The sequence below is a fragment of the Dechloromonas hortensis genome, assembly GCF_009469765.1.
GTDB classification, from domain to species: Bacteria; Pseudomonadota; Gammaproteobacteria; order Burkholderiales; family Rhodocyclaceae; genus Azonexus; species Azonexus hortensis.
The window spans coordinates 1-112569 of sequence record NZ_SSSQ01000005.1 but is presented as its reverse complement, the minus strand read 5'-3'; the positions used below and the strand labels follow the sequence as shown (position 1 = coordinate 112569).

The following is a 112569-nucleotide window of genomic DNA, read 5'->3' as shown; positions in this document are numbered from 1 at the left end:
CGTAGTTGCGCGCCACTTCGAACATGTCACGACTGTTGTCGAAAATGGTGAAGGCGCCGGCCGTCGGAATATCCTCGAAGCCGATGACACGGTCGAATTCGGCTGGCGCGACGCAGACGCCGGACGGGCCGCTGACCTGCACGGCCTGCGTATCCCTGGCGCCACAGTCTGCAAGCACCTGGCGGATGCTGACGCCGAACGGGTACTCGTAGATGCCGGGCCGCTCGCAATCGCCGGACACCGAAAGCAGCTTGGTGCCGGCGGAATGTTTGGTGCCGATGCTGGCGTACCACTCGCCGCCATTCAGCGCGACCAAGGCGGCGGCAGCGAAGGTCTCGACGTTGTTGACGATGGTCGGCTGGTCGAGATAGCCGTTGGTGACTGGGAACGGCGGCCGGTTGCGCGGCGTGCCGCGCTTGCCTTCGAGCGACTCGATCAGCGCCGACTCTTCACCACAGACGTAGGCGCCGGCGCCAAGGTGGATCTCGATGTCGAAATCGGCCCCGGGCAGGCCGAGAATGTCGTTGCCCAGCACTTTTTCCCGCCGCCGGCGTTCGAGCACCGCAGTGAGCGGCTCCAGCAGGTAACGGTATTCGCCGCGCAGGTAAAGGAAACCGCGGCGGGCGCCGATGGCGTAGGCCGCCGCGGTCATTCCCTCGAAAACCAGATCGGCATGCGAAGTCAGCAGTACGCGGTCCTTGAAGGTGCCCGGCTCGCCTTCATCGGCATTGCAAACGACGAAGCGCTCCTGTCCGGGCTTGAGCGGGGCGTTGCGACAGGCTTCCCACTTGATCCCGGTCATGAAGCCGGCGCCACCGCGGCCGCGCAGGTTGGCCCGCTTCATGTCGTCGAGCATGGCGATCGGCCCGCCCAGTCCGGACGGCAAACCTTCGCGCCAGGAGCGCATGTTGGAGGCCATCAGACCATCGCTCGGCGCCCGCGCCCGCGCCGCCCGCAAGGCATCGCCCGGGGCCATCTGGGCGGCGAGCAGCACGTCGGCACGCCGCACATTGTCATCCACCCGGAAGTAGTCGGCCGGCCACTCGGCCAGCGGCACCTTGTTGCGGATCAGTTCGGCGATTTCATCGACCAGTCCGGCGGTCAACCGCGGAATGGCGTAATTATTGACCAGCAGCCCCGGCCCCTGATCGCACATGCCGGTACAGGAAGTGATATCGACACTGAGCAGGCCGTCTTCCGAGACCTTGCCCGGTTCGACCCAGAGGCTGCTGCACAGGCGCTCCATCAGCGCGACGCTACCCTGCATGCGGTCGGTGACATTATCGGAAAACAGGATGCGGTACTTGCCGCGCGGCTGGGTGTAGAGGAAGGCGTAGAAGCCGGCGACACCTTCGATCTTGGTTCTCGGCACGCCGAGCACCACCTGCAGGCGATCGATGGCTTCAGGTGGCAACCAGTCGCAGGCCTCCTGGACTTCACGCAGTATCTGCAGCATGCAGGTCGGATCTCGCCGATGACGGGTAGCCACGCGATCAACAATCCCGGCTACCGCTTCGGCATGCATTTCGTTGAGTGCCACTTCAACCTCCCGAAAACTGCCCATGACGCAGCAAAGATTATCACTATTTATTGCAGGGTTATTGCGGCAGATCAAACAGCTCCCCAGCCGATACTGATAACGACACCAATGCCCCGCAAAGTGGCGCCGATACGCGCTGCGGCAAGAAAATCCACGCCATCGGAATGTCAACAAACCGCAACAGGAATGTGCAACAATAATGCTGCATCACAGCATGCATTAGTACCCGTTAATGCATGTTCATCAGCCATTAATGGTGCACCGCATCAGCTTCTGGCCCCCTTTACGGAAGGAAGAACAGCATGACCACAACAACCGAACAATCCCCCCTCGTGCAAACCAATCACGTCTTGCCGCTGGCTGGCAAGAAGGGCCTGATCACCGGTGTCGCGAATGACAAGTCGATCGCCTTCGCCGTCGCCAAGGCGATCCGCGAACTGGGCGGCGAAATCGCGCTGACCTACCAGAATGAAAAGACCGCCAAATACACGCAGCCGCTGGCCGAGGCACTGGGCGCCAAGCTCTTCCTGAAGCTCGACGTCACCGAAGAAGGCAGCTTGGAATCGGTCATCGAAAAGTGCGGCGCCGAGTTCGGCGAAATCGACTTCGCCATTCACTCGATGGCCTTCTGCAACGGCGACGACCTGCACGGCCGCGTCATCGACACCACCGAAGCCGGTTTCGACTCGGCCATGAACATCTCCTGCCACAGCTTCCTGCGCATGGCCAAGGCGCTTGAGCCGCTGATGGCCCACGGCGGCTCGCTGATCACCATGTCCTACCTCGGTGCCGAACGCGTCGTCCGCAACTATGGCGTGATGGGCATCATCAAGGCGGCGCTCGAATCTGCTGTCCGCTACATGGCCTACGACCTCGGCCCCAAGGGCATTCGCGTCTTCGCCGTGTCGCCCGGCCCGATCATGACCCGCGCCGCTTCCGGTATCGCCAACTTCAACACGCTGCTCGAATCAGATGCCGCCAAGGCACCGCTCGGCCGCACCGTGACCATCGACGAAGTCGGCGCCCTGACCGCCTTCCTGTGCACGGCCGGTTCGTCCGGCATGACCGGGCAGACGATCTACGTGGACGCCGGCGCCCACATCGTCGCCTAAGCAGTTAGCTCAAGCAGCCGCAAGGCGCAGTCCGACTGCGTCTTTGCGGTATGCTTTGGTTTCAGACGTTCCCGTATGGTGCAGCCAATGGAAGCCAATTGCGGCACGATCATCGCCGACCCGGTCCCGGATCACCCGCTGCTCAATGGCAGGCAAGAGATCGGCCGCGGCGAAAACACCATCGTCCTCGACGGCGATGTGGTTGATGGGCAGGAGAGAGTCTTCAAGGTGCTCTCTTCACCAACCGACTATGCCTACTACACGGCCCCCGACCGACCGACCGGCCATCACTTCCCGATCGTCTATGCCGACCACGGCACCGTCGGCCGTTCCAGCCGCGGCTTTCCTTTTCATATCGTCGAAGTCGAAAAACTCTACCCGCTACCCGGCGGCGGTGATGCTGCGGACGTCGCAACCAAGATTTCCACCTCCTACTTCGATGCCTGTCTGATGTGGCGCAACCTGGCCCAGGATATGGGACGCATCGCGCTGCATCACCTCGTCGTCACCCCGATGGGCTGGACCGACACAGTCCGGGACTCGCTGAAGGCGCTGGAAGAATTCTCCAGCGAATATGGCGCCCTGCCCGACCTGATCAAGGCCGATAACCTGATGATGCGCAAGGATGGGACCCTGGTCTTCTCCGACCCGGTTTTCATGGAATGAGCACTGTCCACCGCAGCCCTCGATTTTTCTTGCTACATAACGCAGCCTTCACCACTGGCCCTGTCGGATCATGACCATCAGCCAAATTCATTTCGCGTCGCGCGAACACGCCGAATCGCTCATCGGCAATCCCTTGATGGCGGTGATCTCGATCACCGACCCGGGCACCCCGGAAGCCAGGCTCGACCCGATGTTCAACCACGTGCTGCGCCTGGCTTTTTACGATGCCGTCCCGGCCGACGAATATTTGCCGGCCCCCATGCCCGGCCTGTTCAATCACCTGATGGCGCGCCAGATCAGCGATTTCGTCAAGGAATTGCAAGCGGCGCCCTTCCCGATGTCGGTCATGGTCCATTGCGAATATGGCGTCAGCCGTTCGGCCGCCGTCGCCCTCTTCGTCGAGGCTTACTCCGGCGCCCCGCTGCACGCCCGGGAATTTACCTTCGAGGCCAACCAGTGGGTCATCGACCGACTCTCGGCACTTCATCCCAAACTGCAGATCGACATCCCGCCTAAAACAGCGATACACGAACGTCGTGTTGCCCAGCGGGATTGATTTTCAGGGCCTTGAGCAGAGTTCCCCAAAGGCATCGTATGCTGCAAGTGCACACAAAATATCTCACCGAACGATGGCAACCACGCGCCTGAAAACGACATTAAAAGTCAAACAAGCAGTTGCCGAGCGCATTGTTTGCTGCGCCGCAGCACACTATACTGGGCATTAGTTATCGGACCTTCTGGTCCATGTCCTTATTGGGGAGCAAGACCATGCATGAGAGTAACGAACAACGTTTACTCGTCAACCGCACCTACGACGAAATCCGTATCGGCGACGCCTCGAACCTGACGCGCACCCTGATGCCGGAAGACGTCAAGCTGTTTGCGATCCTGACCGGCGACATCAACCCGGCCGTCGTTGACCCGCAATACGCCGAAAGCGGCATGTTCCGCGAAGTCATGGCGCACGGCATGTGGAGTGGCTCGCTGATTTCGACGGTACTGGGTACCCAGTTTCCCGGCCCCGGCACCATCCTGATCGACCAGACGCTGCATTTCGCCCGCCCGGTGACCATTGGCGACACCATCACCATCACGGTGACCGCCAAGCAGAAATTCGATCACAACAAGCACGTCATTTTTGATTGCGTGTGCGCCAACCAGGAAGGCTTGCAGGTCGTGCGCGGCACGGCTGAGGTCCTGGCACCGACCGAAAAGATCTCGCACATGCAGGCGGTGCACTTTCCAGCCATCCGCATCGACGACAAGCATGAGCGTTACAAACACCTGCTGTCGCGCGTCAAGGGTCTGGAACCGATCCCGACTGCCGTCGCCCACCCCTGCGACTGCGAATCCCTGCGCGGGCCGGTCATCGCCTTCCAGGAAGGCATCATTGAGCCGATCCTGGTCGGTCCAGAATCCAAGATCCGCTCGGTGGCCGAAGAGTTCGGCATCGACCTGCACGGCATCCGCATCGTCAACGCCGCGCACAGCCACGACTCGGCGGCGATCGCCGTTTCACTGGTGCGCACCGGCGATGCCGAAGCCTTGATGAAGGGCAGCCTGCATACCGACGAACTGATGGGCGAAGTCGTCTCGCGCGCCAACGGCCTGCGCACCTCGCGCCGGATCAGCCACGTCTTCCTGATGGATGTGCCGACCTATCATCGGCCGCTGCTGATCACCGATGCGGCGATCAATATCGCGCCCACCCTGGAAGAAAAGGTCGACATCATCCAGAACGCCATCGAACTGGCCCACATTATCGGCATCCCCGAACCCAAGGTTGCCATCCTGTCCGCCGTCGAGACGGTGAACCCGAAAATCCAGTCCACGCTGGACGCCGCCGCCCTGTGCAAGATGGCTGACCGTGGCCAGATTCGGGGCGGCATCCTCGATGGCCCGCTGGCCTTCGACAACGCCGTGTCCATCGTCGCCGCCAAAACCAAGGGCATCAAGTCGGCCGTCGCCGGCCACGCCGAAATTCTCGTCGTGCCCGACCTCGAATCCGGCAACATGGTGGCCAAGCAGCTTGAATACCTCGCCAACGCCCTGACTGCCGGCATCGTGCTCGGCACCCGGGTGCCCATCGTTCTGACCAGCCGTGCCGACTCGGCCGAAACGCGTACCGCCTCCTGCGTCATCGCCGCCCTGATCGCTCACGCCAATCGCAACAAAGGATCTGTCTGATATGAAACTCGGCATTCTGACCATCAACGCCGGCTCCTCGTCGATCAAGTTCGCACTCTTTCCGCTCGCCCACCCGATTTCGCCGGAGGCCGAAGTCTCCGGCCAGATCGACGGCATCGGCGCCGAATCGACCAAGCTCATCGCCAAGAACCGTGCTGGCGACCGCATCGCCGACCAGACCCTGAGCGGCGAACGGGTCACCCACGACCAGGCCTTCGACGCCCTGCTCAACTGGTTTACCGGCAGCCACAACGACTGGGAAATCGTCGCCGTCGGCCACCGTGTCGTGCATGGCGGCGACCACTACTCGGCGCCGATCGCCATCGACGCCCACGTGCTGGAGAAGCTGAGCAGCTACGTGCCGCTCGCCCCGCTGCACCAGCCGCACAACGTCGCCGGCATCCGCGCCCTGCAGGCCCTGCTCCCCCGCGTGCCGCAGATCGCCTGCTTCGACACGGCCTTCCACCGCAGCCAGCCGGATGTCGCCCAGATCTTCGGCCTGCCGCGCTCGATCACCGCCGAAGGCGTCAAGCGCTACGGCTTCCACGGCCTGTCCTACGAGTACATCGCCCGCGCCCTGCCGCAACACTCACGGCGTGCCGACGGCCGTGTCGTCGTCGCCCACCTCGGCAACGGCGCCAGCATGGCGGCCATGGTCAATCGCAAGTGCGTCGCCACGACACTCGGTTTCTCGACCATCGACGGCCTGGTCATGGGCACCCGTTGCGGCAATCTCGACCCCGGTGTCGTGCTGCACCTGATGGAGACCAAGAACCTCTCGGTCAAGGACATGACCAAGATGCTCTATAAGGAATCCGGCCTGCTCGGCGTCTCCGGCATCAGCCAGGACATGCGCACCCTGCTCTCCAGCGACAAGCCGGAAGCCCAGGAGGCGGTCAACCTGTTCTGCTACCGCATCGCCCGCGAACTGGGCTCGCTGGCCGCAGCGGCCGGCGGCCTCGATGCCCTGGTCTTTACCGGTGGCATCGGCGAGCATGCGGCGGAAGTGCGGCGCCGGGTCTGCCTGCTCTCCGACTGGCTCGGCATCCGCCTCAATCCGGAAGCGAATGCCCGCCATGACCTGCATATTGGCGCCGGCAACAGCAGCGTCGATGTGCTGGTCATTCCGACCAACGAGGAGTGGATGATGGCCCACCACGCCCAGACGCTACTCGCCCTCTAAGCAAAAATTTTTTGCCCGCAGGCCCCGGCCCCGAGAGGTGCCGGGGCCTTGTTTTTTCGGGGTTTTCAGCAGTATGACAAAACGCTTTGTCGATTGGCACACAACCCCGTATCTAGTCAACGGATTGAATTGACCTACTAGATATAGTAGATTCGCATCCATTCGAAAACTAACAAGCCCGATTAATCAAGCCATGCTGAGGAGCAAAAAGTGAGCCCAGTCGCCGAACAATTGTCCCTGACCGACATCCCCGCCCCGCCCGAATTCGCCCCGCTTCAGGAGCAGGAAATCTCCGGCGAAGTACTGATCGAAAAGTACGCCAAAGGCAAGGAAACCAACGTCCATGACGTGCGTCGCCGCGTCGCCTACGCACTAGCTCAGGTCGAGCAGGAAAAGGATCGTGCGCATTGGGAATCAAAGTTCCTGTGGGCTCAGGAAAACGGTTTCATTCCGGCCGGTCGCATCAATTCAGCTGCCGGTACCGACCTGCAAGCCACGCTGATCAACTGCTTCGTGCAACCGGTGGGTGACTCCATCGTCGAAACCACCGACGGCAAACCCGGCATCTACACTGCCCTGGCCCAGGCGGCTGAAACCATGCGTCGCGGCGGCGGGGTCGGCTACGACTTCTCCAGCATCCGGCCGCAAGGCGCCCACGTCAAGGGCACGCAATCGCGCGCCTCCGGCCCGGTATCCTACATGCGTGTCTTCGACCGCTCCTGCGAAACCGTCGAATCGGCCGGAGCCCGTCGCGGTGCGCAAATGGGTGTCCTGCGCTGCGATCATCCGGACATCGAGGAATTCATCCACGCCAAGGACCACGGCGACCTGACCAATTTCAACATTTCCATCGGGGTCACTGACACCTTCATGGAAGCGGTCGATGCCGATACCGATGTCGAACTGCTGCATCGGGCCGAACCGAATGCCGACATGCTGTCGGCCGGCGCCTATCAGCGCGAAGATGGCATGTGGGTCTACCGCAAGGTGCGCGCCCGCGAACTGTGGGACCAGGTGATGAAATCGACCTACGACCACGCCGAGCCGGGCATCCTGTTCCTCGATCGCATGAACAAGGACAACAACCTCAATTACTGCGAAGTGATCGAGGCGACCAACCCCTGCGCCGAACAGCCGCTGCCGCCGTATGGCTGCTGCTGCCTGGGTTCGATCAACCTGACGCTGTACGTCCACCACGCCTTCTCCGACAAGGCCGAGTTCGATTTCGCCGCCTTCGAGGAAGTCGTCCGCGTCTCGACCCGCATGCTCGACAACGTGCTCGACGCCACCCACTGGCCGCTCGAACGCCAGCAGCAGGAAGCCGCCAACAAGCGCCGCGTCGGCCTCGGCTTCACCGGCCTCGGCGATACGCTGGCCATGCTCCGCCTGCGTTACGACCGGGTCGAAGCCCGCGCCATGGCGACCCGCATTACCGAATGCATGCGTGATGCCGCCTATCTGTATTCGGTCGAACTGGCCAAGGAACGCGGCGCCTTCCCGCTGTTCAATGCCGAGCTCTACCTGTCCGGCGGCAACTTCGCTTCCCGTCTGCCGAACGAGGTCAAGGCCGAGATCCGCAAGCATGGCCTGCGCAACTCGCACCTGCTGTCGATCGCACCGACCGGCACCATCTCGCTGGCCTTCGCCGACAATGCCTCGAACGGCATCGAACCGCCGTTCTCCTGGACCTACAACCGCAAAAAGCGCATGCCGGATGGCACGCTGAAAGAATACGCGGTCGAGGACTACGCCTGGCGCCTCTACAAGCATCAAGGCGGCGATGTGAGCAAGCTGCCCGACTACTTCGTCACGGCGCTGGAAATCTCCGCCCAGGCGCATGCCGACATGGTCGCCGCCGTTGCGCCGCATATCGACACCTCGATCTCGAAGACGGTCAACGTGCCGGCCGACTATCCCTACGAAGACTTCCAGGATCTCTACATGAGCGCCTGGAAATCCGGTCTCAAGGGCCTCGCCACCTATCGCCCGAACAGCGTCCTCGGCTCCGTGCTTTCGGTCACCACCGAACCGGCCAAGACCGACTCCACGGCAGCCGATGCCAAGTCGCCGCAGGATTTCGTCTCCGACGCCAACCGTCGCCTGTCGATCAAGAACCTGCCGGCCCCGGTCCTCTCCAGCCTGCGCTGGCCGGGCCGTCCGAACCTGCCGGAAGGCAATCTGTGCTGGACCTACATGCTCGACTCGCCGATCGGCAAGTTCGCGCTGTTCGTCGGCCACGTCGAACCGGAAGGCCGGGCCTGGCCGTTTGAAGTCTGGGCCAATGGCCCGGCCGAACCGCGCGGTCTGGGCGCCGTCGCCAAGACCTTGTCGATGGACATGCGGGCCAACGACCATGGCTGGCTGGAAATGAAACTGGATGCGCTGGCCAAGACGCCGGGCGACTCCTTCGAAATGCCGATGCCGCCGCATGGCGAGCGCAAGCGCGTGCCCTCCGTGGTGTCCGCCATGGCCCAGGTCATCGCCTGGCGGTGCGAACAACTCGGCGCCTTCAAGCACGAAGGCCCGACGCCGGTGAAGGATGCCCTGTTCAGCGCCAAGGAGCCGAAGACCGGCACCGACGGCACGCTGTCCTGGACGGTCGACATCAACAACCCGTCGACCGGCGAAGACTTCGTCCTCGGCCTCAAGGAAATCACGCTGCCGGACGGCGTCACCCGCCCCTACTCGATGTGGCTCTCGGGCAACTACCCGCGTGCCCTCGACGGCCTCTCCAAGCTGCTTTCGCTGGACATGCGTGTTCTCGATCCGGCCTGGATCGGTATGAAGCTGCGCAAGCTGATCGATTACTCCGAGCCGCTCGGCGATTTCATGGCCTTCGTCCCGGGCTCCCGCAAGCAGCAGACCTATCCGTCGACGGTGGCCTACATCGCTCACCTGATCATTCACCGCTACTGCATGCTCGGCATCCTCGACGACAAGGGCTTCCCGCTGCAGCAGATGGGCATCCTTGAAGCGCCGGAAGATACCTCCAGCAACAAGGTGCTGCCGACCCAGGGCAAGCTCTGCCCGGAATGCGGCAACCACACGATGATCCGCAAGGACGGCTGCGACTTCTGCACCGCCTGCGGCGCGGTCGGAACCTGCGGCTGATCACGCCCGACGCGCCAACAAAAAGCCCCGGAGAAATTCTCCGGGGCTTTTTTTCGACTGCTGCGGTCGACGTCCAAAAACGGCAATATTTCAAACCAGGCCTACAAGCGATCCAGCCAGTAAAGCGCGGTAATCGTTTTTGCATCGGTGATGCCGCCGTCCAATACGGCAGCGCGAGCCGCTCCTGGCGACAACTCGATGACATCAAGAAACTCGTTGTGATCCAGCTGTCTCTCGCCGCTCAGATACAGACCACGCGCGACAAAAATCTCGATCCGTTCGTCGGAATAACCGATACACGGATGCATTACCCCCAGATGCTGCCACTCCCGGGCCACATAGCCAGTTTCTTCCAGTAATTCACGTTGCGCGGTCAGCAGAATCTCCTCACCGGCATCGATCTTGCCGGCAGGAAGCTCAAGAAAGACTCGTCGTAACGGATAGCGAAACTGCCTTTCGAATATCAGGTTGCCGTTATCGAGCAGCGCCAGCACAACGACCGCGCCCGGATGCAGAATGTACTCACGGATCGACTGCTTGCCGTTCGGCAAACGGACGACATCCTTCCGCACATGCAACAGGGCACCTTCGAAAACCGTCTCCGAACTGACTTCCAACTCGATCAAATGACTGTCATCAAGCATCTTCAACTCCAAAAAAAACGCCCCGTACGGGGCGTTTAATAAAACCGTCTTTGTTGTATCAGAGCGATCGCAACAGCGCGTAGGCACAGAGCGACATGATCACCTGCGGGAAGACCCCCAGCAGGCCAATCGCCAGGCCATTTGCAGAAAGCAGGATACGCATGTCCATACCGGCCTGAATCGGCGTCTCATCAAGCGGCGCATCGAAGTACATCAGCTTGACGACGCGCAGGTAATAGAAGGCACCGATCAATGAGAAAAGCACGGCGACGATGGCCAGCCACATATAGCCCGCCGCGACGACTGCCTGGAGCACGGAGAACTTGGCAAAAAAGCCGATAAAGAACGGAACGCCTGCCATCGAGAACATGATCATCAGCATGACCCCGGCAAACCACGGGCTACGCTTGTTCAGTCCCTTGAAGTCATCCAGATTGTCAGCCTCAAAACCGGCCCGCGACATCAGCAGAATCATGCCGAAGGAGGCGGTGGAGGTCAGCACATAGGCAATCACATAGAACATTGCCGAGCTGTATGCGTTCAGTGCGTAACGTGCGTCGCCGCTCACTACGCCGGTGGTGATCCCGAGCAGCATGAAACCCATGTGGGAAATTGCCGAGTAGGCCAGCATGCGCTTGAGGTTGGTCTGGGCAATTGCCGCTAGGTTACCGATCGCCATCGACAGAACGGCCAGGATAATCAACATCATCTGCCAGTCCTGAGCCATGGTAATCAGGCCATTCACCAGCAGACGCATGACGATCGCGAAAGCGGCCAGCTTCGGTGCCGAACCGATGAACAAGGTCACCGAAGTCGGCGCGCCGTGATAGACGTCGGGAATCCACATGTGGAAAGGGACAACACCAAGCTTGAAGGCGAGTCCGGAAACCAAGAACACAAGACCGAAGACCAGTACCGACTTGTTGACACCACCGCCGTAGAGGCGCTCGGCAACACCGGTAATCTCCAGGGTTCCGGTCGCACCGTAGATCATCGACATCCCGTAGAGCAGCAATCCGGAAGCCAAGGCACCGAGCACAAAGTATTTCATCGCAGCTTCGGTGGAGACGACCGATTCACGATTCATCGCGACCATTGCGTAAAGTGACAACGACAGCAATTCCAGACCCATATAGATAGTCAGGAAGTGGTTGGCCGAGATCATGACCATCATGCCCAGCGTTGCGAACAGGGCCAGGACGTAATACTCGCCCTTGTTCATGGCCTCCCGCTCAATGATGTAGCCACGGGAATAGAACAACACGATGAGCACAGTCATGTACAGGAAGAGCTTCAGCAAGTCTGACATCAGATCGTCGACAAACATGTTACTGAAGGTATAGGTGATTTCACCGGTACTGGTCGAGAACTGGATCAAGGCACAACCGATCAGCGTCAGCTGGGCCAGGACAAAGGTCACGGTGCGCCGGCTATCCTTGACCAGAAGATCAACCATCAGGATGACCAGAGCCATCGCTGCCAGGAATAGCTCCGGCGCTGCGGGCAGGAGGTCGGGAACAACGAAATTGTCGAACATGTCGGCTACCGTTTATTGAATCTTGCTGATGGCGACGTGACGCAGCAGGTCAGTGACCGACGCGTGCATGACTTCCGTGAAAGGCTGCGGGTAGAGCCCCATCCACAGGGTGGCGATGGCCAGCACGCCAAGAATGGCGAACTCGCGCTTGTTGATGTCGGACAACTCTTCAACGTGGTGATTGGCAACGTCGCCGAAGATCACCCGCTTGTACATCCACAGCGAATAGGCGGCGCCGATGATCATTGCGCTGGCGGCGGCAAAGGCGACCCAGAAGTTGAACTTGACGGCACCAAGGATGACCATGAATTCACCGACGAAGCCGGAAGTGGCCGGCAACCCGGCATTGGCCATGGTGAACAACATGAACAGAGCAGCGAACTTCGGCATCTTGTTGACCACACCGCCGTAATCGGCGATCTGGCGGCTATGCACGCGGTCGTACATGACACCGATACAGAAGAACATGGCACCGGAGACAAAACCGTGCGACACCATCTGGACCAGCGCACCTTCGACACCCATCGGGCTGAACATGAAGAAGCCGAGGGTGACGAAACCCATGTGGGCGATCGACGAGTAGGCCACCAGCTTCTTCATATCCTCCTGAACCAGGGCGACGAAACCGATATAAACGACGGCGATCAGCGACAGGGCGACGACCAAGCCGGACAACTCGTGCGAGGCGTCGGGCAGGATCGGCAGCGAGAATCGCAGGAAACCGTAGGCACCGAGCTTCAGGGCGATGGCGGCCAGCACGATGGAACCACCAGTCGGCGCCTCGACGTGTGCATCCGGCAACCAGGTATGCACCGGCCACATCGGCACCTTGACGGCGAAGGCGATCATGAATGCCAGGAACAACCAGATCTGGGCACCGAGCGCGATTGGCAGTTTGTGCCATTCAAGAATGGAGAAGCTGCCACCGGACTGGATGAACAGATACATCAGAGCCAGCAGGAAAAGCAGCGAACCGAACAGCGTGTAGAGGAAAAACTTGAAGGCAGCATAAACCCGGTTCGGGCCGCCCCAGACACCGATAATCAGGTACAGCGGAATCAGCGAGGCTTCGAAAAAGACATAGAACAGCACGCCGTCGAGCGAAGTAAAAATGCCGTTCATCAAGCCGGACATGATCAGGAAAGCAGCGTTGTACTGAGCAACCTTATTCTGGATCACTTCCCAGCCAGCCGCGACCACGATAATGGTGATAAAGGCGTTAAGCACGACAAAAAGCATCGAGATGCCATCAACACCGAGGTGGTAATTGATGTTGAAGCGGGGAATCCAGGTCTTCAGTTCCACGAACTGCATGCCACCGTTGGCGATATCAAAACCGGTCCACAGCGGGATCGTTACCAGGAAAGCGGCAATCGAGCCAAAGAGGGCAAGCATCCGGGCCAGCGGAGCATTCCGGTCCGAACCGGTGGCGAGCACCACCAGACCGGCGACGATCGGAATCCAGATGGCGAAAGATAGCAGCGGGTAAGTCGACATGTTATTCCTTGCTTTTCTGCGAACTATTCACGGCTAGGCGCGGTTGATCCACAGGGTCATCAGCACAAAGACGCCGATGATCATGGTGAAAGCGTAGTGATAGACGTAACCAGTCTGGAACAGACGGGTAATGGAAGAGATCCAGCCAACGACCTTGGCCGAGCCATTGACAATGATGCCGTCGATGATCGCCACGTCGCCGCCGCGCCAAAGAACCTTGCCCAGCATGCGGGCACCGCCGGCGAAGACAACTTCATTGAACTTGTCGAAGTAGTACTTGTTCTCGAACAGGGTATGGATGGCTGAGAAACGGCGCTGGATGGCTGCGGGAATATCCGGACGCTTCATATAGAAGAACCAGGAGAGCACTACACCGGACAGTGCCAAAATAAACGGCAACGTGGTCAGCGCGTGGATACCCATGGCAGCGGCACCATGGAAGTGTTCGGCCAGGTGTTCCATTGCCGGATGGGCATGGCTATCGACAAAAATCACGCCCTTGAAGTAATCGCCGAAAACCATCGGGCCAATCGCAATGAAACCGATGGCAACCGAGGGGATGGCCAGCAACACCAGTGGCAGCCAGACGACCCATGGGGTTTCGTGCGGCTTCTGCCCCGGGGCCAGACCATGATGATGGTCGTGCGAAGTTTCTTCGTCGTCGTGGTCGCCTTCGTGTTCATGATGATGGGCATCATCAGCCTTGCCGAAACGTTCTTCGCCGTGGAAGACGAGGAAGTACATACGGAAGGAGTAGAAGGCAGTGACAAACACACCGGCCATCACGGCGAAGTAGGCAAACCCCGACCCTGGGATATGGGAAAGCGCTACCGCCTCGATAATCGAGTCCTTCGAATAGAAACCGGACAGGAAAGGCGTACCGATCAGAGCGAGCGAACCAACCAATGACGTTATCCAGGTAATCGGCATGTACTTGCGCAGGCCGCCCATGTTGCGGATGTCCTGATCATGGTGCATACCAATGATGACGGAACCTGCGGCAAGGAATAGCAGCGCCTTGAAGAAGGCGTGCGTCATCAGGTGGAATATCGCAACGGAGTAGGCCGAAGCACCCAGCGCGACAGTCATGTAGCCGAGTTGCGACAATGTCGAATAGGCGACGACGCGCTTGATATCGTTCTGAATGATGCCGAGGAAACCCATGAACAGCGCAGTGATCGCACCGATGACCAACACGAAGGACAGCGCAGTGGTGGACAGTTCGAACAGCGGCGACATGCGCGACACCATGAAGATACCGGCAGTCACCATGGTCGCTGCGTGAATCAGTGCAGAAATCGGGGTCGGGCCTTCCATGGAATCGGGCAGCCAGACATGCAATGGAACTTGGGCCGATTTACCCATCGCACCGATGAACAGGCAAATACAGGTAACGGTCATCAGCGACCAGTCAGCCGCGCCCCAAATATTGATCGTGGTGGCGGCAAGTTCCGGCGCCTTCTCAAAGACAGTTTTGTAATCCAGCGAACCGAAGTGAGCCAGAACCAGACCGATACCAAGAATGAAGCCGAAGTCGCCCACGCGATTGACCAAGAAGGCCTTCATGTTGGCAAAGATGGCGGTCGGACGGGTGTACCAGAAACCGATCAGCAGGTAGGAGACCAGACCGACAGCTTCCCAGCCGAAGAATAGCTGCATGAAGTTATTGCTCATCACCAGCATCAGCATGGAGAAGGTGAACAACGAGATGTAGCTGAAGAAGCGGTTGTAGCCCGGGTCTTCCTGCATGTAGCCGATCGTGTAGATATGCACCATCAGCGACACGAAGGTGACAACCAGCATCATCGTCGTGGTGAGCGTGTCGATTAGGAAGCCGACTTCGAAGCGATAGTCACCGCTGGTCAGCCAAGTGTACACCGTACCGTTATAGACATGGCCAGCCTGCACATCCTTGAAGATGATAACGGAAGCAATGAAGGCGGTAGCAACACCGGCGATGGTCACGGTATGGGCGAGCCAGCGCGGAATGACCCGGCAGAACAGGCCGGCGACCATTGCCCCAAACAATGGAGCAAGGGGAACGAGAAGGTAAAGTTTCTGCATTTCCATGGTTAACCCTTCAGGCTGTCCAGGTCATCCACATGGATGCTCTTGAGATTGCGGAACAGCACGATCAGTATGGCAAGGCCAATAGCCGATTCGGCAGCGGCGACGGTCAGAATGAAAAAGACAAAGATCTGACCGGACAAGTCCTGCAAATAGTGCGAAAAAGCCACGAAGTTCATGTTGACCGCAAGCAGCATCAACTCGATGGCCATCAGCAGCACTAGCAAGTTCTTCCGATTCAGGAAGATGCCGACAATACTGATCGCAAACAGAATGGCGCCCAGAATCAGGAAATGCGAAAGTGACAGAGTTAGCATAGTCTTCCCGGGGTTCAGTCTTTTTCAACCGGCATCTGCAGAACGCGGACGCGATCCTTCGCCTTGACGAAGACCTGCTGATTCGGGTTGGTGTACTTGGTCTTCTTGGGACCACGGTAAGTAAGAACAATCGCTGCAATCATGCCAACCAGCAACACGATGGATGCGAGTTCAAACGGATAGACATATTCGCTGAACATCAGCGCACCAATACTCTTGGTATTGGAAATACCGGCTGGGACGATAGCATCGGCTGCCGGCACCTGGAAATACTTGCTACCGAGAACCAGGCCCATCTCCAGAACCATCAGCAGGCCAAGAATCGCCCCCAGTGGCAGGTAGTTCCAGAAACCCTGGCGAATGCGATCCATATTGATGTCGAGCATCATGACGACGAAAAGGAAGAGCACCATGACCGCGCCGACGTACACCAGGATGATGGCGATGGCCAGGAATTCGGCCTGCAGCAATGCCCAGATGCCGCCGCAGGTGAAGAAGGCGAGGATCAGGTGCAGCGCTGCATGAACCGGGTTGCGCGCGGTAATGACGCGCAGGCTGGCAACGATCAGAATCGCCGACAGGAAGAAAAAGACCAGTGTCTGAAAATCCATCACTTGTACCCGTTATCGGTAAGAGGCATCGAGTTCGCGGTCCTTGGCGATCTGCTCTTCGTAGCGGTCGCCGTTGGCCAGCAACATTTGCTTCGTGTAGTACAGATCACCACGCTTCTCGCCGTGGTATTCGAAAACGCGGGTTTCAACCACCGCATCGACCGGACAGGCCTCTTCGCAGAAACCACAGAAAATGCACTTGGTCAGATCGATGTCGTAGCGCGTCGTACGACGTGAACCGTCATCACGCGGTTCCGCTTCGATGGTGATTGCCATTGCTGGGCAGATGGCTTCGCACAGCTTGCAGGCGATGCAGCGCTCTTCCCCGTTTGGGTAGCGACGCAGTGCATGCAAACCACGAAACCGGAAGCTCTGCGGCGTCTTTTCTTCGGGATACTGGACGGTGATTTTGCGGGCAAAGAAATACTTGCCGGTCACCGCCATGCCTTTCAACAACTCCTTGAGGAGGAGGCTGTTGAAGATTTCCTTCATCGAACCCATTGGTCTCTCCTCAATTCCAGATATTCAGCGGGGACATCATCCAGACCCCGACGACGACAAGCCAGATCAAACAAACCGGTACAAACACCTTCCAACCAAGACGCATCAGCTGGTCATAGCGATAACGCGGGAAAGTGGCACGGAACCAGAGGAACAGGAAGAGGATGGCCGCAACCTTGGCGAACAGCCAGAGGATGCCGTCCGGCAGGAAGCCGACCGGGGACAACCAGCCACCGAGGAACATGATCGAGGTCAATGTCGAGACCAAAATCATATTGCCGTATTCGGCCAGGAAGAAAACCGCGAATGCCATACCGGAATATTCAACGTGGAAACCGGCAACGATTTCAGATTCGCCTTCGCAGACGTCAAAAGGCGCACGGTTGGTTTCCGCCACACCTGAGATCAGGTAGACCAGGAACATCGGCAGTAGCGGCAGCCAGTTCCACGACAGGAAGCTCACCCCCCAACTGGCGAAGCGACCTTGCTCCTGGGCATGGACGATATCGACCAGGTTGAGGCTGTTCGACACCATCAGCACGCAAATCAGCGCGAAGCCCATCGAGATTTCGTAAGACACCATCTGTGCAGCTGCCCGCATGGCACCGAGGAAGGCGTACTTGGAATTCGAGGCCCAACCAGACAGAATAATGCCGTAAACGCCCATCGAAGTGATGGCCATTATGTAGAGTAGGCTAGCGTCGATATTGGCCAAAACCAGCGTGTCGTTGAACGGCACCACCGCCCAGGCGGCCAGTGCCGGTGCGATGGCCAGCATCGGGGCGATGATGAAGATCGCCTTGTTGGCGCCGCTCGGCACAACAATTTCCTTCATCAGCAGCTTCAGGCCGTCGGCGATCGGCTGGATCAGGCCCCACGGGCCAACCCGGTTCGGACCGATCCGCACCTGCATATAACCGATCACCTTACGTTCGGCCCAAGTCAGATAGGCAATACTCAACATCAGCGGCGCGACGATGAGGACAATCTTGAGCAGCGTCCACACGGCCGGCCAGATACCGCCGAAAATTCCCTGACCGAAATTCATCAGTGCGTCCATTTATGCACGCTCCACAGAAATCTGACCGAACATGTCGCCCAGTGCGGCAGTGCTGACGTGTGCCGCGGCAACGCGAACACAACCAACCGGCACGTTATTGTCGGCCTGGGCAACCAAAACAGCTTCACCCTGCCCCTGTTTGACGCGAACCTGAGCACCGTCAGCCAGACCGAGTTGAGCCAGCGTCTGTTCGCTGATCCGTGCCATCGGTGCCTTGGCATCGACGGTCTGTTGCAGTGCCGGCGAACGACGAGCCATGGCATCGGCAAAGTTGATCGGCACATCGGCGATGCGCTGCAAGCCATCGACCGTACCCGGCAGAGCAATCGCCACACCGTTCAGACCGTTGTCCAGACTACCGACAAACTCAGCTCCCTTGCCCAGCACTTCATCGCGCACCGCTTCGCTGGATTCGTAGCCGAAACCGTCGAGGTTCAGCACATTGCCCAGCACACGCAGGATCTTCCAGGCCGGACGGGCTTCACCGCGCGCCTTGACGACCCCGTTGAAGCTCTGCACGCGACCTTCAGCATTGATGAAAGTACCGGCCGTTTCGGTAAAGGGAGCAATCGGCAACATCACGTCGGCGTATTCCAGCGCCGGCGAATGCTTGAAAGCCGACATATAGACCACGAGGCTTGCTTGCTTCAGTGCGCCAAGCACCAGTTGCGGATTGGCGCAGTCGAATTCGGGCTCAATCCCCATCAGGACATAAGCCTTACGGGGCTGTTCGAACATCTGGCGAGCATTGGCACCGGACGGCAGCGCCCAACCAGCGTGACCGCCGACGGTATTGGCACCTTCGCCGAGGAAACCGACAGAGGCATTGGTCAGTTTACCCAGTTCAAGAGCCAGCGCATGCAACTGAGTGGCAGCGGCCGACTGGGTCGCCACGTTGCCGAGGAAGATGGCCCGCTTGTCGCCATCGACCAGGCTTTGGGCAATCCTCTTGGCGGCATCGCAGACGACAACCTGTTCGAGGCCTACCGGGGCGGCAACGCCCTTGATTTCGGCAGCAGCCTTGACCACGGCTGCCAGCGTCTGGGCTAGCTGGGACGGGGCTACGGCGAGGTTGGCGTGCAGGTTGATCAGTTGATCATCGCCTGCGACAGAGAGGAGACTGACCTTGGTGTATTTCTTAGCGACTTGACGTAGACGCTGTGCGAGTAGCGGATGGTCCTTACGCAGGAACGAACCGACCACCAGTGCGGCGTCGAGATCCTTGATCTCTGCTAGCTTCAGACCCAGCCACGGTGTGCCGGTACGCTTGAAATCGGTGCCGAAATCGCTCTGCCGCGGACGGAAGTCGACATTACCGCTGCCCAGGCCCTTCATGACCTTGCCGAGCAGGAACAGTTCTTCCAGCGTCGAGGAAGGCGCAGCCAAGGCGGCCAGTGCGTCGCCGCCGTTGTCGCGGGCGACATCCTTCAGACCGTGGGCGACGTAGTCGAGTGCGACGTTCCAGTCGACTTCCTTCCACTCGCCGCCCTGCTTGACCATCGGCTTGGTCAGCCGTTGGTCGGAATTCAGAGCCTGATAGGAGAAGCGTTCCTTGTCGGAAATCCAGCACTCATTGACGTCTTCATTCTCGCGCGGTAGCACACGCATCACGTTGTCGTGCTTGACCTGGACAACCAGATTGGCACCGACCGAGTCGTGCGGGCTGACCGACTTGCGGCGCTGCAGCTCCCAGGAACGCGCGGTGTAGCGGAAGGGTTTGGACGTCAGTGCGCCGACCGGGCACAGGTCGATCATATTGCCCGACAATTCGGAGTCGACCGTACGACCAAGGAAGGTAGTGATCTCGGAATGCATGTTGCGGTTGGCCATGCCGAGTTCCATGATGCCGGCAATTTCCTGGCCGAAGCGCACGCAACGGGTACAGTGAATGCAGCGGCTCATCTCTTCCATCGAGATCAGCGGGCCGACGTTCTTGTGGAAGACGACGTGCTTTTCTTCGGTGTAGCGGCTCTTCATCGGGCCGTAACCGACTGACATGTCCTGCAACTGGCACTCGCCGCCCTGATCGCAGATCGGGCAATCGAGCGGGTGGTTGATCAGCAGGAATTCCATCACCCCCTTCTGTGCCTTGACGGCCAGTTCGGAGTGGGTGAATACCTTCATGCCGTTGGTCACCGGTGTTGCGCACGCTGGCAAAGGCTTTGGCGCCTTTTCCACCTGCACCAGACACATCCGGCAGTTGGCGGCGATCGAGAGTTTCTTGTGGTAGCAGAAATGCGGGATGTACACGCCAACCTGCTGCGCGGCATCCATCACCGTGCTGCCGTCGGGTACTTGCGCTTTCTTGCCGTCGATTTCGATTTCTAGCATGTCGCTACCTTGTAGCCAGTTCTTTCGTATCTATCGCTTGGAAGGTTTCGTTCAGGCCTGAACCCTGTGGAAACCACTACCCGCCCATTGCACATCCTTGGGAACGAGACAGGTCTTATGTTCGATGTGGTACTCGAATTCGCTGCCGAACTGCTTGAGAAAGCTTTGCACCGGGAACGCTGCGGCATCACCAAGCGCACAGATAGTGCGGCCGGCAATATTGCCCAGCACGCTGTTCAGCAGATCGATATCCTCTGGCTTGCCTTGGCCGTTTTCGATGCGATGTACCACCTTGTACATCCAGGCGGTTCCTTCGCGGCAGGGGGTACATTGACCGCAGGACTCTTCGTAATAGAAGAACGAAAGACGCTCCAGCGCCTTGACCATGCACACCGTCTCATCCATGACGATGACCGCGCCGGAACCGAGCATCGAGCCGCCTTTGCTGATCGAGTCGTAGTCCATGGTGCAATCCATGATTACTTCAGCCCGCATGACTGGAGCGGACGAGCCGCCGGGGATAACCGCCTTCAGCTTGCGACCGCCACGCATACCACCGCACATTTCGAGCAGCGTGGCAAACGGCGTACCGAGCGGAATTTCGTAGTTGCCAGGACGATTGACGTGGCCGGACACCGAGAACAGCTTGGTGCCGCCGTTGTTCGGCTTGCCCAGATTGAGAAACTCTTCGCCGCCCATCTTCAGGATGAAGGGGATGGACGCAAAAGTTTCGGTATTGTTGATCGTCGTCGGCTTGCCGTACAGGCCGAACGAGGCCGGGAACGGCGGCTTGAAGCGCGGCTGGCCTTTCTTGCCCTCGATCGATTCGAGCAGTGCGGTTTCTTCGCCACAGATGTAGGCGCCGTAACCGTGGTGGGCAAACAGTTCGAAATTGAAACCAGAGCCAAGAATATTCTGGCCGATAAAACCGGCGGCCCGGGCTTCGTCAAGCGCCTCTTCAAAACGCTTGTACTCCATCCAGACTTCGCCGTGCACGTAGTTGTAACCGCGAGTCGCCCCCATCGCGTAGGCGGCGATAGCCATCCCTTCTATGACTGCATGCGGGTTGTAGCGCATGATGTCGCGATCTTTAAAGGTCCCCGGCTCGCCTTCGTCGGTATTGCAAACAACGTACTTGTCGCCCGGGAAGGAGCGCGGCATGAAGGACCACTTCAAACCAGTCGGGAAGCCGGCGCCGCCACGACCGCGCAGCACGGACTTCTTTACTTCTCCGATGACTTCTTCTTGGGAAATATTGTTGTCCAGGATGCGCTTCAGTTGCTGATAACCGCCGCGGGCAACGTAATCCTTCAGATGCCAGGTGTTGTCACCATCGAGGCCTTCCATCAGGACGCCGTTGATCGAACCAAGCATGGCCATTATTTGCACTCCTCAAGCAGCTTGTCGATCTGTTCCGGATGCATGTGGCTGCACATTGAGCGGTTATTGACGATGAAGACCGGCGCATCGCCGCAAGCGCCCATACACTCACCTTCCTTCAGCGTGAACTTGCCGTCGGCCGTAGTTTCGCCGTAACCGATGCCCAGCTTTTTTTGCACGTATTCACCGGCGTGATAACCGCCGGACAGCGCGCACGGCAGATTGGTACAGATCGTAATCTTGTACTTACCGACCGGCTTCAGGTCATACATGTTGTAGAACGAGGCCACTTCGTAAGCCGCCATCGGCGGCATGGCGAGGTAGTTGGCAACTGCTTCGATTGCTTCCGGCGGCAGCCAGCCCTTTTCTTCCTGAGCGTGGGCGAGACAGGCCATCACAGCAGATTGCTTCTGCTCGACGGGATACTTGGCGACCTCACGGTCGAACTTCTCGAGGGTTTCAGCGGAAAACATCAGCGGTCGATCTCGCCAAAAACAATATCCTGGGAACCGATAATCGTAACGACGTCGGCAAGCATGTGGCCGCGGGACATTTCGTCCATACCGGCCAGGTGTACATAACCCGGTGCGCGAATCTTCATCCGGTAGGGCTTGTTGGCACCATCGGAAATAAAGTAAATACCGAATTCACCCTTCGGGTGTTCAACAGCCGCGTAAGCCTCACCAGCCGGGACATGAATACCTTCGGTAAAGAGCTTGAAATGATGAATTAGCTCTTCCATGTTGGTCTTCATGCCTTCGCGCGGAGGCGGTGCCACCTTGTGATTATCGGTAATAACCGGACCGGGGTTCTTTCGTAACCAGTCGATACACTGCTTGATGATCTTGTTCGACTGGAGCATTTCTTCCATGCGCACCAGATAACGATCATAGCTATCGCCATTGACACCGACCGGCACATCGAAGTCGACCTTGTCATAGGCTGCGTAAGGCTGCTTCTTGCGCAAGTCCCAAGCGATACCCGACCCCCGCAGCATGGCACCGGTAAAGCCCATCTGTTTTGCACGTTCCGGCGTCACCACACCGACATTGACCAGACGCTGTTTCCAGATTCGGTTATCAGTCAGCAGCGTGTGGTATTCACTGTGATAGGTCGGAAAACGGTTGGTGAAGTCCTCTAGGAAATCAAGCAACGAACCACTGCGATTCTCGTTAAGCTCACCCGCCTTCTTGGCACTAGTCCAGGTAGACGCCTCGTATTGCGGCATGCGATCCGGCAGGTCACGGTAAACACCACCCGGCCGGTAATAAGCAGCATGCAGACGGGCCCCTGAAACAGCCTCGTAGGCATCCATCAGGTCTTCACGCTCACGGAAGGTGTAAAGAGCCATGGTCATCGCACCAACGTCGAGTGCGTGACAGCCGATCCACAACAAATGATTGAGGATGCGGGTAATTTCGTCGAACATTGTACGGATGTACTTGCCACGCTCAGGCACTTCAATACCGAGCAATTTCTCGGTAGCCAAGCAATAAGCATGTTCATTACACATCATCGACACGTAGTCGAGACGATCCATATAGGGAACGGATTGCACCCAGGTACGGGTTTCAGCCAGCTTTTCGGTGGCACGATGCAACAAACCGATGTGCGGATCGGCGCGCTGAACAACCTCACCATCCAGCTCAAGCACTAGACGCAGCACACCGTGCGCAGCCGGATGCTGCGGACCGAAGTTCAGCGTGAAATTACGAATATCAGCCATGGGCAGCATCCCCAAAAGTATCTTCGCGCACGATGCGCGGGGTATTCTCGCGCGGCTCGATAGTTACCGGCTGGTAAATGACGCGGGCCTGATCCGGGTCATAGCGCATTTCAACGTGACCGGAAATCGGAAAGTCCTTGCGGAACGGATGGCCGATAAAGCCGTAGTCAGTCAGAATACGGCGCAGATCGTCATGACCGACGAAAGCGATACCGTACAGATCGAACGCCTCACGCTCGAACCAATTAACACTGGTCCAAATGCCTGTCAGCGAATCGACCGCCGGAAACTCATCATCCTCGGCAAAAACCCGAACCCGCAGACGCCAGTTGTTATTCAGTGATAGAAGATGGGTGACCGCCGCGAAACGCTTGCCTTGCCAAGCCCCGTCGCCGTAGGTGGAATAATCCACACCACAGAGATCAATCAGCTCGTCAAAGCCCAAATCGGCTTCGTCACGCAACATTTTCATCACAGCGAGATAATCAGCAGGAGCAACCTCAACGGTCACCTCGCCGAGAGCAATTTTCAGCGACTTAAGCTTGTCACCGAAGTGCTTCTGCAAATTCTGGCTAAGCGTTTCCAGCTTGGCGGACATAGTGAATCAGCCTTGGCAATTAACGAGCGATGGTATTGGTACGGCGAATCTTGTTCTGCAACTGAATGATGCCGTACAACAAGGCTTCAGCCGTCGGAGGACAACCCGGCACGTAGATATCAACCGGTACGATCCGGTCACAACCGCGAACTACGGAATAGGAATAGTGGTAATAACCACCACCATTGGCACAGGACCCCATGGAGATAACCCAGCGCGGCTCAGCCATCTGGTCATACACCTTGCGCAACGCGGGCGCCATCTTGTTGGTCAGCGTACCAGCAACAATCATCACATCCGACTGACGCGGACTTGGGCGGAACACAACACCAAACCGGTCAAGGTCATAGCGAGCGCAACCGGCGTGAATCATCTCCACCGCGCAACAAGCAAGACCGAAAGTCATCGGCCACATCGAGCCGGTGCGCATGTAATTAATCAGCTTGTCAGCCGTAGTGGTGACAAAACCCTCTTGGAGAACACCTTCAATAGCCATGCTTTATTCCCATTCCAGCGCACCCTTGGCCCAGGCGTAGACATAGCCGACAACCAGGATGGCGACGAAAACCAGCATTTCGATGAAACCGAACAACTTGATTGAATCGGTCGCGACGATATCCTTGAAAATCGTCGCCCACGGAAAGAGGAAGGCGATTTCCAGATCAAACAGAATAAAAAGGATGGCAATCAGGTAATAGCGCACATCGAATTTCATGCGCGCATCTTCAAACGCCTCAAAGCCGCACTCATAGGGAGAAAGCTTCTCTGGATCCGGCCTACTAGGAGCAAGCAGAAAACCCATCGCAACCGGCAATACGCCGACCGCAACACCCACCAGAACGAACATCAGGATTGGAAAGTAGTTTTCCATGACCCGCCGCCAATATTCAGTTTCTTGTAAGAAACAGCAAACCTTACGGTTACTGCCCCAATTATTGGTGCCGACGGCGAGACTCGAACTCGCACAGCTTGCGCCACTACCCCCTCAAGATAGCGTGTCTACCAATTTCACCACGTCGGCACTACGTTTTTTGCCCCATCCGGCGAGGACCATGCCGGACAACGCACCTTTCTTTACTTCGGAATATCTTTTGCCTTGGAACCCGCATCAACAGGAGCCACCGCCCCCTCAGAACCCGCCGGAACCGGCAACGAAACCGCCTGCGATTGTACCGTTTCTTGCATCACACTGCCAGACGTTTTTGGCTTGCTTGACGCTACGTAAGCCAAGGCAAGGCTGGTAACAAAAAATACCGCAGCCAGAACACCTGTAGTACGGCTCATAAAGTTCGCCGAACCGGAGGAACCAAACAAACTACCGGAAGCCCCGCTTCCAAACGCCGCCCCCATATCAGCCCCTTTGCCATGCTGCACAAGGACCAGACCAACAATAGCGAGCGCCACAAGAATATGGACCGTCAAAACCAGAGAGAAAAACCAGCTCATTTCACCACCTATGAATTTGCCGCGCGGCAAATCGCAAGAAAATCTTCAGCAACCAGCGCAGCCCCACCAATCAAACCACCATCAATATCGGCTTGCGCAAACAATTCGGCAGCACCCTGCGGCTTGACGCTACCACCGTACAAAATACGCAAATTCTCGGCAACAACAGGACTCAAAGCCGCAACCTGAGCACGAATAGCCGCATGCATCTCTTGAGCCTGGAATGGCGTAGCCGTTAGACCGGTACCAATCGCCCAAACAGGCTCATAAGCCACAACGACCTTGGCGAAGCCAGCCACCCCAAGGCAATCAAGAACCACTGACAACTGCCTCGAAACCACAGACTTCGCCCGCCCGGAATCACGCTCAGCAAGCGATTCTCCAACACACAAAACCGGTGACATACCTGCAGCCAAAACCGCCGCACACTTCATTGCCACAACCTGATCGGTCTCACCAAACAACGCACGCCGCTCAGAATGACCAACAATAACGTAAGCGCAACCAAACTCGGCGAGCATTGCAGCCGCAACCTCTCCGGTATAGGCCCCCGCTTCGTGCTGACTGACGTTTTGAGCCCCCAGCATCAAGCGCGAGTGCTGCACTTTTGCCGAAACTTGAGCCAGATAGGGGTATGGAACACAAACCAAGACTTCACTATCCACGCCAGACATACCGGCAATCACCCCATCCAGCAAAGCTACATTTGCCTGAATACTGCCATGCATTTTCCAGTTTCCGGCAACAAGCTTTTTACGCATGAATTGGCTGATCTTTTATGGCGAAAAACCTTTGGATTATAGCCGGGAGCACGATTTTCGGTCAAGGCAAGCGCATCTTCAACTTGATTGCACCGCCGCCCTCACCACCGAAGCCAACTCTTCCGCCGCCACCAAAACCTGCTCGGCACTCTCCCCCTCCACCATCACACGCAGCAAGGGCTCAGTTCCCGAAGCTCGCAAAAGAACACGCCCAGATCCGGACATCCTACGCTCGATCTCGACAAGAACCATTTGAATCGAAGGATCATCCTGCCACGGAAAGCCCTTCGAAATCGGAACATTGATTAGTTTCTGGGGATACAACTGAAGGCCCGCCAGCAACCCCTTTAGCGTCCCCGCTGACTCGCGCAAAGCAGCCAGCACCTGAAGCGCAGCAACCGTACCATCCCCCGTAGTGTGGCGATCAAGCGCAAGGATGTGTCCGGAATTTTCGCCGCCAAACAGCCAACCACGTTCGTTTAACATCTCTACGACATAACGATCACCGACCGCCGCCCGCGCAAAAGGAATATCCATCCGCGCCAAAGCATGTTCCAGCGCAAGATTGGTCATCAAGGTACCGACCACGCCGGCCACTTTCCCATGCCGCGCACGTCCACAGACAATGGCATACAGCAGTTGGTCGCCATCATAAAGACAACCATCGGCATCCACCATTTGAATTCGGTCGGCATCGCCATCAAGTGCAATACCCAGATCGGCCCGCTGAGCCAGCACAGCATCAATCAGCGCCTTCGGCGCAGTCGCACCGACGCCGTCATTTATATTCAATCCGTTCGGCTGAGTCCCGACGGTCGTAACTTCAGCGCCGAGCTCGTGAAATACATCAGGTGCAGTTTGATATGCCGCCCCATGAGCACAGTCAACGACGATTTTCAGGCCGCGCAGATCGAGATCATTCGGAAAGGTACTCTTGCAAAACTCGATATACCTCCCACGCGCATCATCGATACGCCGCGCCCTACCCAGATCGGCAGAGGTCACGCACTGCATGGGCTGATCAATCAACCCCTCAATGGCTCGCTCCATCGCATCCGGCAGCTTCGTACCCTGGGCCGAGAAAAACTTTATTCCGTTATCGTAGTACGGGTTATGCGAAGCTGAAATCACGATCCCTGCCTGCAAACGCAAGGCTCGGGTCAGGTAGGCGATAGCCGGGGTTGGCATCGGGCCAACCAGACATACATCGACACCGGCAGCGGCAAAGCCAGCCTCAAGCGCCGACTCCAGCATATAGCCGGAAAGCCGGGTGTCCTTGCCAATCAGCACCGATGGGCGCTCACCCGCCGTCATCGCGGTGTTTTCCAGCAAAACTTTGCCCGCAGCGTAACCGAGGCGCATCACGAAGTCAGGCGTAATCGGAGCCTGCCCGACCCTACCGCGGATTCCATCTGTCCCAAAATATTTTCTACTCACAGAACACTCCCTGTTCGATTGCCGCCATGACTTTCAAGGCATCGCGGGTTGCCGCGACGTCATGCACTCGCAATATTTTCGCACCTTTTTGGGCAGCCAACATCGCACCTGCAACACTTGCCGCCTGACGCCCATCGACAGCCCTACCAGTAATTGCCCCCAGCATGGTCTTTCGAGATACACCGACCAACAACGGGTATCCGGCTTCACCAAGCGCGGCCAACGCACGAAAAAGAGCCAGATTGTGATCAAGCGTTTTGCCAAAACCAAAGCCTGGATCAAGAATCACACGCTCCTTAACAATCCCCGCCTGCAGGCAAGCGTCAGCCCTCTCAAGAAGATAATCATGAACCTCAGCGACCACGTTTTCGTAACGCGGCGCTTGCTGCATGCCGCCAGGCTCCCCTTGCATGTGCATGATGCAGACTGCGCAATCACTGTCACGCAGCAGATCCATCGATGTCGGATCACGCAAGCCGGTAATATCATTGAAAAGAGAGGCCCCCGCCGCTATTGCCTCCCGCATGACAGCCGGCTTGTAGGTATCGACCGAAACCGGCACCCCCCAGTCAGCAATCCGATGCAATACCGGCAACAAACGGCGCAACTCCTCGTCAGCCGGCGTTGGGATCGCACCTGGCCGCGACGACTCGGCGCCGATATCAAGGATATCCGCGCCAGCATCAAGCTGATGGCGCGCATGCGCAACCGCTCGCTCAATATCATTACTCACGCCATCACTTGAAAAGGAATCTGGTGTCAGATTGACGATACCCATCAGCAATGGGCGATCCAGGTTGAGCCGAAAACGGCCGCAATGAAGAATTGACATGGCTATAAAATAAAAAAGCCGGAAGCAAGCTCCCGGCTGTTATGAAACTCAGCGTATCAAGCTGTTGCGGTGGCTGTTGGCTCAGCCCCCGGCGTGTTATCCGACCGGGAAGGACGGGGCGCGCTTTGCGAAGGCTTCGGCGGACGCGGCGGCTTGCCATCCATGATGTCGTCGATCTGCTCGGCATCAATGGTCTCCCATTCCAGCAAGGCCTTGGTCATGGCTTCAACCTTGTCACGATTCTCTTCCAGCAGCTTGCGAGCCAGCGCGTACTGCTCATCAATAATCCGGCGAATCTCAGCATCAACCTTCTGCATCGTCGCCTCCGAAACATTCTTGTGTTGCGTTACCGAACGACCTAGAAACACTTCACCGTCATTTTCGCCGTAAACCATCACACCCAGATCGGACATCCCGTAACGGGTCACCATATCCCGAGCCATCGCGGTGGCGCGCTCAAAATCGTTCGAGGCGCCGGTGGTCATCTGATTCATGAACAACTCTTCAGCAACACGACCACCGAAAAGGACAGCAATCCGGCTCATCAGATATTCGCGATCATAGGCATAGCGATCCTGCTCCGGTAGCTGCATGGTCAGCCCCAAAGCCCGTCCGCGCGGAATGATCGTTACTTTGTGAACCGGGTCAGACTTCGGCACCAGCTTGGCAACAACCGCATGCCCCGACTCATGGTAGGCGGTGTTCATCTTCTCATCCTCGGTCATTACCATGCTGCGGCGCTCGGCGCCCATCATGATCTTGTCCTTGGCTTTTTCGAAATCCTCCATATCCACCAGGCGCTTGCTACCACGCGCCGCAAACAACGCCGCCTCATTGACCAGATTGGCCAGATCCGCTCCGGAGAAGCCGGGCGTTCCGCGAGCGATGATGTCAGCCTTGACGTCACCCGCAATCGGCACCTTGCGCATGTGAACCTTGAGAATCTCTTCGCGACCCCGGATGTCCGGCAGTGGCACGACGACCTGACGGTCGAAGCGGCCCGGTCGAAGCAGCGCCGGATCGAGAATGTCCGGACGATTAGTCGCAGCAATGACGATGATGCCCGAATGCCCTTCAAAACCATCCATTTCAACCAGCAACTGGTTCAGGGTCTGCTCGCGCTCATCATTACCGCCCCCCAGACCAGCACCGCGATGACGACCGACCGCATCGATTTCATCAATGAAGATAATGCAGGGAGCGTGCTTCTTGGCATTCTCGAACATGTCGCGAACGCGGGCCGCACCGACACCAACGAACATTTCGACGAAGTCGGAGCCAGAAATACTGAAGAACGGCACCTTGGCTTCGCCGGCAATTGCCTTGGCAAGAAGTGTTTTGCCGGTACCCGGGCTACCAACCATCAGCACGCCCTTGGGGATGCGGCCGCCGAGCTTCTGGAACTTGGAGGGGTCGCGGAGGAAATCGACAATTTCCTGGACTTCTTCCTTGGCTTCGTCGCAACCGGCGACATCGACAAAGGTAATGGTGTTCTGGGCTTCGTCGGTCATTCTCGCCTTCGACTTGCCGAAGGAGAAGGCTCCGCCCTTGCCGCCGCCCTGCATCTGGCGCATGAAGAAGACCCAGACACCGATGAGCAGCAGCATCGGGAACCAGCTAACAAAAATGCTCATCAGGAAGGATGGCTCTTCTTCGGGCTTGGCCTCGATCTTGACGCCGTTTTTCAGCAAGTCGGAAACCAGCCAGAGATCCGGCGGGGCGTAAGAGGTAATACGCTTGCCATCGGTCGTCGTCGCCTTGAGCGTGCGACCTTCCATGACCACCTTGTTGATGCGCCCCTGTTTCACTTCTTCAATGAACTGGGAGTACTCGATCGAGCCTTGTGCGACCTGACGGGTATTGAATTGGTTGAATACTGTCATCAGCACGAGACCAATGACCAGCCAGATTGCGAGGTTTTTGAACATGTTGTTCAAGCTTGCTCTCCTTCTACAGCGTAGAGCGATAAAAACGCCATTTTATACACAACTTTCAACGCAACACACGACCGAGCAAATAAAGCTCGGCGCTTCGGTCCCGAGACGCATCTGGCTTACGGACCACGACAGTCTTGAACGCTTCGCGCATAGAACGGAGAAAATTTTCGTAATCAGTTCCCTGAAAAACTTTGACCAGAAAAGCACCATCCGGTTTCAAATGAGCTTTAGAAAACTCCAGTCCAAGCTCAGCCAGATACATAACCCGCGCCTGATCAACCATAGGCACACCCGACATATTGGGGGCCATGTCGGACATTACAAGCCCCACACGCCTACTCCCGAGCTTTTCCTCGAGTTTTTTCAGGACGTCCTCTTCACGAAAATCCCCCTGAATGAAATCAACTCCGTGAATCGGCTCCATCTCAAGCAGGTCCAGCGCCAGGACAAGGCCGCCATCGCCAACCCGCTTGACCGCAACCTGCGACCACCCACCCGGGGTCGCGCCAAGATCGACGACAACCTCGCCACGCCTCAACAGGCGATCCTTGTCATCGATCTCCATCAACTTGAAAGCAGCACGAGAACGCCAGCCTTCCTTTTTCGCCAACTGGACATAGGGATCATTAATATGCTCCCGCATCCAAGCTTTGCTGGTCCTGGTTATAGCCATTCGGTAAAATGCCGTTTTTGAAAGGTTTACTATGCCGCAATTATCATCTATCGAGCGCCGTGAACTTCGCGCCCGCGCCCACAATCTGGATCCTGTTGTCTCGATTGCCGAAAATGGCCTGACCGAGTCAGTCCTCAAAGAAATCGACATCAATCTCAAGGCCCACCAGCTGATCAAGATTCGTGTCTATGGCGACAGCCGCGAGAACCGCATTGCCTATCTTGAACAGATTTGCGCCGAACTTCACGCTGCCCCCGTTCAACACATCGGCAAGCTGCTGATCGTCTGGCGTCCTGCCGCTGGCGAGGGTGCTGCGGTCAACGGCACTCAAAGCGCAAAATCGCGCGCTGCCTCTGCCCCTCGTCGTACCAAGCGCAGCTTCCAGGGCTGATCACTTCAGCCCTCGGCTGCTCCACACGACAAGCCATGCTCCCAGCAGACTCTGCACCAGGTAGAGGATGCTGGAGATGCCGTGCCAAGCGACAAAGCGGTCACGCAGCACGCTTTCCATAACCTCGCGCGGCAAGGCATCAGCTTTTAGCTGAACCATCAGCGGCTGAATGCCGAACTGACTGGCCAGGGTCATCAAGGCCATCACCAGGACCAGCCAGAAGACGCCACTCTTGAAAAAGCGGCCGCCCCAGCGCAGCACCAGAAAAAGTAACAGATAAGCCGCGCAGCCCAGACCGACCCAGCCGATCAGCGCAAATAGTTTCCCAGCAACGACCCCGGCCAGTTGCCGGTCACCCAGACTGGTGAACAAGACCGGTGCCGCCAGGTAGCCGATGGCCCACAAACCACCCACCCAAAGCGTGATGGCAATGATATAGAGGGCATCGGCCAGCCTGCGCATTGCCGAATTATTCGTAGCGAACGTCGATGATTTCGTATTCGCGAATACCACCCGGCGCCTGCACCTGGGCGATATCGCCGGCATACTTGCCAATCAGGGCGCGGGCCAGCGGCGAGCTGACCGATAGTTTGCCGGCCTTGATATCTGCCTCGTCCTCACCAACGATCTGGTAAGTCACCGCATCACCGGAGTCCTGATCCTCAAGATCGACCGTTGCGCCAAAAACGCAGCGCCCATCAGCATCCAGCAACTTCGGGTCGATGATTTGGGCATTCGACAACTTGCCTTCGACTTCCTGAATACGCCCTTCGATGAAGCCCTGGCGCTCCTTCGCAGCGTCGTACTCGGCATTTTCGGAGAGGTCGCCATGCGAGCGCGCTTCGGCGATTGCCGCGATCACCCAAGGACGATCAACCGTCTTCAAACGATGCAATTCTTCGCGCAGTCTTTCGGCACCAGCCACGGTCAACGGAACTTTACTCATCATATCTTCCAGCAAAAGCAAAACCGCCGGCGCCCAGCGAGGGGCCACCCGGCGGTTTCGGGTTCGTCTTAGTGAAGCTGTTCGTGCAGCGCCTGAATCGGATAGACCACCAGTTCGCCAAGGTTGCGAATCCCTTCGGCGGCAGCCTCAGCACCCCAGATCGTCGTGTACATCGTAACCCGGGCCTGCAGGCCGGAAGTCCGGATGGAACGCGAATCGTTGATGGCCAGACGCTTTTCTTCGACCGTGTTGATGATCAACGAAATCTCGTTGTTCTTGATCATATCAACAATATGCGGCCGACCTTCAGTGACCTTGTTGACCGATTGCACCGGCAAGCCAGCCGCTTCGATCGCATGCGCCGTACCGCGCGTCGCCACCAGATGGAAGCCGGCGTCGTGCAGATGACGGGCGATTTCGATGGCCTTGGCCTTGTCGCTATCCTTGACCGACAGGAAGACCTTGCCGGACGACGGCAGCTTGACGCTGGCCGCCAGTTGCGACTTGACGAAAGCTTCGGCAAAAGTGACGCCAACCCCCATGACTTCGCCGGTCGACTTCATTTCCGGACCAAGAATGGTATCGACGCCAGGGAACTTGACGAAGGGGAAGACCGCTTCCTTGACCGAGTAATAAGGCGGCACTACCTCGGCGGTCACACCCTGATCCTTCAGGCTGCGACCGGACATGCAGCGGGCGGCAATCTTGGCCAGTTGCAGGCCGGTGGCCTTGGAAACGAAGGGCACGGTGCGTGAGGCACGCGGATTGACTTCCAGCACGTAAACTTCTTCGTCCTTGATCGCGAACTGCACGTTCATCAGGCCACAAACGTTCAATGCCTTAGCCATCAGCTTGGTCTGACGACGCAGCTCGTCCTGCACAGCCTTGCCCAGCGAGTACGGCGGCAGCGAGCAAGCCGAGTCACCGGAGTGCACCCCAGCCTGTTCGATATGCTCCATGACACCACCGATGATGACTTCGTCACCGTCAGACAGTGCATCGACGTCCACTTCGCAGGCGTCGTTCAGGAAGCGGTCGAGCAACACTGGCGAATCGTGGGAAACCTTAACCGCTTCGCGCATGTAACGTTCAAGGTCCTTCTGCTCATGGACGATTTCCATCGCCCGGCCACCCAGCACGTAGGACGGACGAACAACCAGCGGATAACCGATTTCCTGCGCCAGGCGCAGGGCATCCTCTTCGGTACGTGCTGTACGGTTCGGCGGCTGTTTCAGGCCCAGGTCATGCAACAGCTTCTGGAAGCGCTCGCGATCTTCAGCAATGTCGATCGACTCCGGCGTCGTGCCGATGATCGGCACACCGTTAGCTTCCAGCGCCAGCGCCAGCTTGAGCGGCGTCTGGCCGCCGTACTGGACGATGACACCGACCGGCTTCTCGATGGCGACGATTTCCAGCACGTCTTCCAGCGTCAATGGCTCGAAATACAAGCGGTCGGAAGTGTCGTAGTCGGTGGACACGGTTTCCGGGTTGCAGTTAACCATGATGGTTTCGTAACCGTCTTCGCGCATCGCCATCGCGGCGTGGACGCAGCAGTAGTCGAACTCGATACCCTGGCCGATGCGGTTCGGCCCGCCGCCAAGGACCATGATCTTCTTCTTGTCGGTCGGCATCGCCTCGCACTCGTCCTCATAGGTCGAGTACATGTAGGCCGTACCGGTAGAGAATTCAGCAGCGCAAGTATCGACGCGCTTGTAGACCGGGCGGACACCCAGCGCATGGCGACGGTTGCGGAATTCAGATTCGGTCGTTTTCAGCAGATAGGCCAGGCGGCGGTCGGCAAAGCCCTTGCGCTTCAGATAACGCAACTCGTCTGCGGTCAACGATGAAAATTCGCGTTTTTCCACAGCCAGTTCGAGATCGACGATCTCCTTGATTTGAACCAGGAACCACGGATCGATCTTGGTCAGTTCAAAGACTTTGTCGACCGTCATGCCGACGCCGAAGGCATCGGCGACATACCACAGGCGGTCCGGCGACGGACGGGCCAGTTGCTCATCAATGGTTTCCGGATCGACTGTCTTCAGGTTGAAGCCATCAACACCGACTTCGAGGCCGCGCAGCGCTTTCTGCAGCGATTCCTGGAAGGTGCGGCCGATGGCCATCACTTCGCCGACCGACTTCATCTGCGTGGTCAACGTCGAATCGGCCTGTGGGAATTTCTCGAAGGCAAAACGCGGCACCTTGGTGACGACGTAGTCAATCGACGGCTCGAACGAAGCTGGCGTCTTGCCGCCGGTGATGTCGTTGGCAAGCTCGTCGAGCGTGTAGCCGACCGCCAGCTTGGCGGCGATCTTGGCGATCGGGAAGCCGGTCGCCTTGGAAGCCAGCGCCGACGAACGCGAGACGCGCGGATTCATCTCGATGACGATCATTCGCCCGTCCTTCGGGTTGATCGAGAACTGCACATTGGACCCGCCGGTATCGACGCCGATCTCGCGCAGCACGGCGATCGAGGCGTTGCGCAGGATCTGGTATTCCTTGTCGGTCAGCGTCTGGGCCGGTGCGACGGTGATCGAGTCACCGGTATGGACGCCCATCGGATCGAGGTTTTCGATCGAACAGATGATGATGCAGTTGTCCGCCTTGTCGCGAACAACTTCCATCTCGTATTCCTTCCAGCCAAGCAGCGACTCTTCGATCAGCAGCTCATGCGTCGGCGAGGCTTCCAGGCCGCGCTTGCAGATGGTCTCGAACTCTTCCATGTTGTAGGCAATGCCACCGCCCGTACCGCCCAGCGTAAAGGACGGCCGGATGATGGTCGGGAAACCGATCACTGCCTGCACCTGGTAAGCCTCTTCCATGCTGTGCGCCGTCGCCGACTTGGCGGAACCGAGACCAATCTTGGTCATCGCATCCTTGAACTTCTGGCGGTCTTCGGCCTTGTCGATGGCCTCCTTGGAAGCACCGATCAGTTCGACGTTGAACTTTTCCAGCACGCCTTCGCGATCGAGATCGAGCGCGCAGTTCAGCGCGGTCTGACCGCCCATGGTCGGCAGCAGCGCATCCGGGCGTTCCTTCTCGATGATCTTGGCGACAACCTGCCAGGTGATCGGCTCGATGTAGGTGACGTCGGCCATCTCCGGGTCGGTCATGATGGTGGCCGGGTTGGAGTTGACCAGAATGACCTTGTAACCTTCTTCGCGCAGGGCCTTGCAGGCTTGCGCGCCGGAGTAGTCGAATTCGCAGGCCTGACCGATGATGATCGGGCCGGCGCCAATAATCAAAACACTTTTTATGTCTGTACGTTTCGGCATATGTTTCTCGCTTATTTCGCCGGTTGCAACGCGGCCATACCGCGCGTCATGGTGTCGAGGAAGCGGTCGAAGAGATAGGCAACATCGTGCGGTCCGGGGCTCGCTTCCGGGTGGCCCTGAAAGGAGAAAGCCGGCACATCGGTGCGGGCGAGGCCTTGCAGCGAACCATCGAACAGGGAAACGTGTGTCACCCGCAGGTTGGCCGGCAGCGAATCGATATCGGCGGCAAAACCGTGGTTCTGGCTGGTGATCAACACCTGACCGCTATCCATGTCCTTGACCGGATGGTTGGCACCGTGGTGACCGAACTTCATCTTCATCGTCTTCGCGCCGGAGGCCAGGGCCAGCAACTGATGGCCGAGGCAGATACCGAAGGTCGGAATGCCACGCTCAAGGAACTCGCGGATGGCGGCAATGGCGTAGTCACAAGGCTCCGGATCACCCGGGCCATTCGACAGAAAGATACCATCAGGCTTCATGGCCAGCACATCGGCAGCCGGCGTCTGGGCCGGCACGACGGTCAGCTTGACGCCACGCTGGGCCAGCATGCGCAGAATATTGCGCTTGACGCCAAAATCGTAGGCAACGACATGGAAACGCGGCGCCGGGCCCTGGCCGTAGCCGGTCAAGGTCCATTCGCCTTCATTCCAGTCATACCCAGCCTTGGCGGAAACCACCTTAGCCAGATCCATGCCATTCAGCCCCGGGAAAGCCCGGGCCATGGCCAGCGCCTTCGACTCGTCGGCCTCACCGGCCAGAATACAGCCGGCCTGGGCTCCCTTTTCGCGCAGGATGCGGGTCAGCTTGCGGGTATCGATGCCGGCAATGGCGACGATGCCGTGTTTTTTCAGGTAGGACGACAGGTCGTCCTGGGTACGCCAGTTGGACGCCACGAGCGGCAGGTCGCGAATGACCAGGCCGGCAGCGTAATTGGCAGCGGACTCGAAGTCCTCCGCATTGCAACCGGTGTTACCGATATGCGGATAAGTCAGCGTGACGATTTGCCGGCAGTAGGAAGGATCGGTAAGGATCTCCTGGTAGCCGGACATGGCGGTGTTGAACACCACCTCACCGCTGGTAACGCCATCAGCGCCGATGGATTGGCCCTTGAAAACCGTTCCGTCGGCGAGGGCGAGAATGGCGGGGGTAAATGAGGGCAGCAACGACACGACCGGCTCTCCTAGTATTTTCTGCTTATTCATGTGCCAAGCGGGAAGGCTTGCGCCTCCCCGCTTGTGCTTTTTAACCTTTCTATTTTAGCCGAAAAGTGCCTTTTCAGGCAAACTCAAGGGATTAGCCGGGTGCTCACGAAGTCGGCCATCAGCGGCCGAATGCAGGCCATCTCATCGATCAGCGCCGCACAGAGATGCCGACACCCCGCCCAATCGACACTCTCGACGGCCATCACCGCATTCTCAAGCTCCATCGCCCGACGGCGAGCTGCTTCCGCGTGAAACATCGCCAGCAAACTCTTCAGCGTATGGGCATGCATGCGCAACTCCGGCGCATCGCCGGCCGCCAGCGCCTTTTGCACACGACCGATATGCTCGTCCCACTCGGCAACCAGCATCCCGGCCATCGTCGCGAACAAATCGGGGTCGCCAATATCATGCAACGCCCCTTTCAGATCCAGACGCACAGCATCCGGCGCCACGACCAGATCGGGAAGCGCCCCATCATCGGCCAGCCCGGCCTCACCACAGGCCCGCTCCAGCGCCGAAAAAAGCACATCCGGCCGCAAAGGCTTGGCAACATAGTCATTCATCCCCGCGTCGAGACAGAGTTGGCGGTCGCTGGCCATGACATTGGCCGTCATCGCCACGATATAGACCGGCCGAAACGCATGCGAGATAACCCAGCTGCGCCGCATTTCCCGGGAGCGAATGATCTCGGTCGCCTCTAGCCCGCCCATCACGGGCATCTGCATATCCATCAGGATGACGTCAAAACGCTTGTTGTCGAACTGCTCGACCGCCTCGGCGCCATTATTGGCAACCACAACGCGATGCGATTTGCTCTCAAGCATACGCAGCGCCAACTCCTGATTCACCGGATTATCTTCGACCAGAAGAATGTCGAGGGCCTGCATTTCCGTCTCTTTGGGCCCGTCCAGTTGAAAATCGGCCAACTGCAGAGCAGCAAGCCCGGCACCATCCTGACTGACCAATTCCAGCGCATCGATCAAATCACCCGGCCCGACCGGCTTGACCAGATGCGCAGAAACACCAAGCTCGCGCAGATGCACCAGATCGTGGCGCTGATTCTCGGTGGTCAGCATCATCAACAACTTTTCAGCCTTCCCCGCGGCTCGCCAACTATCGGCCAGCGCAAAACCGACCGGCGCTTCCATTCCCGCATCAGCGAAAATATAGTCATACGCGAAGTCGACCGCACGTGAGCGCTCGATCGCCGCCATCGCCGCCTCAGCCTCAAGCACCAGCGAGACCTGCAGCCCCCAGGACTCGAGCAGTTGCAATAAATAGCCACCCGCCGCAGCGCTATCCTCGATCACCAGCGCCCGCTTACCCCGAAAGCGCTGACCAGCTCCCGGCAAGGCGGCTGGCGATGATTCCTGGCCGAAGCGTGCCGTGAAGAAAAAGACCGAACCTTTCCCAGCCACGCTTTCGAGCCAGATTTTTCCGTCCATCAACTGAACTAGGCGTGCCGATATCGCCAAGCCCAGCCCCGTTCCGCCAAAGCGCCGCGTCGTCGAGACATCCGCCTGGGAAAAGGCATCGAAAATAGCCTGCTGCTTATCGGGTGGCACGCCGATACCGGTATCGCGAATCGCAAAGCGCAGGAACAGCGAGCCCGGCGTCACCTGCTCGACCGCCACCGTCAGCACCACCTCACCCTGCTCGGTGAACTTGATGGCATTACCCAAAAGATTGATAACCACCTGCCGCAAGCGCGTCGGGTCGCCGACGACTCGCCCGGGAACATCCGGCCGCACATCGACAATTAGCTCAAGGCCTTTTTTATGCGCACTGACCGCCAGCACGCGTGCTGCCTCAAGCACGACATCCTGCACCGAGAATGCGAGCGACTCGAACTGCATCTTGCCCGCTTCGATCTTTGAAAAATCAAGGATGTCGTTAACGATGGTCAGCAAGGCCTCGGCAGACGACTTGACCGTCCGCAGATAGTGGCGCTGCTCGGCATCCAATTGGGTATCGAGGGCCAATTCGGTCATCCCGATAATGCCGTTCATTGGCGTACGGATTTCATGACTCATGTTGGCCAGAAAGGCACCGCGCGCCTTGTTGGCCGCCTCGGCCACCTCTTTCGCGGCAATCAATGCCGCTTCGGCCGCCTTGGCATCGCTGATATCGCGCTGCAAAACCAGCATCCTGAGCGGTTCACCGCCGGCATCGCGCGCCGCCACCGCGCCACGCACCAGCAACCAGCGCCAGTTACCGTCGCGGGCCCGCAATCGGCACTCCGCCTGGAAATAGCGCTCCTGGCTCTGCGCGTGCGCCGTAATCCGCACCTGCAGTTCACGCAAGTCATCCGGGTGAAGCAGTTTTTTCCATTGGGCAATCGAGTTGTCGAGATCGCCTTGCTGATAACCCAGCAACTCCTTCCATTGCCGACCCGACTCGATATTGCCGCTGCGCAGATTCCAGTCGGTCAGCGCATCGCCGGACAGCAGGTTTTGCCAACCATTCAGCCCGGCATAAGCACCATAGACTGAATCGACCAGGCTCAACAGCCTTTCGGCCCCCTGCGCCAGGTCCGACTGCTGCGCATTGCGCGCAGCATCGATCAACTGCCTGAACTGCGGCTCGCCCTCACCACCGAAAACTTCCTGAAGCTGACGAGCCAGCAGCCGCGATTTCATGACGCCTAGCGTAAGCCGAGGACGTCCTGCATATCGAACAAACCGCTCTTGCGACCGGCAATGAAACGGGCCGCGCGCATGCTACCCAAGGCATAGGGCATCCGACTGCTCGCCTTGTGGGTGACTTCGACGCGCTCGCCAAGGCCACAGAACATGACCGTGTGATCACCGACAATATCGCCGCCCCGCACCGTGGCAAAGCCGATGGTGGACGGATCGCGCTCGCCGGTGACACCTTCCCGGCCATAGACTGCGCACTCGGCGAGGTCGCGCCCGAGGGCACCGGCCACCACTTCACCCATGCGCAAGGCCGTACCCGAAGGCGCGTCAATTTTCAGACGGTGATGTGCCTCGACGATTTCGATGTCGTAGCCTTGATTCAGAATGCTGGCCGCCGTTTCCAGCAGCTTGAACACCAGATTCACGCCAACCGCCATATTCGGTGCGAAGACGACGGGAATTTCGCGCGCCGCCGCCGCGATCGCCTCCTTGCCCTCGGCCTCAAAGCCCGTTGTTCCGATGATGATGCCGACACCGGCCTGACGGCAAAGCTCGAGGTGCTGCAACGTGCCTTGCGGGCGCGTAAAGTCGATCAGACAGTCGATGTTCTTCAGGCCTGCCGCAACATCGTCGGTGACGAGCACATCACAGGCCATGCCCACCAGATCACCGGCGGTTTTGCCAATAACCGGACTGCCCGGCATGTCGAAAGCAGCACCAACCGTCAGTTGTTCATCCTTGAGGGCGGCTTCGATCAGCATACGCCCCATGCGGCCACCGGCCCCGACAACGCCAATACGTGTTGCACTCATTACTTGAATCCCATCATGTCCATAAGTTTCTGGTAGTAGCTCGGCTCCTGGCGCGGCGGCAGCGGCTTTTCCGCATCCTCGCCTGAAAGCGACCCCAGATCGACCAGGCGTGTCTTCATTTGTGGCACAGTCAGATCTTCCACCGTCGCGGTATCGACATCGCCGCCAACGCGCTCCAACCTTCCATCGACATCGAAGAAAACGGTAAATTTGCGCGACTCGACCTTGCCGGTCTGGCCGTTCTGGTAGCGGTACAGGTAATCCCAGCGCTGCTGGTGAAAAATATCGGTCACCATCGGCGTACCGAGCAGGAAGCGCACTTGATCCCGCGTCTGCCCCGGCTTGAGCTGGGCGACCATTTCCTGCGTCAAGACGTTGCCTTGCTGAACGTCAATCTTGTATTCGTTGATAAAGCTAGGCTTGTAGGTACAAGCGGCCAGAAATGTGCAAAAGGCTGCAACAGGCAGTAAGCGGGAAGGGGGCATGCGACTTTCCGGAGTTTCTCAAACACCTTTGAAGCGGTATATCATACCCGAATTCCCCCCCGGCCCCGCCGCAACGAATTATGGAATTTTTACGATGAGCGATCCACAAAGCCTCAAGAATATGGGTCTGAAAGCCACTTTCCCGCGGCTGAAAATTCTTGAGCTTTTCGAGAAAAGCACGCTTCGCCACATGACGGCCGAAGACGTCTATCGCATGCTCATCGCCGAGAACATGGATATCGGTCTTGCCACGGTCTATCGCGTGCTGACCCAGTTCGAACAGGCCGGCCTGCTCGAACGCCATTTCTTCGAATCCGGCAAGGCAGTCTTCGAAATCAATCGCGGCAACCACCACGATCACCTGGTCTGCATCAACTGCGGCCGGGTCGAAGAGTTTTACGACCCGGAAATCGAAAAGCGCCAGAACGCCATTGCCGAAGAACGCGGCTTTGCCATCCAGGACCACGCGCTCTACCTCTACGCCCAGTGCACCAAGGAAACCTGCCCGCACCGCACCGAGCCGGACAGCAAGTCCTAAGAATATAAATGCCTGATCTAGCAGTTGTAGCGCCGGGAAACTGGTTTTCCTCGGCGGGCGCCACCTTTTTGCTGATTGCCTTGGCCGAATTCGGCGACAAGAGCCAGCTCGTCTGCATGACGCTGGCCGCCCGCCATCGTGGCCTGCCGGTCATCCTCGGTGCCGTTGCCGCCTTCGCCATCCTCAATCTGCTCGCCGTCCTGTTCGGCGCAGCGGTCGCCGCCTGGCTACCGGAATGGGTGGTGACATTGGCCGTCGCCGCCCTGTTTGCCGCTTTCGGCATCAGCGCCCTGCGCTATTCGGATGATGACGACGACGAAGCAATCGAAGAAAAACCGGGCCACGGGGTCTTCGCGACCACTTTCCTGCTCATTTTCCTGGCGGAATTCGGCGACAAGACCCAGATTGCCGTCGCCGGCATGGGCAGCACGGCCAACACCGCCGCCGTCTGGGCTGGTGCCACGCTGGCCCTGGCCTGCACCTCGCTGCTCGGCGTCTTTGCCGGACGCAAGCTGCTACATCGCCTGCCGCTGGTCTGGATCCACCGCGTCAGCGGTGCCTTCTTCCTGCTCCTCGCCGTACTGGCCATCGCCCGCCTGATTTACGCCGGGCTTTAGCCAGCGGCGGTTTTTAGGCTTTTCGGGCAGTCGACCGGCGGACTCGCCAGTTCACTGCGTCAGGGCCTCGCCCTTGAGGTGCAACAATTCGCGAGCATGCTGCAGGGTGATCTCGGTAATCTCGACGCCGCCCAGCATGCGGGCGATTTCCTGCACCCGGCCCGCTTCGTCGAGCGGCTGAATGGCGCTCAGGGTCGAGCCATTGCGCGTCGCCTTGCTGACCTGCCATTGCCAGTTGGCCTGCGCCGCAACCTGCGGCAAATGAGTGACGCACAACACCTGGCGTTCGCAACCCAGTTCGTGCAACAAGCGACCGACAATTTCGGCAACCCCGCCGCCGATCCCGACATCGACCTCGTCGAAAATCAGCGTTGGTACGCTGGCTGAGCGCGAAGTCAGCACCTGGATGGCCAGGCTGATGCGCGACAACTCGCCCCCGGAAGCCACCTTGGCCAGTGACTTGGCTTCATTGCCGGCCAGGCCGCCGATCCTGAATTCGATCTGTTCCAGACCATAGACCGCGCCGTTCTCGACCGGCAACAGCGCCACCTCGAAGCGCCCCGACGACAGCGCCAGCTGGCGCATGACTTCGCTGACCGCCTTGCCCATCGCGGCCGCCGCCGTGCGCCGCCCGCTGGACAGTTCGCCAGCCACCGCCAGATACGCCTTGTTGGCCTCGACAACGCGCGCCGCCAGGGCCGCCAGGTCGGCCGAAGCCTCCAGTGCGGCGAGGCGCTGCTGCCAGCCGGCCAGCAAACCCGGTAGCTCCTGCGGCTGCACCCGATACTTGCGGGCGTTGCTCATCACCGCATCCATCCGCCGCTCAACCTCGGCCAGCCGCCGCGGATCGAGGTCGACGCGATCGGTGTAGCGCCGCAGTGTCGATACCGCCTCGGCCAGTTCGGCTTGCACCGAATGGACCAGAGCGGCCACTTCCTCAAGCGCCGGGTCATATTCGGCCAGACCGGAGAGGCGCGTTGCCACGCTATCGATCTGCCGCTCGCAAGCGCCCTCATCCTCGGCCAGCGCTGCCAGCGCAAACTGCGCCCCTTCGATCAGGCTGGCGGCATGGCCAAGCCGACGATGTTCGACATCGAGCGTCACCCATTCGTCTTCGCTGAAGGCCAGGGCATTCAGCTCGCTGACCTGCCACTCCAGTTGCTCGCGTTCGCGGGTCAGCGCATCTGCCCCCTCACTGGCGGCCCGCAAGGTTTGTTCGAGTTCGCGCCAGTTGCGGAAGGCGGCGCCGACTTCGCGGGCCAGACCGGTCAAGCCGGCATGCGCATCGAGCAGGGCGCGCTGGGCATCGCTGCGCAAAAGCGACTGGTGGGCATGTTGACCGTGGATGTCGACCAGCCATTCGCCGACTTCGCGCAATTGCTGGGCTGTCGCCGGCGAACCGTTGATATAGGCCCGCGAACGGCCGCCGGCATCGACGACGCGGCGCAGCAACAATTCGTCGTCACCTTCCAGATCGTTGCTGGCCAGCCAGTTGCGCACCTCGGGCAAACCGGCGACATCGAAGGTTGCGGCGACTTCGGCTTTGTCGCAACCGTCCCTGACCACGCCGGCATCGGCCCGCTCGCCCAGCGCCAAGGCCAGCGCATCGATCAGGATCGACTTGCCTGCCCCGGTTTCCCCGGTCAGAGCACCAAAGCCCGTCGCAAACTCCAGTTCCAGCCGGTCAACAATGACGAAATCACGAATAGTCAGGTGGCGCAGCATCAGGGGCCTTTGGGGCGTTCGCTCCAGTGCAGCTTCTGGCGCAACATCGCGAAGTAGCTGTAGCCGGGCGGGTGCAGGAAACAAATGGTGTATTCGGAACGCTTCAGGCGGACGCAATCGTGGCGTTCGAGATCGAGCGTCACCTGGCCGTCGAAGTGCACGCGCGGGTCGTCGGCATGGGTGATGCGCAGTTCGATATCGGCACTGTCATTGACGATGATCGGGCGATTGGTCAGCGCATGCGGACACAGCGGGACCAGCGCGATGCCGGTCAGCGTCGGGTGCAGGATCGGCCCGCCGGAAGACATCGAGTAGGCGGTCGAGCCGGTCGGCGTGGACACGATCAGGCCGTCGGAACGCAGGTTGTAGATGAATTCGCCGTCGATGAAGAGTTCGAACTCGATCATCCGGCCGATCGCCCCCTTGTCGACGACCACATCGTTCAAGGCCATGTTCGAGGCGATTTCCTTGCCGTCGCGAATCACCTCGGCCGCCAGCAGCATGCGGTTCTCCGGCGCGAAGCGACCGTCGAGCAGATCGTCCATGCAGCTCAGCATGTCATCGCGGGCGATGTCGGTCATGAAACCGAGCCGCCCCTGATTGACGCCGACCAGCGGCACCCGGTAGCGCGCCAGGCGGCGCGCGGCGTTGAGCATGGTGCCATCGCCGCCGAGCACGATGGCGAGGTCGGCATGAGCGCCGATATCGTTGAAACCGCAGGTCACCCAGCGCGACAGATCGACCTGGCGACCGATATGCTCGGCCGTTTCACGCTCGATAAAAACGGAAACGCCCCGCTCGTGCAGGTATTCCGCCAGGCGGCGCAAGGCGTCGGCAATTTCCAGGCTATGGTATTTGCCAACCAGTGCAATGGTCCGCGGCGCGCGGATGGAAGCGAAGCTTCTGTTCATGGCCTGAATTCTTGCATAAAAATGGCCTCTAGCACCGCCCCCGGTTTTTTGTACAATGCCCTGCCATGCTGGATAACCGCTCACGCACCCTTCTCAAGACCCTGGTCGAGCACTACATTGCCGACGGCCAGCCGGTCGGCTCACGCGCCTTGTCACGCTTTTCCGGTCTCGACCTGTCGCCGGCCACCATCCGCAACGTGATGGCCGACCTCGAGGAAGCGGGCTTCGTCGCCAGCCCCCACACCTCGGCCGGCCGGGTCCCGACGCCACGCGGCTACCGACTTTTTGTCGACAGCCTGCTCACGGTACAACCACTGGAAGCCAAGCAACGCGGAGCAATGGAAGAAGCTTTGCATGGCCTGCCTTCGAGCCAGATCATCGCCAGCGCCTCACAACTGCTCTCCGGCCTGACCCACTTTGCCGGCGTCGTGATGGCACCGCGGCGCGCTGCCAGCCGCATCCGCCAGGTCGAGTTTCTCAGCCTGTCGGAAAAACGCATCCTGCTGATTATTGTCACCACCGACGGCGACGTGCAAAACCGGATACTAAACACCGAGAAAGCCTACTCGCCCTCCGAACTGGTCACTGCCGCGAATTACCTGAACCAGAATTTTGCCGGCATGGACTTCGAGCAGATCCGCCATCGCCTGACCCAGGAAATCCAGCAACTGCGCGACGACATCAAGCCGCTGATGAACCTGGCGCTCGAAGCCGGCGACGCCGCACTCTCGGAAGAGACTGCGCCCTACGTCATTTCCGGCGAGAAAAACCTGCTCGATGTCGAGGAACTATCGTCGAACATGAAACGCCTGCGCGAACTGTTCGACCTGTTCGATCAGCGTTCCAGCCTGATGCGCCTGCTCGATGTCTCCAACCGAGCCGAAGGCGTGCAGATCTACATCGGTGGCGAATCGGGTATTGCCCCGCTTGACGAATGCAGCGTCATCGCCGCCCCCTACACGGTCGACGGCCAGATCGTCGGCTCGGTCGGCGTCATCGGTCCGACCCGCATGGCTTACGAGCGCGTCATCCCAATCGTCGACATCACTGCCAAGCTGCTCTCCAGCGCCCTCTCCTACAAGTCGGACAACTAATGCCCCGTTTCCTCCCCGAACTGCCGCACAAGCACGGCACACCGGCGACTACTGCTGTCGTGCTGGTAAACCTCGGCACGCCCGATGCTCCGGATGCCCCGTCGCTGAAGCGCTATCTCCGGCAATTTCTGTCCGACCCTCGCGTCGTCGAAATCCCCCGGCCGATCTGGTGGCTGATCCTGAACGGCATCATCCTCAACATTCGCCCCAAGAAATCCGCCGCCAAATATGCTTCGGTATGGATGCCGGAAGGCTCGCCCTTGCGTGTGCACACCGAGCGCCAGGCCAAACTGCTGGCCGGCTATCTCGGCGAGCAAGGGCATCACCTGACCGTCACCTGGGCCATGCGCTACGGTTCGCCCTCGATGCCGGAGGTGCTGGCCCGCCTCAAGGCCGGCGGCGCGACGCGCATCCTGATCGTGCCGATGTATCCACAGTACGCCGCAAGCACCACGGCCACCGTCGTCGACGAAGCCTGCCGCTGGCTACTGCAGACCCGCAACCAGCCGGAGATGCGCTTTATCCGCAATTTTCACGACGATCCCGGCTATATCACCGCCCTCGAAAAAACAGTACGCCAGCACTGGCTAAGCCACGGCCAACTGACGGCCAACGACCGCCTGATCATCAGCTTTCACGGCCTCCCCAAGCGCAGCCTCGATCTCGGCGACCCCTATTTCTGCGAATGCCAGAAAACCGGACGCCTGCTCGCCGAACGCCTGAACTTGCAGCCCGAGCAATACAAGATCTGTTTCCAGTCACGTTTCGGCAAGGCCGAATGGCTCCAGCCCTACACTGCCCCGACCCTACACGCCCTGGGCAAGGAAGGCATTGGCCGGGTAGACATCATCTGTCCGGGCTTCGTCGCCGACTGCCTGGAAACCCTGGAAGAAATCGCCCAGGAAGGCCGCGACGACTTTCTCGCTGCCGGCGGCAAGGAATACCATTACATTCCGGCGCTCAATGAAAACAACGACTGGCTGCACGCCCTGACCCACATCGTCGAGCGCCATCTGGCAGGTTGGCCGAGCAAGGCCGCCATCGATCCCAAGGCCCAGGAAGCAACAGCCAAGCTGGCCATGAAACTCGGCGCCCACGCTTGAAATCGGGGCGCCGGGCCCCATATCAGAAAAACCTGATCAACCGGAGCCCCGCATGAACCCCAGCCTGCATATCGTCTGCCCGCACTGCACTGCGGTCAATCGGGTCGCCACGACGCGGTTGTCCGACGCCCCCCTTTGCGGTCAATGCAAGCAGTCATTATTCACCGGCCAGCCGCTCGACCTGAATCGCGGCAACTTCGACCGGCTGATCGGGCGCAGCGACTTGCCTGTTGTTGTCGACTTCTGGGCGCCCTGGTGCGGTCCCTGCCGGACGATGGCCCCTACCTTTGCCCAGGCCGCAGCCGAACTGGAGCCCCGCGCCTGCTTCGGCAAACTGAATACCGAAGCCGAGCAACAACTGGCGGCCCGCTTCAATATCCGCAGCATCCCGACATTGGCCGTCTTCAAGAACGGACAGGAAATTGCCCGGCAAAGCGGCGCGCTTGACCTTGGCTCGCTGAAACGCTGGCTGCAAGCCCATCTTTACAAAACTTAACTTTCCAGTCAGGGCGCCGTTAACAACCTGTCACAACGTTAGCGGAGTCCATCATGAAAATTGCCAGCGCCAACCTGCAGATGGCTTCTTCGCACGTCAGCCTGCAACAACATGAAAAGCGCGAGTCACTGAACATGTGGGTCGGTCAGCGCCGGCCAAATTTGGCGGATGAGAACAGCCGTCCCAACCGCTCGCCGGCCGATACCGTCGCCCTGTCGGATGCCGCCAAATCGGCTCAGGCCGCGGCCTGCAGTGCCAGCGAGAGCGATGCTGCGGTCGACAATGATCCGAAGCTCAATTTGATCCGCACAATGCTGGAATATCTGACTGGCCGCAGATTCAAGATCTTCGATTCCGTCGACCTGCAGCCCCGCACCGAGTCCGTAGCGCTCGGCAATGCGAATACGCCCGCCAGCCAGGCCACGGCGCCACCGCCCCCGGCTGGCTACGGCGTGGAATACGATTATCACGAGTCATACACCGAAACCGAACAAACCAGCTTTTCGGCCAGCGGCTCCGTGACGACGGCAGACGGGCGCAGCATCAGCTTCGGTCTGCAGCTATCGATGCAGCGCACCTACCACGAAGAAAGCAGTGTCAGCCTGCGCCTGGGCGACGCCGCACGCAAGGTGGACCCGTTGGTACTCAATTTTTCCGGCAACGCCGCCCAACTGACCAACCAGCGCTTTGCCTTCGACCTCAATGCCGATGGCAGCAAGGAACAAATCAACTTCGTTGGCCCGGGCAGCGGCTTTCTGGTCTTCGACCGCAACAGCGACGGTCGCATCAACGATGGCAAGGAACTGTTCGGCCCTACCAGCGGCGACGGCTTTCAGGAACTGGCCGCACTGGACGACGACAAGAATGGCTGGATAGACGAAAGCGATGCGGCCTACCAGCAATTGCAGGTCTGGAGTCGTAACGCGGCAAACAAAGACCAGCTTCAGTCGCTGACCGAGTCCGGAGTCGGCGCCATCTCGCTAAGCCGTATCGAGACGCCATTCCAGATCAAAAATTATGCGAACCAATTACTTGGTGAAATTCGCAGTTCCGGTGTTTTTTTGCAGGAAGATGGAAGGGCTGGCACAATCCAGCAGATCGACCTGACCGCCTGAAAATAAAGGTGGCGATGGGCATAACACCGGGGGAAAAATGCCACGCTTTGCTGACTTGAAAATATGGGTTCGCCTGACAGCAGCCATCTGGCTGACATTGGCGATTATCTGGACGGTCATAATCGTCTGGGCCACGCAGGTCAACCGCGACACCGCCATCCGACAGGCGCAGGATTTCGCGCAAAGCATCCATGAGATGACCATGGCCGGGCTGACCGGCATGATGATCACCGGCACGGTCGGCCAGCGCGAGGTATTTCTTGATCAGATCAAGCAACTGTCGATCATCAAGGACCTGCATGTCGCCCGCAGCGATGCCGTCGCCAAATTGTACGGCCCGGACACCAAGAGCAAGCGCGACCTCGACGCCCTCGAAAAGCAGGTCATGGCCTCGGGCACCCCTTACCTCTCGGTTGAATCGGCCGGCGGCAACTCCTTCCTGCATGTCATCAACCCGACCAAGGCCGCCAAAAACTACCTCGGCAAGGACTGTATCCTCTGTCACCAGGTACCCGAAGGCACGGTACTTGGTGTCGTCAGCATGAAAGTCTCGCTCGATTCCGTCGAGTCCGATGTTGCCGCCTTCCGCCTGAAGATTGCCGGCGTTGCGCTGGCTGCCGTCGGCGCCCTGCTCGTCATCATTTACCTGCTGACCCATCATTTTGTCACGGCCCCGCTCGATGAAATGCGCAAGGGTTTGCGCGACATCGCCAGTGGCGAAGGCGACCTGACCCGGCGCCTGCCGATCAAGGGCAAGGACGAAGTCGGCCAGGCCGCCCTCGTTTTCAATGAAATGATGGAAAACTTCAACCAGCTGGTACGCCAGGTTCGCGATTCAGCCAGCCAGGTTTCAGCCCGGGTCGCCGCTCTCTCCGACAACGCCGACCGCGTCTCGCAAAGCTCGCACCTGCAGAACGAGAAGTCCAACGAAGCGGCAACCGCCGTTGAGCAATTGGTCTCCAGCATTTCGTCGATCGCCCAGAGCGCCGAGCACGTCCAGCATCAGTCGCAGGAAAGCCTGGCCCGTGCCAACGAGGGCAGCCGCAACCTGAACGTCCTGCTTGGCGAAATGAATGTCGTCGAACGGGCCGTCAAGGAAATGGCAACCTCGGTCAACGAATTCGTCCGCAATACTGAAGCGATCACCAGCATGACCCGCGAGGTCAAGGACATTGCCGAGCAGACCAATCTGCTGGCCCTGAATGCCGCCATCGAAGCTGCCCGTGCCGGCGAGCAGGGTCGCGGCTTTGCCGTGGTGGCGGACGAGGTGCGCAAGCTGGCGGAGAAATCTTCCCGCTCGGCCAGCGAAATCGATGGCATCACTGCCATGCTCAGCGCCCAGTCGGTCGCCGTGCGGCGCAGCATCGAGGAAGGCCTCGAACACCTGGAAAGCAGCCAGAGTGCCGTGGCGACGGTATCCAACGTGCTGCAGGCGACCAATGGCTCGGTCACCGAAGTCGGGCACGGCCTCGACAACATTGCGGCAGAAACGGATCAGCAGCGCCGTTTCTCGGGCAACGTCGAAGCCAGCATCGAGGCGATTGCCGGCATGGCCCGCGACAACTCGGGAACGGTGGAGCAGACGGCCGGTGCCGCCCACGACCTGAAACGCCTGGCCGAAGGTCTGGCGGCGATGGTGGGCCGCTTCAAGGTATGAACACCTAGCACCAGCCCCAAAGAAAAACCGCCTCGAATGAGGCGGTTTTCACATCGGCGCCAGTTCCAGATCGAGGCCCCCCCCCGGGCGCGAACGCGGCATCCCGCTCAGTGAACCGGTCCCCGCCTCGACCGCCGGCTGACCCAGTGACGCGGCAATCTTGTTGACCTCACGCAGGCGGCGGATCATCCGGGCCAGCAAGGCATTTCGCATGCGCCCGTCGAGTTCTTCCGAAGACAAGGCCAAAGCCGCCGCATTGACTTCCAGAAACAGCGTCTTTTCCAGCGTCACCGCCGTCGCGTAGCGTTGATCGCTGTCCGGATGCAGGAAAGCCACTTCGCCCACCGGCTCGCTCGGCCCCAGCCGACAGAGCGCCTTACCGCCCAGCGAAATCTCGACACAACCGGAGATGACGATACCGAACAGCTTGTTGCGCTCGCCTTCACGGATCAGCGCTACATTCGGCGCAATTTCGCGCCAGACTGCGACGCGTAAAACCTCCCAGAGTTCTTCGTTTTCGAATTCGGTAAAGAACTCCAGCTTGCGCAGGGTTTCGAAATGGCTCATGTCCTGCGCCGTATCGTCCTCTTCCAGTATCTGGTAGCGAACGGCGGCCAAATCCTTGGCGAACTCGGCGCCATTCCGGTAACGGCTGTACAGATCCTTTTCCAGCGCCCGCCGCATGATGGCATTCAGGCCTTCCGGCAGATTCGGGCTGAGGGCGGTAATGGCCGGCGCATCGGTATTGATGATGCGATAGATCAGCGTTGCTTGATTCGCGGCACGAAACGGCAGACGCCCGGTCAGCAACTGGAACATGACGACGCCCAGCGAATAGAGGTCGGTTTTCTGGTTGAGCGGATAGCCCTTGATCTGCTCCGGCGACATGTAGGCCGGTGAGCCGACCCCCATGATGAAGGTCGAATCGCGATCCATGTCCTTGTTCATGTTCAGGGCCAGGCCGAAATCGGCGATTTTCGGCTCGTCGTCTGCGGCGACCATGATGTTGGCCGGCTTGATATCGCGATGAATGATGCCCTGGCGGTAGGCGCTGTCGAGCGCCATGCAGCACTTGAAAATAATGCTGATGACGCGATACATCGGCAACAGGCGATCGATCCGGCAATGCTGTTCAAGGTTGAAGCCTTCGACGTACTCCATGGCCAGATAGGCGAAGTCGTTCTCAACCACGGCGTCGAAAACATGTACGATATTCGGGTGGTCCAGCCGCTTCGAGACCATCCCTTCGTTCTGGAACAGCTTGCGCATCCGGCGCGACATGGCCGCACTATCCTGCCCGAAGCGGATCACCTTGACGGCGACCTGGCGTTCGGAATCGGGATCATCACAGAGGTAGACCGTAGCCGTCGCGCCCTTGCCCAGTTCGCGTACCACCCGGTATTTGCCGATTTTTTCCATTCAGGATGCGCAGTAAAAAATACGGATTTATCGTAGCACGCAGGTAGCGGATCGGCAGCAATTTTGCCATCTCGAGAATATTCACGATCCTGCTCTTGAAAAACCTTGAAGCCGCCCCATCTATCGAAACAGATTTTTGGGAGAACCACGCATGTCAAACAACGAACACACCCAGGAAGCCATGCTGGGCAATGAACCTGTAACCGAACCAGTCGCTGCGCCGGCCGCAGAAGCGCACACCGACACCCTGCCCAGCATCGAGGAGCAATTCCGCCAACTCGAACTGAAGGCCGCCGAACATTACGATGCCTGGTTGCGCGCCAAGGCCGAAGGCGAAAACATCCGTCGCCGCGCCCAGGAAGACATTTCCAAGGCCCACAAGTTCGCCGTCGAGAAGTTTGCCGGCGAACTGCTGGCCGTCAAGGACAGCCTGGAAGCCGCGCTGGCCGTGCCGGAGCAGACCGTTGAAAGCTTCAAGTCCGGTGTCGAACTGACCTTGAAGCAACTGGTTTCCGCTTTCGAGAAGAACGCCCTGGTTGAAGTCAATCCGGCCGGCGAGAAGTTCGATCCGCACAAGCACCAGGCCATCGGCATGGTCGACTCCGAACAGGAAGCCAATACCGTGGTGACCGTGCTGCAGAAGGGCTACCTGATCGCTGATCGGACCCTGCGCCCGGCGCTGGTCATGGTCGCCAAAGCAAAGTCTTGAAATCCGGGGCGCCGCCCCCAAATCCAGAACATCAGCAATCCACTCGAATTCACTAAAGGAACAAAACATGGGCAAGATCATTGGTATTGACCTCGGCACGACGAATAGCTGCGTGGCCATCATGGAAGGCGGCCAGCCGAAGGTTATCGAAAACTCCGAAGGCGCGCGCACCACGCCGTCCATCATTGGCTATGCCGAAGATGGTGAAATCCTCTCCGGCGCACCGGCCAAGCGTCAGGCCGTGACCAACCCGATGAACACGCTGTATGCCGTCAAGCGTTTGATCGGTCGCCGTTTCGAAGAGAAGGAAGTGCAGAAGGACATCGCCCTGATGCCCTACAAGATCGTCAAGGCCGACAACGGCGACGCCTGGGTGCAAGTGCGCGACAAAAAAATCGCTCCGCCGCAGGTTTCCGCCGAAGTGCTGCGCAAGATGAAGAAGACCGCCGAAGACTACCTCGGCGAGGAAGTCACCGAAGCCGTCATCACCGTGCCGGCCTACTTCAACGACAGCCAGCGCCAGGCCACCAAGGACGCCGGCCGGATCGCCGGTCTGGAAGTCAAGCGCATCATCAACGAACCGACCGCTGCTGCCCTTGCCTTCGGCATGGACAAGGCCGCCGGCAAGGACCGCAAGATCGCCGTTTATGACTTGGGCGGCGGCACCTTCGACATCTCGATCATTGAAATCGCCGACGTCGATGGCGAAAAGCAGTTCGAAGTACTGGCCACCAACGGCGACACCTTCCTCGGCGGTGAGGACTTCGACCAGCGCCTGATCGACTACATCATCGACGAATTCAAGAAAGAATCCGGCGTCAACCTGAAGCAGGACGTGCTCGCCCTGCAGCGCCTCAAGGAAGCCGCCGAAAAGGCGAAGATCGAACTCTCCTCCAGCCAGCAGACCGAAATCAACCTGCCCTACATCACCGCCGATGCCTCCGGCCCGAAGCACCTGGCACTGAAGATCACCCGCGCCAAGTTCGAATCGCTGGTCGATGAACTGGTCGAGCGTACTGTCGCGCCGTGCGTCACCGCACTGAAAGATGCCGGCTGCAAGATCAGCGACATCGACGACATCATCCTGGTCGGCGGTCAATCCCGCATGCCCAAGGTGCAGGACAAGGTCAAGGAAATCTTCGGCAAGGAGCCGCGCAAGGACGTCAATCCTGACGAAGCCGTTGCCGTCGGTGCCGCCATCCAGGGCGGCGTGCTGCAAGGCGAAGTCAAGGACGTGCTGCTGCTCGACGTCACCCCGCTCTCCCTCGGTATCGAAACCCTGGGCGGCATCATGACCAAGCTGATCCAGAAGAATACGACGATCCCGACCAAGGCCTCGCAGACCTTCTCGACCGCCGATGACAATCAGAACGCCGTGACCATCCACGTGCTGCAGGGCGAGCGCGAAGTTGCTTCCGGCAACAAGAGCCTCGGCCAGTTCAACCTGGAAGGCATCCCGCCGGCCCCGCGCGGCACGCCGCAGATCGAAGTCATCTTCGACATCGACGCCAACGGCATCATGCACGTCACCGCCAAGGACAAGGCAACCGGCAAGGAAAACAAGATCACGATCAAGGCCAATTCCGGCTTGAGCGAGGCTGAAATCCAGGCCATGGTCAAGGATGCCGAGCTGCACGCCGAAGACGACAAGAAGGTCCATGAACTGGCCGATGCCCGCAACCAGGCCGACGGCATGGTGCACATGGTCAAGAAGTCGCTGACCGAGTACGGCGACAAGCTGGATGCAGCTGAAAAGGAAAGCATCGAAGCCGCGATCAAGGACGTCGAATCCGTGCTGCGCGACGGCGACAAGGACACCATCGTCGCCAAGACCGAAGCCCTCAGCCAGGCTGCCCAGAAGCTGGGTGAAAAGATGTACGCCCAGCAGCAGGCAGAAGGCGCAGCCGCTGGTGCCGGTGCAGCCGGCCAGCAACAGGCCGGCGGCGAGAAGACCGTCGAAGGCGATGTCGTCGATGCCGAATTCACCGAAGTGAACAAGGACAAGAAGTAATTCCTGGCCTCACAGCCCGGCGCCGAGCCTACCGGAAACCTCCGGCGGCGCTCGGCGCCTTTGTCACTTGACGGGTAGAAGAAATGTCAAAACGCGATTTTTACGAAATTCTCGGCGTCAACCGCGACGCCAGCGAAGACGAGATCAAGAAGGCCTACCGCAAGCTGGCCATGAAGCATCACCCCGACCGCAATCCGGACAACCCGGCGGCCGAGGAGAAATTCAAGGAATGCAAGGAAGCCTACGAGATTCTTTCGGACGGCCAGAAGCGGGCCGCCTACGACCAGTACGGCCATGCCGGCGTTGATCCGCAGTCCGGCATGGGCGGTGGTTTCGGTGGCGGCGGCGGTGGTTTTGCCGATGCCTTCGGCGGCATCTTCGACGAAATCTTCGGTGGCCGGGGTGGCGGTGGCGGCGGTGGCCGTTCCAACATCTACCGTGGCGCCGATCTCCGCTACAACCTCGAAATCACGCTAGAACAGGCTGCGCACGGCACGGAAACCAAGATCCGCATTCCGACCATGGAAGTCTGCGAGCCGTGTAGCGGTAGCGGTGCCAAGCCGGGCACCCAGGCGAAGACCTGCCCGACCTGCCAGGGCTCGGGCCAGGTCCGTCTGCAGCAGGGATTCTTCTCGATCCAGCAGACCTGTCCGAAATGCCACGGCACCGGCCGCTACATTCCGGAACCGTGCAAGAGTTGCGGTGGCGCCGGGCGCATCAAGCAGCACAAGACGCTGGCCGTCAAGATTCCAGCCGGAGTCGATGAAGGCGATCGCATCCGGCTGGCCGGCGAAGGCGAACATGGCGTGAATGGTGGCCCGCCGGGCGACCTCTACGTCCAGATTCACCTCAAGCAGCACGCCGTATTCACCCGCGACCACAACGACCTGCATTGCGAAATGCCGATTTCCTTCACCGCTGCCGCGCTCGGCGGCGAGATTGAAATCCCGACGCTGGATGGTGCCGCCGCCATCAAGATTCCGCCGGAAACGCAGTCCGGCCGGGTCTTCCGTCTGCGTGGCAAGGGCATCAAGGGCGTCCGCAGCCACACCCATGGCGACCTGATGTGCCATGTCGTGGTCGAAACCCCGGTGAACCTGACCGAGCGCCAGAAGGAATTGCTGCGCGAACTGGAGGAATCCAGCCGCGACAACAACGCCAAGCACAATCCACGCTCCAAGTCGTGGATGGACAAGGTCAAGGAGTTCTTCGAGGACTGAGTTCTCGTCGAATGCCCGGCCCCCATGCCCCAATGCCGCACCGCAAGCTGCGCCATTGGGGCAAATTTTTCGCGGAAATCGCCTGTTTTTGCCGGTGGACCGCAGGACTCACCCCCATTAAGATGGCGCCATGAATACACGTATCCTGCTCGTCGAAGACGATGAACGACTGGCCGAATTGACGGCCGAGTACCTGACCAAGAACGACTTGCAGGTCAGTATCGAACCGCGCGGCGACACCGCCGAAGGACGCATCCTGGCCGAACAGCCGGACCTGGTGATCCTCGACGTCATGCTGCCCGGCAAGGACGGTTTCGCCGTCTGCCGCGCCGTGCGCCAGCAATACCGCGGCGTCATCCTGATGCTGACCGCCCGCGACGAGGATTTCGACCAGATTCTCGGCCTCGAAATGGGCGCCGACGACTACATCGCCAAACCCGTCCAGCCGCGCGTCCTGCTCGCCCGCATCAAGGCCCTGCTGCGCCGCCTGCCGACCGCCGGCGACAGCCCGCAGAACGAATCGGAAAAAATGGTCTTCGGCCAATTCCGGATCAGCCAGGCAACACGCACCGCGTCGCTGAGCGACGAAACCATCGACCTGACCACCGCCGAATTCGACCTCCTCTGGCTGCTCGCCACCCATGCCGGCAACGTCCTTTCGCGCGACGACCTGCTGCAGGAACTGCGGGGCATCGGCTTCGATGGCCTTGATCGCTCGATCGACGCCCGTATCTCACGCCTGCGCAAGAAGCTGAACGACGACCCCGAGAATCCGACCCGGATCAAGACCGTGCGCGGCAAAGGCTACCTGTTCAGCAAGCATGACTGGAACTGAGTTTCCCGGCGGCGAAAGCGCCGAAAAGGAGCGCAGCCAGGGCCTTGCCCGCTCGCTCTTCCGGGTCTCGCTGCCGCGCTGGCGCGGCGGGCGCTACAGCCTGTCCAAGCTGTTCTTCAACTTCTACTTGCTGGCGATGGGCTCCTTCGTCGCCATCGCCTTTACCGCTGATTTCGTCATTTCCACCGCCCAGCGCGGCATCACCGACGACTACGCCCGCCGCTTCATGCGCGGCACGATCACCCTGATCGAGGATGAACTGTTCCGTCATCCGCGCAGCACCTGGCAACGAAAAATCAAGGATCTCGACGAGAAGTTTTCCTACAAGCTGGGCATCGTCGAGCGCATGTCACTCGACCGCAAGCTGACCCCGCCCCAAGTCGTCAAGCTCGACGCCGGCGACATCGCCATCGATCACGACGGCGACATCATGTACCACCGGCTTGGCACCAGCAGCCTCGTCCTCGTCGTCGGCCCGCTCGCCTCCAACCGCAACCCCGAACTCGCCGAACGCCTGCCGCTCGAACTCCGCCTGCGCCTGCTGACCTGGAGCCTGACTGGGCTGATCTTCGGGATCGCCCTCTGGTTCTGGGTGCGCCCGGTCTGGCGCGACCTGGAAGCGCTGCGCCAGACGGCCCGCGACCTCGGCGACGGCGACTTCGAAGCCCGCTCACCAAGCGCTCGCAGCCAACTCTTCGCGCCGCTGGCCGACACCATGAACAACATGGCCGAACGCGTCCAACAGTTGCTCGCCACCCACCGCGAACTATCCTGCGGCATTTCGCACGAACTGCGGACGCCGATCGCCCGCATGCGCTTCGCCCTCGAGATGCTGACCGAGACCGACCAGCAGGCCGAGCGGGAACGCCTGTGGTCGATGATGGAGGCCGACCTCGACGAACTCGATCAACTGATCGACACCAGCCTGACCTACGCCCGCTTCGAGCGGGAAGCACCGGAACCGCATTTCTCCAGCGTTCCCTTCACCGAATGGCTGAGCGACGAAGTCGACAGCGTCCGTCTCCTCGGCCGCAACCTCGATGTCGCGGTCAACACCGACCAACTGCCGGAAAACCTCTGTGTCGACCTCGACCGCAAGGCGATGCCCTATGCGCTGCGCAACCTGCTGCGCAACGCCTTCAAATACGCCAGCAGCCGGATCGCGGTCAGTGCTGAGCTAGATGGCGAGCGCATCCGCATCCACGTCGACGACGACGGCATCGGCATCCCGCCGGAAGAGCGCGAGCATATCTTCTCCGCCTTCACCCGCCTCGACCGCTCGCGCGACCGCTCGACCGGCGGCTATGGCCTCGGTCTCGCGATCGCCCGCCGCGTACTCGAACTGCATGGCGGCAATGCCACCGCCGCCGCCGCACCGCTCGGCGGCGCACGCTTCACGCTGGACTGGAAAGCCCACCAGTAGGCCATCTCCGGGCGTCTGTTACGAAGCGTCATAGAACATCAAGCAACGTTACGTCATACGCACGCTTGCGCAACAGACGCCTTGCCTTGCACTCCCTAGAATGCGATGCATGGATTGACAGCAAGCAAAGGAGAACAACGAAATGCTGGACACGAACATCAGACAGTTTATCGAAGCCGCCCGCCAGTACTTTTTCGGCATGATGCCGGCCCAGCCGCAGCTGGCCACCATTCCGGTCCGTACGGTGCGCTAATGGCCTTCGCCGACAACCTGCCAATCAACGAAAGTCTAGGCGTCTTTGTCGGCGTTGCGGGTTTCGACTGGCTGGCTGACGGCCAGGCTGAACCGCTGAAAGCTATCGCCGCAGCTGTCGCCGCCGGTGTCGTAATCGCCGCCAGTCGCCACTGGTTGAAGAAACGTCGCGACAAAGGCTGAACCGTTTTACCCTCCTCTCGAATATCCCCCGATTCGAGACCTCCCTGTTACCCCGCCCTCGTGGCGGGGTTTTTTTTGCCAGCCGGCGAAGCGCTGGCGCAGGCATGGGACAATACGGCCCCATGAATACCAAGCCCGCCACAGATACTGCTGACGATCACCCGGACGTATCGTGTGCCAACTGCGAAGCCTGCTGCTGCCAACTCGAAGTCCTGCTGATGGGCGACGACGACGTCCCCGTGCACCTGAGCCAGGAAGACCGCTGGGGCGGCTGGGTGATGCGCCGGCTCGGCGACGGCTGGTGTGCCGCGCTTGATCGCAACACCATGCGCTGTACCATTTACGAACGACGCCCTTTCATTTGCCGGGAATTCGCGATGGGATCGAGCGAATGCATCGAGGAACGTCTTCTACTTGCGGGCGGCCAAATCTACCCGCGCTATCCGCTGATCGAGGCCACCGGCCGTTAGCACGCTCCAGGAAAACCGAGTCTGAACGCAATGAACGAAACACAAGCCAACAATCCACTGCACGGCATCACGCTGGAAAAGATTCTGCATGCGCTGGTCGAGGCCTCTGGCTGGGAAGAACTGGGACGGCAGATCGAGATCCGCTGCTTCACGCACGACCCGAGTATCGCCTCAAGCCTGAAATTCCTGCGCCGGACGCCCTGGGCCAGGGAGCGCGTCGAATCGCTCTACGTCTATATGATGCGACGCAAGCAGCAGGCCAGTTAACATGAATAAGAAAGGGGAGCGTCCAATGACCTACGAAGAACATCTCGATGAAGTGACCACGCTGATCACCGAAAAATACGATGTCAGCGACCAGGCCGCGATCAAGATGGTGATGCGCGCCCAGGCTGATGACTTCTTCAGCGGCCACGATGACGATCCGAGCATTTGCACGCTGGACCGCGCCCATCTCGACGCCAAGACCGTCTTCAAGAAATACAAATAAGGCCCGGAAAACTGCTATCTGCCAACCAATTCGGCCGGCTCGGCGAATAATTATTCAACGGCTGGCGTAAAAGTGGGCATCATGACAGACCCGGGGTGATCACCGGAGCGAAGTTGCCGTACGCCTGATGCGTTCGGCATTCACTCAGAGCACTCCTCATCCCACCGCCCTCGCGGGCACACCAAGGAGGCCACTTGGCCAAACCCAACTATCAGTTCGAAAAGCGCCAGAGAGACCTGGCCAAGAAAGCCAAGCAGGAAGAAAAACGCCTGGCCAAACTCGCCGGCAAGGCAAGCACCGATGACGCCGCCCCCGAGGCGGACGAAGGCGTAGCCATGGCCAGCGCCACCGAAACGGCGCCGGCCGCCTGAAACGGGGAAGACCGCATGCGTTCGACTCGCGCCAGCGCTGCCGTTGCCCGCCTGAATGAACGGTGCGCGACAGACCGCTATTTCATGGTGCTGCTCGGCAATGGCCGGTTTGAACTGCGCGAGCGGGTCGAGGGCGGCGAAAACCGCCTCTCCGAACCGCTCGAACTCGATGATTTCGTCCGCTTCGTCAACGCCACCGGACCGCAGAAGGCGCCGCGCATCACCAAGAACGATGCGGCCTTCGCCAGACAGTTGCAACGTAAACCCAAAACCCCGGCGTGAACCGTCGCCAGTGGCGCTAGGCGGCTTCGCCGAACCAGTTGGCGCCAAGACAGGCACGCAGCGCCAGTCTTGCCCGGTGCATCTGGACCCAGCAGTTGCTATTACTGATCCCTAAAGTCGTGCAGATCTCGTCGGTCTCGAAACCGAGGACTTCGCGCATCGTGAAGATTCGGGCCGCAGTTTCGGGCAGGCGGTAAAGGCAGGCCTCGAAGACCGCCCAGAAATGCTTGTTTTCGATGGCTTGCTGCGGTGACTGCCATTCGGCGGGGCGCGTGTCTTCAGCCCAGTGCTGACGCTGATCGAAATAGGCATTCAAATCTTCGTCATTTTCGACATCGACCGCAGCACTTTGTTCACGTCCGCGCTGGCGCAGGACATCGATGATCTTGTTCTTGAGGATGGCCAGTACCCAGGTCCGTAACGAGGCGCGCGAGGCAAACCTCTCCTGGCCCTGCAGGGCGCCGGCCAGCGCCTCCTGAACCGCATCCTCGGCTCGCGCCCGATCGCGTAGCTGCATTTCGGCAAAACGCAGCATGTCGCGCCGCAAGGCGGTGAGGAACTCCGGGTCATGCAGCGGGTCTGGATTCATGGCGGCAGGTTGGCGACTCAGGGCTGCCGATCATACTGCAAAATAATTTGTAAGGTTTTCAGGGGGCTGGCGACTAATCGATCAGGCCCCCAAGCCAACGACACAGGAACCGAAATGATCTCTTGCAAGGAAGCCAGCCGCCTCGCCTCGCTACAACTGGAACGCCGACTCAGTTTTTGGGAACGCTTGCAGTTCCGCCTGCACCTGGCGTTCTGTATCGGCTGCCGACGCATGGAAAGACAGTTCCGTTTCCTGAGCCAGGCGACGGGGGCCTGGATGAGTCAAAAAGACTGATCCAAGCACCTCGACCCCAACGGAGAAAACCATGAAAAAGCAAAACCTCGTATCCCTGGCCGTCGGCTCGGCCTTTGCCGCCATCGCCCTGAGCCCGGTCACCCATGCCGCCGACAACCCGTTTGGCGCCAACAAGCTCGAAGCCGGCTACCAGCTGGCTCAGGCCGACAAGATGAAGGATGGCAAATGCGGCGAAGCAAAATGTGGTGCGGACAAGAAGGCCACTGAAAAGAAGAAGGACGGCAAGTGTGGCGAAGCCAAGTGCGGCGCCGACAAGAAGAGCGGCGAAAAGAAGTAAGCAGGCATTGACCGGTTGCGGCGCGGGGTTCGCCCTGCCCGCTCCGTACTCTTGGAGAAGACGATGCCTCAACAATTTCTGCGCCCCCCGCCCGCTGCGGGCAGAGGCGCTCTGCCGGGCCGTCTCGCTCAGGGCGCCGGGCTTGGCTTTCGGCGAGAGCTGATTGCCGAGCTGAAGAGCGGCGTGCCGGAGGCGATCAGTTTCTTCGAACTGGCTCCGGAAAACTGGGCCGGCTTGGGGGGGCGTTCGGCCCGCGACCTGCGCTACTTTACCGAACGCTACCCCTTCGTTTGCCATGGCTTGTCGCTGTCGCTGGGCGGCCCGGTGCCGCTCGATGAAACACTGCTCCGGCAAATCAGGGCCTTCATGCACGAACACGGCATGACGCTGTATACCGAGCACCTCGCCTGGTCTGCCGACGACGGCCAGCTCTACGACCTGCTACCGATTCCGCTCAGCGAAAAAGCCGTCAAATGGACGGTCGACCGCATCAGTCGGGCCCAGGACATTCTCGGCATGCGCATCGGCATCGAAAATGCCTCGTACTATGTCGCCCCGCCGGGGGCAGAGATGCAAGAAACGGAATTCATCAGCGCCATCGTTCGCCAGGCCGACTGTCTGCTCCATCTCGACGTCAACAACATCTACGTCAACAGCCGGAATTTCGCTTTCGATCCACGGGTCTTCCTGGATGAACTGCCGCTCGAACGCACCTGCTATGTCCATGTCGCCGGCCATTACGTCGAAGCGGACGGCCTGCTTATCGACACCCATGGGGCCGCAGTCATCGACCCGGTGTGGTCGCTACTCGACGCCGCCTACCAGCGTATCGGCGACGTGCCGACCTGCCTGGAGCGCGACTTCAACATTCCCGACCTCGCCACGTTGAATGCCGAAATCGGCCGCATTGCCGAACGCCAGGCGTTTGCTGCCGGCAAGCGGCGCGAGGCGGCATGATGCAGGCACCCGACTTCCAGGCATTTCAGCACGCCTTCGGCCGCCACCTGCGCGACCCGCGGCACACGCCACGCCCGCCCGGCGTTCCCGCTCGCCGGATGCAGGTGTACAACGAACTGCTGTTCAACAACCTGACCGGCTTTCTCGATGCCTGCTTCCCGGTTTGTCGCAGCCTGCTGGGTGAGACGCGCTGGCGCCGGCTGAATCGCACCTTCTATCGCGACTGGAAAGCGCAGAGTCCGTGGTTCCGCGACATTCCCGGCGAGTTCGTCCACTATCTGAACGAAGGCGGCATTCGCCAGCCACTGCCGGCCTGGCTGTCCGAACTGGCACATTACGAATGGGCCGAGTTGGCGGTCGACACCATGGATTGCCCGATTGCCGCCCACGATCCAGCCGGCGACCTGATGTCCCGGCCGATCGTACTCAATCCCGCCCTGCTCAATCTGTCCTACGCCTGGCCGGTGCACCGGATAGGCCCGGACTACCGGCCACGCCGCGCGCAGCCGACCCATCTCGTGGTCTATCGCAATGCGGCCGAGCTAGTCGAATTCGTCGAGATCAACCCGGTTACCCACCGCTTCATGACGCTGCTGGGCAATGCCCCGAACAGCGGCGAGAGCGCCTGCCGGCAGCTTGCCGATGAGTTGCAACATCCCGACCCGGCCCGCCTCCAGGCCTTCGGCAGCGCACTACTCGAAGACTTCCGTCGGCAGGGCATCATTCTTGGAGTCCAGCCATGAAAACGACACTCACCCAGCCGCTTTCCCTTGCCCTGAACGGTATTGATGCCGTCGGCCTGTGGTTCGGCCTGCTCAGCTTGCGCCTGCTGCTCGGCTGGGACTTCTTCGAATCCGGCCTGGAAAAACTCAATGGCAGCAACTGGTTTTCTGATATCCAGGCGCGCTTCCCTTTCCCGTTCAATCACCTGCCGCCCGAACTGAGCTGGCAGCTTGCCACCTGGTTCGAACTGGTCGGCGCCGTGGCGTTGGTCATCGGCCTCGGCAGCCGCTTTTTCGCGCTGTCGCTCTTCATCCTCACCGTCGTCGCCACGGCCAGCGTGCATTGGCCGGAGGCATGGGCGAACCTGGGCGAATTGCTGATGGGTTATCGCTTTACCGACCAGGGATTCGGCAATTTCAAGCTGCCGGTCCTCTTCCTCGGCATGCTGCTGCCGCTAATCCTGCTCGGCCCGGGCAAGTTCTCGCTCGATCACTGGCTGCGCCGCCGTCTGCTCGGCAGCAAATGAACCGGTCAGCCAGCGTTACAAAGTCAGCCAAAAAGTCGAACAGACGCCCGTTTGTCGCCTCGGTAAAGTGAATCCACCCTCAACCGAACAAGGAGACATCATGGAAAAGACGAAGAGCAAGGCCAGGAAGTTTCTGCATCTGGACAAGCTGGGCCAGCGCATCGCCCATGCCGCCCGCGCCTTCGCCAAACAGCGCAAGCAGCGGGCCGTGCGCGCCTTTGAGCGGAGCCTGCTGCCGCTGACCTGATTGAACGTGCACCGAGCAAAATCGGCGGCAACCCGGCCCCGGGTTATGCCGCCGTTTTTTCGTGCACGATACGAACCTCGCGCTGCGGGTAGGGAATCTCGATGCCATGCTCGCGGAAGGCACGCCAGATGGCAAGATTGATGTCCGACACGACGTTGCCGCGGCCTTCTTCGGGATCGGCAATCCAGAAACCAAGCTCGAGATTGACGCTGCTTTCGGCAAACATGGTCAGGAAGACCTTGGGCCCGGGATCGGCCAGCACCCGGGGGTGCGCCGCAGCGGCCTCGGCCATCAGGCCCATGGCGATGTCGAGGTCGGTGCTGTAGGCGACACCAATCGTCGTCGCCAGGCGCAGCCGCGAATCGGAGTAAGTCTGGTTCTGGACGGTGCTGGCGATCAGCGTTTCGTTGGGCACGATGAACTCCGTGCCGCCCGGGTGCTTCAAGACCGTGTAGCGCGTCGTGATCTGCGTCACCTGGCCACTGTCGGCACCGATCTGGATGATGTTGCCGATGCGGATCGAACGGTCGAGCAGGATGATGAAGCCGGACACGTAGTTGCTGGCGATCTTCTGCAAACCGAGACCGAGACCGACACCAAGGGCGCCGGTAAAGACCGAGAGTGCCGTCATGTCGATGCCGACCAGCGACAGGCTGGCGACGATGGCAATCACTGTCAGCAGCGCCTTGGCGACGCGGATGCCGACGATGCGCAGGCTGGAGTCGAGGGTCTCGACGCGCATCAGCTTGCGTTCGAACAGGCCGGCCACCCATAGCGCGGCAACGACGGTCAGGAAGACGGTGACCGCGCCATGCAGGATCATCCACAGATCGACCTTCTGCTTGCCGATGGAAAAATCGACCTGCTCCAGCGCATCGATCACATAGGGTGCCAGATCGGTGATGTAAAGCGCCAGCCAGCTCCAGACGACGGCCGCGATGATGCGCTCCCAGGCGGTCAGCCAGGTGGCGCTTGGAAAGGCCTGGCGAAGCACGAAGACGACGCCGCGGACGAGCGCCATCGAGCCGAGCAGCGGCATCGCCAGCTTGAGCAGATTGACGTGAATGAAAGGCTTGAGCAGCAGACGGGTGAGGCCGACCAGGATCATGCCGGTCAGCGGAAAGGCCAGCCGGGCGCTGGCATCGCTCAGGCGGCCGGCGCCTTCGGCGCGCTTGCTGCGCCACCAGCGGGCGAACAGCGAAGCAACCCCGAGACAGACGACCAGGGCGAGCACCTGCCAGATAAAATCCGGATCGCGAACGTCCTGCCAGAGGTCGTTGAATAGCTGCAGGGCCGGATTTTTCTGCGTCATGCCTTCTTGTCCAGCACAGCGGCAAAGAAGCCATCGGTGTTGTGCTGATGCGGCAGCAGGCGCAGCAGGTCACCGTCCAGGGCAACGCCATGCTTGGCCAGCACGGCCGAGGCCGGGGTCAGCGTGAAATCCGGGTGGCTGGCCAGGAAGGCGTCGACGATGGCATCGTTCTCGGCGGTCAACAGGCTGCAGGTGGCATAAACGACGCGGCCACCGGGGCGGACCATCTTGGCTGCGGCATCGAGGATGGCGGCCTGCTTGACGGTCAGTTCGGCAACCGATTCCTCGCTCTGCCGCCACTTCAGGTCGGGATTGCGGCGCAGGGTGCCGAGGCCGGAACAGGGCGCATCGACCAGCACGCGGTCAACCTTGCCGGCCAGGCGCTTGATCTTGGTGTCGCGCTCGTGCTCGATCCGCGCCGGATGGACGTTGGACAGGCCGGAACGGGCCAGGCGCGGCTTCAGCTTGGCCAGCCGCTTGTCGGAGACATCGAAGGCATAGAGGCGGCCGGTGTTCTTCATCAGCGCGCCGAGCAGCAGCGTCTTGCCGCCGGCACCGGCGCAGAAATCGACCACCGCTTCGCCGCGCTTCGGTTCGAGCAGGTAGCCGAGCAACTGGCTGCCTTCGTCCTGGACTTCGAAAGCGCCTTCGAGGAACAGCGCATGCTTGGCCAGCGCCGGCTTTTCGCGCAGCCGCACCGCGGTCGGCGACAGCGGACCGGCGACGGCACTGATCCCTTCGTCGGCCAGCCGTTCGAGCAGCGCCTCGCGGCTGGTCTTCAGCGTATTGACGCGCAGGTCGAGCGGCGCCGGCAAATTGACCGCCTGCGCCAGCTTCAGCGTCTCCTCGGCGCCGAACCGCGCTTCCAGCCGGTTGTACAACCAGTCCGGCAGGTCGCAACGGACGGCCGGCGCCAAGTCGGCTTCCGGCTTCGCCTTGGCTGCCGCCAGCCATTCTTCCTCGTTCGCCCGCAGCACCGGCGCCAGTTCGCGCTGGCTCCAGCCGCGCGTCACGGCGAGCGCGACGAGCAGCAGCCTGCGATCGGAGATCGGCTCGCCGCAACGGGCTTCCAGGCTACGCCCGCGGCGCAGCACGGCGAACACCGTTTCGGCGACGAAGGCGCGGTCGGCGTGGCCGAGCTGGCGATGTTCGCGGAAATAGCGCGAAACCACGGCATCGGCCGGGTGATCGAAACGCAGCAACTGGCCGAGTACGGCTTCGGCATGGGCAAACAGGGCGGGCGTGAAGCGAGCTTTCATTGCAATCCTAAAATGGCGGTTGTGCAGCGGGTGCAGCAACGTCTGGCCGAGGCGCTTCGCCGGCGGTACCGATCTCGGTCACCACCTGTTCGAAACTCTCGCCCTTTTTATCGGTAAAGCGAATTTTAACCGGCAAGCGCTGCCGATCGAGCGCAATCCAGATTTCTGTCGTGTTATCGGTCAGCGCCCGCAGGTGCAGCGTGCGAAAACGGCCGGCCGGCGTTTCAAGTTCCTCCTCACCCAGCGAGTCGAGCGCATAGCGTTCGTACTTCTTGCCGGTGACGACGCCGATGTCGCGCCCCTCGGCCAGCCGGCCGAGGTAGGCAAGCTGGTAATTGAGCGACAGGATGTCCTGCGTGCCCGGCGCGATCTGGCGCACGCTGCCGTCACGCGACAGGCTGACCGCTGCGGTCGACCAGTCGAAATCGGCATTTTCGTTGGCATCCTTGCCGTTCTTGCGGCTGCGGAACGTATCCGGGCGCAGGCCGCCGGCGACCAGCCGGCCGCGACTTTCGATTTCGAGGCGAACCGGCTTCAACAAGGCGGCCAGGCCGCTGGTCTCGGTGACGCCGGTCAGCCGGTAGCTGCCGTCCTCGCCAAACTCCCAATGGTGTTCGGCCCGGCCGACCTGCAGGCCGAGCGATTCCTTGAAAATGGCAAAGCGGATCGTGCCGCTGGCCGCCAGCACCGGCTTGACCGGCTCGACCGAGGCAAGGCCTGCGGTCGACGGCGTTGGCGGGGCGATTTCCGGAGGGGTTTCGAGCCCGGCTTCCGGAGCAGCCACGACTGGCGTCGTAATCGCCGGCGCGGTATGGCGGGCGCTGGCCAGCACCTTCGGCTTGGCCTTGACTGCCGGCTTAGTGACTACCGGCGCCGCGACCGGGGCCGGCGGCGGCACTTGCAGTTCGACCTGCAGCGGCGCCGGGTCGGGGCCGCCCCCGAACAGCTCGACATCCGTACCGAACAAGGCCACGCCATGCACGGCCAGCGAACCGGCCAGCGCCAGGATCAGTACGAAAGGCATTGCCGCTTAGCGCACCTCGGGCGCGATCAGCGCAGCACCGTCATTCTGGCCGGCGGCCAGGCGGACCCGGCCGTTTTCCAGGCGCAGCTTGTCTTCGGCGAACCAGCGCACGGCCTGCGGGTAGATCCGGTGTTCCTGGGTCAGGATGCGGGCGGCCAGCGTTGCCTCGGTATCGTCATCAAGGACCGGCACGGCGGCCTGGATGATGACCGGGCCGTGGTCGAGGGCCGGCGTCACGAAATGCACGGTGCAGCCGTGGATGCGCACGCCCTCTTCGAGCGCCCGCTGGTGTGTGTGCAAGCCGGGGAAGGAAGGCAGCAGCGAGGGGTGGATGTTGATCAGCCGGCCTTCGTAATGGCGGACGAATCCTTCGCTGAGGATGCGCATGAAACCGGCCAGCACGACCAGATCCGGCGCGAAGCCGTCGATGCATTCGGCCAGCGCCCCATCGAAGGCTTCACGCCCGGCGAACGCCTTGTGATCGATGAAGTGGGCCTCGATGCCGGCCCGCTGGGCGGTCTCCAGGCCTTTGGCATCGGGCCGGTTGCTGATCACGGCAGCGATGTTGACCGGCAGATTGCCGGCATCGCGGGCGGCGATCAACGCCTCCATGTTGCTGCCGCGACCGGAAATCAGGATGACGATATTCTTCATTTCAAAAACTCACAGGTAAAAAGACCATGGTGACGACCGACTGGGTCAGCCGCGACAGAGCGCGGCCGTTGCGGTCGGCCACCACTTTGGCCATGAAATCGAGCAAGCCCATGATCCGTCCGAATTCGCGTTCGAATGACAGGTTGCGGTTGGCCGGGTCGAGCTCGTTCGAGAGCATGAACAGTTCGCCGGCCGCAGTGCGGTCGTTGCCCAGTTTCCAGACCGCCACTTCCATGTTGCGGGCCGAATTGAACAGCTTCATTTCGTTCAGGCTGTCGAGAATGTAAAACGCTTCCTTGTGCTCGAAAGCGGCATCGACCATGGTCAGCAAACCGAAAATCAGCGCCGCGACCCGGTCGCCGCCATAGGCTTCGTTGAAAGCCAGCGCCGCCGTCTGCCGCTCGCGCTGGCCGTTGAATTCCGGCCAGCTCCGGTACTGGCGCTGGCGCAGCCTTTCCAGCGCCGCCTCGCGGCTGGCCAGGCCAGCCTTCTTCCATTCCTTCGGATTGCGCTTGTAGAGCTTGTCGGCAATCAGCAGCAGGCCGTTGACCACTTCCGTCCGGTTGGCTTCAGCAATGCGGTCAACCTCGGTTTTGGCCAGATATCTGACGTCCACCGCCGACTCCGTCCGGCCATCTTTCCCCAGCTTCGTCGTGCAGGCCATCAACGACAAGGCGGAGAGAAAGAGGACCGGCCAGTGCATCAGGCCGACCTGCTCTTCAGGTAGCCGATGGCGATCGGAATGAAGGAGAACAGGATGATGCCGACGATCATCAGCGACAGGTTGGCCTTGATCCACGGGATGTTGCCCAGCCAGTAACCGGCCAGGCACAGCGAGACGACCCAGCCCAGCGCGCCGAGCAGGTTGAACAGCGTGAAGCGGGCGTAGCTCATTGAGCCGATGCCGGCGACGAACGGGGCGAAGGTGCGGAACAGCGGCAGGAAACGCGAGATGACCAGCGTCTTGCCGCCGTGCTTCTCGTAGAAGACATGGGTCTTCATCAGCGCCGCCTTGTTGAACAAGCGCGAGCTTTCCCAGTGGAAAACCTTGGGGCCGAAGAAGCGGCCGATCTGGTAATTGACGGTATTGCCAAGCACTGCCGCCACAGTCAGGATGGCGATCAGCGTGAAGATGTTCATGCCGCCCTCGCCGATCGCGGCCAGCGCGCCGGCCACGAAGAGCAGCGAGTCGCCGGGCAGGAAGGGAAAGACAACGAAGCCCGTTTCGGCAAAGACGATGAAGAAGAGAATGCCGTAGATCCACAAGCCGTACTGCTGCACCATCAGGGCTAGGTGCTTGTCGAGGTGGAGAATGATGTCGATGAACTGCGCGAAGAATTCCATGCGGATGAACCGGGCGGTGAAAACAGCCGGCATTTTACCCCAAGGTATAATGCCCCCATGCCGACGATTGCCCGCCTCCCCGACCTGCTGATCAGCCAGATTGCTGCAGGTGAAGTGGTCGAAAGACCCGCCTCCGTTCTCAAGGAACTTCTCGAAAACAGCCTCGATGCCGGCAGCAAGGCGATCCAGGTGCATCTGGAGGAAGGCGGCGTCAAGCTGATCCGCATCACCGACGACGGCTGTGGCATTGCCAAGGACCAGCTGGCACTGGCCCTGACCCGCCACGCCACCTCGAAGATCGTCTCGCTCGATGACCTGGAACGGGTCAGTTCGCTCGGCTTTCGCGGCGAAGCGCTGGCCTCGGTCGCCTCGGTCGCCCGCCTCAGCATCAGCAGCCGCGAACGCGGCGCCAGCCACGCCTGGAAGCTGAAGGCCGACCCCGGCGCCGAGCCGGAACCGGCCGCCCTGATGGCCGGCACCATCGTCGAGATGCGCGACCTCTATTACAACACCCCGGCCCGCCGCAAGTTTCTCAAGGCCGAAGGCACCGAATTCGCCCATTGCGCCGACGCCGTCAAGCGCCTGGCACTGACCCGCCCCGATGTCGCCTTCAGCTTGACCCACAACGGCCGCAACCTGTTCCAGCTCGCCCCGGCCGACAGCCCCCGGCGCATCGCCGACATCCTCGGCGACGATTTCCTCGGCGCCGCCCGCCGCCTCGAAGCCGCCGCCGGCCCGCTCGCCATCGCCGGCTTCGCGATCGACCCGACCCGCGCCACCGACGCCAAGGACGGCCAGTACGTCTTCGTCAACGGCCGCTTCGTGCGCGACAAGGTGATCGCCCACGCCCTGCGCGAAGCCTATCGCGACGTGCTGCACGGCAGCCGCCAGCCGGCCGTCTGCCTGTTCATCAACATTGACCCGGCGCTGGTCGACGTCAATGTGCATCCGGCCAAGACCGAAGTCCGCTTCCGCGACTCGCGCGCCATGCACCAGTTCGTCTTCCACGCCATCCAGCGCACGCTGGCCGCCCCGGTACAGGCTGAAAGCGCTCCCTCGCTGGTCGAACGTCCGGCTTACGGGGCGACGCCGGCGGTCGACACCCAAAAAACGGCAAATTTCAGCGCCAGCTACCCGCCGCCACTGCGCCATCAGGGCTCGCTCGGCGTCGCCGAACCGGCAGCCGCCGCCTACCTGGCTTTCGCCAAGGCGACGCAGAACCTCGGCACACCGGCTTACGCCCCGGCCGGCGCCCCGCAATTCACCTTCGCCCCCCATGGCGAGCGCGCCCAACCGGCGATGGACAGCCAGAGCGGTAGCCCGGCGGCGCAGGGCAACGACGGCCCGCCGCTCGGCTATGCGCTGGCCCAGTTGCACGGCATCTACATCCTGGCCCAGAACGGGCGCGGCCTGGTGCTGATCGACATGCACGCGGCGCACGAACGCATCCTCTATGAAAAGCTGAAGACGGCTTTCGACAACCGCCAGATCGCCACCCAGGCGCTGCTCATTCCGGCCGTCTTCTCGGCCGACGCTTTGGACATCGCCGCCGTCGAGGAACATGGCGAAGCGCTGGCCGACCTCGGCTTCGCGATCGCCGCCCTCGGCCCCAACCAGCTCGGCGTGCGCAGCGTGCCCGCCCTGCTCCAGTCCGGCGACCCGGCGGCGCTGGCCAAGTCGCTGATCGGCGAATTGCGCGAACACGGCATCAGCCAGCTGGCCACCGCGCGGCGCAACGAACTGCTCGCCACCATGGCCTGCCACGGTGCGGTGCGGGCCCGGCGCCAGCTGACGCTGCCAGAAATGAACGCCCTGCTCCGCCAGATGGAAGAAACCGAACGGGCCGGCCAGTGCAACCACGGCCGCCCGACATGGACCGAACTGAGCCTCGACCAGCTCGACAAGCTCTTCCTGCGCGGCCAATGAGGCGCGGCGCCGTGCTGCCCTGGCTGTCCGGCGCCCTCTCCCTGCTCCTCTTCATCGTCATGGCCGTGCACTCGGCGCCGCTATCGCCGAGCATTCCGGCCCTCCAGTTCACTTTCGAGCCGGCCGCCTTCCAGACCATCCTGACGCAATGGGGTCCGGCCGGGGTTGCCCGCTTCCGCAGCCACTTCGCCATCGACTTCCCCTTCCTGCTCAGCTATGGCCTTTCCGGCTACCTCTGCGCCCGGCACACCGGTCTCTTCGCCAACCTGGGCGCCCGCTCCCGGCAGCTACTGACCTGGATGCTACCCGGCGCCGCACTGCTCGATGCCGGCGAGAACCTGCTCCACCTCTACCTGCTTGATGCCACCAGCAGCCCGCCACCGGCCCTCTACCTGCTGGCCGGCGTGGTTGCCAGCCTCAAATGGAGCGCCATCGCTGCCTTCGCCATCGGCATCTTCTACGCCAAAATCCGGCAGCGGCAAGGCTGAGTCGCAAAATCGCGTTACAGGGCGTTACGGGCCGCCGCGCCGGCTTATGCGAAAATCGTGAAAATCACTGCCAAATCATTGAACAAGCAGTGCCGGCACCGTTCAAAAAATGAGCGGCACAGCCCCGACGAACCCCCGCCGTTGCCGGAATATGCTTCATGGTCGCCGGCGATTTTTGAGGAATGGCCCCTGCATGGAACATGACGTCGCCCTGATCACCACCCTGGCTGCAGCCTTCGGTTTCGCGCTGATCTTCGGCTTTATCGCCGAGCGACTGAAAGTGCCGGCACTGGTCGGCTATCTGCTGGCCGGCATCGTCATCGGCCCGGCGACACCGGGTTTTGTCGCCGATATCAGCAGCGCTTCGCAGCTTTCGGAAATCGGCGTCATGCTGCTGATGTTCGGCGTCGGCCTGCATTTCTCTATGGACGACCTGCTCTCAGTCAAACGTATCGCGCTGCCCGGCGCCGTCGTCCAGATGAGCCTGGCCACCGTCCTCGGCCTCGGCATTGGCCTCTGGTGGGGCTGGAGCATGGGCGCCTCGCTGATCTTCGGCCTCTCGCTGTCCTGCGCCAGCACCGTCGTGCTGCTCAAGGCACTCGAATCGCGCGGCATCCTGGAAAGCATGAACGGCCGCATCGCGGTCGGCTGGCTGGTCGTCGAAGACCTCGCCACCGTGCTGATTCTCGTCCTGCTGCCGCCGCTGGCCGGCGTTCTCGGCGGCAGTGGCCCGGCCGACGGCGCCGCACCGCTCTGGCAGACCATCGGCCGGACCCTGCTTGAAGTCGCCGCCTTCATCGCCCTGATGCTGATCGTCGGCCGCCGCGCCCTGCCCTGGCTGCTCTGGCAGGTGGCCCGCACCGGCTCGCGCGAACTGTTCACGCTGGCGGTAATTGCCGCCGCAATCAGCATTGCCTACGGCGCCGCCCAGTTGTTCAGCGTTTCCTTCGCGCTCGGCGCCTTCTTCGCCGGCACGGTGATGCGCAATTCCGAATTCAGCCATCGCGCCGCCGAGGAATCGCTGCCGCTGCGCGATGCCTTCTCGGTGCTCTTTTTCGTCTCGGTCGGCATGCTGTTCGACCCGGCCATCCTGCTCGAACAGCCGCTGCAGGTGCTGGCGGTGGTCGCCATCATCATCGTCGGCAAGTCGATTGCCGCCCTCGGCCTCGTCCTCGCCCTGCGCTACCCGCTCAATACCGCGCTGACCGTCGCCGCCAGCCTGGCCCAGATCGGCGAGTTCTCCTTCATCCTGGCCGGCCTCGGCCTGTCGCTCGGCCTCTTCTCGACCGAAGGCATGAGCCTGGTGCTGGCCGGCGCCCTGATCTCGATCGCGCTCAACCCCTTCGTCTTCGCCGCGGTCGAACCGATCAGGCAATGGGCCCTGCGCTACTCGGCGCTGGCCCGCAACCTGGAGTCCCGCGAGGACCCCTACGCCCAGTTGCCGATCAGTACGGAACGCAAATATCTCGAAGGCCAGGTCGTCCTGGTCGGCTATGGCCGGGTCGGCCGGCGCATTGCCGAGGCGATGCAGGAAATGGACATTCCGCATGTCATCGTCGAGCAAAACCGCGAACAGGTCGAAACCCTGCGCAAGACAGGCAAGGCAGCCGTCTCCGGCAATGCCGCCGAGCCGGCGGTGCTGATCCAGGCCCATATCGCCCATGCCGCGATGCTGGTCATCGCCACGCCGGACGCGATCAACCTGCGCCAGATGGCCGATACCGCCAAAACGCTGAATCCCGGCATCGAAATCGTGCTCCGCACGCATAACGAGGACGAATCCGAACTGCTGCGCAAGGAAGGCATCGGTACCGTTTTCCTGGGTGAGGAAGAACTCGCCCACGGCATGACCAAGCATGTTCTGCAGCGCTTTGCCCCGCGCCCGGTAACGGCAGCGGCATAACCGCCAAGGAGAAGAGATGGCCCAACTGAATCGCCTGCTGGCCGCGACCGACCTTTCGGCACCGGCCCGCCATGCCGCCGAGCGCGCCGCGCTGCTGGCCCGGACCATTGGCGCCGTGCTTGACCTGATCCACGTCAGCACGCCGGCACCGCTGGCCAAGCTGCGGCAACTGATCAGCGACATTCCGCCCGAGGTCGAACAACGCTTGCTCGATGCCAGCCGCGAGGAATTGCAGCAACTGGCGGCGACCCTGCAACGGCATCATGGCATTGCCGCCGGCACCTGCGTCGTTGCCGGCCCCCTGCTCGAAGAAATAGTCCGCCAGGCGACAGCCCTGCAGGCCGACCTGCTCGTCTTCGGCGCCCACGGCGCCGGTTTCATGCGCCATCTGCTGCTCGGCTCGACGGCCGAACGCATGGTTAGCTACAGCGCACTGCCAACGCTGGTCGTCAAGCAGGCAGCCCACGAACCCTACAAGACGCTGCTGGTGCCCGTCGATTTTTCAGCCTCGTCGCACCGGGCACTGGCCAATGCACTGAGCCTGGCGCCACAGGCCGAGATCATCCTGCTCCACGCCGCCAGCGTGCCCTTTGAAGGCAAGCTGCGCTATGCCGGGGTCGACGACCGCACCATCCATCATTACCAGGTGGCCGCCGAAGCCGCCGCCCTGCAGAAATTGCAGGCCCTGCGCGACAGCGTCGGCACTGCCGGGGAAAGAATCAGCCTGCGCGCCGTGCATGGCGACCCGTCGCAACACATCATCCAGCTTGAGCAGGAACTCGATTGCGACCTGATCGTCGTCGGCAAGCATGGCGAAAACCCGGTCGAGCAGCTTCTGCTCGGCAGCGTCACCCGCCACGTGCTCGCCGAGTCGCAATGCGACGTTCTCGTCTCGCGCTAGGGCAACCCGCGCCGCTGCTCAGCTGGCCGGCTTGCTGAGCTGGTTCTTGACGATCGGGCCGACCGCATTCCAGGCCAGCGTACCGCCGCCGACAAGCAGCGCGGTGCCGACGATCAACTGGATGAGCAGCACGATCAGGTCATGCTGCTGGCGACTCATCTTGCGGCCGGGGTTGGTGGCGCCGCAGCCGGGGCAGGCTTCGGCCGAGGTATCGACTTTATGGCCGCAGGCGCGGCATGGTACGAGCGACATGAAAATTACCCCCCATTAATGCGCCGATTATAGGACGGAGCACCAGCGGCGGTGCATGGTAGGATTCGCCGCCATGAATTCGCCCCGCCTGCCTCCCGCCATCCTGATCATGGGCCCGACCGCGTCGGGCAAGACCGCCGTTGCCATGGCGCTGGCCGACCGTTTCCCGGTCGAACTGATCAGCGTCGATTCGGCCCAGGTTTTCCGCGACATGGACGTCGGCACCGCCAAGCCGGACCGCGCCACGCTGGCCCGCTACCCGCACCGCCTGATCGACCTTATCTCGCCGGAAGAAAGCTACTCGGCGGCCCGCTTTCGCAGCGATGCGCTGGCCGCGATGGCCGAGATCACTGCCGCCGGCAAGGTGCCCCTGCTGGTCGGCGGCACCATGCTGTATTTCCGCGCCCTGCTGCACGGGCTGGCCGACCTGCCGCAGGCCGATGCCCAACTGCGCGCCGCAATCGATGCCGAAGCGGCGGCCGAAGGCTGGCCGGCGATGCACGCCAAATTGGCCGTTCTCGACCCGTCGACCGCCGCCCGGCTGCATACGACCGACAGCCAGCGCATCCAGCGGGCGCTGGAAATCTGCCGACTGAGCGGGCGCCCGATGTCCGAACTGCTGGCCGCCAGCGCGCAACAGAAGCCGCCCTACGACTTGCTGCAAATCGGACTTTTGCCGTCTGATCGCGCCGTGCTGCACCAGCGCATCGCCCGTCGTTTCGACGAAATGCTGCTCGCCGGCCTGGACGACGAAGTGCGCGCCCTGCGCCAGAAATACCGGCTCGACCTCAACCTGCCGTCGATGCGCTGTGTCGGCTATCGCCAGACCTGGGAAGCCCAGGACGGCCTGCTGCCGCGCCAGGAACTGCGCGACCGCGGCATTTTCGCGACGCGCCAACTGGCCAAGCGGCAGATCACCTGGCTGACCAACTCTTTCGAAGCCGAGAATTTCGACTGCCTTGACCCTGCGCTGACCGACCAGATCAGCGCCCGGGTCGCCGCTTTCCTCAGTTCCGCAGCAAATCCTTGAGGTCTTCGGCCAGCGATTCGAGCTGGCCGACAATGCCGAGCGCGGCGTCCTGCGTGCCGACGACACGCTGCATGAAATCGTTGGCCATGCCGCTCAACTGCTCCTCCTGGCTTTCGGTCAGGCCGAGATGGATGAAGGCCTTGGTCAGCACTTCCTGGAACTCGATCATCACCTGGGTCAGTTCGAAGCAGTTACGCCGGTAATTGCCCTGCACACCGTCCAGCGTGCTGTACACGCGCGGCAGGGCGGCCTCGATGCCGGCCCGGCGCAGGCGCGCCAGCAGGTCGACCTCGATCGCCTTCAGTCGGGCATCCGCCCCCTCGGCCAGCAAGGCGCCGTTGTCGCGAATGCGACCGCAGCGGTCGGCATCGTCGACCGGCATGTTGTTCACCATCAGCGTCACGTGGCCGTAATTGAAAACACAGCGCGACTTGAACTGGAAGATCCGGTCGCTGTGGCTGACGTGGTTGAGCACCGACACTTCGAGCGGCAGATCGCGGCCGTTCTTGCTCAGTGACAGTGTGCCGCCGCCAATCCGCAGCTGTACCGCAGCCTGCAGGTCGTACTGCTGCATCGCGTCGAGCATGGCGGCGGCCAGTTCATCGGCCGTATTGCAGGCGAAGGACTTGCTGAGGAACTGCAGGACGACGCCCAGTTCGCCCATGCTGACCATCGCCGACATCGCCGTCTTCTGGGCATAGCTGGCCTGCTCGGAGAGGCTGCGTCGGCTCGACAACTGCAGCGCGGCAACGCGCAGCTTGCGCTGCAGTTCGGCCGGGTCGAAGGGCTTCTGGATGAAATCGTAGGCCCCGGCGTCGTAGCACAGCAGGCGGGTTTCGATGTCGTCGGAAGCGGAAATGAAGAGCACCGGGATGTCCTGGGTATCCCAGTCGTCCTTCAGCCGGCGGCACAGGTCGCAGCCATCGATGCCGGGCAGCGAGACATCGAGGATGAAAATGTCCGGCTTGCGCTCGGCCAGGCGGGCCAGGCAGGTTTCGGCCGAAAAAAAGGTCTCGGCCGAAAATTCGCCGGCCAGCGCGGCGCTGATGACTTCGGTCAATATTGGATCGTCATCAACAACAAACACGTTCAAGCCTGGTTCCATCGTATATCTCCCTGTTCTTTTAATTGTGGGCCGAGTGCTCCGGCGATTCAAGCATTAACTGAATGGCATTGCGCCATGCCAGCCAGCCGGCCGGTTTCTAGCTGTCGCCGGGAAAACCGGGCAAACGCGGCGGTTGACCGCAGGCATCGCACAGGACTTCAGGCTCGAAGGCCGAATGACAGGCCAATTCGCCCTGCCCGCGCCAGTCCGGCTTCATTGGCGCGACGCGGACCAGAACGACGCCGGCACGGACCATGTCGAGGTACTCGGCGACGCTGCGCGAAACGTCGATGACCCGCCGTCGATGCTTGGTATGCATGCGGTCATTGACCTTGACGATGGCGCAGCGGTCGTTATCCAGCCGGCGCACGGCGAGCATGCTGCCGAGCGGAAAATGATTGGTTGCCGCGGTGAACTGGCGGACATCGAAACGTTCGCCAGTCGAGGTTTTGCGGCCCTGGAAACCGCTGCCGTAAAAACTCGCCGAGCCATGCAGGCCGGTGGTATCGCGCTCGATAATTTCGGCCGCCCCGATTTCGACCCTCGGTGATGGCGGCTTGCGCACCGGCCGCTTGGCCGACTTGCCGGCCACCGGTTTGGCCGCCGACTTCTTGCCCGCCGCCGCAAGCGACGGCGCGACATTCAACAACAACAGGCCGCATACCAGAGCAGCGGCCTGGCGCAGCCGTTTAGACCACAACGGTCTGCGCTTCGTCACCCTGGCGGGCGCGGATCTGGCCGATGCGATAAACCGCTTCGCCCTGGGCCTTCAGCTCGGCCATCGCAGCATCGGCATCGGCCGCGGCAACGACGATGACGAGGCCGATACCGCAGTTGAAGACGCGGTGCATTTCGTTTTCGGCGACATTGCCTTCGGCCTGCATCCAGTCGAACAGCTTGGGACGCGGCCAGGCGGCCTTCTGCAGTTCGGCGACGGCGTTTTCCGGCAGCACGCGCGGCACGTTTTCGAGCAGGCCGCCACCGGTGATGTGGGCCATGCCCTTGACCGTGACCTTTTCGAGCAGCGCCAGCACCTGCTTGACGTAGATGCGGGTCGGCGCCATCACGACGTCGGCCAGCGTGCGCTCGCCGTCAAATTTGGCGTTCATGTCCGGGTTGGAGCGTTCGATGATCTTGCGGACCAGCGAGTAGCCGTTCGAGTGGGCACCGGAGGAAGCCAGGCCGAGCACGACGTCGCCGGCGGCGATCGACTTGCCGTCGATGGCCTTGGACTTTTCGACGACGCCGACCGCAAAGCCGGCCAGGTCGTATTCACCGTCCGGGTACATGCCCGGCATTTCGGCAGTTTCGCCGCCGATCAGCGCGCAGCCGGCCAGTTCGCAGCCCTTGGCGATGCCGCCGACAACGGAAGCGGCGGTATCGACATCGAGCTTGCCGCAGGCGAAGTAGTCGAGGAAGAACAGCGATTCGGCGCCGAGCACCAGGATGTCATTGACGCTCATCGCGACCAGATCCTGGCCGACGGTGTCGTGGCGGTTCAGTTCGAAAGCCAGACGCAGCTTGGTGCCGACGCCGTCGGTACCGGACACCAGCACCGGCTCCTTGTAACGCTTCGGCACTTCGAACAGTGCGCCGAAACCACCGATGCCACCGAGCACGCCTTCGCGCAGGGTCTTCTTGGCCAGGGGCTTGATACGGTCGACGAGGGCATCACCCGCATCGATATCGACGCCGGCATCACGGTAGGAGAGGGAAGTATTCTGGGTCATGGTCCGGTAAGCTCGCCGTGAAGGGCGAATATCCGCTGTAAAAAAAGAGGATTTTACCCGAAAGCGACAAGCTCCCCTAACCCGGCCGCGCGTCGGGGGATTCCGGCCACCGTTAATGGCAACGGGATGAATTATCATGGCGGCCATGAAAATCCTGATCGTCGATGACGAACCCGCCATCTCCGAGACGCTGGCCTACGCGTTGCGCAGCGACGGCTTCACGACGGAAAGCTGCACGCTCGGCGCCGAGGCGCTGGCGCTGCTCGGCCGCGGCGACCACGATCTGGTCGTCCTCGATGTCGGCCTGCCCGATATCAGCGGTTTCGACGTCTGCCGCAGTCTGCGCCGGCAATCCGACATCCCGGTCCTGTTCCTGACCGCCCGTTCCGACGAGGTCGACCGCATCGTCGGCCTCGAACTCGGCGGCGACGATTACGTTGCCAAGCCATTCAGCCCGCGCGAGGTGGTTTCCCGCATCCGCGCCATCCTGCGCCGCCTGCGCCCGGAGCCGCGCCTGGCCGCGCCGGCGCCCGCCCCGGCCGGCCGCTTTACCGTCGACGCCGACGGCCAGCGCATCGCCTACCACGGCCAGTGGCTCGGCCTGACCCGCTACGAATACCTGCTGCTGGCGCTGCTGCTCGACCGCCCGGGGCGCATCCTGAGCCGGACGCAGATCATGGAAAACGTCTGGCAGGACGGCGGCGAAAGCCTGGAACGCACTGTCGACACCCACATCAAGACCCTGCGCGGCAAATTGCGCGCGCTGCACCCGGACGAGGACGTCATCCTGACCCATCGCGGCCTCGGCTACAGCGTCGCCGCCGGGTAATGCTGCGGTGAACATCTCCGTCCGCCTCTTTTTCGGCTACTTCCTCGTCGTCGGCCTCGCCGCCTGGTTTGTCCTCAACACCTTCACCAAGGAAACCGAACCCGGCATCCGCCAGGCGACCGAGGAAACCCTGGTCGATACCGCCCACGTGCTGGCCGAAATGGCGGCCCTTGAACTCTCGGCCGGGCACATCGGCCAGGGCAGCTTTGCCGCCTCGATCCGCGCCGCCAGCCGGCGCAGCCCGCAAGCGGTGATCTCCGGCGTGCACAAGGAAACCGTCGATTTCCGCGTCTATATCACCAACCCGAAAGGCATCGTCGTCTATGACTCGGAGGCAAGCGCCCTCGGCGCCGATTTCTCCGGCTGGCGCGACATCGCCCGCGTACTGCGCGGCGAGTACGGCGCGCGCAGCACACGCGACGACCCGGACGATCCCTATTCCTCGGTGATGTACGTCGCCGCGCCGATCTTCTGGCAGGGCGAGCTGATCGGCGTGCTGTCGCTGGCCAAGCCGATGTCCTCGGTCGCCCCCTACGTCGAGCGCGCCGCCCAGCGCGTCAAGCAGGCCGGCCTGCTGCTGCTCGCCGCCACCGCCGCCATCGGCCTCTTTTTCTCCGGCTGGCTGAGCTGGTCGATCAACCGCCTGCGCGCCTACGCCCGCGCCGTCGCCGAAGGCGGCAAGGCCGAACCGCCGACCAGCGGCGGCCGCCAGCTTTCCGAACTGGCCCGTGCCCTGGCCCAGATGCGCGAAAAACTGGAAGGTAAGCAATACGTCGAGAAATACGTGCAGAACCTGGCGCACGAAATGAAAAGCCCGCTCACCGCCGTCATCGGCGCCGCCGAAATCCTCGAAGGCGACCCGCCGGCCGCCGATCGCCGCCGCTTCGCCGACAGCATCAGCGAACAGGCCCGCCGCCTGCAGGCGATCATCGAGCGCATGCTGATGCTGGCCCGCGTCGAGCAATTGCAGTCGCCAGAAGGCATTGCTGCGGTCGACCTGGAAAAAACGCTAAAAACCGCCATCGCCCTACGCCGGCAACCACTCGACGCTCGCCAGCTGACCTGCCAACTGAGCGCCGATGCCGCACCCAGCATCCGCGGCGACGCCTTCCTGCTGCAACAGGCCATCCTCAACCTGCTCGACAACGCCATCGAATTCGCCCCGGCCGGTAGCCACCTCGAAATCGGCCTGGCCAGCACCGAGGGTTATGCCGCAATCACCATTCGCGACTACGGCCAAGGCGCCCCCGACTATGCGCTGCCGCAATTGTTCGAGCGCTTCTACTCCCTGCCCCGCCCGGCCACCGGGCGCAAAAGCACCGGCCTCGGCCTGGCGCTGGTCCGCGAAGTGGCAAGGCTGCATGGCGGCGAAGCGGGGTTCGAGAATCATCCGGCCGGCGGCGGGCGGGCCTGGATTCGCCTGCCGCTGGCCTGAGACCAAGCAACAGGGTCGAGCGCGGCCATAAATCATCGGCCGCCTCTTGCCGCATCCCGGGGTGGCAATGCCATACTACGGCTCACCCAACAGGCAGGCCATTGCGGCCTGACTCAAATACAAAAATTCGGGAGCGGCACCACGCCCCCAATCAAGGAAGCGAGCGACATGTCTGACGTCAGCGATCTCAGCAGTGACAGTGCTGTGTATAAAACCCTTCTTGAATCGACCAAAGCCATTCCGTGGAAGATCGACTGGCAAACCATGACATTTGCTTACATTGGGCCACAGATCGAGCCCCTGCTCGGCTGGAACCAGGAGAGCTGGTGCTCAGCGAACGACTGGGCGATGCGCATCCATCCGGAAGATCGCGACCATGTAGTCAATTTCTGCATTGCCCAGTCGAAGGCTGGGGTCGACCACGAAGCTGACTACCGGGCGCTGACCAAGGAAAACGGTTATGTCTGGATCCGCGATGTCGTCCACGTCGTCCGCAATGACCAGGGCGAAGTTGAATCGCTGATCGGCTTCATGTTCGACATCAGCGAGCGCAAAAAAACCGAAGAAAAATTGCTCATCCTGCAAAAGGAACTGGAAGCGCTGTCCTTCAAGGACGGGCTGACCGGCATTGCCAACCGCCGGCAGCTGGATGCCAGCCTGGACAGGGAATGGGAAAGTGCGCGCAGCAGTCGGTCGCCGCTATCGCTGCTCCTGTTCGATGTCGATTTCTTCAAGCAGTTCAACGACCTGTATGGTCATGTCCAGGGCGATAAATGCCTGACCGACATTGCGCAAACCCTGAACCTGGCTGCAGTGGGTCCGCGCGATGTCGTGGCACGCTTCGGCGGCGAGGAATTTGTCATTTTGTTGCCGGAAACCGATGCCCTCGGTGCACAGAGGGTCGCCAAACGCTGCCAGCGCCTGATCGAAAAACAGGCAATCGCTCACGCCCAATCGCCGCACGGTCAACTGGTCACCGCCAGCATCGGTATCGGCACCGTCGTGCCCGGCCAGCACATGAGCACCACCGACTTCATCCAGGCAGTCGATCGACAATTGTATGCGGCCAAGCAAAACGGCAGGAATCGGATTGAAATGGTGCAGATAGGCGCATAAAGCGCGGGCCAACCTGTACTCAGTGCGGACCTGCGCTGGCGGCGCCACTGCCAGCTTGCCACTGATCGACAAACACCTTGGCATCAGCCAGCAAGTATTCAAAATCTGCTGCGAATCCAGCAGCGTCGGCCAGAAATTCCACCTCGCCCCCGGCCAGGGGATTGGGACGCCGGGCGCGCTGCGCCATTCGGCTTAGCACGTCGGCCATGCCGTCCAATTCGGCATAGCTCTGCAACCAATCCTCTCGCGCCATCAAGCGCATCGCGAAACCGGCAGACTCGGGCAGTTCGTCGAGACGGGCCTCAATCTGACGATAGACCGACTGGCAATACGATGGAAGCACTGCCGGGTGAAAGCGCGCCCAATCGCGGGCCAGAACATGATCGTAAAAGATGTCCACCAACACGCCCGCATAGCGCCGACGCGCTGGCGAGATCCGCGAGCGGCTACGATTAAATGCGGGATGGGTTTCGACAAAGCCGTCGATGGCCCGGTGCAAGGCGACCCCTTGCGCCAAGTCCGCTGGCAGGTCGCCGGGCAGAATCCCTTTGATCCAGTCCCCAATCACGCCACCGACCATCAAGGCGGGTGTTCCTTCTGCGAGAACGGCATGGGCCAGGAAATTCATCGGAACACTTTAACAAGTTTCTTGAGGAACCCCTCGAAATAGAATGGCCGATGGGAAGTCCGGTTGCTGATCGGATAGACCCAACGGCCATTTTCGCCGGCCCAACTTGCTCCTGGCTTCTGCCAAGAGTTGGGGACTTCCTCTCCGGAGACCGGGCATCCTGAACTGACATTCACGCATCAGAGCAATTTGGCTCGACTTCTCTGGGGGGCACTTTCAGTATAGGTCGTGATTCCGGAAAAGTTAGGGGCACGCTAAAAGACGCCCATTGCCAAGCCGGCCGCCAATGCTGCCCCCAGCTCGGTGCAGCGGGCCAGTTCTTCCGGCGGGATTATTTTCGGAGCCAGGATGGCCTCCGGCGTCTGGGCATGGGTGCACACGATCAAGGGCTCGGCGACCGCCTTCAGCCGCCAACCGGTGGCGATGCGCTCGATCTGCCGCGCGGCATTGGCGCCATCGCTGCCGGCACAGATCAGTGTCGCATAGGGGCGGCCGTTGATCCGGTCGAGGGCAGCGTAATAGCTGCGGTCGAAAAAATCCTTGAGCAGCCCGGAAATGGCGCCGAGGTTCTCCGGCGTGGCGAACAGATAGCCGTCAGCGGCGATCACATCGTCGCCCCCGGCGGCGGCGGCATGCAGCAGACGAGGGACGACCTCCGGCTCGGTCGCCGCACCTTCGGCCGCCGCCTTGGCCATTTGCAATGCACCGCCGGTCAGCGAGTGATAGACGATCAGCAGGGTTTTCATCGGGTCAATGTCGTGTTTCGTATCTTGCTGAGTCAGACAGCAATGCCTGCCTTTAGGTCCGGGCGCCGTCGGCCTCTGCTAAAATCGCGGGTCCGATTTTTTGGCGCCGGTTATTTCCTCAAGGCGCCCGCCCTGTGGAGAAAACGCAATGTACCAGTCCCCCCTGCTTCAGGACCTGCATGACCGTGGCCTGATCGCCCAGCTGACCGATGCCGGAACGCTCGACGAGCTGCTGGGCAAAGGGTCGGTGACGCTGTATTGCGGCTTCGATCCGACGGCGGACAGCCTACACCTCGGCCACCTGGTCCCGGTGCTGATCCTGAAGCGCTTCCAGGAAGCCGGCCACAAGCCGATCGCCCTGGTCGGCGGCGCCACCGGCATGATCGGCGACCCGAGCTTCAAGGCCACCGAGCGCAAGCTCAACACGCCGGACGTCATCGCAAGCTGGGTCGGCAAGATTCGCGGCCAGGTCGAACCCTTCCTGAAGTTCGAAGGCGCCAACCCGGCCATCATGGCCAACAACTACGACTGGTTCAGCGGCATGAACTGCCTGGAATTCATGCGCGACATCGGCAAGCACTTCTCGGTCAATGCCATGATCAAGAAGGAATCGGTGCAGCAGCGCCTGGTGCGCGAGGACCAGGGCATCTCCTACACCGAGTTCTCGTACAGCCTGCTGCAGGGTTACGACTTCGCCGAGTTGTACAAGCGCCATGGCTGCGTGCTGCAGATCGGCGGCTCCGACCAGTGGGGCAACATCGTCGCCGGCACCGACCTGACCCGCCGCCTGCACCATCACCAGGTCTACGGCATGACCGTGCCGCTGATCACCAAGGCCGATGGCACCAAGTTCGGCAAGACCGAATCCGGCGCCATCTGGCTCGACCCGAAGAAGACTTCGCCCTACGCCTTCTACCAGTTCTGGCTGAACACGGCCGATGCCGACGTTTACAAATTCCTCAAATTCTTCACCTTTTTGCCGGTCGACCGCATCAACGAGATCGAAGCCGCCGACAAGGCCAGCGGCAGCAAGCCGGAAGCCCAGCGCATCCTGGCCGAGGAAGCCACCCGCCTGGTGCACGGCGAGGTCGCGCTGATGGCCGCCCGCCGGATCAGCGCCAGCCTGTTCTCCGGTGAACTGGCCGACTTGACCGAAAACGACCTCGAACAACTGGCCCAGGACGGCATGCCCGGTGTTCAACTCGACAAGGCCAACGGCAGCCTGATCGACGCGCTGGTCGCGGCTAATCTGGCCAAGTCGAAGTCGGAAGCCCGCACCTTCATCCAGGGCGGCAGCGTTGCCGTCAATGGCAGCAAGGTCGATGCGCTGGAACACGTCATCAGCGGCGAAGAACTGCTCTACGGCCGCTTCACCATCCTGCGCCGCGGCAAGAAGAACTACGGTCTGATCAGCTGGCAATAAAGCCGGCCAATCAAAGCCAAAAGGCGCCGACCAGTCCGCTGGTCGGCGCCTTTTTTACGTCAATCCGCCGCGTTCCGCACAAAGCACGCCAGGCGGACATCCACCGTCACCGACAGCGCCGTCAGCGCTGCCGCCCGGGCTCGCCCTTCGGCGCTGGCCCGGTAGAGATGCGGCGTCATCGCCAGCAGATCGGCAATCTGCTCCTGGCCGCAGAGGTCCAGCGGGAAGCGGACGCTTTCGCTGCCCAGGCTGGTAAAGCCGGCCGGCATCTGCTGGTCGGCGGGGCGCTCCGGCTTCAGCGCCGGGTAGATGATTTCGCGCAATTCACGCAGGTGATCCGGCCCGGCATCGACCTGCAACAAGCGGCCACCGGCCTTGAGAACGCGGGCAAACTCGCTATAGACCGGAAAGCCGAACATGCACAACAGCCGATCGAGCGTGCCCGGCAGCACCGGCAGATTGGCGTTGCTGCCGACCACCCAGTTCGGCCGCTTGTCCTGCTTGGCGGCCGAGAGCACTGCCCACTTTGAGATATCCAGCCCGAGCATGGCCAGGCTCTGCTGCTCCGGCGTCGCCGCCGCCAATTGGCGCATGTAGTAGCCCTCGCCGCAACCGGCATCGAGGCAACTGGCGGCGGGTGGCAGGTCGGCCAGCACGGCCCGGCTGACCGCAGCAGCAATCGGCTGATAGTTACCAGCATTGAGGAAGCGCCGGCGGGCAGCGACCATCTCCTTGCTGTCCCCGGGATCAAGCGACCTTTTTTTCTGGACCGGCAACAGGTGGGTGTAGCCCTGACTGGCAATGTCGAAACTGTGCCCGGCGGCGCAACGCCAACTCGTGCCCTGGCAATATAACGGGGCGCCGTCCAGCGGGCAGGCCAGCACCTGGAAGGGAGTGATGCTCATCGGACGATTTTCCCCGACGCGTTGTCCCGGCCAATCTGCTTCATAAAAACCTTCCGACTCCATGAGCTAAAGTAAGTAGATGGTATCCAGAAATCGATAAAATCTTTCGGTCACCATCCATGTTCAAGATTTCGTTCTGACGCAGATCATTCGATTTAATCGAACGATGCAGTATGTTTTTACTCGTTAATATTTTCACCATCCTGAACTAGGATGACTCACTCGATGACCACCGGAGATTCAAGCGAATGAAGATGACGACAGCTATTGAGCGCGGCACTGAATACCTTTGCATCAAGCTGGGTGACGTTGTGACGGCGATCGAACAGGTCGCCGTGGTCAAAGGCCTCGCCATGTGGGAAGTTGAACGGACATTGGGTGGCGGAACGAGAAAGCGCCTGATCGTGCCGGCCCGTTCGCTGCTGCCGCTCGGCGGCCCGGGGACCGGTAGCCTGCAAGGCGCCTAGGCGCCAGCTGGCCCAATCAGGGCATTTCCGGCGGTCGACCGCTGGAAATGCCTTTTTTTTCGACTCGCCGCAGCCTAGCCGGGCTGCGCCTGGGCAAACTGCCCGCGCAAACCCTCGATCGCCTCGGCTTCGCCGCGCAGGCGGAAGAAGGCGCCGTCTTCGTCGGCCCGTTCCTCCAGCACCTGGCAACTGGCGTAGATGTCCTTACGCAACTGCTGGGCCGACCAGGGCAGGAAAAGTTCGGCTTCGACCAGCCCCTGCTGGAAGAAGGCGATGATGGTCAGGCGCAGCTTCGCCACCTCCTCCGGACGGCGGGCGCTCATCACGACGCAATCCGGGTATTTGGCGCGCAGGGCGGCTTCGCACTCGGCCTGCGCCGCTGCGTCGCCGACATGGTCGATCTTGTTGAAGATGCGCAGACGCGGCACGGTGTCGGCGTCGATCTCGGCCAGCACCTTGTCGGTAACTTCCAGTTGGCGCTCGAAACCGGGGTCGCTGGCGTCGATCACGTGGAGCAGCAGGCCGGCATCGAGCGCTTCGTCGAGGGTCGATTTGAACGAGGCGACCAGGCCGTGCGGCAGGTTCTTGATGAAGCCGACGGTATCGCTGACCAGCACGCGCGGCACGCTTTCCGGGTGCAGCGTGCGCACCGTGGTATCGAGCGTCGCGAACAGCTTGTTGGCGACCAGCACTTCGCTGCCGGTCAGGGCGCGCATCAGCGTCGATTTGCCGGCATTGGTGTAGCCGACCAAGGCGACGCTGGCCAGTCCCTGGCGTTCCTGGCGGCGGGCGCGCTGGGTCTTGCGCTCGGCTTCCATGGCGACGATTTCCAGTTGCAGTTCGGCGATCCGGTCGCGGATCTTGCGGCGATCCAGTTCGGTATGCGATTCGCCGGCGCCGCGGCCGCCGACGCCGCTGCGTTGCCGGCCCTGCGGCCCGGCCAGCTTGGCGGCTTCGCGCAGGCGCGGCGCCATGTAGCCGAGGCGAGCGATTTCGACCTGCGCCTTGGCGGCACGCGAGCGGGCGTTGTTATGGAAAATTTCGAGGATGACCATGGTGCGGTCCATGACGCCGCAGCCGGTTTCCTTTTCCAGATTGCGCGCCTGCGACGGCGAAATCTCGTGATCGACCAGCACGGCCTCGATCTCGCATTCGGCTTCGTGATTCACGTAGTGTTCGATTTCCTGGCGCTTGCCAATCCCGAGATAACCCGTCGTATCGAAACTGCCCCGCTTCTGGATGAAGGTGCGGACCACCGTGTAGCCCAGCGTCTTGGCCAGTTCGCGCAGTTCGGCCAGCGAGGCCTCGAATTCGATGTCGCTGACCTGGGGCAGCTGGACGGACGCCACCACGGCGTAGACGGGCTTCTCTTTAACTTCTGTTTGCATTCCTGAATTGCTTCTTTTCTATGGGCAAAGACAGATAGTACCTGTCAAAGCGGGGTGTACCGGCATCCAGTAACGTCCCACCACCCTCGCCCGGCCAGCCGAAAACCCGGCTTCACGCCCGCTTCACACGGCTTCACGCTGCCTTCGACAGGCGTTCACGCAGCAGGCCGAGACTGGGCTCACTTTCAAACAAGGGAGCCTGAAATGGACAAGAAACTGCTCTTCAAGATTGCCGCGATCTGCTTCATGTCGCTGTTGCTGCTCGTCCCGCTCGGCCTGATCGAGGGCCAGATCCGCGAGCGCAGCCAGCGCCAGAACGAGGTGCAGGCGAGCATCGCCAACAGCGCAGCCGGCGAGCAGACGCTGGTCGGGCCGGTGATCGCCGTGCATTACCGGGAACAGATCGAAGTGCCGATTCCGGAAGGCGAAGCCGGCATGGCCGGAAAAAGCCGTTTGCAGGTGGTCGACCGCAGCCTTCTGCTGCCGCCGGAAAGCCTGAACATGAGCGGCGAAACGGTGGTCGAAACACGCAACCGTGGGATTTACCAGGCCCGGCTGTTCCGCCTCGGCCTGGCGAGCAGCGGCCGTTTCGTCGTCAAGCCGCTGGGCGAAGCGCGCAGCGGCGGCCGCATCCTCGAAGCCAGCGCCCAGTTGCTGCTCGGCATTGCCGACCCGCGCGGCGTCAATAACGATCCCGAGGTGCTGATCAACGGCAAGACCTACCGTTTTGCCTCGCCGGGCAGCAAAGACAAGGGCGAGCCGGAATCCGCCGTGCGCCGGCTGAGCATCGAACTCGGCCCGCTCGACATCCAGCGCGAAAACCGTTTCGATTTCAGCTTTCCGCTGCAGTTGACCGGCACCGCCCGGCTGGCCATCGCGCCGACCGGCGAGGCCAACCACATCGAGCTGAAATCGGCCTGGCCGCACCCGAACTTCGGCGGTCGCTTCCTGCCCGGCAGCCGCACAGTTAACAAGGATGGTTTCGGCGCCCGCTGGGAAATCTCGCATCTGGCGCGCAATTTCGAGGCGACGCTGAATCCGGCACGCGGCGAGTATCTGAGCATCGATTTCGTCGACCCGGTCAATGTCTACCTGCAGTCGGAACGGGCGGTCAAATATGGCGTACTGTTCATTGCGCTGACCTTTGCCGGCTTTTTCCTGACCGAAATCTTGCGCCGCTCGCCGATCCACCCGATGCAATACCTGCTGGTCGGCCTGGCGCTAGCCATCTTCTTCCTGTTGCTGATCGCCTTCTCGGAACACCTGCCTTTCTACGCCGCCTACGGCCTGTCGGCAGTCGCCTGCATCGGGCTGATCGCTACCTACCTGGCCGGCGCGCTCGGCGGCATGCGCCAGGGCCTCGCCTTCGGCGGCGGGCTGACCGGCCTCTACGGCGTGCTCTACGGCGTCCTGCTCTCCGAGGACAACGCGCTGCTGATGGGCAGCGTGCTGCTCTTCCTCGCCCTCGGCGCCACCATGCTCGCCACCCGCCGCCTCAACTGGTATCGCCTCGGCGCCCAACTCAGCGGCGAGGGCGAGGCATGAATGCACGTCGCCTGTTGCCGCTGCTCGGGCCGCTGCTGTTGCTGGCACTCGCCTGGCACCTGAAACATCCGCTGCTGTACGGCCTGCGCCAAGTCGAAACGCCACTACTGCTCGGCCTCGCCCTCGGCGGCCTGGTCTGGCACCGAGGCAGGTCGGAGCACCTGCCGCGCCTCTTTCGCCTCCTGCTGCTGGCGGTGCTCGCCGTCACGCTGGGCCGCGAAGGCGAATACCGATACCAGCGCGCCGCCGTGCTGGCCGGTGGCTCGCCGATGCAGGCGGTCGGCCAGCATTTCATCGTCGGCTACAGCGACTTCGCTGAAGTGCGCCAACTGGCGGTGGACGGCCTGATCGGCGGCATCTATCTAGCCCGGCGCAACCTGCGGGGCCGGACGCTGGCCGACGTGGCGGCCGAGATCGCCGAGCTGCAGGCCGTCCGCCAACGGGCCGAACTGCCGCCGCTGATCGTCGCCGGTGACCAGGAGGGCGGCCCGGTCTCGCACCTGTCGCCGCTGCTCGAAGCCCTGCCGCCACTGGCCAGCCTGGTTGGCGCCGGCGACCCCGCCGCTTGCGCCCGCCGTTATGGCCGGCGACAGGGGCAAGGCCTGGCGGCGCTCGGCGTCAATCTAAATTTCGGCCCGGTCGTCGACCTGCGACCGGCCGGCGCCGACCAAGCGCACGACCGCCTGACCCGGCTGGCGGCCCGCGCCATCGCCGCCGACCCGGCCACGGTCGGCACGGTCGCCGCCGGCTATATCGAAGGCTTGGGCGAACGCGGCATCCGCGCCACGCTGAAGCACTTCCCCGGCCTCGGCCGGGTCGAACAGGACACCCATCTGCGCGCCGGCCGCCTCGACCAAACGCCGGCCGAGCTGGCCGAAGACTGGCAGCCGTTCCGGCAACTGGCCGGCCAGCTCGGGGCGGCGATGATGCTCGGCCATGTCAAGCTGGCCGCCATCGACCCGCAGCGCGCCGCCTCGCATTCGGCCGCGGTGGTCGACGGCCTGCTGCGCGGCGCCTGGGGTTACGACGGCGTGCTGATTACCGACGATCTCAACATGGGCGCCGTCTACGATCTCGGCATCGGCCGGGTGGCGGCCGAGGCGCTCGCCGCCGGGGTCGATCTGGTGCTGGTTTCCTACGATCCGCGCCAGGTTTACCGGGCCATTTACGGCGCGGCGCGGGCGCTCGCCGACGGCAGCATCGTCGCCTCCCGTTTGCGCCACAGCGAACAGCGGCTGGCCGAGTTCATCCCGGCCGGGGAAAGCAGGGCCGAGGCCGGCAGCAATGCTAAAATCGCGGCCCCTGTTTCGTTCCGATGTCCCGATGCGCCAGCTGATTCTCGACTTGCTGCCCGAAAGCCCCCCGACGCTGGATAACTTCGTCCCCGGCGGCAACGCGGAAACCGTCACCGCGCTGACCGAATGGCTGGCCGGCGGCCTCGGCGACACCTCGTTCTGCCTCTACGGCGAATCGGGCTGCGGCCGCTCCCACCTGTTGCAGGCCAGCGACTTCGAGTACGTCGATGCGGCGAGCAACCGCTCGCTGAAGGGCGTCGGCGAAATTGCCGAACTGGCGGTGGACAATGTCGAGGCGCTCGACGCCGACGGCCAGATCGCCCTCTTCAACCATTTCAACCGGCTGAAAATGGCCGGTGGACGCCTGTTGACCGCAGCACCGCAGCCGCCGGCCCACCTCGCGCTGCGCGAAGACCTGCGGACCCGCCTCGGCTCCGGCCTGATCTACCGGCTGCAGCCGCTGACCGATGGCGAAAAGGCCGAAGCGGTCGCCGCCCAGGCCCGCGAACGTGCCCTCAAGCTGACGCCGGAAGCGATCAACTACCTGCTGCGCCACGCCGCGCGCGACATGCGCACGCTGTCGATGCTGGTCGTCGCCCTCGACCAATACACCCTCGAACAAAAACGCCCGGTCACGCTGCCCCTGCTGCGCGAACTGCTCAACCTGGAAAATTCGTGATGAATCTCGCCCTCTTCGACCTCGACAACACCCTGCTCAGCGGCGACTCCGATTTCGAGTGGGCACAATTCCTCATTTCCCGAGGCGTCGTCGACCGCGAGATCCAGGAAGCCAAAAACATCGAGTTCTACGAGCACTACAAGGCCGGCACGCTCGACATCTACGAATTCCTCAATTTCCAGTTGTCACCGCTGACCCGCCACAGTCGCGCCGAACTCGATGCCTGGCACCGCGAGTACATGGCCCGGCACATCCGGCCGATCATCGGCGCTCCAGCCCGCGCCCTGGTCAAACAGCACCTCGACGACGGCGACCTGTGCGCCATCGTGACCGCCACCAACAGCTTCGTCACCGGGCCGATTGCCCGTGAACTGGGCATTCCGCACCTGATCGGCACGATTCCGGCGGTCGACGTCGCCAACGGGGCATTTTCCGGCGCCCCGCGCGGCACGCCGTCCTTCCAGGCCGGCAAGATCGAACGCGTCGAAGCCTGGCTCGAATCGCTCGGCCTGTGGTGGGGCAGCTTTGACGACAGCTTCTTCTACAGCGACTCGCACAACGACCTGCCGCTGATGCGTAAGGTCAGGACGCCGGTCGCCGTCGATCCCGACGACAAACTGCGCCAGTACAGCGCCGAACAAGGCTGGAAGGTGATCAGCCTGCGCTGACCATGCTGAGCATCCCCTACCTGAGCGCCGAAGCGCCTTACGCGACGATCGCCATCGTCGTCGCGCTGTTCTTCATCCTGCGCCCACTGAAGGCGATGCGCCGCTCGCTGGTCAACACCAGCGTCTTTTTCTCCGCCTGCCTGCTCGGCGACCTGCTCGCCGGACTCATGCTCTCCGAGCACCGCTTCTCGGCCATCGCCCAGCTGCTGCGCCAGCTGAGCATCTTCGGCGAAGGCCTGGCGGTGATCCGTTTTATCGGCCTGGCCTGGTTCAACGTCGCCCTGCCCCGCGCCCACATCCGGATTTCAGGCATCCTGGCCGACATCCTGGTCATCATCGGCTACATCGGCTGGGCCTTTTTCCGCCTCAACCAGTCCGGCGTCGAACTGACCCACCTGTTCGCCACCTCGGCCATCCTCACCGCCGTCCTCGCCATTTCGATGCAGGACACGCTGGGCAACCTGCTCGGCGGGCTCGCCCTGCAGATGGACAATTCGCTGGAAATCGGCGACTGGATCAAGATCGACGACCTCTCGGGCCAGGTTACCGACATTCAATGGCGCTACACGGCGATCGTCACCCGCAGCGGCGAAAAGGCCATCGTCCCCAACAGCCAGTTGATGAAGGGGCGCTACTACGTGCTGTGCGACAAGAATGCCGAGAATCCGAGCTGGCGCCGCAACATCGAATTCAACATCGACCTTTCCGTACCGCCCGGGCGCCTGATCCGCCTGATCGAATCCGACCTCGCCGCCGCCACCATCCCGCACGTCGCCCAGACGCCACCACCGAGTTGCGTGCTGATGAGCTTCGGGCCGGGCTACGCCCATTACGTACTGCGCTACTGGCTGCAGAATCCGCAACTCGACGACCCGACCGACTCCGAGGTCCGCAGCCACGTACTGGCCACCCTGCAGCGCAGCGGCATCCGCCTCGCCACCGACGACCACATCATTCACCTGGTCAAGGAAGGCACGGCGCACCGGGAAACGGTGCAGAACCGCGAACTCAAACGGCGCCTGCAGGCGATCGACAGCATCGAACTGTTCGCCCGCCTGTCGGACAGCGAAAAACAGCATCTCGCCGAACACCTGATCAATGCGCCCTTTGCCCGCGGCGACATCCTGACCCGCCAGGGCGCCATCGCCCACTGGCTTTACATCATTGTCGACGGCGAAGTCGAGGCCTGGTGGCAACCACCCGAAGGGCCGCGCCGCCTGCTCGAAAAGCGCGGCCCGGGCAGCGTTTTTGGCGAAATCGGCCTGATGACCGGCGCTCCACGCCGGGCCACCGTCGTCGCGACGACCGACGTCGAAGCCTATCGCCTGGACAAGGACGGCTTCCAGGAAATCATTCGCCAGCGCCCGGAACTCGCCGACAGCCTGTCTGCCACCCTGGCGAGCCGCCTGCGCCGCTTCAACGACCTGGAACGGGGCTACCACGAAGGGCGCGACGAGCAAGCCCGGCAGACACAGGGCAGCGCTGCGATCGGCCAAAAGATCCGCGAATTCTTTGGCCTAGACTGACTGAAAAAGCCTCGTAACCCATGAAAAATCATCGATTTGCAGTAAAATCGGCTTTTTTCCGCAGCGCCCCGGCGCTCACTGAACGGTAATTCGTGATCCGCAAATTCATTTCCCGCGTTTTAGGCGGCAAAAAAGCCAAGGCCGGCCATCATGAGCCGGCCGTCATCCCCGTCTCCACCCACGGCATCACCCGCGACCGCATCAGCTCGGGCAGCCGGCGCACCTGCGAAACCCTGCAGCAGCACGGCCACAAGGCCTACGTCGTCGGCGGCGCCGTGCGCGACCTGCTGATCGGCGCCGAGCCGAAGGATTTCGACATCGCGACCGACGCGACGCCGGAAGAAGTCCGCCGCTATTTCCGCCGCGCCCGCATCATCGGCCGCCGCTTCCAGATCGTGCACGTCATGATGGGCCAGGAAACGCTGGAAGTGACCACTTTCCGCGGCACGCTGGACGAAAAGACGAAGACCGACGAACACGGCCGCGTGCTGCACGACAACGTCTTCGGCAGCCACGCCGAGGATGCCGCCCGCCGCGATTTCACCGCCAACGCGCTGTACTACGACCCGGCCACTGAAGCAGTCATCGACTATCACCACGGCGTCGGCGATCTCAAGCAGAAAACCCTGCGCATGATCGGTGAACCGCGCACCCGCTACCGCGAAGACCCGGTGCGCATGCTGCGCGCCGTCCGCCTCGCCGCCAAGCTCGGCCTGTTCATCGACCCGGAAGCCAAGAAGCCGATCCGCGAAATGGCCAGCCTGCTCGAAAACGTGCCGGCCGCCCGCCTGTTCGACGAAATGCTCAAGCTGCTGACCTCCGGGCACTCGGTCAAATGCATCACCCAGTTGCGCGACGAAGGCCTGCACCACGGCCTGCTGCCGCTGCTCGACGTCATTCTCGAACAGCCGATGGGCGAAAAATTCGTCATGCTGTCGCTAGCCAACACCGATGAGCGCGTCCGCCAGGGCAAGGGCATTTCCCCGGGCTTCCTGTTCGCGACGCTGCTCTGGCACGAAGTGCTGGTCCATTGGGAAAAGCTCAAGGCCAAGGGCGAGGCGAAGATTCCGGCGCTCTATCAGGCGATGGACACGGTGATCGACGTCCAGGGCGAAAAACTCGCCATCACCCGGCGCATCGCCGGCGACATCAAGGACATCTGGGCCCTGCAGCCGCGCTTCGAACAGCGCGCCGGCAAGCGCCCCTACGGCCTGCTCGAACAGCCGCGCTTCCGCGCCGGTTACGACTTCCTGCTGCTGCGCGCCGAATCCGGCGAAATCGACATGGAGGTCGCCGACTGGTGGACGCGCTTCCAGGCGGTCGACGGCGAGGAACGGGCCGAAATGCTGCTGCCCGAACAGGCCGCCGACAAGAAAAAGCGCCGGCGCCGCAAGAAGCCGGCCACCGTAGGCACCACCAGCCCGAGCGAATGAACACCGCCTACATCGCGCTCGGGGCCAATCTCGGCGACCCGGCCGCTACCGTGCGCGCCGCCTTTGCCGCACTGGCCAACCTGCCGCACAGCCGCCTCGTCCGCAGCTCCTCGCTATACCGGACGGCGCCGGTCGGTCTCACCGAGCAGCCCGAGTTCATCAACGCTGCCGCCGCGCTGGAAACGACACTGGCCCCGGAAGCGCTGCTTGATGCGCTGTTCGACATCGAGGCCCGCTTCGGGCGCCAGCGTGCCGAGCGTAACGGCCCGCGCACGCTGGACCTCGACCTGCTGCTCTACGCCGACCTCGAACTCGACCTGCCGCGCCTGACCCTGCCCCACCCACGCCTGCACCTGCGCGCCTTCGTGCTGCAGCCGCTGGCCGAAATCGCGCCTGATCTGCGCCTGCCGCGGCGCGGCCCCATCGCTGCCTGGCTGCCGGCCGTCGCCAACCAGGGCATCGTCCGCCTGTGAATATCCTCGGTTTCAACATCCCGGTGCTCTGGCAGACCGTGGTGCTCCTGGCGCTATCGAACGTCTTCATGACTTTCGCCTGGTATGCGCACCTGAAGAACCTCAACGAGAAGCCGTGGTGGATCGCCGCCCTCTTTTCCTGGGGTATCGCCCTCTTCGAATACTTGATCCAGGTGCCGGCCAACCGTATCGGCCACGCCGAAATGAGTCTCGGCCAGTTGAAGATCCTGCAGGAAGTGATCACGCTGGCCGTCTTCGTTCCCTTCGTCGTCTTTTACATGGACCAGCCGCTGAAGCTTGACTACCTGTGGGCTGCCCTGTGTATCCTAGGCGCCGTCTATTTTGTTTTCAGGACTTGAATGTCTGCCCAAACCATCACCCGCCGCCTGACCCAGGCCGATCTCGCCAAGCTTTACGCTGCTGGTGAAAAGGTCTCGATGTTCACCTGCTACGACGCCAGCTTCGCCCGTCTGCTCGACGGTGCCGGCGTCGAAACGCTGCTGATCGGCGATTCGCTGGGTAACGTCATCCAGGGCCACGACACGACGCTACCGGTCACCGTCGCCGATATCGCCTACCACACCGCCGCCGTCAAGCGCGGCAGCGACCATGCTTTCATCCTCGCCGACATGCCGTTCGGCAGCTATCAGGAATCGCCGGAACAGGCTTTCCGCAACGCCGTGACGCTGATGGCGGCCGGCGCCCAGATGGTCAAGCTCGAAGGCGGCGCGGAAATGGCGGCTACCGTCGAATTCCTGACCCATCGCGGCATTCCGGTCTGCGGTCACCTTGGCCTGACGCCGCAGTCGGTACATGCGCTGGGCGGCTACAAGGTGCAGGGCAAGGGCGAAGCCGCCGCCCAGCGCCTGAAGGACGATGCGCTGCTGCTTCAGCAAGCCGGTGCCACGATGCTCGTCCTCGAAGCGATTCCCGCCGCGCTGGCGGCTGAAGTCACGGCCAGCCTGAACATCATCACCATCGGCATCGGCGCCGGCAAGGACTGCTCCGGCCAGGTCCTGGTCCTGCACGACGCCTTCGACATTCCGCCCGGCAAGAAGGCCAAGTTCGTTCGCAACTTCATGGACGGCGCCAGCAGCCTGCACGATGCAGCCGTCCGCGCCGTCGCCGCCATCAAGGACGGCAGCTACCCGGCCCCCGAACATACCTACGCCGGCTAATCCTCCAGCGAGTCTTTCCATGCAAATCCATTCCAGCATCGCCGACCTGCGGACGGCGCTCAAGGGGCGCGGCCGCGTCGTTTTCGTCCCGACCATGGGCAACCTCCACGCCGGCCACATCAGCCTGATGGAACAGGCCCGCGCCCACGGCGACACCGTCGTCGCGTCGATTTTCGTCAATCGCCTGCAATTCGGCCCGAACGAGGATTTCGACAAGTATCCGCGCACCTTCCAGGCCGACTGCGACAAGCTGGCAACGGCCGGCGTCGATGTGCTGTTCGCACCGACCGAAGCCGACCTCTACCCGGAACCGCAGGAGTATGTCGTCGAACCGCCGGCCATCCAGCATGTGCTCGACGGCGAATTCCGCCCCGGCCACTTCCGCGGCGTCGCCACCGTCGTCCTCAAGCTGTTCAACATCGTCCAGCCGCAGGCCGCGCTGTTCGGCAAGAAGGATTACCAGCAGCTGATGGTCATCCGCAACATGGCGCGCCAGCTGGCCCTGCCGATCGACATCATCGGCGGCGAAACGGTCCGGGCCGCCGACGGCCTTGCCCTTTCCTCGCGCAACGGTTACCTGAGCGAGAGCGAACGGGCCGAAGCGCCGCGCCTGTACCGCGAACTGAATAAAATCCGGGAAGCGATCCGGGCCGGCGAAGCCGACACCGTCAAACTGGAAAATGCCGCGATCGAAGCGTTGACCGCAGCGGGTTGGCAGACCGATTATGTTGCAGTGCGGCAACAGCTCGACCTGTCTATGCCGAAAGGCGTAAACGCCCCGCTGGTCGCGCTTGCCGCTTCCCGCCTCGGCAACACGCGGCTCATTGATAACATTGAGATTTAAGCGAAGCGCATGATCCATAATTACGCGCGTTGACAGTAAGGGATTTGTCGCTACAATGCGCTTCCCCCAACCGTCTGGATGAGTGAAACCATGCAGAGAACAATGCTGAAATCCAAACTGCACCGCGTGACCGCAACCCACGCCGACCTGCACTACGAGGGTTCCTGCGCCATTGATGAAGATCTGCTCGAAGCGGCCAACATCAAGGAATACGAACAGATCGACATCTGGAACGTAAATAACGGCGAACGTTTCACCACCTATGCCATTCGTGCCGAGCGTGGATCGGGCGTCATCTCCGTCAATGGTTCGGCCGCCCGCCGCGCCGCCCCGGGCGACATCCTGATCATTGCCACTTTTGCCGTTTATAACGAGATCGAACTGGCCAAATACGAGCCGGATCTGATCTACGTCGATTCGCAAAACCGCATCACCCGCCGCGGCCACAAGATCCCGACGCAAGCCGCCGCCTGATCTGCGCCGACTTCGGCCCACCGCAAACCCGCCCGCTGGCGGGTTTTCTTTTTTCTGTACAATGCCTTGATAAATCTCACAAATATAACGGAGACAAATCATGGGCGTTGTATTCGCCAAAACCCCCAAAGGACACGACGAAATCACCAGCAAGGCCGGCGGGCTGACCCCGCGCGTCCGCCGGGTGCTGATTTTCGTAGACGGCAAGCGCAGCGTCGACGACCTGCGCGGCATGCTGCAATCGGATGACCTGCAGCACACGCTGGGCGCGCTGGAAGAGGACGGTTACATCGAAGTCAGCAGCGTCAGCGACGCCAATGGCCAAAGCCGTGCGCCGCAGTCGCCGCTGCCGGCAATTACCGCCTTCAGCGAACTGCCGGCGACCGCCGACCCGTTGCGCCTGCAGCAGGCACGCAATTTCATGGTCAATACGCTGAACACCTTCGTCGGCTCGCTCGGCGCCAGTTCGCTGCTCGACCGCATCGACCAGGCGGAAGGCCATGCCGGCCTGCGCGCCCTCTACGACGAGTGGTATCACTCGATGGTCATGTCGCGCGAAGGCAAGCGCGAGGCAGAAGCACTGCGCAGCAAGCTGCTGCAGGTGCTGTAAAAAAAGGCCCGGCAGTCGCCGGGCCCTTCCTTCGACAAACCCGGACTACTCGGCCGCTTTCGGCTTGCGGCTGCGCGGCGTCCGCGCCACCCGCTTCTTCGGCGCATCGGCCTCGGCCACCGGCGCTGCCACCTCGACCGCCGCCACCGGCGCACTGTCGACCACCACCGGCGCGGCGCTCTCGCTTTCCTTGCGCGGCCGACGACCACCCCGTCGACGCGGCGCGGCTGGTGCCGCTTCTTCCGTCGCCACCTCAGGCGCGGCGGCGACAGGTGCGACGATCACTTCCGGCAGCACGGCTGGTTCTACCGTCGGGGCCGGCACTTCGACCTGAACTGCCTGGGCTATAGGCTCGGCGCCATGCTTGTGCTCCGCCTCCTTCCGCGTCCGTCGGCCGCCACGGCGGCGTGATGAATTGTTACCAGCCGGCGTTTCCGCAACGGGCGCTTCGATTTTTGCCATTTCCGCCAGGTCGACCGCCGGACTCTCGACGCTCGGTTCGATTTCGACCGCAGCGGCGACTTCGACAACCACCGGACGAACCTGGGCGCGGGTGACGTAGGCACCGGACTTTTCATCGCGGCCAAAGCCGAGCAAACCACGGCTGGCTGCTTCTTCGAGCAGGTTGCCGAAGCTGCGGAAGCCGTAATAGTTTTCGTTGAAGCCGGGATTGCGTCGCTTGATGACTTCCTTGAGGACCGAGGCCCAGATCCGTTCGGTATCGCCCCGGTCGGCGAAGAGGTCGGCGAAGGTCGCGGTGGCCAGCTCGATGGCCTTGGTCTTGCGCGCCTCGAGCTTTTCGCGGCGGCCCTTTTCTTCTTCCGGCGTGCGGCGCGGCGCCGCTTCGCGGTTGTCGCGGCGCGAGGCCGGGCGATCGCGGACCAGATCGTCGTAATAGATGAATTCGTCGCAGTTGGCGATCAGCAAGTCCGAACAGGACTGCTTGACGCCGACGCCGATCACCCGTTTGGCGTTTTCGCGCAGCTTGGAGACCAGCGGCGAGAAGTCGGAGTCGCCGCTGATGATGACGAAGGTATCGACATGCGACTTGGTATAGCAGAGGTCGAGCGCATCGACGACGAGACGGATGTCGGCCGAGTTCTTGCCGGACTGGCGGACGTGGGGAATTTCGATCAGTTCGAAATTGGCCTCGTGCATGGCCGATTTGAAGGCCTTGTAGCGATCCCAGTCGCAGTAGGCTTTCTTGACCACGATACTGCCCTTGGCGAGTAGCCGCTCAAGGACCGGCTTGATGTCGAATTTTTCGTACTGGGCATCGCGCACGCCGAGGGCGACGTTCTCGAAGTCACAGAAAAGCGCCATGCTGGCGGTATCGTTGGGTGCAGCCATGAAGTACCTTCAACTTGAGGAAGCCCCGAGTATACCTGTTGCCCGGACAACAATCGGCGGCCATGCCATCGCCCGTGCAGGCCGGCCCGGCCCCCGCTATCATGACGGTCTTGCCCACCCGCTTCGCCCCGATGCCCGATTCCCCAGCTCAGCCGGACAGCCTTTACGACGTGCTGCGCGCCCGCAGCAGCCGCCTGCCGGTGACCTGGCTGCTGCTCGCCGCCAATGCGCTGGTCTTCATCCTGATGCTGAACGCCGGCGCCGGCCTCTGGCACTCGCAGAACGGCGTCCAGCTCGCCTGGGGCGCCAATTTCGGCCCGGCCACCCAGGATGGCCAGTGGTGGCGGCTGGGCAGCGCCCTCTTCCTGCATTTCGGCCTGCTGCATATTGCAATGAACCTGTGGGCCTTGTGGGATGGCGGCCATCTGGTCGAGCGCATCTACGGCCACCTGCGCTTTGCCGCCATCTATTTCTTCAGCGGCCTGTTCGGCAACCTGCTGTCGCTCGTCGTCCAGGGCAACCATGCGGTATCCGGCGGCGCCTCCGGTGCCATTTTCGGGGTTTATGGCGCCCTGTTGATCTTTCTCTGGCGCGAGCGCCGGGCGCTGCACCCGGCCGAGTTCCGCTGGCTGTTCCGGGCCGGCATTGCCTTTACGCTGGCCAGCATCGGGCTCGGCCTGCTCATTCCCGGCATCGACAACAGTGCCCACATCGGCGGCTTGCTGGCCGGCATCCTGCTCGGCAACCTGCTCGGCCGGCCGCTGCTCGGCAAAACGCCCTGGCCGCCTCGCCAACGACTGGCTGGCGGTCTGCTGCTGGCCGGCACGGTCGTTGTGCTGCTCACCCACATTCCGCCACCGAGCTATCGCTGGCGCGACGAGGTCGCGGCGCAAGCGGAAATCCAGCAATTTCTCGATCAGGAAAACCGCATCCAGGCCAGTTGGCAGGAGATCATCCGCCAGGACCGGCGGACGGCGGATGCTGTTCAAGCGCTGGCCGAACGGATCGAACAGGAAATCAGCGAGCCTTACGAGGCCAGTTTCGAGCAACTGTCGGAACTGAACCTCAGCCCGACCTCGCCCTCGGCGGCGCAGGTCGAAGCGCTGCGCGCCTATAGCGAGAAGCGGCGGGACAGCGCCCAGGCCCTGGCTAGGCAACTGCGCGCCCGGGGCCAGTTCGGCCCCTTCAACCAGCCGCGGCTCGGGCCACCGTTTTCCACCCCGGAAAATATTCCGCCGATATAGGCCACGGCCACGAAAACCTGCGCCAGAAGCGGCTTTTCGCCAGTCCTGCGGTCAACTTTAATTTCCGCCCCATTTCCATTTTTTAGCGAACATCAAAGCCCCCCACCCACTCGGGAACCTACCATCCGTCGGCCAAACAATTTCCGAAAGGGGGAAAACCAATGAGTGGCGCTTTCACCAAATCGATGGCGCGGAACATTTTCTACGGGGGGACGACTTTCTTCTTCCTGCTGTTCCTTGCGCTGTCATTCGACACCCATTCGCAACTACCGAAACGTGACATGCGGCAGAACATTACGCCGCAGGTCGCCGAAGGCAAGAAGCTCTGGGAAGTAAATAACTGCATCGGTTGCCACACCCTGATGGGTGAAGGTGCCTACTTTGCCCCCGAACTGGGCAACGTCATCGCCCGCTACGGCGACGAAGGCGTCAAAGGCTTCATCAAGAGCCGTCCGAAGGAGGGGATCCCCGGTCGCCGCAGCATGCCTCAGTTCAACTTCACCGACGAGCAACTGGATGCCATCGTGGCTTTCCTGAAGCACGTCAATTCGATCAACGATGCCAACTGGCCGCCTAACAACCAGGGCTGATCGAGAGGAGACACTGAACATGCAATTCAAATCGCAAGCGGTTGCAAAACCTTACTTCATCGCGGCAATCGGCCTGTTTGTCGGTCAAATCCTGTTCGGCCTGATTCTTGGCCTGCAGTATGTGATCGGCGACTTCCTGTTCCCCGCCATCCCGTTCAACGTGGCCCGCATGGTCCACACCAACCTGCTGATCGTGTGGCTGCTGTTTGGCTTCATGGGCGGCGCCTACTACATGATCCCGGAAGAATCCGAGACCGAACTGTTCAGCCCGAAACTGGCGCTGATCCTGTTCTGGACCTTCCTGGTTGCTGGTGCGCTGACCATCGTCGGCTACCTGGCCGTGCCGTACGCCACCCTGGCTGAACTGACCGGCAACAACATCCTCGAAACCATGGGCCGCGAGTTCCTCGAACAGCCGCTGCCGACCAAGCTGGGTATCGTCGTTGTTGCACTGGGCTTCCTGTTCAACCTGACCATGACCGTGCTGAAGGGCAAGAAGACCGCCATTTCGCTGGTGCTGCTGATTGGTCTGTGGGGCTTGGCCGTCTTCTTCCTGTTCTCCTTCTACAACCCGGTGAACGTCGTTCTCGACAAGTTCTTCTGGTGGTGGACGGTGCACCTCTGGGTGGAAGGCGTTTGGGAACTGATCCTTGGTTCCTTCCTGGCCTTCGTGCTGATCAAGACGACCGGTGTTGACCGTGAAGTGATCGAAAAGTGGCTGTACGTCATCGTCACCCTGACGCTGATCACCGGCATTATCGGTACGGGTCACCACTACTTCTGGATCGGTACGCCGGAATACTGGCAGTGGTGGGGTTCCATCTTCTCCGCACTGGAGCCGATTCCGTTCTTCGCCATGACCGTCTTTGCCTTCAACATGGTGAACCGTCGCCGCCGCGAGCATCCGAACAAGGCTGCCGTACTGTGGGCACTGGGCACCGGCGTGATGGCTTTCCTGGGCGCTGGCGTGTGGGGCTTCCTGCACACCCTGGCTCCGGTCAACTACTACACGCACGGTACGCAGATCACCGCCGCTCACGGCCACATGGCTTTCTATGGCGCCTACGCCATGGTCAACCTGATGATGATCTCCTACGCCATGCCCATCCTGCGCGGTCGCGCTGCCAACGGCAACAAGTCGCAAGTACTGGAAATGTGGTCGTTCTGGCTGATGACCACGGCCATCGTGTTCATCACCCTGTTCCTGACCGCTGCCGGCATCCTGCAGGTCTGGCTGCAACGCGTTTCCGACGCACCGCTGCCGTTCATGGTTGCCCAGGAAAAGATCGCATTGTTCTACTGGATGCGTGAATGGGCCGGTGTAATCTTCCTGATCGGCCTGATCGTCTACATCGCCAGCTTCTTTGTCGGTGGTGACGAGCGGGAAACCGCCAAGTAATTCCTAGCATCAGCTAGCTGCAAGCGCGGGTCGCAAGACCCGCGCTTTTTTTTGCCTGTCATGTGCGCCAGCACACCGACGCCAGTTTCCATTGCCGTAGCCTGAGGACAGGCACCAGGCGACAAGCACCACAGATCAAGGTAATCGCCAATGCCGCATGGCAGGAGAGCGCCGTGAAAAGGAGTTGGTGATGGAAACCTGTGATTATTACTGCACGCTGGGAATCGACCGAACGGCCACCGAAGCCGAAATCAAAAAGGCTTATCGCAGACAGGCTCAGCGCCTGCATCCCGATGTCACGGATGATCCGGACGGCGAAAGCAAATTCAAGAGGCTGGGCGAAGCCTACAAAACGCTCCGCCGCGCCGACACACGTTCCGCCTACAACCTGCAGCTCGTCACCGACAGCCCGGTCGTTAGCCCGGCCCTCTGGCTTTGGATCGCCTTCCCGCCCGATCTCTGCTTCGCGCTGCTGCCTTGGCCGCTCTTCACCTGGCTGTGGCGCCACTAGGCAAGCAACCGGCACCGAATCCGGCTTCGGCCGCACACGGCGATTTCAGGCAGTGCTGCCGTTTTTGCCCATTTTCACCGGTTGACCGCAGCCCTTCTCATTCCCGATCCAGCCGTTCGTACTCGGCAATCACCTGCGCCCCGAGCAAGACCACCATGGCGGCGATTTCCATGCTGAACAGGACGACCACGGCCGTGGTCAGTGAGCCGTAGACGATGCTGGCTTTGGAGAGCGTCGCGAAGTACCAGATCAGCAGGTGGCGCAGCCCCTCCCACAGCAAGGCGGCGCTGAAGCCGCCGATCAGCGCGTGATGCCAGGGCATGCGACCGACCGGCATGGTCAGGTAGAGAGCGCTCAGGACCACGGTTTCGACGGCCAGCCCGAGCAGGTAGAGCAAGGTTCCGGAGGGGCCACCCAGCGCCCAGTCCCGCCCGAAAACATGAAAGCTTTCCTGGGCCAGGGCCTGCAGGGCGACCGAGGCCAAGGTCACGACCAGCAGCGCGATACCAAGCAGGACGATGAAGCTGTAGGGAAGGATGGCGGAGACCAGGAAATGCCGTTTCGTGAGGTTTTCCCGGCGGCCGAAAATGATGGCCATGGCCTTTTCCAGGACCGAGAAGCCCAGCGAGCTGAAAAAGAGCAAGGTGGCCAGCAGGACGACGCCGATCGCGGCACGGTTGCCGAGAAAGCCGGAAATGTCGGCCAGCACCGCGGTGGACTGGCTCGGTACCAGCCATTCGAGATAGTGGCCGAGGGTGGCGAGCAGTTCTGCCTGATCGACCAGATGCGACAGGACGATCACCGAAACGATCAGCAAGGGGACGACCGAAAGCAGCGCGTAGTAGGCGATGGCGCCGGCCAGCAACAGGCCCTGATTCCGGCTGAAGCTCTTGAGCACCTGCAGGATAAAGGCGACGGGATGGTGCAGGACATACAAGACAGGCTTGCTGAGGATGGGCATGACTTCGGAACCTCGATTGATTCGGCATATTCTGCGGCGGTATCGCCGCACAGCGCAAGACAGCTCGGCGCAAAGACGACGGCACGATTTTTAGCCTGGCTTCTTAGGGCAGATCAAGTCATGGGCGCGCCTGCCTCGCTATCATCGGCCGCATGAATACGCTTGCCGCCCCGCCCCTGCCCCGCCGACTGCCCGGCGATCTCGCCATCTGGTTCTTCATCCTGGCCGAGATGCTGGCTTTCGCCGTTTTCTTTGCTTCCTACGCCTTCGCCCGGGCCCACAACCCGGAGATGTTCAACCTCTACCAGCAGACGCTGGACCGCAATGCCGGCGCCCTCAATACCGTGCTGCTGGTCACCGGTTCGTGGTTTGTCGTGCTCGCCGTACAGGCGGCGCACCGCGACGACCAGCCGGCGATCTCGCGCAATATCCTGCTTGGTTTTCTCTGCGGCGGCGGCTTTCTCACCGTCAAGGTCTTCGAATACGCCGCCAAGTTCGGGGCCGGCATCTCGATGTCGACCAATACCTTTTACATGTTCTACATTTCATTGACCTTTTTCCACTTCATGCACGTCATACTCGGCATGGTGATCCTGGCCGTGCTGTGGTTTCAGGCCCGCCAAGGCGCCTATACCAGCCAGAGTGCCAATGGCCTGGAAAGTGGTGCCGCCTACTGGCACATGGTCGATCTGCTGTGGATCATCCTGTTCCCGCTCGTTTATGTGATGCGCTGATGATGAACGCCCTCTCCAATCCCGCCCACCGCGCCTGGCTTGTCCTGCTGATCGCCACCGCGATCACCTGGTATCTTGGCGAAGTCGGTGCCGCCGGCACCGGCGCCATCATTGCCATGCTGCTCATTGCCTTCGTCAAGGGCCGGCTGGTCATTCTCGATTTCATGGAACTGCGCGAAGCACCGCTGATGTGGCGGCTCCTGCTCGAAGGCTGGCTGATTCTCGTCTCCAGCCTGATTCTGTTGGCTTACTGGATTTCTCTCAAATGACCGAACTGCCCTTCTACGAACCTTCCGGCAACGAAATTTCCCTGTTTGAACACGCCTTTCAGCAGCGCCTGCCGCTGCTCATCAAGGGTCCGACCGGCTGCGGCAAGACGCGCTTCGTCTCGCACATGGCTGCCCGCCTCAAGCTGCCGCTGTACACCGTGGCCTGCCACGACGACCTGACCGCCGCCGACCTCGTCGGCCGCCACCTGATTTCCGACTCGGGCACCTACTGGTCCGACGGCCCGCTGACCCGCGCCGTGCGCGAAGGCGGCATCTGCTACCTCGACGAAGTGGTCGAGGCGCGCAAGGACACCACCGTCGTCCTCCACCCGCTGGCCGACGACCGCCGCATCCTGCCGATCGACCGTACCGGCGAGACGCTGGAAGCACCGGCCAACTTCATGCTGGTCGTTTCCTACAACCCGGGCTACCAGAACCTGATGAAGGGCCTGAAGCCCTCGACCCGCCAGCGCTTCGTCTCGATGCGCTTCGACTTCCCCGGCGCCGAGCGCGAGATCTCCATCCTGATCGGCGAAACCGGCTGTGATGCCGATCTCGCCAAGCGCCTGGTCGGCATCGGCAAGGCCTTCCGCGCCCTCAAGGATCGCGACCTCGAAGAAGTCGCCAGCACCCGCCTACTGGTCTATGCCGCGACGCTGATCAAGTCCGGCTTCGACGTCACCGCCGCCTGCCGCGCCGCCCTGGTCGAAAGCCTGACCGATGATGAGGAAACGGTCGAGGCGCTGATGGAAATCGTCAATGCCACGTTCGGACGATGATTTCGGCTACACCGAGGAGAAGGCCGGCCAAGCGCTGGCCGTGCTCGCCGAGGTGCTGTTCCTGATCAACCTGCTGCTGCTGCCCGGCATCGCCTTCCTGATCCTGGCCGGCCTGTGGCTGCATTTCCGCGACAACGCCCCGCCCCTCGCCCGCCAGCACCTGAAACAGGCGACCCTGGTCAGCCTGTGGGGCGGCCTGCTGATCGTTTCCTTCGCCGGCGGCATTCTTTACGCCGGCGGCCTGGACTGGCAATGGACCTGGGTCGCCCTGATTCTCTACTTCACCTGCATCCATTCGACCCTGGTCCTGTGCGGCATGTACGCCCTGATCAAGGCGATGAACGGGCAGGTCTGGCGCTTCCCGCTGATCGGGCCGCGCCTTGAACCCCGCAAATGAATAAAGCACCACTCCAGCGCTACCGCGTGCTCGCCCAGATCGGATTTTTCGCGCTGTTTACCCTGACACCGCTGTTCGACCTGTTCCGCTACGACTTGACCGAGAAGCACGCCTATTTCCTGACCTATCCCTGGCACCTCGGCATCGATGAACTGATCGCCGGTACCGGCGATCCGCAAACTGCTGCGGTCAACATCATTTTGTACCTGTTTTTGCCGATCCTCGGCGCCGGCGCACTGATCATCGGCGTCGCCTGGAAATGGGGCCGCCTTTATTGCGGCTGGCTGTGTCCGCATTTTTCGGTGGTCGAAACGATCAACCGGCTGATGCTGTCGGCCACCGGCAAGCATTCGGTCTGGGACAAGAAGCAGACACCGCCATGGGAGCCGGACGGCACGCCGGCCCGGCGCGACAAGCGCTACTGGCTGCTGGTCGTCCCGGCCGCCATCGGTTTCGCCTTCGCCTGGGCCGTCGTCGGTCTGACTTACCTGATGCCGCCGTTTCAGGTCTATCACGGCCTGGCTACCTTCACCCTCTATCGCGGCGAGGTCATCTTCCTCACGGCGGCGACCACGGTGCTCAGCCTCGAATTCCTCTTCGCCCGCCACCTGTTCTGCCGCTACGGCTGCGCCATCGGCATCTTCCAGAGCTTTGCCTGGATGGTGAACAAGAAGGCGATGGTCGTCGGTTTCGAGCGCAAGCGCCTGACCGACTGCGCCAGTTGCCTCGAAGGCCACGGCTCTGCCTGCGACGCGGTGTGCCCGATGCGCCTGAAACCGCGCAACGTCAAACGCTGGATGTTTGCCTGCACGCAATGCGGCCAGTGCATTTCGGCCTGCAGCACGGTGAACCGCAACAACCCGGAGGGCCAGTTGCTGCGCTGGGTCAGCAACGATGCGGCCAAGCGCAATGAAGCCGGTTTTTCGGCCTTATCAAATACCGACGAAGACGCCGGTGGGAAAATCTGAAGCATGGAAGAATTCATCGGCAAACTCTGGCACAACTGGGTCACCAAGGCCGCCGCCGGCCATTACCCGGAAGCCGCCGTCAAACTGGGCGAGATCGAAAAGACGGCCGGCATCCTGTTTCGCGCCTTCGGTGGCGACCCCGGCCTGAAAGTCGCTGCCGCCACCTCGGAAGAACACGGTGCCCGCCGGCGCTGGCTGCAGCGGGTGGCCGGCAGCAACGAAAAGGTGGCCCATGCCCGGCGCGATGCGGAAACCCTGCGCCTGCCGCCGGAAATCGCCGCCTTTCCCGACAAGTCGCTGAACCGCGACCTTTACCTGTGGCTGGCCGCCCTCGCCGCCAGCGACGTCGCGCCGGAACAGCCGTGGTTCATCCGCAACCAACGCGCCACGCTGGCCGCGCTGCACAATTACCCCGGCCTGCGCCCGCGCTATGAACGACTGGTCGCCGCCCATCTCGCCGCCCGAATCGACGCCAGCCAGTTGCAGCCCGACGAAGCCGCCCAGGAAAACGCGCTGCGCCAGGCCATGCAGCAGCCCGGCACGGTAGACGGCCTGCCGCCGCTCAATACCGTCAAGTCGCGCCCGCCGCAGCCGGTACTGCTTTGGCTGATCGCCAGCGAAGTGCGTGCCGCCGGCAAAGTGGCCGACCCGAATGGCGAAGTACCGCCGGAAGGCAGCGGCAGCAATGCCGAACCGGAAAAGCAGGCGCACAAGGCCGAACAGGTCGAAACGCCGGACAACAAGGCGCCGATGCTCGCCATGTTCCGCGCCGAAAGCCTGCCGACCTGGGCCGAATACGTCCGCGTCAACCGCGCCTACGATGACGACGAAAACCCCAACGCCAAGGACGCGGCCAAGGATCTCGACAAGCTGTCGCTGACCCGCGACGGCGAGACCGCCGTCTCCCGCGTCAAGTTCGACCTCGACCTGCCCTCGGCCGCCGAGGACGACACGCCGGTCGGCCCCGGCATTGCGCTGCCGGAATGGGATTACCGTAAATCGGTGATGCTGGAGGCGCACTGCCACCTGCAACCGATGATCGCCCAGGATGCCGGCCACGCTGCCCTGCCGCCCGAACTGGCGGCCACCGCCCGCAAGCTGCGCGGCCAGTTCGCCGCCCTCGCCCCGCAACGACGCTGGCTGAAGGCGCAACCAGATGGCCCCGAGCTCGATGTCGATGCCTGCGTCCGCAACCATGCCGACCGCAGTTCCGGCCACACCCCGGAAGGCGGCGGCTATCTCTCCCAGGAGCGTTGCGAACGCGACCTCGCCTGCCTGCTGCTGGCCGACCTCTCGATGTCCACCGACGCCTGGATTTCCGACAGCCACCGCATCGTCGATGTCATCCGCGATTCGCTGCTGCTCTTTTCCGAGGCGCTATCGACCACCGGCGACCGTTTCGGCATCTACGGCTTTTCGTCGCTACGCCGGCAGAACGTCCGCTTTCACCTGCTCAAGGATTTCAACGGCCGTTACGACGCCGCCGCCCGCGCCCGCATCCTCGCCATCAAGCCCGGCTTCTACACGCGGATGGGGGCTGCGTTGCGCCAGGCGGCGAGCATCCTCTACGAACAGCCGGCAGCCCGCCGGCTGCTGCTGATCATCACCGACGGCAAACCGAACGACCTCGACCTCTATGACTCCCGCTATGGCATCGAGGACACCCGGATGGCGGTGCATGAAGCGCGGCGCATGGGGCTGACGCCGTTCTGCGTCACCATCGACCGCGAAGCCGGTGCCTACCTGCCCTACCTGTTCGGACCAGCCGGCTTTTGCGTCATCCGCAAACCGGAAGAACTACCACGCCGCCTGCCCCTGCTTTATGCCCAACTGACGCGGGATTAACGGCAGTCGGGCTCGGCATGCCTTAGTCCTAAAGTAGTATTGCCTGAGAACTATGAGGGTGACACCATCGGCCGGTCTCATTAAGCCTAGCGATCATGCACGCCAATCACCCGATCAACATCGAAGCCCTGCTTACTCACGTCCCGCTATTTAACGGACTGGCCGCCGAGGAAATTGCGCGCATTGCCCGCTCGACCCGTGAAATCCACGCCAGCAAGGGTGACATCCTGTTCCACAAGGGCGACCCCTGCAACGGCTTCCACCTGCTGGTGTACGGCCAGATCAAGCTGGCCTTCACGTCGCCGCAAGGCAGCGAAAAGGTCGTCGAAATCCTGACCCAGGGCCAGAGCTTCGGCGAAGCCATCATGTTCATGGAAAAGCCCTACATCGTCTTCGCCCAGGCGCTGACCGACTCGCTGCTGCTCCACGTTTCCAAAGCTGCGGTTTTCGAGGAACTGCAGCGCGACCACAACCTCTGCCGCAAGATGCTGGCCGGCATGGCAATGCGCCTGCACCAGCTGATGAACGACGTCGAATCCTACTCGCTGCACTCCGGCAAGCAGCGCATCATCGGCTACCTGCTGCGCGAACTGCCGGAAGCCGACCAGAACGGTATCAATGTCGCGATCACGCTGCCGACCAACAAGGGCGTCATCGCCTCCCGCCTCAACCTGACCCAGGAACACTTCTCGCGCATCCTGCACGAGCTGACCGAACTCGGCCTGATCGTCGTCGAAGGACGCAAGATCCATATTCCGAGCGTCGCCAACCTGCGCAAGCACGAGGGCTGAAGCCCGAGCAGATAGCGGCCGGCGAAGGCCGTTCTCCGAACAATAAAAAAGGGGCGATGAAAATCGCCCCTTTTCGCTGGTTGACCGCAGGAATCAGTCGGTCAGCAGCTTGCCGTTGTTGAGCAGGTTCTGGATGACCGTCTGATCGGTGGTGTTGCCCCCCACCAGATCGACACCGTTCAGGACAATCTGCTGCACATCGTTGTTGGCGACATTGGTCGGCGGCGCGCCAACCGTATTGTTGTTGGAGAAGGCACCGGTTGCGCTGACATAGATCGTCGTATTGCCGCCGGAATACTGGAAGTGCAGGTAGTTATCCAGCGCCCCGGCCGTCGTCGCCGAATTGACCAGCAAGTCGCGCAGATCGAGGATGTCGCCGCCGGCATTGGCGTTCGCAGTGTCGAAGTTGTTGATGGTATCGACTGCCGGCGTCGTGGTCGTCCCGGCATCCGCGAAACTCCAGGCAAAGACGTCGGATACGCCATCCGTGCTGCCGGCCACGCCGCCCGTCATGATGTCGTTACCGGCCCCGCCGATCAGCGTGTCAGCCCCGGCACCGCCAACCAGCGTATCGGCCCCGGCACCACCATCCAGCTTGTCGTTACCGTTGCCGCCGTTCAGTACATCGGTTCCGGCGCCACCGGACAGCCAGTCGTTGCCATCGCCACCGCTAATGGTGTCGTTACCGGCCAGGCCGCTGATGATGTCATCGTCGGCAGAACCAGTTAGTGCAGTGTTATTGGCACTGGTCCCGGTCAGCGACTCTGAGCCGCTGTCGCGCGTGATGGTCAGGTCCAGATGACCGCGCGTCGCATCGATCACACTGGCATCACCATCTCTGTCAGTCAGGGCAAAGGAGATGTTTTCAGTCAGCGTAGTTACCGTCACCGGCGGGGTGTAGTAGTACTCACCGGTGTCGAGATCGATTACCAGCAAACCGCCTTGTTCCGTCGTCACGGTCAGCACATGGGTGGTCGAATCGAAGCTCGCCGTGCTGCCGCCCGTACCGGTCGCCGACACGGTGGCCGCCGAACCATTCCAGGAGAAGGTACGCACATCGCCAACCGGCCCGATCGCAACACTGGAGACAAAACCGCCATCGGCACCAACCTGGCCCGGTGCCGCGCCAGTCAGCAGGTTACCGCTGGCCGCCGGCGCCACGGTCTTCTGCAACTCGGTGGAAAGATTGGCGACATTCGGCACCATGATGGCGCTCATCTCGCTGCCTGCCACACCGTCGTAGGCAATCGGTTCCAGGTAAGAGCGGTCGGTTGCGCTCAGGCCATCACCGATCCCCAGGGCAAAGGACTTGATGTCGTTGTTGGTCAGGAAAGTCTCCCATAACAACTCTTCCGATGCCTGGATACCCGCATCGCTACCCCCGCTGGAGCCATTGGCATTATTGGCCAGGGTGCCGACCGTCCCGTCGTTCTCGTTCGGCTGACCGTCGGAAATGAAGTAGGCCAGGTTCTGCAAGCTGCCACCGGCCGGTGCCGTCAGAATCTTCCCGGCGCTGTCCCAAGCATCAATCGCCTGGGCCAGCGCGGCGTCGTAATTCGTACTGCCCGATGCACCGATGCCGGTCAGCAAGGCAAGCGCATCGGCCGCCGTCATCCAGGCACTGGCGCGGTCGGTCGCGGTCGTCGAGAAAGTCACCAGCTTGACAGCAACATCGCCGAAACCGTCATAGGTATTGATCAGGTTAGTAATGGCAGTCTTGGCGGCAGCCAGACGATCCACATTGTTGGAGTTGTTCGTCATGCTGCCTGAGACGTCCAGGATGATCATCAGATTGGTATCTTGCTGCGCAAGATTGATCGTTTCCGTCTTGCTCGAAGTCAGCGGCGAGTCATCCTCGATGTTAACCGTCAGCGTGGTATTGACGGCCGGGGCAATGCCGTCCGAAACCGCCAGGCCGAAGTTCAGCGTCTTGACGTCCTCGACGCCGGCGATTGCGTGATCGACCGGAGCCGACAAGGTCACGGTATACGCACCGCTACTGGTCACATGGACGCGGACAACCTCAACCGAACCGGCCATGCCGACCAGATCGGTACCCGATGCGCCACCACTCCAGGTCACGGCTGTTCCATTGGAGCTCAGCGCCTCCGCCGGTTGCGTAATGGAAATGCTGAAGCTGCTGTTATCCGGGTCGACAATGGCCAGTGTGCCGCTAACTTGTGTTGCATTCGTTGTATCAGAGGTACCGGTGCTATCGACCACCCCGCCAGTCAAGCCCTCTTCCGACAGGCTCAGCGGTGCCGGTGCCGTCACCCCAGGCGCGTCGTTCACCGGCGTCACCGTGATCGCCAGCGTCGAGGTGTCGTTGGCACCGGAGCCGTCGGTCAGGGTGTAGGTGGCGACCGGCACCGTGCCGTTGTAGTTGGCGTTTGGCGTGAAGGTGTAGCTGCCGTTGGCATTGATGACCAGCGTGCCGACCCCGGCCAGGGTGGCGGTGGCGCCGGCGGCGTAGGTCGTGCCGTTTACCGTGAAGGTGGTGACGCTGACCGGGCCATCGACGCTGCTCGTGCCGCTCAGCACCGTGCCCGTCAGCGGACCGCTGTCTTCAGCGATGCTGATCACTTCGTTGGCATCGGTGAAGTCGTCGTTCACCGGCGTCACCGTGATCGCCAGCGTCGAGGTGTCGTTGGCACCGGAGCCGTCGGTCAGGGTGTAGGTGGC

Annotated in this window: 114 protein-coding genes and 1 tRNA gene (1 of these 115 only partly in view); 64 read left to right on the top strand and 51 right to left on the bottom strand. The window is 61.4% G+C overall.

Annotated elements, in window-relative coordinates; all coding sequences use genetic code 11:
- Positions 1–1525 carry the 5' portion of an NAD(P)H-dependent oxidoreductase subunit E gene (locus tag GH663_RS10465; RefSeq protein WP_153131776.1) on the bottom strand. The gene continues 359 nt to the left of window position 1, outside the view, so 1525 of the gene's 1884 nt are visible here — the first part of the coding sequence; it begins with the start codon at positions 1523–1525; the stop codon falls past the left edge of the window.
- 317 nt (positions 1526–1842) lie between these two features.
- On the opposite strand from GH663_RS10465, the gene fabI reads away from it, so the two are divergent.
- From fabI to GH663_RS10435, 6 genes are all read left to right on the top strand, one after another.
- On the top strand, positions 1843–2652 hold the full coding sequence (gene fabI, locus GH663_RS10460; RefSeq protein ID WP_153131570.1) for an enoyl-ACP reductase FabI: 810 nt from the start codon (positions 1843–1845) through the stop codon (positions 2650–2652).
- A gap of 87 nt (positions 2653–2739) precedes the next feature.
- A complete protein-coding gene (locus tag GH663_RS10455; RefSeq protein WP_246181553.1) occupies positions 2740–3318 on the top strand; it encodes a hypothetical protein in 579 nt (192 codons plus the stop codon).
- Between the two features lie 70 nt (positions 3319–3388).
- Positions 3389–3874, top strand: a complete 486-nt coding sequence (locus GH663_RS10450; RefSeq protein WP_153131566.1) for a hypothetical protein — start codon at positions 3389–3391, stop codon at positions 3872–3874.
- Positions 3875–4086: 212 nt separating this feature from the next.
- Positions 4087–5505, top strand: a complete 1419-nt coding sequence (locus GH663_RS10445; RefSeq protein ID WP_153131564.1) for a bifunctional enoyl-CoA hydratase/phosphate acetyltransferase — start codon at positions 4087–4089, stop codon at positions 5503–5505.
- Position 5506: 1 nt separating this feature from the next.
- Entirely contained in the window at positions 5507–6688 is a 1182-nt protein-coding gene (locus tag GH663_RS10440; RefSeq protein WP_153131563.1) for an acetate/propionate family kinase, read from the top strand.
- Between the two features lie 231 nt (positions 6689–6919).
- Positions 6920–9799 carry an adenosylcobalamin-dependent ribonucleoside-diphosphate reductase gene (locus GH663_RS10435; RefSeq protein ID WP_153131774.1) on the top strand — a complete coding sequence of 960 codons (2880 nt, stop codon included), beginning with the start codon at positions 6920–6922 and terminating at the stop codon, positions 9797–9799.
- Between the two features lie 101 nt (positions 9800–9900).
- Here the strand turns inward: GH663_RS10435 and GH663_RS10430 are convergent, their stop codons facing one another.
- The 22 genes from GH663_RS10430 to rlmE all read right to left on the bottom strand — a co-directional run bounded on the left by GH663_RS10430 (position 9901) and on the right by rlmE (position 31154).
- Positions 9901–10443: an NUDIX domain-containing protein gene (locus tag GH663_RS10430; protein WP_153131561.1), complete on the bottom strand. Its 543-nt coding sequence runs from the start codon at positions 10441–10443 to the stop codon at positions 9901–9903.
- A 58-nt stretch (positions 10444–10501) separates the two neighbouring features.
- On the bottom strand, positions 10502–11980 hold the full coding sequence (nuoN, locus tag GH663_RS10425; protein ID WP_153131559.1) for an NADH-quinone oxidoreductase subunit NuoN: 1479 nt from the start codon (positions 11978–11980) through the stop codon (positions 10502–10504).
- Positions 11981–11992: 12 nt separating this feature from the next.
- Positions 11993–13477 carry an NADH-quinone oxidoreductase subunit M gene (locus GH663_RS10420; RefSeq protein WP_153131557.1) on the bottom strand — a complete coding sequence of 495 codons (1485 nt, stop codon included), beginning with the start codon at positions 13475–13477 and terminating at the stop codon, positions 11993–11995.
- Positions 13478–13510: 33 nt separating this feature from the next.
- Complete coding sequence (gene nuoL / locus GH663_RS10415; RefSeq protein ID WP_153131555.1) at positions 13511–15547, bottom strand: NADH-quinone oxidoreductase subunit L; 2037 nt, start codon at positions 15545–15547, stop codon at positions 13511–13513.
- Between the two features lie 2 nt (positions 15548–15549).
- Positions 15550–15861 carry an NADH-quinone oxidoreductase subunit NuoK gene (gene nuoK / locus GH663_RS10410; protein WP_066882709.1) on the bottom strand — a complete coding sequence of 104 codons (312 nt, stop codon included), beginning with the start codon at positions 15859–15861 and terminating at the stop codon, positions 15550–15552.
- A gap of 14 nt (positions 15862–15875) precedes the next feature.
- On the bottom strand, positions 15876–16472 hold the full coding sequence (locus GH663_RS10405) for an NADH-quinone oxidoreductase subunit J (protein WP_153131554.1): 597 nt from the start codon (positions 16470–16472) through the stop codon (positions 15876–15878).
- A 12-nt stretch (positions 16473–16484) separates the two neighbouring features.
- On the bottom strand, positions 16485–16973 hold the full coding sequence (gene nuoI / locus GH663_RS10400) for an NADH-quinone oxidoreductase subunit NuoI (protein WP_153131553.1): 489 nt from the start codon (positions 16971–16973) through the stop codon (positions 16485–16487).
- Between the two features lie 10 nt (positions 16974–16983).
- Positions 16984–18033 carry an NADH-quinone oxidoreductase subunit NuoH gene (gene nuoH, locus GH663_RS10395; RefSeq protein ID WP_211371117.1) on the bottom strand — a complete coding sequence of 350 codons (1050 nt, stop codon included), beginning with the start codon at positions 18031–18033 and terminating at the stop codon, positions 16984–16986.
- The gene (gene nuoG / locus GH663_RS10390; RefSeq protein ID WP_153131552.1) at positions 18034–20364 is read right to left on the bottom strand and encodes an NADH-quinone oxidoreductase subunit NuoG; all 2331 of its coding nucleotides are present in this window, start codon (positions 20362–20364) and stop codon (positions 18034–18036) included. It lies immediately after the preceding gene.
- Between the two features lie 51 nt (positions 20365–20415).
- Positions 20416–21744 carry an NADH-quinone oxidoreductase subunit NuoF gene (nuoF, locus tag GH663_RS10385; protein WP_153131551.1) on the bottom strand — a complete coding sequence of 443 codons (1329 nt, stop codon included), beginning with the start codon at positions 21742–21744 and terminating at the stop codon, positions 20416–20418.
- A complete protein-coding gene (gene nuoE / locus GH663_RS10380; protein WP_153131550.1) occupies positions 21744–22217 on the bottom strand; it encodes an NADH-quinone oxidoreductase subunit NuoE in 474 nt (157 codons plus the stop codon). Before nuoE ends, nuoF begins: the two co-directional genes overlap by 1 nt.
- Positions 22217–23470, bottom strand: a complete 1254-nt coding sequence (locus tag GH663_RS10375; RefSeq protein ID WP_153131549.1) for an NADH-quinone oxidoreductase subunit D — start codon at positions 23468–23470, stop codon at positions 22217–22219. The genes nuoE and GH663_RS10375 overlap by 1 nt, the downstream gene beginning before the upstream one ends.
- Positions 23463–24068, bottom strand: coding sequence for an NADH-quinone oxidoreductase subunit C (locus tag GH663_RS10370; RefSeq protein WP_153131548.1), 606 nt, complete (start codon positions 24066–24068; stop codon positions 23463–23465). Before GH663_RS10370 ends, GH663_RS10375 begins: the two co-directional genes overlap by 8 nt.
- A 19-nt stretch (positions 24069–24087) precedes the next feature.
- Positions 24088–24564 carry a NuoB/complex I 20 kDa subunit family protein gene (locus GH663_RS10365; RefSeq protein WP_066882718.1) on the bottom strand — a complete coding sequence of 159 codons (477 nt, stop codon included), beginning with the start codon at positions 24562–24564 and terminating at the stop codon, positions 24088–24090.
- 3 nt (positions 24565–24567) lie between these two features.
- The gene (ndhC, locus tag GH663_RS10360) at positions 24568–24939 is read right to left on the bottom strand and encodes an NADH-quinone oxidoreductase subunit A (protein ID WP_153131547.1); all 372 of its coding nucleotides are present in this window, start codon (positions 24937–24939) and stop codon (positions 24568–24570) included.
- Between the two features lie 65 nt (positions 24940–25004).
- Positions 25005–25089 (bottom strand) — tRNA-Leu (locus tag GH663_RS10355).
- Between the two features lie 53 nt (positions 25090–25142).
- Positions 25143–25514, bottom strand: coding sequence for a preprotein translocase subunit SecG (secG, locus tag GH663_RS10350; RefSeq protein WP_153131546.1), 372 nt, complete (start codon positions 25512–25514; stop codon positions 25143–25145).
- Positions 25515–25522: 8 nt separating this feature from the next.
- On the bottom strand, positions 25523–26275 hold the full coding sequence (gene tpiA / locus GH663_RS10345; protein WP_153131545.1) for a triose-phosphate isomerase: 753 nt from the start codon (positions 26273–26275) through the stop codon (positions 25523–25525).
- A 78-nt stretch (positions 26276–26353) separates the two neighbouring features.
- Positions 26354–27712, bottom strand: coding sequence for a phosphoglucosamine mutase (glmM, locus tag GH663_RS10340; protein ID WP_153131544.1), 1359 nt, complete (start codon positions 27710–27712; stop codon positions 26354–26356).
- On the bottom strand, positions 27705–28544 hold the full coding sequence (gene folP, locus GH663_RS10335; RefSeq protein ID WP_153131543.1) for a dihydropteroate synthase: 840 nt from the start codon (positions 28542–28544) through the stop codon (positions 27705–27707). Before folP ends, glmM begins: the two co-directional genes overlap by 8 nt.
- A gap of 56 nt (positions 28545–28600) precedes the next feature.
- Complete coding sequence (gene ftsH / locus GH663_RS10330; RefSeq protein ID WP_153131542.1) at positions 28601–30481, bottom strand: ATP-dependent zinc metalloprotease FtsH; 1881 nt, start codon at positions 30479–30481, stop codon at positions 28601–28603.
- Between the two features lie 55 nt (positions 30482–30536).
- Positions 30537–31154, bottom strand: coding sequence for a 23S rRNA (uridine(2552)-2'-O)-methyltransferase RlmE (gene rlmE / locus GH663_RS10325; protein WP_153131541.1), 618 nt, complete (start codon positions 31152–31154; stop codon positions 30537–30539).
- 31 nt (positions 31155–31185) lie between these two features.
- Between rlmE and GH663_RS10320 the strand changes: the two genes are divergently transcribed.
- Positions 31186–31545 (top strand): YhbY family RNA-binding protein, encoded by a 360-nt coding sequence (locus GH663_RS10320; RefSeq protein ID WP_153131540.1) that lies wholly within the window; start codon positions 31186–31188, stop codon positions 31543–31545.
- Here the strand turns inward: GH663_RS10320 and GH663_RS10315 are convergent, their stop codons facing one another.
- The 7 genes from GH663_RS10315 to GH663_RS10285 form a co-directional block, all read right to left on the bottom strand.
- On the bottom strand, positions 31546–32007 hold the full coding sequence (locus tag GH663_RS10315; protein WP_153131539.1) for a DUF4149 domain-containing protein: 462 nt from the start codon (positions 32005–32007) through the stop codon (positions 31546–31548).
- A gap of 7 nt (positions 32008–32014) precedes the next feature.
- A complete protein-coding gene (gene greA, locus GH663_RS10310) occupies positions 32015–32491 on the bottom strand; it encodes a transcription elongation factor GreA (protein WP_153131770.1) in 477 nt (158 codons plus the stop codon).
- Positions 32492–32559: 68 nt separating this feature from the next.
- Positions 32560–35766: a carbamoyl-phosphate synthase large subunit gene (carB, locus tag GH663_RS10305; protein WP_153131538.1), complete on the bottom strand. Its 3207-nt coding sequence runs from the start codon at positions 35764–35766 to the stop codon at positions 32560–32562.
- Between the two features lie 11 nt (positions 35767–35777).
- On the bottom strand, positions 35778–36968 hold the full coding sequence (carA, locus tag GH663_RS10300) for a glutamine-hydrolyzing carbamoyl-phosphate synthase small subunit (protein ID WP_343029828.1): 1191 nt from the start codon (positions 36966–36968) through the stop codon (positions 35778–35780).
- A gap of 83 nt (positions 36969–37051) precedes the next feature.
- Entirely contained in the window at positions 37052–39607 is a 2556-nt protein-coding gene (locus GH663_RS10295; RefSeq protein ID WP_153131537.1) for a response regulator, read from the bottom strand.
- 5 nt (positions 39608–39612) lie between these two features.
- Entirely contained in the window at positions 39613–40419 is an 807-nt protein-coding gene (dapB, locus tag GH663_RS10290) for a 4-hydroxy-tetrahydrodipicolinate reductase (protein ID WP_153131536.1), read from the bottom strand.
- A complete protein-coding gene (locus GH663_RS10285) occupies positions 40419–40904 on the bottom strand; it encodes an outer membrane protein assembly factor BamE (RefSeq protein ID WP_153131535.1) in 486 nt (161 codons plus the stop codon). Before GH663_RS10285 ends, dapB begins: the two co-directional genes overlap by 1 nt.
- A gap of 94 nt (positions 40905–40998) precedes the next feature.
- Here GH663_RS10285 and fur point away from each other — a divergent pair, with 94 nt between their 5' ends.
- Both fur and GH663_RS10275 read left to right on the top strand, forming a co-directional pair.
- Positions 40999–41442, top strand: a complete 444-nt coding sequence (gene fur, locus GH663_RS10280; protein WP_153131534.1) for a ferric iron uptake transcriptional regulator — start codon at positions 40999–41001, stop codon at positions 41440–41442.
- Positions 41443–41450: 8 nt separating this feature from the next.
- On the top strand, positions 41451–42059 hold the full coding sequence (locus GH663_RS10275) for a TMEM165/GDT1 family protein (RefSeq protein ID WP_153131533.1): 609 nt from the start codon (positions 41451–41453) through the stop codon (positions 42057–42059).
- Between the two features lie 51 nt (positions 42060–42110).
- Here the strand turns inward: GH663_RS10275 and recN are convergent, their stop codons facing one another.
- Both recN and GH663_RS10265 read right to left on the bottom strand, forming a co-directional pair.
- The gene (gene recN / locus GH663_RS10270) at positions 42111–43784 is read right to left on the bottom strand and encodes a DNA repair protein RecN (protein ID WP_153131532.1); all 1674 of its coding nucleotides are present in this window, start codon (positions 43782–43784) and stop codon (positions 42111–42113) included.
- Positions 43784–44695: an NAD kinase gene (locus tag GH663_RS10265; RefSeq protein ID WP_066882736.1), complete on the bottom strand. Its 912-nt coding sequence runs from the start codon at positions 44693–44695 to the stop codon at positions 43784–43786. Before GH663_RS10265 ends, recN begins: the two co-directional genes overlap by 1 nt.
- 65 nt (positions 44696–44760) lie before the next feature.
- On the opposite strand from GH663_RS10265, the gene hrcA reads away from it, so the two are divergent.
- Genes hrcA through GH663_RS10240 form a run of 5 tightly spaced genes read left to right on the top strand, consistent with a single transcriptional unit; the run spans position 44761 to position 50160 of the window.
- Positions 44761–45789, top strand: a complete 1029-nt coding sequence (hrcA, locus tag GH663_RS10260; RefSeq protein WP_153131531.1) for a heat-inducible transcriptional repressor HrcA — start codon at positions 44761–44763, stop codon at positions 45787–45789.
- Positions 45789–46892, top strand: coding sequence for a ferrochelatase (gene hemH / locus GH663_RS10255; RefSeq protein WP_153131530.1), 1104 nt, complete (start codon positions 45789–45791; stop codon positions 46890–46892). Before hrcA ends, hemH begins: the two co-directional genes overlap by 1 nt.
- A 52-nt stretch (positions 46893–46944) precedes the next feature.
- Positions 46945–47388 (top strand): thioredoxin TrxC, encoded by a 444-nt coding sequence (trxC, locus tag GH663_RS10250; RefSeq protein ID WP_153131529.1) that lies wholly within the window; start codon positions 46945–46947, stop codon positions 47386–47388.
- 53 nt (positions 47389–47441) lie between these two features.
- Entirely contained in the window at positions 47442–48503 is a 1062-nt protein-coding gene (locus GH663_RS10245; protein ID WP_153131528.1) for an SPM autocatalytic domain-containing protein, read from the top strand.
- Positions 48504–48540: 37 nt separating this feature from the next.
- Positions 48541–50160, top strand: a complete 1620-nt coding sequence (locus tag GH663_RS10240) for a methyl-accepting chemotaxis protein (protein WP_153131527.1) — start codon at positions 48541–48543, stop codon at positions 50158–50160.
- A 48-nt stretch (positions 50161–50208) separates the two neighbouring features.
- On the opposite strand, the gene GH663_RS10235 is transcribed toward GH663_RS10240, so the two are convergent.
- Positions 50209–51579, bottom strand: a complete 1371-nt coding sequence (locus tag GH663_RS10235) for a protein kinase domain-containing protein (protein ID WP_153131526.1) — start codon at positions 51577–51579, stop codon at positions 50209–50211.
- Positions 51580–51730: 151 nt separating this feature from the next.
- On the opposite strand from GH663_RS10235, the gene grpE reads away from it, so the two are divergent.
- From grpE to GH663_RS10185, 11 genes are all read left to right on the top strand, one after another.
- Positions 51731–52288, top strand: a complete 558-nt coding sequence (gene grpE / locus GH663_RS10230; RefSeq protein ID WP_083518315.1) for a nucleotide exchange factor GrpE — start codon at positions 51731–51733, stop codon at positions 52286–52288.
- Between the two features lie 67 nt (positions 52289–52355).
- Entirely contained in the window at positions 52356–54299 is a 1944-nt protein-coding gene (dnaK, locus tag GH663_RS10225; protein WP_066882743.1) for a molecular chaperone DnaK, read from the top strand.
- An 83-nt stretch (positions 54300–54382) separates the two neighbouring features.
- On the top strand, positions 54383–55519 hold the full coding sequence (gene dnaJ / locus GH663_RS10220) for a molecular chaperone DnaJ (RefSeq protein WP_066882744.1): 1137 nt from the start codon (positions 54383–54385) through the stop codon (positions 55517–55519).
- Positions 55520–55649: 130 nt separating this feature from the next.
- Positions 55650–56354, top strand: a complete 705-nt coding sequence (locus GH663_RS10215) for a winged helix-turn-helix domain-containing protein (protein ID WP_066882745.1) — start codon at positions 55650–55652, stop codon at positions 56352–56354.
- Positions 56341–57777 (top strand): ATP-binding protein, encoded by a 1437-nt coding sequence (locus tag GH663_RS10210; protein WP_153131525.1) that lies wholly within the window; start codon positions 56341–56343, stop codon positions 57775–57777. The genes GH663_RS10215 and GH663_RS10210 overlap by 14 nt, the downstream gene beginning before the upstream one ends.
- Positions 57778–58029: 252 nt before the next feature.
- The gene (locus GH663_RS10205) at positions 58030–58212 is read left to right on the top strand and encodes a hypothetical protein (protein ID WP_153131524.1); all 183 of its coding nucleotides are present in this window, start codon (positions 58030–58032) and stop codon (positions 58210–58212) included.
- Positions 58213–58334: 122 nt separating this feature from the next.
- A complete protein-coding gene (locus GH663_RS10200) occupies positions 58335–58682 on the top strand; it encodes a YkgJ family cysteine cluster protein (protein WP_153131523.1) in 348 nt (115 codons plus the stop codon).
- 30 nt (positions 58683–58712) lie between these two features.
- Positions 58713–58949, top strand: a complete 237-nt coding sequence (locus GH663_RS10195) for a VF530 family protein (RefSeq protein ID WP_153131522.1) — start codon at positions 58713–58715, stop codon at positions 58947–58949.
- Positions 58950–58974: 25 nt separating this feature from the next.
- Positions 58975–59172 (top strand): hypothetical protein, encoded by a 198-nt coding sequence (locus tag GH663_RS10190; RefSeq protein ID WP_153131521.1) that lies wholly within the window; start codon positions 58975–58977, stop codon positions 59170–59172.
- Between the two features lie 194 nt (positions 59173–59366).
- On the top strand, positions 59367–59543 hold the full coding sequence (locus GH663_RS20980; protein ID WP_170291395.1) for a hypothetical protein: 177 nt from the start codon (positions 59367–59369) through the stop codon (positions 59541–59543).
- Positions 59544–59558: 15 nt separating this feature from the next.
- On the top strand, positions 59559–59825 hold the full coding sequence (locus tag GH663_RS10185; RefSeq protein WP_153131520.1) for a hypothetical protein: 267 nt from the start codon (positions 59559–59561) through the stop codon (positions 59823–59825).
- Positions 59826–59841: 16 nt separating this feature from the next.
- Here the strand turns inward: GH663_RS10185 and GH663_RS10180 are convergent, their stop codons facing one another.
- Entirely contained in the window at positions 59842–60414 is a 573-nt protein-coding gene (locus GH663_RS10180) for a sigma-70 family RNA polymerase sigma factor (protein ID WP_153131519.1), read from the bottom strand.
- A gap of 114 nt (positions 60415–60528) precedes the next feature.
- On the opposite strand from GH663_RS10180, the gene GH663_RS20975 reads away from it, so the two are divergent.
- From GH663_RS20975 to GH663_RS10150, 6 genes are all read left to right on the top strand, one after another.
- Positions 60529–60708, top strand: a complete 180-nt coding sequence (locus tag GH663_RS20975; RefSeq protein WP_170291394.1) for a zf-HC2 domain-containing protein — start codon at positions 60529–60531, stop codon at positions 60706–60708.
- A 31-nt stretch (positions 60709–60739) separates the two neighbouring features.
- Positions 60740–61006 (top strand): HvfA family oxazolone/thioamide-modified RiPP metallophore, encoded by a 267-nt coding sequence (locus GH663_RS10170; protein ID WP_153131517.1) that lies wholly within the window; start codon positions 60740–60742, stop codon positions 61004–61006.
- A gap of 63 nt (positions 61007–61069) precedes the next feature.
- On the top strand, positions 61070–61963 hold the full coding sequence (locus tag GH663_RS10165; protein ID WP_153131516.1) for an HvfB family MNIO-type RiPP peptide maturase: 894 nt from the start codon (positions 61070–61072) through the stop codon (positions 61961–61963).
- Positions 61960–62706, top strand: a complete 747-nt coding sequence (locus GH663_RS10160; RefSeq protein WP_153131515.1) for an HvfC family RiPP maturation protein — start codon at positions 61960–61962, stop codon at positions 62704–62706. Before GH663_RS10165 ends, GH663_RS10160 begins: the two co-directional genes overlap by 4 nt.
- Positions 62703–63212, top strand: coding sequence for an HvfX family Cu-binding RiPP maturation protein (locus GH663_RS10155; RefSeq protein WP_153131514.1), 510 nt, complete (start codon positions 62703–62705; stop codon positions 63210–63212). The genes GH663_RS10160 and GH663_RS10155 overlap by 4 nt, the downstream gene beginning before the upstream one ends.
- A gap of 100 nt (positions 63213–63312) precedes the next feature.
- Positions 63313–63459: a hypothetical protein gene (locus tag GH663_RS10150; protein WP_153131513.1), complete on the top strand. Its 147-nt coding sequence runs from the start codon at positions 63313–63315 to the stop codon at positions 63457–63459.
- A 43-nt stretch (positions 63460–63502) separates the two neighbouring features.
- Here the strand turns inward: GH663_RS10150 and GH663_RS10145 are convergent, their stop codons facing one another.
- From GH663_RS10145 to GH663_RS10120, 6 genes are read right to left on the bottom strand one after another with little or no spacing between them, the layout of a single operon-like run.
- Entirely contained in the window at positions 63503–64771 is a 1269-nt protein-coding gene (locus GH663_RS10145; RefSeq protein WP_153131512.1) for a mechanosensitive ion channel family protein, read from the bottom strand.
- Complete coding sequence (locus tag GH663_RS10140) at positions 64768–66030, bottom strand: RsmB/NOP family class I SAM-dependent RNA methyltransferase (protein ID WP_153131511.1); 1263 nt, start codon at positions 66028–66030, stop codon at positions 64768–64770. Before GH663_RS10140 ends, GH663_RS10145 begins: the two co-directional genes overlap by 4 nt.
- Positions 66031–66037: 7 nt before the next feature.
- Positions 66038–67054: a DUF3108 domain-containing protein gene (locus tag GH663_RS10135; RefSeq protein ID WP_153131510.1), complete on the bottom strand. Its 1017-nt coding sequence runs from the start codon at positions 67052–67054 to the stop codon at positions 66038–66040.
- 6 nt (positions 67055–67060) lie between these two features.
- Positions 67061–67708 carry a phosphoribosylglycinamide formyltransferase gene (gene purN, locus GH663_RS10130; protein ID WP_153131509.1) on the bottom strand — a complete coding sequence of 216 codons (648 nt, stop codon included), beginning with the start codon at positions 67706–67708 and terminating at the stop codon, positions 67061–67063.
- Position 67709: 1 nt separating this feature from the next.
- A complete protein-coding gene (locus tag GH663_RS21490; RefSeq protein ID WP_153131508.1) occupies positions 67710–68411 on the bottom strand; it encodes a hypothetical protein in 702 nt (233 codons plus the stop codon).
- Complete coding sequence (locus tag GH663_RS10120; RefSeq protein WP_153131767.1) at positions 68411–69052, bottom strand: DedA family protein; 642 nt, start codon at positions 69050–69052, stop codon at positions 68411–68413. Before GH663_RS10120 ends, GH663_RS21490 begins: the two co-directional genes overlap by 1 nt.
- Before the next feature lie 57 nt (positions 69053–69109).
- On the opposite strand from GH663_RS10120, the gene mutL reads away from it, so the two are divergent.
- The 4 genes from mutL to GH663_RS10100 all read left to right on the top strand — a co-directional run bounded on the left by mutL (position 69110) and on the right by GH663_RS10100 (position 74270).
- Positions 69110–70978, top strand: coding sequence for a DNA mismatch repair endonuclease MutL (gene mutL, locus GH663_RS10115; protein ID WP_153131507.1), 1869 nt, complete (start codon positions 69110–69112; stop codon positions 70976–70978).
- Positions 70975–71466, top strand: coding sequence for a hypothetical protein (locus GH663_RS10110; protein ID WP_153131506.1), 492 nt, complete (start codon positions 70975–70977; stop codon positions 71464–71466). The genes mutL and GH663_RS10110 overlap by 4 nt, the downstream gene beginning before the upstream one ends.
- Positions 71467–71659: 193 nt before the next feature.
- Positions 71660–73369 (top strand): cation:proton antiporter, encoded by a 1710-nt coding sequence (locus GH663_RS10105; protein WP_153131505.1) that lies wholly within the window; start codon positions 71660–71662, stop codon positions 73367–73369.
- Between the two features lie 16 nt (positions 73370–73385).
- The gene (locus GH663_RS10100) at positions 73386–74270 is read left to right on the top strand and encodes a universal stress protein (protein WP_153131504.1); all 885 of its coding nucleotides are present in this window, start codon (positions 73386–73388) and stop codon (positions 74268–74270) included.
- A gap of 18 nt (positions 74271–74288) precedes the next feature.
- Here the strand turns inward: GH663_RS10100 and GH663_RS10095 are convergent, their stop codons facing one another.
- Positions 74289–74522 carry a hypothetical protein gene (locus tag GH663_RS10095; RefSeq protein WP_153131503.1) on the bottom strand — a complete coding sequence of 78 codons (234 nt, stop codon included), beginning with the start codon at positions 74520–74522 and terminating at the stop codon, positions 74289–74291.
- Between the two features lie 73 nt (positions 74523–74595).
- Between GH663_RS10095 and miaA the strand changes: the two genes are divergently transcribed.
- Positions 74596–75552, top strand: coding sequence for a tRNA (adenosine(37)-N6)-dimethylallyltransferase MiaA (gene miaA / locus GH663_RS10090; protein WP_153131502.1), 957 nt, complete (start codon positions 74596–74598; stop codon positions 75550–75552).
- On the opposite strand, the gene GH663_RS10085 is transcribed toward miaA, so the two are convergent.
- The 3 genes from GH663_RS10085 to purM form a co-directional block, all read right to left on the bottom strand.
- A complete protein-coding gene (locus GH663_RS10085) occupies positions 75530–76657 on the bottom strand; it encodes a response regulator (protein WP_153131501.1) in 1128 nt (375 codons plus the stop codon). The two genes, miaA and GH663_RS10085, sit on opposite strands and share 23 nt — an antisense overlap.
- Positions 76658–76754: 97 nt before the next feature.
- On the bottom strand, positions 76755–77309 hold the full coding sequence (locus tag GH663_RS10080; protein ID WP_170291393.1) for a septal ring lytic transglycosylase RlpA family protein: 555 nt from the start codon (positions 77307–77309) through the stop codon (positions 76755–76757).
- A gap of 37 nt (positions 77310–77346) precedes the next feature.
- Entirely contained in the window at positions 77347–78387 is a 1041-nt protein-coding gene (gene purM, locus GH663_RS10075; RefSeq protein WP_153131499.1) for a phosphoribosylformylglycinamidine cyclo-ligase, read from the bottom strand.
- Between the two features lie 136 nt (positions 78388–78523).
- Here purM and creB point away from each other — a divergent pair, with 136 nt between their 5' ends.
- From creB to GH663_RS10060, 3 genes are all read left to right on the top strand, one after another.
- Entirely contained in the window at positions 78524–79216 is a 693-nt protein-coding gene (gene creB / locus GH663_RS10070) for a two-component system response regulator CreB (protein WP_246181552.1), read from the top strand.
- Positions 79217–79223: 7 nt separating this feature from the next.
- On the top strand, positions 79224–80651 hold the full coding sequence (creC, locus tag GH663_RS10065; RefSeq protein WP_153131498.1) for a two-component system sensor histidine kinase CreC: 1428 nt from the start codon (positions 79224–79226) through the stop codon (positions 80649–80651).
- Between the two features lie 168 nt (positions 80652–80819).
- Positions 80820–81767, top strand: a complete 948-nt coding sequence (locus tag GH663_RS10060) for a sensor domain-containing diguanylate cyclase (protein WP_153131497.1) — start codon at positions 80820–80822, stop codon at positions 81765–81767.
- Positions 81768–81786: 19 nt separating this feature from the next.
- Here GH663_RS10060 and GH663_RS10055 read toward each other — a convergent pair whose 3' ends face one another.
- Positions 81787–82395: an acyl carrier protein phosphodiesterase gene (locus GH663_RS10055; RefSeq protein ID WP_153131496.1), complete on the bottom strand. Its 609-nt coding sequence runs from the start codon at positions 82393–82395 to the stop codon at positions 81787–81789.
- Between the two features lie 254 nt (positions 82396–82649).
- Complete coding sequence (locus GH663_RS10050; RefSeq protein WP_211371116.1) at positions 82650–83141, bottom strand: flavodoxin family protein; 492 nt, start codon at positions 83139–83141, stop codon at positions 82650–82652.
- Between the two features lie 148 nt (positions 83142–83289).
- Between GH663_RS10050 and tyrS the strand changes: the two genes are divergently transcribed.
- Positions 83290–84564 (top strand): tyrosine--tRNA ligase, encoded by a 1275-nt coding sequence (tyrS, locus tag GH663_RS10045; RefSeq protein WP_153131494.1) that lies wholly within the window; start codon positions 83290–83292, stop codon positions 84562–84564.
- A gap of 59 nt (positions 84565–84623) precedes the next feature.
- Here tyrS and GH663_RS10040 read toward each other — a convergent pair whose 3' ends face one another.
- On the bottom strand, positions 84624–85469 hold the full coding sequence (locus GH663_RS10040) for a putative RNA methyltransferase (RefSeq protein WP_153131493.1): 846 nt from the start codon (positions 85467–85469) through the stop codon (positions 84624–84626).
- 254 nt (positions 85470–85723) lie between these two features.
- On the opposite strand from GH663_RS10040, the gene GH663_RS10035 reads away from it, so the two are divergent.
- A complete protein-coding gene (locus GH663_RS10035; protein WP_153131492.1) occupies positions 85724–85936 on the top strand; it encodes a hypothetical protein in 213 nt (70 codons plus the stop codon).
- Between the two features lie 74 nt (positions 85937–86010).
- On the opposite strand, the gene hflX is transcribed toward GH663_RS10035, so the two are convergent.
- On the bottom strand, positions 86011–87324 hold the full coding sequence (gene hflX / locus GH663_RS10030; protein ID WP_153131491.1) for a GTPase HflX: 1314 nt from the start codon (positions 87322–87324) through the stop codon (positions 86011–86013).
- A 204-nt stretch (positions 87325–87528) separates the two neighbouring features.
- Here hflX and creD point away from each other — a divergent pair, with 204 nt between their 5' ends.
- The 12 genes from creD (at position 87529) to GH663_RS09970 (ending at position 98049) form a co-directional block, all read left to right on the top strand.
- Positions 87529–88869, top strand: coding sequence for a cell envelope integrity protein CreD (creD, locus tag GH663_RS10025; RefSeq protein ID WP_153131490.1), 1341 nt, complete (start codon positions 87529–87531; stop codon positions 88867–88869).
- A complete protein-coding gene (locus GH663_RS10020) occupies positions 88866–90245 on the top strand; it encodes a glycoside hydrolase family 3 N-terminal domain-containing protein (RefSeq protein WP_153131489.1) in 1380 nt (459 codons plus the stop codon). Before creD ends, GH663_RS10020 begins: the two co-directional genes overlap by 4 nt.
- On the top strand, positions 90193–90843 hold the full coding sequence (hda, locus tag GH663_RS10015) for a DnaA regulatory inactivator Hda (RefSeq protein ID WP_246181551.1): 651 nt from the start codon (positions 90193–90195) through the stop codon (positions 90841–90843). Before GH663_RS10020 ends, hda begins: the two co-directional genes overlap by 53 nt.
- The gene (locus GH663_RS10010) at positions 90843–91511 is read left to right on the top strand and encodes a histidinol-phosphatase (RefSeq protein ID WP_153131487.1); all 669 of its coding nucleotides are present in this window, start codon (positions 90843–90845) and stop codon (positions 91509–91511) included. Before hda ends, GH663_RS10010 begins: the two co-directional genes overlap by 1 nt.
- A gap of 2 nt (positions 91512–91513) precedes the next feature.
- Positions 91514–93037 (top strand): mechanosensitive ion channel family protein, encoded by a 1524-nt coding sequence (locus GH663_RS10005; protein ID WP_153131486.1) that lies wholly within the window; start codon positions 91514–91516, stop codon positions 93035–93037.
- Positions 93038–93129: 92 nt separating this feature from the next.
- A complete protein-coding gene (gene pcnB, locus GH663_RS10000) occupies positions 93130–94470 on the top strand; it encodes a polynucleotide adenylyltransferase PcnB (protein WP_153131485.1) in 1341 nt (446 codons plus the stop codon).
- Complete coding sequence (gene folK / locus GH663_RS09995) at positions 94467–94943, top strand: 2-amino-4-hydroxy-6-hydroxymethyldihydropteridine diphosphokinase (RefSeq protein WP_153131484.1); 477 nt, start codon at positions 94467–94469, stop codon at positions 94941–94943. The genes pcnB and folK overlap by 4 nt, the downstream gene beginning before the upstream one ends.
- Positions 94940–95302: a DMT family protein gene (locus tag GH663_RS09990; protein ID WP_211371115.1), complete on the top strand. Its 363-nt coding sequence runs from the start codon at positions 94940–94942 to the stop codon at positions 95300–95302. The genes folK and GH663_RS09990 overlap by 4 nt, the downstream gene beginning before the upstream one ends.
- Positions 95303–96121, top strand: coding sequence for a 3-methyl-2-oxobutanoate hydroxymethyltransferase (gene panB / locus GH663_RS09985; protein WP_153131483.1), 819 nt, complete (start codon positions 95303–95305; stop codon positions 96119–96121). It begins immediately after the preceding gene.
- Between the two features lie 19 nt (positions 96122–96140).
- On the top strand, positions 96141–96965 hold the full coding sequence (gene panC, locus GH663_RS09980) for a pantoate--beta-alanine ligase (RefSeq protein WP_153131482.1): 825 nt from the start codon (positions 96141–96143) through the stop codon (positions 96963–96965).
- A 102-nt stretch (positions 96966–97067) separates the two neighbouring features.
- The gene (panD, locus tag GH663_RS09975; RefSeq protein ID WP_246181550.1) at positions 97068–97439 is read left to right on the top strand and encodes an aspartate 1-decarboxylase; all 372 of its coding nucleotides are present in this window, start codon (positions 97068–97070) and stop codon (positions 97437–97439) included.
- Between the two features lie 100 nt (positions 97440–97539).
- Complete coding sequence (locus tag GH663_RS09970; RefSeq protein ID WP_153131481.1) at positions 97540–98049, top strand: hypothetical protein; 510 nt, start codon at positions 97540–97542, stop codon at positions 98047–98049.
- A gap of 45 nt (positions 98050–98094) precedes the next feature.
- Here GH663_RS09970 and GH663_RS09965 read toward each other — a convergent pair whose 3' ends face one another.
- Positions 98095–99399, bottom strand: coding sequence for an NYN domain-containing protein (locus tag GH663_RS09965; RefSeq protein WP_153131480.1), 1305 nt, complete (start codon positions 99397–99399; stop codon positions 98095–98097).
- A 101-nt stretch (positions 99400–99500) separates the two neighbouring features.
- On the opposite strand from GH663_RS09965, the gene GH663_RS09960 reads away from it, so the two are divergent.
- From GH663_RS09960 to GH663_RS09945, 4 genes are all read left to right on the top strand, one after another.
- Positions 99501–100643, top strand: coding sequence for a rhomboid family intramembrane serine protease (locus tag GH663_RS09960; RefSeq protein ID WP_246181549.1), 1143 nt, complete (start codon positions 99501–99503; stop codon positions 100641–100643).
- Between the two features lie 161 nt (positions 100644–100804).
- Positions 100805–101233 carry a c-type cytochrome gene (locus GH663_RS09955; RefSeq protein WP_066882795.1) on the top strand — a complete coding sequence of 143 codons (429 nt, stop codon included), beginning with the start codon at positions 100805–100807 and terminating at the stop codon, positions 101231–101233.
- A 19-nt stretch (positions 101234–101252) separates the two neighbouring features.
- Positions 101253–102632 carry a cbb3-type cytochrome c oxidase subunit I gene (locus GH663_RS09950; RefSeq protein ID WP_153131479.1) on the top strand — a complete coding sequence of 460 codons (1380 nt, stop codon included), beginning with the start codon at positions 101253–101255 and terminating at the stop codon, positions 102630–102632.
- Between the two features lie 190 nt (positions 102633–102822).
- The gene (locus tag GH663_RS09945; protein ID WP_153131478.1) at positions 102823–103143 is read left to right on the top strand and encodes a J domain-containing protein; all 321 of its coding nucleotides are present in this window, start codon (positions 102823–102825) and stop codon (positions 103141–103143) included.
- Between the two features lie 97 nt (positions 103144–103240).
- On the opposite strand, the gene GH663_RS09940 is transcribed toward GH663_RS09945, so the two are convergent.
- Positions 103241–104104 carry a YihY/virulence factor BrkB family protein gene (locus tag GH663_RS09940; RefSeq protein WP_153131477.1) on the bottom strand — a complete coding sequence of 288 codons (864 nt, stop codon included), beginning with the start codon at positions 104102–104104 and terminating at the stop codon, positions 103241–103243.
- Positions 104105–104256: 152 nt separating this feature from the next.
- Here GH663_RS09940 and GH663_RS09935 point away from each other — a divergent pair, with 152 nt between their 5' ends.
- The 7 genes from GH663_RS09935 to GH663_RS09905 all read left to right on the top strand — a co-directional run bounded on the left by GH663_RS09935 (position 104257) and on the right by GH663_RS09905 (position 109887).
- Complete coding sequence (locus GH663_RS09935; RefSeq protein ID WP_066882799.1) at positions 104257–104838, top strand: cytochrome c oxidase subunit 3 family protein; 582 nt, start codon at positions 104257–104259, stop codon at positions 104836–104838.
- Positions 104838–105107, top strand: coding sequence for a cytochrome C oxidase subunit IV family protein (locus GH663_RS09930; protein ID WP_066882800.1), 270 nt, complete (start codon positions 104838–104840; stop codon positions 105105–105107). The genes GH663_RS09935 and GH663_RS09930 overlap by 1 nt, the downstream gene beginning before the upstream one ends.
- Positions 105104–105886 (top strand): CbbQ/NirQ/NorQ/GpvN family protein, encoded by a 783-nt coding sequence (locus GH663_RS09925; protein ID WP_066882801.1) that lies wholly within the window; start codon positions 105104–105106, stop codon positions 105884–105886. Before GH663_RS09930 ends, GH663_RS09925 begins: the two co-directional genes overlap by 4 nt.
- Positions 105867–106283 carry a magnetosome magnetite crystal formation protein family gene (locus GH663_RS09920; protein ID WP_153131476.1) on the top strand — a complete coding sequence of 139 codons (417 nt, stop codon included), beginning with the start codon at positions 105867–105869 and terminating at the stop codon, positions 106281–106283. The genes GH663_RS09925 and GH663_RS09920 overlap by 20 nt, the downstream gene beginning before the upstream one ends.
- A complete protein-coding gene (locus GH663_RS09915; RefSeq protein WP_153131475.1) occupies positions 106280–107251 on the top strand; it encodes a 4Fe-4S binding protein in 972 nt (323 codons plus the stop codon). Before GH663_RS09920 ends, GH663_RS09915 begins: the two co-directional genes overlap by 4 nt.
- A gap of 3 nt (positions 107252–107254) precedes the next feature.
- Positions 107255–109096: a nitric oxide reductase activation protein NorD gene (locus tag GH663_RS09910; RefSeq protein ID WP_153131474.1), complete on the top strand. Its 1842-nt coding sequence runs from the start codon at positions 107255–107257 to the stop codon at positions 109094–109096.
- A gap of 95 nt (positions 109097–109191) precedes the next feature.
- Positions 109192–109887 carry a Crp/Fnr family transcriptional regulator gene (locus GH663_RS09905; protein WP_153131473.1) on the top strand — a complete coding sequence of 232 codons (696 nt, stop codon included), beginning with the start codon at positions 109192–109194 and terminating at the stop codon, positions 109885–109887.
- Positions 109888–109980: 93 nt separating this feature from the next.
- Here GH663_RS09905 and GH663_RS09900 read toward each other — a convergent pair.
- Positions 109981–112569, bottom strand: a 2589-nt coding sequence (locus tag GH663_RS09900) for a type I secretion C-terminal target domain-containing protein (RefSeq protein WP_153131472.1), incomplete at its 5' end; no start/stop codon positions are given.

What these genes read in the sequence shown, in the direction of transcription:
- fabI (WP_153131570.1), top strand. Translation starts at nt 1,843, where the DNA reads ATGACCACAACAACCGAACAATCCCCCCTCGTGCAAACCAATCACGTC.
- GH663_RS10455 (WP_246181553.1), top strand. Translation starts at nt 2,740, where the DNA reads ATGGAAGCCAATTGCGGCACGATCATCGCCGACCCGGTCCCGGATCAC.
- GH663_RS10450 (WP_153131566.1), top strand. Translation starts at nt 3,389, where the DNA reads ATGACCATCAGCCAAATTCATTTCGCGTCGCGCGAACACGCCGAATCG.
- GH663_RS10445 (WP_153131564.1), top strand. Translation starts at nt 4,087, where the DNA reads ATGCATGAGAGTAACGAACAACGTTTACTCGTCAACCGCACCTACGAC.
- GH663_RS10440 (WP_153131563.1), top strand. Translation starts at nt 5,507, where the DNA reads ATGAAACTCGGCATTCTGACCATCAACGCCGGCTCCTCGTCGATCAAG.
- GH663_RS10430 (WP_153131561.1), bottom strand. Translation starts at nt 10,443, where the DNA reads ATGCTTGATGACAGTCATTTGATCGAGTTGGAAGTCAGTTCGGAGACG.
- nuoN (WP_153131559.1), bottom strand. Translation starts at nt 11,980, where the DNA reads ATGTTCGACAATTTCGTTGTTCCCGACCTCCTGCCCGCAGCGCCGGAG.
- GH663_RS10420 (WP_153131557.1), bottom strand. Translation starts at nt 13,477, where the DNA reads ATGTCGACTTACCCGCTGCTATCTTTCGCCATCTGGATTCCGATCGTC.
- nuoL (WP_153131555.1), bottom strand. Translation starts at nt 15,547, where the DNA reads ATGGAAATGCAGAAACTTTACCTTCTCGTTCCCCTTGCTCCATTGTTT.
- nuoK (WP_066882709.1), bottom strand. Translation starts at nt 15,861, where the DNA reads ATGCTAACTCTGTCACTTTCGCATTTCCTGATTCTGGGCGCCATTCTG.
- GH663_RS10405 (WP_153131554.1), bottom strand. Translation starts at nt 16,472, where the DNA reads ATGGATTTTCAGACACTGGTCTTTTTCTTCCTGTCGGCGATTCTGATC.
- nuoI (WP_153131553.1), bottom strand. Translation starts at nt 16,973, where the DNA reads ATGGGTTCGATGAAGGAAATCTTCAACAGCCTCCTCCTCAAGGAGTTG.
- nuoH (WP_211371117.1), bottom strand. Translation starts at nt 18,033, where the DNA reads ATGGACGCACTGATGAATTTCGGTCAGGGAATTTTCGGCGGTATCTGG.
- nuoG (WP_153131552.1), bottom strand. Translation starts at nt 20,364, where the DNA reads ATGCTAGAAATCGAAATCGACGGCAAGAAAGCGCAAGTACCCGACGGC.
- nuoF (WP_153131551.1), bottom strand. Translation starts at nt 21,744, where the DNA reads ATGGCCATGCTTGGTTCGATCAACGGCGTCCTGATGGAAGGCCTCGAT.
- nuoE (WP_153131550.1), bottom strand. Translation starts at nt 22,217, where the DNA reads ATGTTTTCCGCTGAAACCCTCGAGAAGTTCGACCGTGAGGTCGCCAAG.
- GH663_RS10375 (WP_153131549.1), bottom strand. Translation starts at nt 23,470, where the DNA reads ATGGCTGATATTCGTAATTTCACGCTGAACTTCGGTCCGCAGCATCCG.
- GH663_RS10370 (WP_153131548.1), bottom strand. Translation starts at nt 24,068, where the DNA reads ATGTCCGCCAAGCTGGAAACGCTTAGCCAGAATTTGCAGAAGCACTTC.
- GH663_RS10365 (WP_066882718.1), bottom strand. Translation starts at nt 24,564, where the DNA reads ATGGCTATTGAAGGTGTTCTCCAAGAGGGTTTTGTCACCACTACGGCT.
- ndhC (WP_153131547.1), bottom strand. Translation starts at nt 24,939, where the DNA reads ATGGAAAACTACTTTCCAATCCTGATGTTCGTTCTGGTGGGTGTTGCG.
- secG (WP_153131546.1), bottom strand. Translation starts at nt 25,514, where the DNA reads ATGAGCTGGTTTTTCTCTCTGGTTTTGACGGTCCATATTCTTGTGGCG.
- tpiA (WP_153131545.1), bottom strand. Translation starts at nt 26,275, where the DNA reads ATGCGTAAAAAGCTTGTTGCCGGAAACTGGAAAATGCATGGCAGTATT.
- folP (WP_153131543.1), bottom strand. Translation starts at nt 28,544, where the DNA reads ATGTCAATTCTTCATTGCGGCCGTTTTCGGCTCAACCTGGATCGCCCA.
- rlmE (WP_153131541.1), bottom strand. Translation starts at nt 31,154, where the DNA reads ATGGCTATAACCAGGACCAGCAAAGCTTGGATGCGGGAGCATATTAAT.
- GH663_RS10320 (WP_153131540.1), top strand. Translation starts at nt 31,186, where the DNA reads ATGCCGCAATTATCATCTATCGAGCGCCGTGAACTTCGCGCCCGCGCC.
- GH663_RS10315 (WP_153131539.1), bottom strand. Translation starts at nt 32,007, where the DNA reads ATGCGCAGGCTGGCCGATGCCCTCTATATCATTGCCATCACGCTTTGG.
- greA (WP_153131770.1), bottom strand. Translation starts at nt 32,491, where the DNA reads ATGAGTAAAGTTCCGTTGACCGTGGCTGGTGCCGAAAGACTGCGCGAA.
- carB (WP_153131538.1), bottom strand. Translation starts at nt 35,766, where the DNA reads ATGCCGAAACGTACAGACATAAAAAGTGTTTTGATTATTGGCGCCGGC.
- carA (WP_343029828.1), bottom strand. Translation starts at nt 36,968, where the DNA reads ATGAATAAGCAGAAAATACTAGGAGAGCCGGTCGTGTCGTTGCTGCCC.
- GH663_RS10295 (WP_153131537.1), bottom strand. Translation starts at nt 39,607, where the DNA reads ATGAAATCGCGGCTGCTGGCTCGTCAGCTTCAGGAAGTTTTCGGTGGT.
- dapB (WP_153131536.1), bottom strand. Translation starts at nt 40,419, where the DNA reads ATGAGTGCAACACGTATTGGCGTTGTCGGGGCCGGTGGCCGCATGGGG.
- GH663_RS10285 (WP_153131535.1), bottom strand. Translation starts at nt 40,904, where the DNA reads ATGCCCCCTTCCCGCTTACTGCCTGTTGCAGCCTTTTGCACATTTCTG.
- fur (WP_153131534.1), top strand. Translation starts at nt 40,999, where the DNA reads ATGAGCGATCCACAAAGCCTCAAGAATATGGGTCTGAAAGCCACTTTC.
- GH663_RS10275 (WP_153131533.1), top strand. Translation starts at nt 41,451, where the DNA reads ATGCCTGATCTAGCAGTTGTAGCGCCGGGAAACTGGTTTTCCTCGGCG.
- recN (WP_153131532.1), bottom strand. Translation starts at nt 43,784, where the DNA reads ATGCTGCGCCACCTGACTATTCGTGATTTCGTCATTGTTGACCGGCTG.
- GH663_RS10265 (WP_066882736.1), bottom strand. Translation starts at nt 44,695, where the DNA reads ATGAACAGAAGCTTCGCTTCCATCCGCGCGCCGCGGACCATTGCACTG.
- hrcA (WP_153131531.1), top strand. Translation starts at nt 44,761, where the DNA reads ATGCTGGATAACCGCTCACGCACCCTTCTCAAGACCCTGGTCGAGCAC.
- hemH (WP_153131530.1), top strand. Translation starts at nt 45,789, where the DNA reads ATGCCCCGTTTCCTCCCCGAACTGCCGCACAAGCACGGCACACCGGCG.
- trxC (WP_153131529.1), top strand. Translation starts at nt 46,945, where the DNA reads ATGAACCCCAGCCTGCATATCGTCTGCCCGCACTGCACTGCGGTCAAT.
- GH663_RS10245 (WP_153131528.1), top strand. Translation starts at nt 47,442, where the DNA reads ATGAAAATTGCCAGCGCCAACCTGCAGATGGCTTCTTCGCACGTCAGC.
- GH663_RS10240 (WP_153131527.1), top strand. Translation starts at nt 48,541, where the DNA reads ATGCCACGCTTTGCTGACTTGAAAATATGGGTTCGCCTGACAGCAGCC.
- GH663_RS10235 (WP_153131526.1), bottom strand. Translation starts at nt 51,579, where the DNA reads ATGGAAAAAATCGGCAAATACCGGGTGGTACGCGAACTGGGCAAGGGC.
- grpE (WP_083518315.1), top strand. Translation starts at nt 51,731, where the DNA reads ATGTCAAACAACGAACACACCCAGGAAGCCATGCTGGGCAATGAACCT.
- dnaK (WP_066882743.1), top strand. Translation starts at nt 52,356, where the DNA reads ATGGGCAAGATCATTGGTATTGACCTCGGCACGACGAATAGCTGCGTG.
- dnaJ (WP_066882744.1), top strand. Translation starts at nt 54,383, where the DNA reads ATGTCAAAACGCGATTTTTACGAAATTCTCGGCGTCAACCGCGACGCC.
- GH663_RS10215 (WP_066882745.1), top strand. Translation starts at nt 55,650, where the DNA reads ATGAATACACGTATCCTGCTCGTCGAAGACGATGAACGACTGGCCGAA.
- GH663_RS10210 (WP_153131525.1), top strand. Translation starts at nt 56,341, where the DNA reads ATGACTGGAACTGAGTTTCCCGGCGGCGAAAGCGCCGAAAAGGAGCGC.
- GH663_RS10205 (WP_153131524.1), top strand. Translation starts at nt 58,030, where the DNA reads ATGGCCTTCGCCGACAACCTGCCAATCAACGAAAGTCTAGGCGTCTTT.
- GH663_RS10200 (WP_153131523.1), top strand. Translation starts at nt 58,335, where the DNA reads ATGAATACCAAGCCCGCCACAGATACTGCTGACGATCACCCGGACGTA.
- GH663_RS10195 (WP_153131522.1), top strand. Translation starts at nt 58,713, where the DNA reads ATGAACGAAACACAAGCCAACAATCCACTGCACGGCATCACGCTGGAA.
- GH663_RS10190 (WP_153131521.1), top strand. Translation starts at nt 58,975, where the DNA reads ATGACCTACGAAGAACATCTCGATGAAGTGACCACGCTGATCACCGAA.
- GH663_RS10185 (WP_153131520.1), top strand. Translation starts at nt 59,559, where the DNA reads ATGCGTTCGACTCGCGCCAGCGCTGCCGTTGCCCGCCTGAATGAACGG.
- GH663_RS10180 (WP_153131519.1), bottom strand. Translation starts at nt 60,414, where the DNA reads ATGAATCCAGACCCGCTGCATGACCCGGAGTTCCTCACCGCCTTGCGG.
- GH663_RS20975 (WP_170291394.1), top strand. Translation starts at nt 60,529, where the DNA reads ATGATCTCTTGCAAGGAAGCCAGCCGCCTCGCCTCGCTACAACTGGAA.
- GH663_RS10170 (WP_153131517.1), top strand. Translation starts at nt 60,740, where the DNA reads ATGAAAAAGCAAAACCTCGTATCCCTGGCCGTCGGCTCGGCCTTTGCC.
- GH663_RS10165 (WP_153131516.1), top strand. Translation starts at nt 61,070, where the DNA reads ATGCCTCAACAATTTCTGCGCCCCCCGCCCGCTGCGGGCAGAGGCGCT.
- GH663_RS10160 (WP_153131515.1), top strand. Translation starts at nt 61,960, where the DNA reads ATGATGCAGGCACCCGACTTCCAGGCATTTCAGCACGCCTTCGGCCGC.
- GH663_RS10155 (WP_153131514.1), top strand. Translation starts at nt 62,703, where the DNA reads ATGAAAACGACACTCACCCAGCCGCTTTCCCTTGCCCTGAACGGTATT.
- GH663_RS10150 (WP_153131513.1), top strand. Translation starts at nt 63,313, where the DNA reads ATGGAAAAGACGAAGAGCAAGGCCAGGAAGTTTCTGCATCTGGACAAG.
- GH663_RS10145 (WP_153131512.1), bottom strand. Translation starts at nt 64,771, where the DNA reads ATGACGCAGAAAAATCCGGCCCTGCAGCTATTCAACGACCTCTGGCAG.
- GH663_RS10140 (WP_153131511.1), bottom strand. Translation starts at nt 66,030, where the DNA reads ATGAAAGCTCGCTTCACGCCCGCCCTGTTTGCCCATGCCGAAGCCGTA.
- GH663_RS10135 (WP_153131510.1), bottom strand. Translation starts at nt 67,054, where the DNA reads ATGCCTTTCGTACTGATCCTGGCGCTGGCCGGTTCGCTGGCCGTGCAT.
- purN (WP_153131509.1), bottom strand. Translation starts at nt 67,708, where the DNA reads ATGAAGAATATCGTCATCCTGATTTCCGGTCGCGGCAGCAACATGGAG.
- GH663_RS21490 (WP_153131508.1), bottom strand. Translation starts at nt 68,411, where the DNA reads ATGCACTGGCCGGTCCTCTTTCTCTCCGCCTTGTCGTTGATGGCCTGC.
- GH663_RS10120 (WP_153131767.1), bottom strand. Translation starts at nt 69,052, where the DNA reads ATGGAATTCTTCGCGCAGTTCATCGACATCATTCTCCACCTCGACAAG.
- mutL (WP_153131507.1), top strand. Translation starts at nt 69,110, where the DNA reads ATGCCGACGATTGCCCGCCTCCCCGACCTGCTGATCAGCCAGATTGCT.
- GH663_RS10110 (WP_153131506.1), top strand. Translation starts at nt 70,975, where the DNA reads ATGAGGCGCGGCGCCGTGCTGCCCTGGCTGTCCGGCGCCCTCTCCCTG.
- GH663_RS10105 (WP_153131505.1), top strand. Translation starts at nt 71,660, where the DNA reads ATGGAACATGACGTCGCCCTGATCACCACCCTGGCTGCAGCCTTCGGT.
- GH663_RS10100 (WP_153131504.1), top strand. Translation starts at nt 73,386, where the DNA reads ATGGCCCAACTGAATCGCCTGCTGGCCGCGACCGACCTTTCGGCACCG.
- GH663_RS10095 (WP_153131503.1), bottom strand. Translation starts at nt 74,522, where the DNA reads ATGTCGCTCGTACCATGCCGCGCCTGCGGCCATAAAGTCGATACCTCG.
- miaA (WP_153131502.1), top strand. Translation starts at nt 74,596, where the DNA reads ATGAATTCGCCCCGCCTGCCTCCCGCCATCCTGATCATGGGCCCGACC.
- GH663_RS10085 (WP_153131501.1), bottom strand. Translation starts at nt 76,657, where the DNA reads ATGGAACCAGGCTTGAACGTGTTTGTTGTTGATGACGATCCAATATTG.
- purM (WP_153131499.1), bottom strand. Translation starts at nt 78,387, where the DNA reads ATGACCCAGAATACTTCCCTCTCCTACCGTGATGCCGGCGTCGATATC.
- creB (WP_246181552.1), top strand. Translation starts at nt 78,524, where the DNA reads ATGGCGGCCATGAAAATCCTGATCGTCGATGACGAACCCGCCATCTCC.
- GH663_RS10060 (WP_153131497.1), top strand. Translation starts at nt 80,820, where the DNA reads ATGTCTGACGTCAGCGATCTCAGCAGTGACAGTGCTGTGTATAAAACC.
- GH663_RS10055 (WP_153131496.1), bottom strand. Translation starts at nt 82,395, where the DNA reads ATGAATTTCCTGGCCCATGCCGTTCTCGCAGAAGGAACACCCGCCTTG.
- GH663_RS10050 (WP_211371116.1), bottom strand. Translation starts at nt 83,141, where the DNA reads ATGAAAACCCTGCTGATCGTCTATCACTCGCTGACCGGCGGTGCATTG.
- tyrS (WP_153131494.1), top strand. Translation starts at nt 83,290, where the DNA reads ATGTACCAGTCCCCCCTGCTTCAGGACCTGCATGACCGTGGCCTGATC.
- GH663_RS10040 (WP_153131493.1), bottom strand. Translation starts at nt 85,469, where the DNA reads ATGAGCATCACTCCCTTCCAGGTGCTGGCCTGCCCGCTGGACGGCGCC.
- GH663_RS10035 (WP_153131492.1), top strand. Translation starts at nt 85,724, where the DNA reads ATGACGACAGCTATTGAGCGCGGCACTGAATACCTTTGCATCAAGCTG.
- hflX (WP_153131491.1), bottom strand. Translation starts at nt 87,324, where the DNA reads ATGCAAACAGAAGTTAAAGAGAAGCCCGTCTACGCCGTGGTGGCGTCC.
- creD (WP_153131490.1), top strand. Translation starts at nt 87,529, where the DNA reads ATGGACAAGAAACTGCTCTTCAAGATTGCCGCGATCTGCTTCATGTCG.
- GH663_RS10020 (WP_153131489.1), top strand. Translation starts at nt 88,866, where the DNA reads ATGAATGCACGTCGCCTGTTGCCGCTGCTCGGGCCGCTGCTGTTGCTG.
- hda (WP_246181551.1), top strand. Translation starts at nt 90,193, where the DNA reads ATGCGCCAGCTGATTCTCGACTTGCTGCCCGAAAGCCCCCCGACGCTG.
- GH663_RS10010 (WP_153131487.1), top strand. Translation starts at nt 90,843, where the DNA reads ATGAATCTCGCCCTCTTCGACCTCGACAACACCCTGCTCAGCGGCGAC.
- GH663_RS10005 (WP_153131486.1), top strand. Translation starts at nt 91,514, where the DNA reads ATGCTGAGCATCCCCTACCTGAGCGCCGAAGCGCCTTACGCGACGATC.
- folK (WP_153131484.1), top strand. Translation starts at nt 94,467, where the DNA reads ATGAACACCGCCTACATCGCGCTCGGGGCCAATCTCGGCGACCCGGCC.
- panB (WP_153131483.1), top strand. Translation starts at nt 95,303, where the DNA reads ATGTCTGCCCAAACCATCACCCGCCGCCTGACCCAGGCCGATCTCGCC.
- panC (WP_153131482.1), top strand. Translation starts at nt 96,141, where the DNA reads ATGCAAATCCATTCCAGCATCGCCGACCTGCGGACGGCGCTCAAGGGG.
- panD (WP_246181550.1), top strand. Translation starts at nt 97,068, where the DNA reads ATGCTGAAATCCAAACTGCACCGCGTGACCGCAACCCACGCCGACCTG.
- GH663_RS09970 (WP_153131481.1), top strand. Translation starts at nt 97,540, where the DNA reads ATGGGCGTTGTATTCGCCAAAACCCCCAAAGGACACGACGAAATCACC.
- GH663_RS09965 (WP_153131480.1), bottom strand. Translation starts at nt 99,399, where the DNA reads ATGGCTGCACCCAACGATACCGCCAGCATGGCGCTTTTCTGTGACTTC.
- GH663_RS09960 (WP_246181549.1), top strand. Translation starts at nt 99,501, where the DNA reads ATGACGGTCTTGCCCACCCGCTTCGCCCCGATGCCCGATTCCCCAGCT.
- GH663_RS09955 (WP_066882795.1), top strand. Translation starts at nt 100,805, where the DNA reads ATGAGTGGCGCTTTCACCAAATCGATGGCGCGGAACATTTTCTACGGG.
- GH663_RS09950 (WP_153131479.1), top strand. Translation starts at nt 101,253, where the DNA reads ATGCAATTCAAATCGCAAGCGGTTGCAAAACCTTACTTCATCGCGGCA.
- GH663_RS09945 (WP_153131478.1), top strand. Translation starts at nt 102,823, where the DNA reads ATGGAAACCTGTGATTATTACTGCACGCTGGGAATCGACCGAACGGCC.
- GH663_RS09940 (WP_153131477.1), bottom strand. Translation starts at nt 104,104, where the DNA reads ATGCCCATCCTCAGCAAGCCTGTCTTGTATGTCCTGCACCATCCCGTC.
- GH663_RS09935 (WP_066882799.1), top strand. Translation starts at nt 104,257, where the DNA reads ATGAATACGCTTGCCGCCCCGCCCCTGCCCCGCCGACTGCCCGGCGAT.
- GH663_RS09930 (WP_066882800.1), top strand. Translation starts at nt 104,838, where the DNA reads ATGATGAACGCCCTCTCCAATCCCGCCCACCGCGCCTGGCTTGTCCTG.
- GH663_RS09925 (WP_066882801.1), top strand. Translation starts at nt 105,104, where the DNA reads ATGACCGAACTGCCCTTCTACGAACCTTCCGGCAACGAAATTTCCCTG.
- GH663_RS09920 (WP_153131476.1), top strand. Translation starts at nt 105,867, where the DNA reads ATGCCACGTTCGGACGATGATTTCGGCTACACCGAGGAGAAGGCCGGC.
- GH663_RS09915 (WP_153131475.1), top strand. Translation starts at nt 106,280, where the DNA reads ATGAATAAAGCACCACTCCAGCGCTACCGCGTGCTCGCCCAGATCGGA.
- GH663_RS09910 (WP_153131474.1), top strand. Translation starts at nt 107,255, where the DNA reads ATGGAAGAATTCATCGGCAAACTCTGGCACAACTGGGTCACCAAGGCC.
- GH663_RS09905 (WP_153131473.1), top strand. Translation starts at nt 109,192, where the DNA reads ATGCACGCCAATCACCCGATCAACATCGAAGCCCTGCTTACTCACGTC.